Genomic DNA, 115,343 nt, shown 5'->3' on the forward strand with positions numbered 1-115,343 from the left:
AAAGTCATGTTCAATGATGAGTTGTTCGTACGCTATGGCCGCGGCATTCAGCCTACTGCCAGAGCTTCGCAGCTGTTTGGTTCCATTCGTCAGGCCTTGCAACTGGTGCAGAATGAACTGCCGGGTTCGGGTTTTGAACCGGTAAGCAGCGATCGGGTGTTTAATCTCTGCGTTTGCAGTCCTCTGGATAATGCGTTGACCTCTTCAATTCTTAATTATGTGAATAAGGTCGCACCCAATATCCATTTAATATTTAAGTCCTGCTTAAATCAAAACACTGAACATCAGCTACGCTACCAGGAACTTGAGTTTGTCATCGGCTATGAAGAGTTCCGTCGCCCTGAATTTACCTGTCTTCCATTATTCCGCGATGAGATGGTGTTGGTTGCCAGTGCAAACCATCCACGATTGACGGGCCCAATGAAAGAAAGCGATATTTACCGGGAAGAGCACGCGGTGGTGTCTCTGGAGCGCTATGCTTCATTTAGTCAGCCCTGGTACGATACGCCAGAAAAACAGGCCAGCATTGCCTACCAGGGGATGGCATTAATCAGCGTACTGAATGTTGTGTCGCAAACCGATCTGGTAGCAATTGCTCCGCGCTGGCTGGTGGAAGAATTCACCGAAAAACTGAATATAAAAATGCTGCCGCTGCCAATGAAATTAAACAGCCGCACCTGTTTCCTTTCGTGGCATGAAGCGGCGGGGCGCGATAAAGGACACCAGTGGATGGAAGAGTTGCTGGTTTCTGTTTGCCGTCGTTAAGTTTCCGAATGTAAACCAGGTGCGCTTGCATCTGGTTTGTTCTGATGATCATCTGCATATCAATATTTTCTACTGATGTTTAATCAGCGAGTCGATGCGTCAGGGATCAAAAATGCATGATCGCCTGTGATGTCCCTTTTCTTTCGAATTTTTTTCATTCACTTTTCTTATTCCTGAAGTATTCCACTAATAAGCTTTCTGATGCCTCATTTTTCTGCTGTCGGGTGCTTTCAGTGCCGCCCGGCTGCCGATTGCCTGCCTGATGACGAGCGGTTATGTTAAGGAAATGCTGTCATTCTGAAATCAACGGGGCGCACATTCACCCTGTTGTATGACGATGCGGAAATGAGTTCCGCCGTCATTAACTAAGCCTGGAGGCAAACCATGGAGATGTTGTCTGGCGCCGAGATGGTCGTTCGATCGCTTATCGATCAGGGCGTAAAACAGGTATTCGGCTATCCCGGAGGCGCAGTTCTTGATATTTACGATGCGCTGCATACCGTGGGCGGAATTGATCATGTGCTGGTTCGTCATGAACAGGCGGCCGTGCATATGGCCGATGGCTTGGCTCGCGCGACTGGCGAAGTGGGCGTCGTGCTGGTGACATCTGGCCCCGGTGCAACAAACGCCATTACCGGTATTGCTACCGCCTATATGGATTCTGTTCCTCTGGTCGTTCTCTCCGGCCAGGTCGCCACGTCGCTGATTGGTTACGATGCTTTCCAGGAGTGCGATATGGTGGGCGTTTCCCGACCGGTGGTGAAGCATAGCTTTCTGGTGAAGCAGACTGAAGACATTCCCGGCGTACTGAAAAAAGCATTCTGGCTCGCCGCGAGCGGGCGCCCGGGCCCGGTAGTTGTCGACTTACCAAAAGATATTCTCAATCCGGCGAATAAGCTGCCTTACAGCTGGCCGGAATCGGTGAGTATGCGCTCCTACAACCCGACCACCACGGGCCATAAAGGGCAGATTAAGCGTGCTTTGCAAACGCTTGTCGCGGCGAAAAAACCGGTGGTGTACGTCGGCGGAGGGGCGATCAATAGCGCCTGCGAAGGTGAGCTGCGTACGTTAATTGAAAAACTGAATCTGCCCGTGGCTTCTTCTTTAATGGGGCTGGGTGCTTTCCCGGCAACGCATCGTCAGGCGCTTGGTATGCTGGGGATGCACGGCACCTATGAAGCCAATATGACGATGCATAACTCCGATGTGATCTTTGCCGTTGGCGTTCGTTTTGACGATCGCACAACAAACAATCTCGCCAAATACTGTCCGAACGCGACGGTGCTGCACATTGACATCGACCCGACTTCGATTTCCAAAACGGTGGCGGCAGATGTACCGATTGTCGGCGATGCGCGAATGGTACTCGAGCAGATGCTTGAGTTGCTCGAACAGGAAACCGTGACTCAGCCATTAGACGAGATCCGTGACTGGTGGCAGCAGATTGAACAATGGCGTGCACGTCAGTGCCTGAAGTATGACACCCAAAGCGAACACATCAAGCCGCAGGCGGTGATCGAGACTATCTGGAAGCTGACGAAAGGCGGAGCCTACGTGACTTCTGATGTCGGTCAGCACCAGATGTTTGCCGCCCTCTATTACCCGTTCGACAAACCTCGTCATTGGATCAACTCAGGTGGGCTGGGCACGATGGGGTTCGGCTTGCCTGCTGCGCTGGGGGTAAAAATGGCACTGCCGGACGAAACCGTCGTGTGTGTGACGGGCGACGGCAGCATTCAGATGAACATTCAGGAACTCTCAACCGCATTGCAGTACGAGCTGCCGGTGCTGGTGCTGAACCTTAACAACGGTTACCTCGGGATGGTGAAACAGTGGCAGGACATGATCTACTCTGGTCGCCATTCGCAATCTTATATGTCATCGCTGCCTGATTTCGTTCGTCTGGCAGAGGCTTACGGTCACGTGGGGATTCGCGTTAGCGATCCTGCGGAGCTTGAAGCGAAACTCGGCGAAGCGCTGGAGCAGGTGCGTAACAACCGTCTGGTGTTCGTGGATGTGATCGTTGACGGCAGCGAGCACGTCTATCCGATGCATATTCGTGGCGGCGGTATGGATGAAATGTGGCTGAGCAAAACGGAGAGAACCTGATTATGCGCCGTATCTTATCAGTCCTGCTGGAGAATGAATCGGGCGCGCTTTCGCGCGTGATCGGGCTTTTCTCCCAGCGTGGATACAACATTGAAAGCCTTACCGTCGCGCCTACCGACGATCCCACGCTTTCCCGCATGACGATCCAGACGGTCGGGGATGAGAAAGTGATCGAGCAGATCGAAAAACAGCTGCACAAGTTAGTGGATGTTTTACGCGTCAGCGAACTGGGGCAGGGTGCGCACGTTGAGCGCGAGATCATGCTGGTGAAAGTCCAGGCCAGCGGTTATGGACGTGAGGAAGTGAAGCGCAATACTGAAATCTTCCGCGGCCAGATTATTGACGTCACGCCGTCTATCTATACCGTTCAACTGGCAGGAACCAGCGATAAGCTCGACGCCTTCCTGGCTTCGTTGCGTGATGTTGCACGCATTGTTGAAGTAGCGCGCTCTGGCGTCGTCGGCCTGTCGCGCGGTGACAAAATTATGCGTTAAGCCTGGCTTTCATCCGAAAATTTCAGCCCGGCCTCAGACGTCGGGCTTTTTTTTGCGAATTCGTTGGTCAGTGCCGATAAAAGCGGTTGCCGCTGTACGCAATCTGCGTTTAGATGTTATGGAATTTATTCCATGATTTAACAATGGTTATGGATCGTACATTTTAAGCAAGGGGTAATTGTGAAACTGGATGAAATCGCCAGGCTTGCCGGCGTGTCACGCACCACGGCGAGCTATGTGATCAATGGAAAAGCGAAACAGTATCGCGTCAGCGATAAAACGGTCGAAAAGGTCATGGCCGTTGTACGTGAGCATAACTATCATCCGAACGCGGTCGCGGCGGGCTTGCGTGCGGGGCGAACCCGCTCCATCGGCCTCGTTATTCCCGATCTCGAAAACACCAGTTACACCCGCATTGCTAACTATCTTGAGCGTCAGGCGCGCCAGCGTGGTTATCAGCTGCTGATTGCCTGCTCTGAAGATCAGCCTGATAACGAAATGCGCTGCATTGAGCACCTTTTGCAGCGCCAGGTGGATGCCATCATCGTATCCACCTCGCTGCCGCCAGAACATCCTTTCTACCAGCGATGGGCTAACGATTCTTTTCCAATCGTTGCGCTCGATCGTGCTCTGGATCGTGAACATTTCACCAGCGTTGTGGGTGCCGACCAGGAAGATGCGGAAGCGCTGGCTGCTGAATTGCGTAAATTCCCGGCCGATACGGTGCTCTATCTCGGTGCGTTGCCTGAGCTATCGGTTAGCTTCCTGCGTGAACAGGGTTTTCGCAGTGCCTGGAAGGACGATCCGCGGGAAGTGAATTTCCTTTATGCCAACAGCTATGAGCGGGAAGCCGCCGCCCAGCTGTTTGAAAAATGGCTGGAAACTCACACAATGCCACAGGCGCTGTTTACCACTTCCTTTGCCCTTCTTCAGGGCGTGATGGACGTGACGTTACGTCGTGAAGGTAAGCTGCCTTCAGAACTGGCGATAGCGACCTTTGGCGATCATGAATTACTCGATTTCCTTCAGTGCCCGGTGCTGGCAGTGGCTCAGCGTCATCGTGACGTTGCCGAGCGAGTGCTGGAGATCGTGCTGGCAAGCCTCGACGAACCGCGTAAACCAAAACCAGGTCTGAGCCGTATCCGTCGTAACCTCTATCGCCGCGGTAGCCTGAGCCGCCGCTAATCATCCAGCGGAAAGGACAATGTTCACGATTGCCTTTCCGTTTTACCTGACGTGATTAAGCGAAAATCCTTATTCAGACAATTCCTTAAAATTCTTAAGTTAACTATTATTTACCCTTTTATATGCAAGGCCGCGATATTAACTTAGGTTTATGGAAAGTAAAGAACGGCTATTTTTGAATTGTTTTGTTACATTCAGGCGCGCTTTTGCAGAATTAACAGTCACTTCATTCACAATCTCGCATTTCCTCACGTACTGGCGGCCGCAGAGCGGCATAAACAGTTCCGGCAAGGGCTATTAACGCGTTAAAGAATGTCCTAAAATGCCGCGCACGTCGCAAACTGACACTTTATATTTTCACCTTTGTGAAATTGGGTTGCTCAAAAACGTTACGAAGGTGTTGGTTTTTTTCTTGCCACTATTCATGACGTTATTTTGCCTCGTTCGTTGGACAGAAATTAAACAGGGCGAATATTGGTGCGTTATATAGAGTTTTCGGACTCAAAGAGCACCAGTGCTGGCTTGACAAGCTTTTCCTCCGCTCCGTAAACTCCTTTAGGTGGGAATTTGTGGGTGAAAGTGGAGAAAAGGGGTGAGGCTGGCATGTTCCGTGGAGCTACGTTAGTCAATCTCGACAGCAAAGGGCGCCTGGCCGTCCCAACCCGCTACCGGGATTTGCTGCTTGAGAACGCTGCTGGTCAATTGGTGTGCACCATTGACATCCATCACCCATGCCTGCTGCTTTACCCGCTGCCCGAATGGGAAATCATCGAGCAAAAATTGTCGCGACTGTCGAGCATGAATCCCGCGGAACGCCGCGTACAGCGTCTGCTGTTGGGACATGCCAGCGAATGTCAAATGGACAACGCCGGTCGTTTGCTGATTGCGCCGGTTTTACGGCAACACGCCGGACTGACCAAAGAAGTGATGCTGGTCGGACAGTTCAACAAGTTTGAACTGTGGGATGAAACGACCTGGTATCAACGGGTCAAGGAAGATATCGACGCTGAGCAGTCCGCCTCCGGAGAGCTGTCGGAGCGGTTGCAGGACTTGTCCTTATAAGATGATGGAAAATTTCAAACATACAACGGTACTGCTGGATGAGGCGGTCAACGGCCTGAATATTCGTCCAGACGGTATCTACATCGACGGCACTTTTGGCCGCGGTGGCCACTCACGCCTGATCCTTTCGCAACTGGGTGCAAAAGGGCAACTGCTGGCTATCGACCGTGATCCGGAAGCGATTGCTGTGGCGAACGCCATCGATGATCCTCGCTTTTCCATTGTACATGGACCTTTTTCAGCGCTGGGCGACTATGTTGCCGAGCGTAATCTCATTGGCAAGATCGACGGTATTCTGCTCGATCTTGGTGTCTCTTCACCGCAGCTTGACGATGCAGAACGCGGCTTCTCCTTTATGCGTGACGGGCCGCTGGATATGCGCATGGATCCTACTCGTGGTCAGTCTGCAGCCGAATGGCTCCTGAACGCGGAAGAAGCCGATATCGCCTGGGTCATTAAGACCTTTGGCGAGGAGCGTTTTGGCAAGCGTATTGCGCGCGCCATCGTTGAGCGTAATCGCGTCGAGCCAATGACCCGCACCAAAGAGCTGGCGCAGGTTATTGCCGCGGCGATGCCGGTGAAGGACAAATTCAAACATCCTGCGACCCGTACTTTCCAGGCGGTGCGCATCTGGGTGAACAGTGAACTTGAGGAGATAGAGCAGGCGCTAAAAAGCTCGCTCGACGTGCTTGCCCCGGGTGGGCGGCTCTCCATCATCAGTTTCCACTCGCTGGAAGACCGCATTGTGAAACGCTTTATGCGCGAGCAAAGCCGCGGTCCGCAGGTTCCGGCCGGATTACCGATGACCGAAGAGCAACTCAGGAAACTGGGTGGCCGTCAGCTGCGGGCATTAGGCAAGTTGATGCCGGGCGAAGAAGAGGTGGCAGAGAATCCACGTGCCCGTAGTTCAGTGCTGCGTATTGCAGAAAGGACGAACGCATGATCGGCAGAGTGACAGAAGCCTTAAGCAAAGTTAAAGGGTCGTTAGGAAGCAACGAGCGCCATGCCTTGCCTGGCGTGATCGGCGACGACCTTTTGCGGTTTGGGAAGCTGCCACTCTGCTTGTTCATTTGCATCATTTTGTCGGCCGTCACGGTTGTCACCACGGCGCACCATACGCGCCTGTTAACTGCCCAGCGTGAACAGCTGGTGCTGGAACGTGATGCTCTGGATATCGAGTGGCGTAACCTGATCCTTGAAGAGAATGCGCTCGGCGATCATAGCCGGGTTGAGCGGATCGCGACGGAGAAGCTGCAAATGCAGCATGTCGATCCTTCCCAGGAAAACATCGTTGTTCAAAAATAAGGATTATCGCGACGCATGAAAGCAGCGGCAAAGACGCTTAAACCAAAACGTCAGGAAGGTCAGGCCAACTTTATCAGTTGGCGTTTTGCGTTGCTCTGCGGTTGCATTCTGCTGGCCCTCGCATTCCTGCTGGGCCGCGTGGCCTGGCTTCAAATCATCAACCCGGACATGCTGGTACGCCAGGGTGACATGCGCTCCCTGCGCGTGCAGGAAGTGTCTACCTCCCGCGGCATGATTACCGACCGCTCCGGTCGTCCTCTGGCGGTGAGCGTGCCGGTGAAAGCCATCTGGGCCGATCCGAAAGAGCTCCATGATGCCGGCGGCGTCAGCATCGATAACCGCTGGAAGGCGCTGGCCGATGCGCTGAATATGCCGCTCGATCAGCTCGCCTCGCGCATTAACACCAACCCGAGAATGCGCTTTATTTACCTGGCTCGTCAGGTCAACCCCGATCTGGCCGATTACATCAAAAAGCTCAAACTGCCGGGTATTTATCTGCGTGAAGAGTCGCGTCGTTACTACCCATCCGGGGAAGTGACCGCTCACCTCATTGGCTTCACTAACGTTGACAGCCAGGGGATTGAAGGCGTTGAAAAGAGCTTCGACAAATGGCTGACTGGCCAGCCGGGCGAGCGCATCGTGCGTAAAGACCGCTATGGTCGCGTGATCGAGGATATCTCCTCCACGGACAGCCAGGCGGCTCACAACCTGGCGTTGAGCATCGACGAACGTTTACAGGCGCTGGTTTACCGCGAGCTGAACAACGCCGTGGCGTTTAACAAGGCGGAATCGGGCAGTGCGGTGCTGGTGGATGTCAGCACAGGCGAAGTGCTGGCGATGGCCAATAGCCCGTCCTACAACCCGAACAACTTTACCGGCACGGCGAAAGACGCGATGCGCAACCGCGCGATCACGGACGTCTTCGAACCGGGCTCGACGGTGAAACCAATGGTGGTGATGACGGCGCTGCAGCGCGGCATCGTCAATGAAAACACCGTCCTTAACACCATTCCATATCGAATTAACGGCCACGAAATCAAAGACGTGGCGCGCTACAGCGAATTAACCCTGACCGGGGTACTACAGAAGTCGAGTAACGTCGGTGTCTCCAAGCTGGCGTTAGCGATGCCGTCCTCAGCGTTAGTAGATACTTACTCACGTTTTGGGCTGGGGAAAGCGACCAATTTGGGGTTGGTCGGAGAACGCAGTGGCTTATATCCTCAAAAACAACGGTGGTCTGACATAGAGAGGGCCACCTTCTCTTTCGGCTACGGGCTAATGGTAACGCCGTTACAGTTAGCGCGAGTCTACGCCACGATTGGCAGCTATGGGGTTTATCGCCCGCTGTCAATCACTAAAGTGGATCCTCCGGTTCCGGGTGAACGTATCTTCCCGGAATCAATCGTTCGTACCGTCGTGCACATGATGGAAAGCGTGGCGCTGCCCGGCGGCGGCGGCGTGAAGGCGGCCATTAAAGGCTATCGCATCGCCATCAAAACCGGTACGGCAAAGAAAGTGGGTCCGGACGGCAAATATATCAATAAATACATTGCTTACACCGCGGGCGTTGCGCCAGCCAGCCAGCCGCGCTTTGCGCTGGTGGTGGTGATTAACGATCCGCAGGCAGGTAAATATTACGGCGGTGCCGTTTCCGCGCCGGTCTTCGGGGCCATCATGGGCGGCGTTCTGCGCACCATGAACATCGAGCCGGATGCGCTGGCAACGGGCGATAAAAGTGAATTTGTGACTAATCAAGGCGAGGGATCAGGTGGCAGATCGTAATTTGCGCGACCTTCTTGCTCCGTGGGTGCCAAACGCACCGGAGCGGGCACTGCGAGAGATGACACTCGACAGCCGTGTGGCGGCGTCGGGCGATCTTTTCGTGGCTGTCTCAGGTCATCAGGCGGACGGGCGTCGATATATCCCGCAGGCGATAGCGCAAGGTGTGGCTGCCATTATTGCTGAAGCAAAAGATGAAGCTGCGGACGGTGAAATCCGTGAAATGCACGGTGTGCCGGTCATCTATCTTAGCCAGCTTAACGAACGTTTATCCGCACTGGCGGGGCGTTTTTACAACCAGCCTTCAGAACAACTGCGCCTGGTCGGCGTGACCGGGACGAACGGCAAAACTACCACGACTCAGTTGCTGGCGCAGTGGGCGCAGCTGCTGGGCGAAACCAGCGCAGTGATGGGCACGGTGGGCAATGGCCTGCTCGGTAAAGTGACGCCAACTGAAAATACCACCGGTTCTGCGGTCGATGTTCAGCACGTGCTGAATGGCCTGGCAGAGCAGGGTGCGACCTTCGCGGCAATGGAAGTGTCTTCCCATGGCCTGGTTCAGCACCGCGTAGCGGCGCTGAAGTTTGTCGCGTCCGTGTTTACTAACCTCAGTCGCGATCACCTTGATTATCATGGTGATATGGAGCATTACGAAGCTGCCAAATGGATGCTCTATTCCACGCACCACTTTGGTCAGGCGATCGTCAACGCCGACGATGAAGTGGGCCGTCGCTGGCTGACAAAACTGCCGGATGCCGTGGCGGTGTCGATGGAAGACCATATTAACCCGAACTGCCACGGTCGCTGGTTGAAAGCGACTACCGTGAAGTATCACGACAGCGGGGCGACAATCCAGTTCGACTCCAGCTGGGGCCAGGGGAAAATCGAAAGCCGCCTGATGGGCGCGTTCAACGTCAGCAATTTGCTGCTGGCGCTGGCAACGCTTCTGGCTCTTGATTATCCGCTGGCCGATCTGCTGAAAACCTCAGCTAGCCTTCAGCCCGTTTGCGGCCGAATGGAAGTGTTCTCTGCGCCGGGTAAACCGACGGTGGTGGTCGATTATGCCCACACGCCGGATGCGCTGGAAAAAGCGCTGGAAGCGGCCCGTCTGCACTGTGCAGGTAAACTGTGGTGCGTCTTTGGCTGCGGCGGTGACCGTGATAAAGGTAAACGTCCGCTGATGGGCGTCATCGCCGAGCAGTTCGCGGATATCGCCATTGTCACGGACGATAACCCGCGCACCGAAGAGCCTCGCGCCATCATCGACGACATTCTGGCCGGTATGCTCGATGCAGGTCGCGCCAAAGTGATGGAAGGTCGCGCCGAAGCGGTGACGGCGGCCATCATGCAGGCAAAAGAGAACGATGTGGTGCTGCTGGCCGGTAAAGGCCACGAAGATTATCAAATCGTTGGCAACCGCCGTCTCGATTACTCCGACCGCGTCACCGCGGCTCGCCTGCTGGGGGTGATCGCATGATTAGCGTAACCCTGGGCAAAATGGCGGAGATCCTCAACGGTGAACTCGCCGGTCAGGACCTCACCATAGATGCCGTCACCACTGACACGCGCAAAATTACGCCAGGCTGCCTGTTTGTCGCGCTCAAAGGCGAGCGTTTCGATGCCCACGATTTCGCCGAACAGGCGAAAGATGCGGGTGCAGGTGCGCTGCTGGTTAGCCGTAAACTCGACTGCGCATTGCCGCAGGTTATCGTGAAAGATACCCGCCTGGCGTTTGGTGAACTGGCGGCGTGGGTTCGTCAGCAGGTGCCAACCCGCGTGGTGGCACTCACCGGCTCCTCCGGCAAAACTTCTGTTAAAGAGATGGCCGCGTCCATTCTTAGCCAGTGTGGCAACACGCTGTACACCGCGGGCAACCTGAATAACGACATCGGCGTGCCGATGACGCTGCTGCGCCTGACGAAAGAGCATGAGTTTGCCGTTATTGAACTGGGTGCCAACCATCAGGGCGAAATCGCCTGGACCGTCAGCCTGACGCGTCCGGAAGCCGCGCTGGTGAACAACCTTGCCGCCGCGCACCTGGAAGGATTTGGATCGCTTGCCGGTGTCGCAAAAGCAAAAGGCGAAATCTACACCGGCCTGCCGCTGAACGGCATTGCCATCATGAACGCCGACAACAACGACTGGCTGAACTGGCAGGGTGTCATTGGCGATCGCAAAGTGTGGCGCTTCTCGCCGAACGCGGCAAACAGCGACTTCACCGCTAATAACATTCATGTCACCAGCCACGGCACCGAATTTACGCTCCAGACGCCTACAGGCAACGTGGACGTCTTGCTGCCGCTTCCGGGCCGTCACAATATCGCGAATGCGCTTGCGGCAACGGCGCTGGCGATGGCGGTCGGTGCAGATCTGATAGCGGTAAAAGCGGGCCTTGCCACGCTGAAAGCCGTTCCGGGCCGTCTGTTCCCAATTCAGCTCGCTGAGAATCAACTGCTGCTGGATGACTCCTACAACGCAAACGTCGGCTCCATGACCGCCGCGGCGCAGGTGTTGTCCGAAATGCCGGGCTACCGCGTCTTCGTGGTTGGTGATATGGCTGAGCTTGGCGATGAAAGCGAAGCGTGCCACCGCCAGGTGGGTGAAGCGGCCAAGGCGGCGGGCATCGACCGCGTACTGAGCGTAGGTCAACTGAGCAAAACCATCAGCGACGCCAGCGGCGTCGGCGAACATTTTGCCGACAAGCCTGCGGCAATTGATCGCCTGAAAGCCCTTATCGAAGAGCATCAAATCATTACTATTTTGGTGAAAGGTTCACGTAGCGCTGCCATGGAAGAGGTGGTTCGCGCACTACAGGAGAACGGAACATGTTAGTTTGGCTGGCCGAACATTTGGTCAAATATTACTCCGGCTTTAACGTCTTTTCCTACCTGACGTTTCGCGCCATCGTCAGCCTGCTGACCGCGCTGTTCATCTCCCTGTGGATGGGCCCGCGTATGATTGCCCGTCTGCAAAAATTGTCCTTCGGCCAGGTCGTACGTAACGATGGCCCGGAATCGCACTTCAGCAAGCGCGGTACGCCAACGATGGGCGGGATCATGATCCTGACGGCGATTGTCGTTTCCGTTCTCTTGTGGGCTTATCCGTCCAACCCGTACGTCTGGTGCGTGCTGACGGTGCTGATCGGTTACGGCATCATCGGCTTCGTTGACGACTACCGCAAAGTGGTGCGTAAAGACACCAAAGGCCTGATTGCCCGCTGGAAGTATTTCTGGATGTCGGTCATCGCGCTGGGCGTGGCGTTTGCTCTGTATATGGCGGGGAAAGATACTCCGGCCACCGAGCTGGTGGTGCCGTTCTTTAAAGACATCATGCCGCAGCTGGGTATTTTCTACATTCTGCTGGCGTACTTCGTGATCGTCGGTACCGGCAATGCGGTGAACCTGACGGACGGTCTGGACGGTCTGGCAATCATGCCTACGGTCTTCGTAGCGGCAGGCTTTGCGCTGGTGGCCTGGGCGACCGGCAACATGAACTTCGCCAACTATCTGCATATCCCTTATCTGCGTCATGCGGGTGAGCTGGTGATCGTCTGCACGGCGATTGTCGGCGCAGGTTTAGGCTTCCTGTGGTTTAACACCTATCCGGCTCAGGTCTTCATGGGCGATGTAGGTTCTTTGGCCCTTGGCGGCGCGCTGGGCATTATCGCCGTGCTGCTGCGTCAGGAATTCCTGCTGGTGATCATGGGTGGGGTGTTTGTGGTGGAAACGTTGTCGGTGATTTTGCAGGTGGGCTCCTTCAAGCTGCGCGGTCAGCGCATCTTCCGTATGGCGCCTATCCATCACCACTATGAGCTGAAAGGTTGGCCGGAACCGCGCGTTATCGTGCGCTTCTGGATTATCTCGCTGATGCTGGTGCTGATTGGCCTGGCTACGCTGAAGGTACGTTAATGATGGCTGAATACCAGGATAAAAACGTTGTCATCATCGGTCTGGGAATGACCGGGCTTTCCTGCGTGGATTTCTTCCTCGCCCGTGGTGTGACGCCACGTGTGATGGACACCCGCGCCACGCCTCCGGGGCTTGATAAGCTGCCGGAAGAGGTGGCGCGTTTTGTCGGTGGTCTGAATGACGACTGGCTGCTGGCGGCGGATCTGATTGTGGCCAGCCCTGGTATTGCCCTCGCTCATCCTTCTCTGAGCGCTGCGGCTGATGCGGGCGTGGAAATCGTCGGTGATATCGAGCTGTTTTGCCGAGAGGCGCAGGCACCGATTGTGGCGATTACCGGTTCGAACGGCAAAAGCACCGTGACCACGCTGGTCGGCGAAATGGCGAAAGCGGCGGGCATGAACGTTGGTGTCGGTGGCAACATTGGTCTGCCAGCGCTGATGCTGCTGGACGTATCCCGCGAGCTGTACGTGCTTGAGCTCTCCAGCTTCCAGCTGGAAACCACCTCCAGCCTCGAGGCGGTGGCCGCGACGATCCTGAATGTCACAGAAGATCACATGGACAGATATCCGTTTGGTCTTCAGCAGTACCGCGCGGCCAAACTGCGCGTTTATGAAAATGCTAAGACCTGTGTGGTCAACGCCGACGATGCGCTGACCATGCCGGTGCGCGGTGCCGATGAGCGCTGCGTCAGCTTTGGCGTCAACATGGGCGATTATCATCTGAACCGCCAGCAGGGCGAAACCTGGCTGCGCGTGAAGGGTGAGAAGGTCCTCAACGTGCGTGAAATGAAACTGACCGGCCAGCATAACTACAGCAACGCCCTGGCCGCGCTGGCGCTGGCGGATGCAGCTGGTTTGCCGCGCGCAAGCAGCCTGAAAGCGCTGACGACCTTCACCGGGCTGGCGCATCGCTTCCAGCTGGCGCTGGAGCACAACGGCGTGCGCTGGATCAACGATTCCAAAGCCACCAACGTCGGCAGCACCGAAGCGGCGCTGAACGGCCTGCATGTCGACGGTACGCTGCACCTGCTGCTCGGTGGTGACGGCAAATCAGCGGATTTCTCCCCCCTGAAGACGTGGCTGAAGGGCGATAACGTGCGTCTGTGGTGCTTTGGTCGTGACGGCGATGCGCTGGCGGAGCTGCGCCCGGAAGTGGCGACCCGCACTGAGACGATGGAACAAGCCATGCGTCAGCTTGCGCCGCAGCTGAAATCTGGAGACATGGTGCTGCTGTCGCCTGCTTGTGCGAGCCTCGATCAGTTTAAGAATTTTGAGCAGCGCGGGGATGTATTTACCCGCCTGGCGAAGGAGTTAGGCTAATGCGTTTATCTCTCCCTCGCCTGAGAATGCCGCACCTGCCGGGATCCGGGATCCTGGTCTGGCTGTTTGCGGCGTTGAAGGGCTGGGTGATGGGCTCCCGGCAGAAAGATACCGACAGCCTGGTGATGTACGATCGTACCCTGCTGTGGCTGACGCTCGGCCTTGCGGCGATCGGTTTTATCATGGTGACCTCGGCATCCATGCCGGTGGGGCAGCGCCTGGCAAACGATCCGTTCCTGTTCGCCAAGCGCGATGGGTTGTATATCGTGCTGGCGTTCTGTCTGGGCCTTATTACTCTGCGCTGGCCGATGGCGTTCTGGCAGCGCCACAGTACCGCCATGCTGATCATGTCGATCGGCATGTTGTTAATTGTACTGGTGGTGGGCAGCTCGGTGAACGGGGCCTCGCGCTGGATTGCCTTCGGTCCGCTGCGTATTCAGCCTGCGGAATTTACCAAGCTGTCGCTGTTCTGTTACATCGCCAACTATCTGGTGCGTAAAGGCGATGAGGTGCGAAACAACCTGCGCGGCTTCTTAAAGCCGATGGGGGTGATTTTCGTGCTGGCAATCCTGCTGCTGGCGCAGCCCGATCTCGGGACCGTCGTTGTGCTGTTTGTGACGACGCTGGCGATGCTGTTCCTCGGCGGTGCAAAGCTGTGGCAGTTCATCGCGATTATTGGCATGGGGATCTCGGCGGTTGTCCTGCTGATCCTGGCAGAACCGTACCGTATTCGCCGCGTGACCTCATTCTGGAACCCGTGGGAAGATCCTTTCGGTAGCGGTTACCAGCTGACCCAGTCCCTGATGGCGTTTGGTCGCGGTGAAATGTGGGGACAAGGCCTCGGCAACTCGGTACAGAAGCTGGAGTATTTGCCGGAAGCGCATACCGACTTCATCTTCGCCATCATCGGTGAAGAACTCGGCTACGTTGGTGTGGTGCTGGCGCTTTTAATGGTATTCTTCGTCGCTTTCCGCGCCATGTCCATTGGCCGCAAGGCGCTGGAGATTGACCAGCGCTTCTCAGGTTTCCTGGCGTGTTCGATTGGCGTGTGGTTTAGCTTCCAGGCGCTGGTTAACGTTGGCGCGGCGGCGGGCATGCTGCCAACCAAAGGCCTGACGCTCCCGCTTATCAGCTACGGGGGCTCCAGTCTGCTGATTATGTCGACGGCCATCATGCTGCTGTTGCGAATTGATTATGAAACGCGCCTGGAAAAAGCACAGGCGTTTACACGAGGTGTTCGATGAGTGCTCAGGCGAAGCGGTTGATGGTGATGGCGGGCGGGACCGGTGGACACGTGTTCCCGGGGCTGGCTGTTGCACACCATCTGATGGAGCAGGGCTGGCAGGTTCGCTGGCTCGGCACCGCCGATCGTATGGAAGCGGACCTGGTGCCCAAACATGGCATCGACATCGATTTCATCCAGATTTCCGGCCTGCGTGGAAAAGGCCTCAAGGCAATGCTTTTTGCGCCGATACGTATCTTCACGGCCTGGCGTCAGGCGCGCGCAATTATGCAGCGTTTTCAACCGGATGTGGTGCTGGGAATGGGCGGTTATGTCTCCGGTCCAGGGGGGCTGGCGGCTTGGTCATTGGGGATTCCGGTTGTGCTGCATGAGCAAAACGGCATTGCTGGCCTCACCAACAAATGGCTGGCGAAAATCGCGAAGACCGTGATGCAGGCATTCCCGGGCGCTTTCCCAAATGCCGAAGTGGTGGGCAACCCGGTGCGTACCGACGTACTGGCATTGCCGCTTCCTCAACAGCGCCTGGCCGGGCGTGACGGTGAAATCCGCGTGCTGGTGGTTGGTGGTTCGCAGGGGGCACGCGTGCTGAACCAGACAATGCCGCAGGTGGCCGCGAAGCTGGGTTCTGCTGTCACAATCTGGCATCAGAGCGGTAAAGGTGCGCAGCAGACCGTTGAGCAGGCATATGCCGGGGCGGGTCAGCCGCAGCATAAAGTGACGGAATTTATTGACGATATGGCCGCGGCCTATGCCTGGGCTGATGTGGTGGTCTGTCGTTCGGGCGCCCTGACGGTCAGCGAAATTGCCGCTGCCGGGCTGCCCGCGATTTTTGTGCCCTTCCAGCATAAAGACAGGCAGCAGTACTGGAATGCGTTGCCGCTGGAAAAAGCAGGTGCTGCCACCATTTTTGAGCAGCCGCAGTTCACGGCAGAAGCCGTGGCCAACACGCTTTCTGGATGGGACAGAAAGACGTTGCTGGAGATGGCAGAGCGGGCTCGTGCCGCCGCTATTCCGGATGCAACCGAGCGGGTTGCGAAAGAAGTGAGCCTGGCCGCACAGGCCTAATCATCGCAGCGCCTGTTTGCGCTGCACGAATGTTTAAGTAGTCGATGGCGTTTAGAGAATGAATACACAACAACTGGCAAAACTGCGTTCCATTGTGCCCGAGATGCGTCGCGTCCGGCACATCCACTTTGTTGGCATCGGCGGTGCTGGCATGGGCGGTATTGCCGAAGTGTTGGCTAATGAAGGGTATCAGATTAGCGGTTCGGATTTAGCGCCGAACCCGGTGACTCAGCAGCTGACGGCGCTGGGTGCCACGATTTATTTCAACCATCGCCCGGAAAACGTGCGTAATGCGAGCGTTGTGGTTGTTTCCAGCGCCATTTCCGCCGATAACCCGGAAATCGTTGCCGCCCACGAGGCGCGCATTCCGGTGATTCGCCGCGCAGAAATGCTGGCGGAGTTGATGCGCTTCCGTCACGGGATCGCGATTGCCGGCACGCATGGTAAAACCACCACTACGGCAATGGTGTCGAGCATTTACGCGGAAGCGGGCCTCGATCCAACTTTCGTCAACGGCGGTCTGGTGAAAGCGGCGGGTGTTCACGCTCGTCTCGGCCACAGCCGTTACCTGATTGCTGAAGCGGATGAGAGCGATGCGTCATTCCTCCACCTGCAGCCGATGGTGGCGATTGTCACCAACATCGAAGCCGACCATATGGATACCTACCAGGGCGACTTTGAAAATTTAAAGCAGACGTTTATTAATTTCCTGCACAATTTGCCGTTTTATGGTCGTGCGGTGATGTGCGTGGACGATCCGGTGATTCGTGAGCTGCTGCCTCGCGTCGGGCGTCAGATCACAACATACGGCTTCAGCGACGACGCTGACGTGCGCGTTGAAGAGTACAAGCAGATTGGCGCGCAGGGGCACTTTACGCTGATTCGCCAGGACAAAGCGCCACTGAACGTGACGCTGAATGCGCCAGGTCGCCATAACGCCCTGAACGCGGCGGCGGCGGTTGCGGTGGCAACAGAAGAAGGCATCGAAGACGACGCCATTTTGCGCGCGCTGGAAAGTTTCCAGGGCACCGGCCGTCGTTTCGACTTCCTCGGTGAGTTCCCGCTGGAAAGCGTGAACGGTAAAAGCGGTAGTGCAATGCTGGTTGATGACTACGGTCATCACCCGACTGAGGTCGACGCCACCATTAAAGCGGCGCGCGCGGGCTGGCCGGATAAAAATCTGGTGATGATTTTCCAGCCTCACCGCTTCACCCGTACGCGCGACCTGTATGACGATTTCGCAAACGTGCTGACCGAAGTGGATTCGCTGCTGATGCTGGAAGTGTATCCGGCGGGCGAAGCGCCCATTCCTGGAGCCGATAGCCGTTCGCTGTGCCGCACCATTCGCGGGCGTGGAAAGGTAGACCCGATTCTGGTCTCGGACCCGGCGAAGGTGGCGGAAATGCTGGCACCCGTGCTGACCGGCAATGACCTGATTCTGATTCAGGGCGCAGGGAATATCGGCAAAATTGCGCGTAACTTAGCGGAAATCAAACTCAAGCCGCAAACACAGGAGGAGGAGCGTCATGGCTAATAGAATCGCTGTCCTTCTCGGCGGCACTTCCGCTGAACGTGAAGTTTCACTCAATTCTGGCGCTGCGGTTGTGGCTGGTCTGCGTGAAGCCGGCATTGATGCACACGGCGTTGATCCGCGCGATGTCGATATTACGCAGCTGAAAAAAGACGGTTTTAAGAAAGCGTTTATTGCTCTGCACGGACGGGGTGGTGAAGATGGCACGCTTCAGGGATTACTGGAGCTGATTGGCCTGCCTTACACCGGCAGCGGCGTGATGGCCTCGGCGCTGTCGATGGACAAACTGCGTAGCAAGCTGCTGTGGCAGGGCGCAGGATTACCGGTTGCGCCGTGGGTTGCTTTGACCCGCGCACAGTTCGCCAATGGTCTGAGCCAGGACGAACAGCAACGTATTGCCACGCTGGGTTTACCGCTGATTGTGAAGCCCAGCCGGGAAGGATCCAGCGTCGGCATGTCGAAAGTGACAGAAAGTGGTGCACTTTTAGATGCCTTAACGCTGGCTTTTCAGCATGATGAAGAAGTACTCATAGAAAAATGGTTAAGCGGCCCGGAATTTACCGTTGCGGTACTTGGTGAAGAAATTTTGCCATCGGTTCGTATCCAACCAGCCGGAGTCTTCTATGATTATGAGGCGAAGTATCTCTCTGACGAGACGCAGTATTTCTGCCCAGGTTGTGAAGATCTGAGCCGTGAACAGGAAATGCGTGCCCTGGTGCTCAAAGCCTGGACTGTTTTAGGTTGTTCAGGGTGGGGACGCATTGACGTGATGCAGGACAGCGATGGTCAGTTATATCTGCTGGAAGCCAATACTTCTCCAGGGATGACCAGCCACAGCCTGGTGCCGATGGCGGCGCGTCAGGCGGGCATGAGCTTCTCGCAGTTGGTAGTACGCATTCTGGACCTGGCGGGTTGATATGTCGCAGGCAGCACTGAACACACGGAATCGGGAAGAAGAGGACGACATCGCTTCTTCGCGCAGAAATAATGGAACGCGTCTTGCAGGGATTGTGTTCCTGCTCGCGGTATTATGCACCGTGTTGATGAGCGGCTGGATGGTACTGGGCTGGATGGAAGACGCGCAGCGTCTGCCTTTATCCAAGCTGGTAGTGACCGGGGAGCGGCACTACACGAGAAATGATGATATTCGCCAGGCGATTCTGGCCCTCGGTCCGCCGGGAACGTTCATGACGCAGGACGTGAATATCATTCAGAGTCAAATTGAGCGCCTGCCCTGGATTAAACAGGCGAGCGTTCGTAAGCAGTGGCCGGACGAATTGAAGATTCATCTGGTTGAATATGTGCCGATTGCGCGCTGGAATGATCAGCATATGGTCGATAGTGACGGTAACGCATTCAGCGTACCGGCGGATCGCACCAGCAAGCAGAATTTGCCGATGTTGTATGGTCCGGAAGGCAGTGAGAACGAAGTGCTGCAGGGCTATCGCGATATGGGACAAATGCTGGCAAAAGGGAAATTTACGTTGAAAGTGGCGGCGATGACCGCACGCCGCTCCTGGCAGTTGACGTTAAGTAATGACATCAAACTGAATCTGGGGCGCGGCGATACGATGAAAAGGCTTGAGCGCTTTTTAGAACTCTATCCTGTTCTTCAGCAGCAGGCGCAGACCGATGGCAAACGGATAAGCTACGTTGATTTGCGTTATGACTCAGGCGCGGCAGTAGGCTGGCAGCCCGCTCCCGTAGAGGATACACATCAACAACAAAATCAGGCACAGGCAGAGCAACAATGATCAAAGCGACGGACAGAAAACTGGTAGTAGGACTGGAAATTGGTACCGCGAAGGTAGCCGCTTTGGTAGGGGAAGTTCTGCCCGACGGAATGGTGAATATCATTGGCGTGGGCAGTTGCCCATCCCGGGGTATGGACAAAGGCGGCGTTAATGACCTGGAATCCGTGGTGAAGTGCGTACAGCGCGCCATTGACCAGGCCGAGCTGATGGCGGATTGCCAGATATCATCCGTGTATCTGGCGCTTTCGGGTAAACATATAAGCTGTCAGAATGAAATCGGCATGGTGCCAATTTCAGAAGAAGAAGTGACGCAGGAAGACGTTGAAAACGTAGTCCACACGGCGAAATCTGTACGTGTCCGCGACGAGCATCGCGTGTTGCATGTGATTCCGCAGGAATATGCCATTGACTACCAGGAAGGGATCAAAAACCCGGTAGGCTTGTCTGGCGTGCGTATGCAGGCGAAGGTGCATCTGATTACCTGCCACAACGATATGGCGAAGAACATTGTTAAAGCCGTGGAACGTTGTGGCCTGAAAGTTGACCAACTGATTTTCGCCGGGCTGGCGTCGAGCTATTCCGTGCTGACGGAAGATGAACGTGAGCTGGGCGTCTGTGTGGTCGACGTGGGCGGTGGTACTATGGACATCGCCGTCTATACCGGCGGTGCGCTACGCCATACCAAAGTTATCCCTTATGCAGGGAACGTAGTAACCAGCGACATCGCTTACGCCTTCGGTACGCCACCGAGCGATGCCGAAGCGATTAAAGTTCGCCACGGCTGTGCGCTTGGCTCTATCGTCGGTAAAGACGAAAGCGTGGAAGTGCCAAGCGTGGGCGGTCGTCCGCCGCGCAGTTTGCAGCGCCAGACGCTGGCCGAGGTCATCGAGCCGCGTTATACCGAGCTGCTGAACCTGGTGAACGAAGAGATTTTGCAATTGCAGGAACAGCTGCGCCAGCAGGGTGTCAAACACCATCTGGCGGCAGGTATTGTTCTGACCGGTGGTGCTGCGCAAATTGAAGGCCTTGCCGCCTGCGCGCAGCGCGTGTTCCATACGCAGGTGCGCATCGGCGCGCCGCTGAACATCACCGGACTGACGGATTATGCCCAGGAGCCTTATTACTCAACGGCGGTGGGCCTGCTGCACTACGGCAAAGAGTCACATTTGAGTGGTGAAGCGGAAGTGGAAAAACGTGTCGCAGTGAGTTCGTGGATCAAACGAATCAATACCTGGCTGCGAAAAGAGTTTTAATTTTTTAAGAGAGCGTCGAAAATTAGCGCTCTCAGGCGACAGGCACAACGGAGAGAGAAACTATGTTTGAACCTATGGAACTGACCAACGACGCGGTGATTAAAGTCATCGGCGTCGGTGGTGGCGGTGGTAACGCCGTCGAGCACATGGTGCGCGAGCGCATTGAGGGTGTTGAATTCTTCGCAGTAAATACGGACGCCCAGGCGTTGCGTAAAACTGCCGTCGGTCAGACCATTCAGATTGGTAACGGAATTACCAAAGGTCTGGGCGCTGGCGCAAACCCGGAAGTTGGCCGCAATGCGGCAGACGAAGACCGTGAAGCCCTGCGTTCTGCGCTGGAAGGTGCTGACATGGTGTTTATCGCAGCCGGCATGGGCGGCGGTACCGGTACTGGTGCAGCACCTGTTGTAGCGGAAGTTGCCAAAGATCTGGGTATTCTGACCGTTGCTGTCGTGACTAAGCCTTTCAACTTTGAAGGCAAGAAGCGTATGGCGTTTGCGGAGCAGGGTATCGCTGAGCTGTCCAAACACGTGGACTCGCTGATCACGATTCCTAACGACAAGCTGCTGAAAGTGCTGGGTCGCGGTATCTCCCTGCTGGACGCGTTTGGCGCAGCGAACGACGTGCTGAAAGGCGCAGTTCAGGGTATCGCCGAGCTGATTACTCGTCCGGGTCTGATGAACGTCGACTTTGCTGACGTGCGCACCGTCATGTCCGAAATGGGCTATGCGATGATGGGCTCCGGTCTGGCAAGCGGTGAGGATCGTGCGGAAGAAGCGGCTGAAATGGCTATCTCTTCCCCACTGCTGGAAGATATCGACCTGTCTGGCGCACGCGGCGTGCTGGTTAACATTACCGCTGGCTTCGATCTGCGTCTGGATGAATTCGAAACCGTCGGTAACACCATCCGTGCATTTGCTTCGGATAACGCGACCGTGGTTATCGGTACTTCACTTGACCCGGATATGAACGACGAGCTGCGCGTGACCGTTGTTGCTACCGGTATCGGTATGGATAAGCGTCCAGAAATTACCCTGGTGACCAACAAGCAACAGCAGCAGCCAGTGATGGACCGCTATCAGCAGCACGGCATGGCGCCGTTGACGCAAGAACAGAAGCCGGCCGCTAAAGTGGTAAACGACAATACGCCGCAGACCACGAAAGAACCGGATTATCTGGATATTCCAGCCTTCCTGCGTAAGCAAGCTGATTAAGAATTAGCTGGAAGTTGGGTATGTGCGCTCTTTGTGCTAAACTGGCCTGCCGAATGTATAGTACACTTCGGTTGGATAGGTAATTTGGCGAGATTATACGATGATCAAACAAAGGACTCTTAAACGTATCGTTCAGGCGACTGGCGTCGGTTTACATACCGGCAAGAAGGTCACACTGACGCTGCGCCCTGCGCCGGCAAATACCGGGGTCATCTATCGTCGCACCGACTTGAATCCACCGGTTGATTTTCCGGCAGATGCCAAATCTGTGCGTGATACCATGCTCTGTACTTGCCTTGTCAACGAGCATGACGTGCGGATTTCAACGGTTGAGCACCTGAATGCCGCCCTGGCGGGCCTGGGTATCGATAACATCATGATTGAAGTCGATGCACCAGAGATCCCGATCATGGACGGTAGCGCCGCTCCGTTCGTTTATCTGCTGCTCGACGCAGGGATTGATGAACTGAACTGTGCCAAGAAATTTGTGCGCATCAAAGAAACGGTTCGCGTAGAAGACGGCGACAAGTGGGCTGAATTCAAGCCGTACAATGGTTTTTCGTTGGATTTCACCATCGATTTTAATCATCCGGCGATTGACGGCAGCAACCAGCGTTACGCTATGAACTTCTCTGCGGATGCGTTCATGCGCCAGATTAGCCGCGCGCGTACTTTTGGTTTCATGCGTGATATCGAATATCTGCAGTCCCGCGGCTTGTGCCTGGGCGGCAGCTTCGATTGTGCCATCGTTGTTGACGATTATCGCGTATTGAACGAAGACGGTCTTCGCTTTGAAGATGAATTTGTTCGCCACAAAATGCTGGATGCGATTGGTGACCTCTTCATGTGTGGTCACAATATCATCGGTGCATTCACGGCGTTCAAATCTGGTCACGCGCTGAATAATAAGCTTTTGCAGGCCGTCCTGGCCAAACAGGAAGCCTGGGAGTTTGTGACCTTCGAAGACGAAGCTGAACTGCCGCTGGCGTTCAAAGCACCGTCAATGGTTCTGGCGTAAGCCTGACCATTCTGTAAATTCGACTGGTAACCTGGTACTCTCTCCGTCCAGGAAGCCAGTCGTTTTTCTTTTTAGACCCCCGAATTTTTTCTCCACGCTGCTTAGCGTATAAACTTCTGCATAAACTCGTGCGATCGCTGGTTTCATGAACACTTTTCCGCGTGGTTTTCCGTCATTCCTGCTGCCGGGGAGTGCCATTAGTGGTACTATCTGGGCGCTTAAAAAATTTAGATAGGTTGCCTGGCAACCAGGGTGGAAAAGGTAAGTGAGCGGAATACTGACGCGCTGGCGACAGTTTGGCAGACGATACTTCTGGCCGCATCTCCTGTTGGGGATGGTCGCGGCAGGATTCGGCCTGCCTGCGATTGCCAATACCGCCGAGTCTGCGCCGCCGACTAAAACCGCCAGCAGCCAGACGGCCACTGCGAAGGTTAACTTCACCCAGCTGATGCTGGAAGGCAATCGCCGTCCGGCCTTTACCGTCGATTACTGGCATCAACATGCCATCCGCACGGTTATCCGCCATCTCTCCTTCGCAATGGCACCGCAGGCGCTGCCAACGGCAGAAGCTTCGGCACCGCTCGAAGTGCACCATCTGGCCTTACTGGATACGCTCAGCGCGCTGCTGATGCGTGAAAGCCAGCCGCCAGCCATCATTCGTTCGGCGTCCGGTGATGCACAGTCTGCATCGGACGACAGCTTTTCTGTTAGCGCCTGGGTAAGCCAGGTACACGGCATTCGCGCCGGACCTCAACGCCTTAGCTGATAAAAATAACCTTCAACTAATGACTAAGACTCCGCAAGGCGGGGCGATTGAGATTTTAATTATGCTTAATTTATTGACCAAAGTTTTCGGTAGCCGTAACGACCGTACGCTGCGCCGCATGCGTAAAACCGTTGCACAAATCAATGCCATGGAACCGGAGCTGGAAAAACTCTCCGACGATGAGCTCAAAGCCAAAACCCAGGAGTTCCGCGAACGTCTGGAAAAAGGCGCTACCGTTGAGAGCCTGATTCCGGAAGCGTTTGCCGTGGTGCGTGAAGCCAGTAAGCGTGTGTTTGGCATGCGTCACTTCGACGTGCAGCTGCTCGGCGGGATGGTGCTGAACGATCGTTGCATCGCGGAAATGCGTACCGGTGAAGGTAAAACCCTGACCGCAACGCTGCCAGCCTACGTCAACGCGCTGTCCGGTAAGGGTGTTCACGTTGTTACCGTCAACGACTATCTGGCCCAGCGTGACGCCGAAAACAACCGTCCGCTGTTCGAATTCCTCGGCATGAGCGTCGCGGTAAACATGTCCGGCATGCCAGCGCCAGCAAAACGTGAAGCCTATGCCGCTGATATCACTTACGGTACCAACAACGAATACGGCTTCGATTACCTACGCGATAACATGGCGTTCAGCCCGGAAGAGCGCGTTCAGCGCAAGCTGCACTATGCGCTGGTGGATGAAGTGGACTCCATCCTGATCGATGAAGCGCGTACCCCGCTTATCATCTCCGGCCCGGCTGAAGACAGCTCCGAGATGTATAAGCAGGTTAACAAAATCATTCCACACCTGATCCGTCAGGAAAAAGAAGATTCAGACACCTTCCAGGGTGAAGGCCACTTCTCCGTGGACGAGAAAGCGCGTCAGGTAAACATCACCGAACGTGGTCTTGTCCTGGTTGAAGAGCTGCTGGTGAAAGAAGGCATCATGGAAGAGGGCGAGTCGCTCTATTCTCCGGCTAACATCATGTTGATGCATCACGTCACTGCTGCGCTGCGCGCACATGTGCTGTTTGCCCGCGACGTTGACTACATCGTAAAAGACGGTGAAGTCATCATCGTCGATGAGCACACTGGCCGTACTATGCAGGGCCGTCGCTGGTCTGACGGTCTGCATCAGGCCGTTGAAGCGAAAGAAGGCGTTGAGATTCAGAACGAGAACCAGACCCTGGCGTCTATCACCTTCCAGAACTACTTCCGCCTGTATGAAAAACTGGCGGGGATGACCGGTACGGCGGATACGGAAGCGTTCGAGTTCAGCTCCATTTACAAACTCGATACCGTGGTCGTGCCGACGAACCGCCCGATGATCCGTAAAGACATGCCTGATTTGGTCTATATGACCGAAGCCGAGAAAATTCAGGCAATCATCGAGGACATCAAAGAGCGCACCGCCAAAGGCCAGCCGGTTCTGGTGGGTACCATCTCCATCGAGAAATCAGAAGTCGTTTCTCAGGAGCTGACCAAAGCAGGTATCAAACATAACGTTCTGAACGCCAAATTCCACGCCAGCGAAGCCGATATTGTTGCTCAGGCCGGTTATCCCTCTACCGTAACTATCGCCACCAACATGGCAGGTCGTGGTACGGACATCATGCTTGGCGGTAGCTGGCAGGCTGAAGTCGCACAGCTTGAGGCGCCGACGGAAGAACAGATTGCGCAGATTAAAGCTGACTGGCAGGTTCGCCACGACGCGGTACTGGCGGCGGGTGGCCTGCACATCGTAGGCACCGAGCGTCACGAATCTCGCCGTATCGATAACCAGCTGCGTGGCCGTTCGGGCCGTCAGGGTGATGCCGGTTCTTCCCGCTTCTACCTGTCGATGGAAGATGCACTGATGCGTATCTTTGCCTCGGATCGCGTATCCGGCATGATGCGTAAGCTGGGGATGAAGCCTGGTGAAGCCATTGAACACCCGTGGGTGACCAAAGCGATTGCTAACGCGCAGCGCAAAGTTGAAAGCCGCAACTTCGATATCCGTAAGCAGCTACTGGAATATGATGACGTCGCCAACGACCAGCGCCGCGCAATCTACACCCAGCGTAACGAACTGCTGGACGTATCCGACGTAAGCGAAACCATCGCCAGCATTCGCGAAGACGTGTTCAAAGCGACTATTGATGCACACATTCCGCCGCAGTCCCTTGAAGAGATGTGGGATATTGAAGGCTTGCAGGAACGTCTGAAAAATGACTTCGACCTCGACCTGCCAATCAAAGAGTGGCTGGATAAAGAGCCTGAGCTGCACGAAGAAACCCTGCGCGAACGTATTCTGCAAAGCGGGATTGAAGTCTACCAGCGTAAAGAGGAAGTGGTCGGCACAGAAATGATGCGCCACTTCGAGAAAGGCGTGATGCTGCAGACGCTCGACTCCCTGTGGAAGGAGCACCTGGCTGCGATGGACTACCTGCGTCAGGGTATCCATCTGCGTGGTTACGCGCAGAAAGATCCGAAGCAGGAATATAAGCGTGAATCATTCTCCATGTTTGCTGCGATGCTGGAGACGCTGAAGTATGAAGTGATCAGCACCTTGTGCAAAGTCCAGGTCCGCATGCCGGAAGAAGTCGAGGCGATGGAAGAGCAGCGCCGTGAGGAAGCAGAGCGCCTGGCGCAAATGCAGCAGCTCAGCCACCTCGACGACGATACCGCAGCCGCAGAATCTCTGGCAGCACAAACTGGTGAGCGCAAAGTCGGCCGTAACGATCCTTGCCCATGCGGCTCTGGTAAGAAATATAAGCAGTGCCATGGCCGTATCGCCTGATAGCTGCTGATGATAAAACAGAGGGCGCTGGTAACAGCGCCTTTTTTATGGAGCTAATACAATGAAAAGCCTGCAAATCTCAACCGGTATTCTGCGTAACGCCGCCGGTGAAATCTTTATTACTCAACGCGCTGCGGATGCACATATGGCCAATATGTGGGAATTCCCGGGCGGCAAAATCGAAGAGGGCGAAAGTCCGGAAATGGCACTGGCGCGCGAGCTGTTTGAAGAAGTGGGTATTTTGCCGGAATCCGCTTACCTGTTCGATAAACTGGAATATCAGTTCCCGGACCGGCATATCACGCTTTGGTTCTGGCTGGTGGACAGCTGGCAGGGAGAGCCGTGGGGCAAAGAAGGACAGCCGGGGCGCTGGGTAGCGCAGAAGGATCTGTTGGCAGAAGAGTTTCCTCCTGCCAACGAACCGGTGATTGCGAAGCTGATCGCCGAAGCTTAAGGCTGTTCTTCGCTCCAGTCATCGCTGTCGGAGAGATCGCCCGCACTTGGGATCCGCTTCTCTTCGGCAGCCCATTCGCCAAGATCAATCAGCTGGCAGCGTTTGCTGCAAAATGGGCGGAACGGGCTCTGTTCTCCCCAGACAATGCTTTTGCCACAGGTCGGGCAGTTAACGGTGGTGATATCGCTCATCGTGACTCCTTAACAGCAGGCCAGTTCGAAATCCAGACGCTCGGGCACGAGGCCGTTTTCGCTGTCCAGCGGCAGGAAGCGGATGGCGAAGCGGCTCTTATGTCCGGATATTTGTGGATAGAGCTGATCGTCGAGTGCCAGCTGCAGACGCAGCAGGTCGGCATCATCACCGTTGTCCTGGAAAAAGCCGTTCAGGCTGGTCTGTTTGCGATAGGGGGCGGAGTTACGGATAAGATCGAGAATCAGCGTTAATGCCTGGTTCATCGGCTCCAGGCTTTCCAGCCAGTGATAAACCTGCGCGTCACGTTTGCTCTGCGGTGCGTGCAGCCAGATGTGCAGAGTGGGTAAATCGAAGCTGCAACAGCCGCCGGGGATACTCAGACGCTGGCGTACCAGGCCAATCAGCTTATCTTCACGCAGCAACTGCCCAATGCGTGGGGCCGTCATCAAAATACCGCTGCTGTTTTTAAGCTGCTGACGTAACGCTTCAATACGGCTTTTATCAACACCCGGCACTTCATCCCACTGCTTCAGTTTACGCTGCTGGCGCTCCAGCTCTTTCTGCAGTTCGGTGCGCACTTCACCTCGCTCAAACACATCCAGTAAATCACTGATGTTCCTGAAAAAATGCAGGGCGCTGGCGTGATCCTGAACCGGCAGATTACAGTTCAGTTGCTGAATCAGAAACTCAATACGTAGCCAGGTGCGCATTTTCTCATTCAGGGGATGTTCAAAAAGGACGTGGGTGTGCATTACGGTTTTTCCTGTAAATCGGCCTGATGCGCCAGCTCAAGATAGTGGGCATGCAGGCGGGCTACATCCAATGCAATGGCATCTGGTGCGCCGTTGTTATCAATGACGTCATCCGCCACGGCAAGACGCTGTTCGCGCGTGGCCTGGGCGGCAATAATTTGTTTTGCGTGTGCTTCAGTCACATGGTCACGCTGTGTGGTGCGCAGGAGCTGCGTTTCCTCTGAAACGTCGACGACCAGCACGCGATTGGCCTTTTGCCAGAGATGATTTTCAACCAGCAATGGCACGACCCAGAGCACGTAGGGTGACGTCGCCTGCTTCATCTGGCGCTGGGTTTCCTGTTGAATCAGCGGATGGAGTAAGGCATTCAGCCAAATCTTTTCATCTGCGTGCGCAAAAATACGCTCCCGTAACTGACGGCGGTTGAGCGTGCCATCAGCCATCAGCGTTTCTGCGCCATAACGGCTGACGATGGTGGCTAACGCCGGTGAACCGGGCTCGACCACCTGGCGGGCAATGATATCGGCATCAACAATGTCGGTTCCCAGGTTGGCAAAAGCCGCTGCAACGGTACTTTTCCCGCTGCCGATGCCGCCTGTTAACGCCACTGTATAGACCATACCACCTTGTCCTGTGAAGAATTACCGCTAAAAATCAATTGGTTGAAATATAAGCTTTCAATAACTGTCGCGATGGACTGAAAGTTCGCTGTTCACCAGGTAAATTTGAACGATTGTAGCGTAAAAAAAGTGAAAATCGCAGTCTTGCGAAGGGATGATTACTGCGTATGATAACGTCACTGGAGTTGTGCTTAGCCCATTTTTGCCTCTAACCCCAGGAATCCGCACATGCGTATCGAAGAAGATCTGAAGTTAGGTTTCAAAGACGTTCTTATCCGCCCTAAACGCTCTACCCTCAAAAGCCGTTCCGAAGTTGAGCTGGAACGCGAATACACCTTTAAACATTCCGGAAAAACCTGGTCTGGTGTGCCTGTTATTGCCGCAAATATGGATACCGTTGGCACGTTTGCGATGGCAAAAGCGCTGGCTGCGTTTGGTATTCTGACCGCTGTACACAAACACTATTCCGTTGAGGAATGGCGCGATTTTACGGCAAGCGTTTCTGAAGATGTTTTGAAGCATGTCATGGTCTCAACCGGCACGTCCGACGCGGATTTCGATAAGACGAAGCAGATCCTGAATCTGAATCCTGCCCTGAGTTTTGTGTGTATCGACGTGGCAAACGGCTACTCCGAGCACTTCGTGCAGTTCGTATCGAAAGCGCGTGATGCCTGGAAAGACAAGACTATCTGTGCCGGTAACGTGGTAACGGGTGAAATGTGCGAAGAGCTGATTCTGGCTGGTGCAGACATCGTTAAAGTGGGTATTGGCCCGGGTTCCGTGTGTACCACTCGCGTGAAAACGGGCGTTGGCTATCCGCAGCTCTCTGCTGTGATTGAATGTGCCGATGCGGCTCACGGCCTGGGCGGTCAGATCGTCAGCGATGGTGGTTGCACCATGCCAGGCGATGTAGCGAAAGCCTTCGGCGGCGGTGCGGACTTCGTGATGCTGGGCGGTATGCTGGCCGGTCACGAAGAGAGCGGCGGCACCGTGGTTGAAGAGAACGGTGAGAAGTTCATGCTGTTCTACGGCATGAGCTCTGAATCGGCGATGAACCGTCACGTGGGTGGTGTTGCAAAATACCGTGCAGCTGAAGGTAAAACCGTTAAGCTGACGCTGCGTGGCCCGGTTGAACATACCGCGCGTGATATTCTCGGCGGCCTGCGTTCTGCCTGTACGTATGTTGGTGCTGCACGCCTGAAAGAGCTGACCAAGCGCACCACTTTTATCCGCGTTCAGGAACAAGAGAACCGCGTGTTCAACAGCCTGTAATGACGTCAGACGCTGGCGTAGCGACCGCGCCAGCGTTTATCCCCCGCTAATTGCATCTCCCAAATGAAATATCGGCAGGTACATCGCCACCACCAGCGTGCCGATGATGACTCCCGTCACCAGTAACATAACGGGTTCCAGTAGCGTGGCCAGGTTATCCGCCTGCTGATGCGTTTGCTGACTATGATACTGAGCCAGATTTTCCAGCATGCTATCCAGCGCGCCTGACACTTCTCCCGTTCTGACCAGCTGCTTACACAAGGGCGTAAAGATGCTTTGTGCCTCCATGGCCTGCCAGACAGCGTTCCCCGATGCAATCGCGCCAATCATCTGTTCGATGACGCCTCGCCACCAGGGGCAGGTCAGCGTTTTCTGGACGCTTTCCAGCCCTTGCAGAAAAGGGATCCCGGCATTCTGGGTTAGCGCCAGAACGGTATAAATCTGACTCAGCATTTGCCCCCGAACTAATCCTGAAACGACCGGTATTCTCAACAGCACCTGAGGACGAAACTGCTGCCAGCGAGGGCTACGTTGCAGCAGCGGCCGCAGGATAAAGGGCAGAACAGCAAGCCCTAAAATGAGCGGTAAACCCTGTTGAACGGCGGTGGAAAGCGCCATAACCATTCGGGTTAGCGCAGGCAGCGGTGTGTTAAAAGTGCGATAAATGGCAGCAAATTCCGGCAACACAAATCCGCTCATGCCAGTCACGACCAACAGCGCCAGCAGCAGGATGATCATCGGGTAGCGCAGCGCTTTTTTCACCTTCAGGCTCAGCTGGCGCTGTTCTTCCTGTTGGCGCGCAAGATGCGTGCAGCAGTAATCCAGCTTACCGGTCATTTCGCCCGCCTGAATCAGGGCGGGATAAAGCGGTGGAAAAGCCTCCGGCCACTGCTGCATCGCGGTGGAAAGGGGCTCTCCCTGAGCGAGCCTGCGAGCCAGATCCTGCATCAGCGCTTGCCACTGCGGTATCGGATGTTGCTCTGCTAAAAGCTGCAGGCTGCCGGAGAGCGTCAATCCCGCCTGAAGCAGCGTGGCAAGCTGGTGCATTAACTCGCTGCTGTGCCGGGTTTGCCACTGCGATTTGTACGTTGTCTTGCGTGAGATTGTTAACGGTGCTATGCCTTCAGATTCGGCCAGCTCCAGGGCGACAATTTTATTCTCCGCCCAGACGCTGCCCTCTCTGGCTTCCCCCTGTTCTGTCACCCCTCGCCAGTACCAGAGACATTTAGGTGCCATGAGGAACACCCAAAACGCGCAACAGTTCTTCCACCGTAGTTTGCCCTCGCTCCACAGCTTCGCAGCCGTGCTCAAACAGTGTCGTCATGCCCGATCGGCGTGCTAACTGCTCCACTTCTTCAGGCGTGCTGCCGCTGACAATCGCCTGTTTTAACTCTGGCGTAATCGCCAGCACCTCAAATAGCGCAATGCGGCCATGGTAACCGTGGTAACAGTGTTCGCAGCCAACGGCTCGCCAGTGCGGCAGAGGGCGAGGCCACAACGTTCCGGGCATAGCTTCGTAATCACCTTGCTGCTCGCAACAGTGAGGACACAGCCGACGTACCAGCCGCTGCGCAATGACCAGCAGCAGGGCTGAGGAGATCATCCAGCGGGCGACGCCCATTTGTTGCAGACGAACGAGCGTTTCGGTAGTGGAGTTCGTGTGCAACGTTGAGAGCACAAGATGCCCGGTCTGCGCCGCTTTAATGGCGATTTCAGCCGTTTCAGCGTCGCGAATTTCACCCACCATCACCACGTCGGGATCCTGGCGAAGCAATGCCCGCAGCACGCTTTGAAATGTCAGCCCCGCGCGGGTGTTGATCTGCGTCTGGTTGATCCCGTCGAGCGGAATTTCGACCGGATCTTCAACGCTGCACAGGTTGATCTCGGGGCGATTTCGTTCCTGCAACGCGCTGTACAGGGTTACCGTTTTGCCGCTTCCCGTCGGGCCCGTGACCAGCATCAGCCCCTGAGGCTGGGTCAGCGCCTGGCGAAAGGCCTGAAGCTGGGCGTTGCTCATCCCTAAAGCGGTGACATCCAGCGCCTGCGTGACCTGATGCAGCAGGCGCAGTACGACTTTTTCTCCGCCGCGACACGGGAGCGTGGCGATACGAAAGGAGACGCTGCGTCCGGCAATATCAACGGTAAATTGTCCGTCCTGCGGCAGCCTTCGCTCGGCAATATCCAGATTGCCCAATACTTTGAGGCGGGCAATCAATGGGTTGCTTAGCATGGGTGAGAAAGCTGGGAGGGCGTGCAGCACGCCGTCTACCCGTAAACGTATGCGAAGGACTTCTTCGCCAGGTTCAAAGTGTATGTCCGATGCCCGCTGCTGTAACGCCTGCTCAAACGTCTGGTTCAGCAGCTCAACGATGTTGCCCGTGTCATCGCGCGCTATGGGCAGGTGAGACTCCAGGGCGGTATGCAGATGTTTGTCCATCCGCGTCTGTTCCCAGCATTCGATGTCTATCCGCTTGTGAGTGGCAAAACGCAGTGCGTCCATGAGTTCAACGGGCGGCGAACCGACAACGGCAATGCTCAGCATCTGGTCGTCGTTACTCAGCAGCACGGCACGGTGCCGCTGACAAAGTGTGACGAGCTGATCGTGATTCATCCTCGCATCCTCAGGCTGCGTCAAAGCGGAAAACGTCTTCGCAGGCCTGCTTAAGCGCGCTGTCGCTGGCTATGTTGCAGGTTCTCTGCCAACCGGTTATGCCGTTAGCATCGCTCCAGACTGGCTTTAGCGTCACGCTTAGTCCGTTGAGGCTCTCCTGGCCTGTTAAGGTAACGGTGCCCTGAGCGATCTCCATGGCAGAAACATAGCGGCTGGTGGCTGGCGCAGGAATGCCGTTACTGCTTCCGTCACAGGGGGCGATCCCGCCATGATCGAGCGCGCATAGCTCGATCGCGGTTCGATAGGGTACAAAAGTTTGCAGCATGTCGGTTAGCGCGGCTTTGCGCAGGTAGTTCTGGTAGGCCGGAATGCCGATGGCACTGAGAATGGCGATAATACCGATGACGACCATCAGCTCAATCAGGGTGAATCCTTGCTGTTTATCCATAAGTTGCTCCTTAGTTTGACGGGAGCACTGTAGACGGCAGCGGCAGGAAATAGCGAAAGGCAAAAAGGAAATCGGGAAGGGGGCTTCTGAATTATTTCATGACTTGCAGCAGTGTTGCGAAAAGCTGCGAAGGGGATCGAGATATCCCCTTCGCATCTCCAGGTTTTACTTAAAGCGCATGGAAAGATCGAGCGCCTGAATGTGCTTGGTCAACGCGCCCACAGAAATATAATCCACACCAGTTTCGGCAAATTCACGGATGGTGTCGAAAGTGACGTTACCGGACACTTCCAGCCGTGCCTGACCGTTAGTCAGCTTCACTGCTTCGCGCATCTGTTCGGTTTCGAAGTTATCCAGCATGATGATATCTGCCCCGGCCTTCAGGGCATCCTGGAGTTCTTCAAGACTTTCCACTTCCACTTCTACCGGCACGTCCGGGTGCAGCCAGAAGGCTTTCTCGACGGCCTGGCGCACGGAGCCAGACGCAATGATGTGGTTCTCTTTGATCAGAAACGCGTCGGATAATCCCAGGCGATGGTTGGCGCCGCCACCGCAGAGCACGGCGTACTTCAGGGCAGTGCGCAGGCCGGGTAAGGTTTTACGGGTGTCGAGCAACTGAGTTTTGGTGCCTTCCAGCAAATCAACATAGCGGCGCACGGTGCTTGCGACGCCGGAAAGTGTTTGCACGAAATTGAGCGCCGTACGCTCGCCGGTTAACAACAAGCGGGAGGGGCCATTCAGTTCGAACAGCGGCTGGTTTTCGATCAGTACGTCGCCATCTTCCACGTGCCATGTCAGGGCAACTTCGCTGCCTGCGAGCTGAATAAACACTTCCTCTACCCAGCGTTTGCCGCAAAATACGCCAGCTTCACGGGTGATCACCACCGCATGAGAACGCGAATCTTCAGGTAACAGTTGGGCCGTGATGTCGTTCGCGGCATTCACTTCACCGCCTAAATCTTCACGTAGCGCGTGGGCGACGGCAGCAGGGATATCAAGGTTAATACGTTCCAGCAGCGCGTCACGACGATGCTCAGGATTGTAGCGGCGAGGCGGCATGATAAAACTCCAAATGGTAAGGAATCATAAGTTATAAACATGCTACTCTGAACCGGATTTCAGCACCATAGATTAAGGAGAGCCTGCATGCAGTTGCACGATGGCTGGCTGGACGAAGCCCGCCGCGTCCCTTCGCCGCATTATGATTGCCGCCCGGATGATGAAGCCCCGACGCTTCTGGTGGTGCATAATATCAGCCTGCCGCCCGGCGAATTTGGCGGTCCCTGGATTGATGCATTATTCACCGGAACAATCGATCCAAATGCACATCCTTTCTTTGCCGAAATCGCTCATTTACGGGTCTCTGCCCATTGCCTGATTCGCCGCGACGGCGAAATCGTGCAGTATGTTCCTTTTGATAAACGTGCGTGGCATGCGGGCGTATCGAGCTATCAGGGGCGAGAAAGATGTAATGATTTTTCGATTGGCATTGAACTGGAAGGCACGGATACTCTGGCCTATACCGATGAGCAATATCAGCAGCTTGCAGCCGTTGCCAGGTTGCTGTCGACGATGTATCCGGCGATTGCCACGCATATGACGGGCCATTCCGACATTGCCCCTGTGCGCAAAACCGATCCTGGCCCGGCGTTTGACTGGGCACGCTTCCGCGCTCTGGTGAGCCTTCCGTCAGATAAGGAGATGAGATGACGCTGTTTACCACTCTGTTGGTACTGATTGCCGAACGTCTGTTCAAGCTGGGTGAGCACTGGCAGCTCGATCACCGTCTGGAGGTGCTGTTCCGTCGCGTCAAAACGTATTCTTTTGTGGTGACGCTGCTGATGACCGCTGTTGCAATGGCGATCGTCTGGCTGCTGCTGAGTGGTCTGCAGGGCGCACTGTTTAACGTGCCAGTGCTGGTGGTGTGGATCCTGCTCGGCGTGCTGTGTATCGGTGCCGGGAAAGTGCGGATGCATTATCACGCCTATCTTAAAGCCGCATCACGAGATGATGCCCATGCACGAGACGCAATGGCGAGCGAGCTGACGTTGATTCACGGCGTGCCGCCGGGCTGTGATGAACGCGAGTATCTGCGTGAGCTGCAAAACGCGCTGCTGTGGATTAACTACCGTTTTTATCTCGCGCCGCTGTTCTGGTTTGTGGTTGGCGGGCCGATGGGGCCGGTCACGCTGATGGGCTACGCTTTCCTGCGAGCCTGGCAAAGCTGGCTGGCGCGCTATCAGACGCCGCGCGATCGCCAGCAGTCGGGCGTGGATGCCATTCTTCACGTTCTGGATTGGCTGCCGGTCCGCCTGGTCGGCGTGGTGTATGCGTTGATTGGTCACGGCGAGAAAGCGCTTCCGGCGTGGTTTGCCTCGCTCGGCGATCGTCACTCCTCTCAGTATCAGGTGCTGACCCAGCTGGCGCAGTTCTCGCTGGCCCGTGAGCCACATGTCGATAAGGTTGAAACGCCAAAGGCGGCGGTGTCGATGGCGAAGAAGGCCTCTTACGTCACCGTTGTTATCATGGCGCTGCTGACGATTTACGGGGCGCTGGTTTGATTTGCAGGCCGCCTGGTGCGGCCTGCAAACTTTTCACCACGACGGCTAATCAGCGCAGGTCGGTAGCGGGCACCAGCACGCGGCTTTTGCCATAAAGGATGGTCAGGATTGCCGGAACGCTAAAGGCGACGACAATCGCAATCACCTCATAGATGGCTTTCGAATCGGGGCCGCTGAACAGCCCCAGTTCAAAGACGTTCAGTACCGGCAGGAAGCTGTAGGTTTTCACCCGCAGGAACCCGGTGATCGCCCCGCCAAGTGCAGCCCCGATGCAGCCGAAAATAAACAGCATGCGGTACTTCAGGTTCACGCCGTACAGCGCCGGTTCGGTGATGCCGAAGAACGCGGAAACGGATGCGGAAATCGCGAGCTGTTTGTCCTTCAGGTTACGGGCGATAAAGATAGCCCCGAACGCCGCTCCGAACTGGCCCATCACCGCCGACATAAACATCGCCATCACCGTGTCGTAGCCGTTCACCTGCATGTTGATGAGCGCAATCGGGATGATGCCCCAGTGCACGCCGAACACCACGAACAGCTGTCCAATCCCTGCCAGCAGCGCACCGGAAAGCACCGGACTCAGGTTGTATAGCCAGGTGTAGCCGTTGGCGATGCCGATCCCCACGTAATCGGCAATCGGACCAATCACGGTAAAGACCACAAACCCGCATACCAGCAGCGACAGGCAAGGCACAAACACCAGCGCCGCCACTTCCGGGATCATCTTCTTAAACCAGCGTTCGACGTAGCTCAGGAACCAGACGGCAAAAATTGCCGGGATCACCGCGCCACCATAAATTTTCAGCGGAAAGGTCAGGTGGAAAATCTCAATGCTGTTCGGCGTGGCGGCGTCGGTCAGGGGGAAAATCATCGCCGCAGTTAACGCCAACGCGGTAAAGCGGCTTGTTTTGAACCTATCGGCAGCGGTGACGGCAATAAACAGCGGCAGCATCACGAACACGCCGCTGGAGAGCGCATTGAGTACAATAAACAGCCAGGATTTCGTCGAGATAAGCTCCATCGTTTGCAACAGCACGACAAGGCCTTTCACCACGCCTACGCCCGCCAGCACACCGATGTACGGCGTGAAGATGGCGGAAAGTGTCGCCAACAGCCGATTGAGTGGCGAGCTTTTTTGCATGGGCTGTTCAGCAGGAGCGCTATCGTTTGTCAACAACGTGCCCAGCGCCGCGAAGACTTTCTCCACTTTCGGACCAATCACTATCTGGAACTGGCTGCCGTTATTCACCAACTTGACCACTTCCGGCAGCTTATAAAGCTGCTCCTCATTAATATGGCAGTCGTCTTTCAGGTTCAGGCGCAGCCGGGTGGCACAATGGGTGGCGTGAACCACATTTTCCTTACCGCCAACGGCGGCGAGGATCTGCTCTGCAACGGGTAAGTATGAAGTCGCCATGGTGAAGCACCTTTTCATTCAGAGGGTACGGTCGGCTAATCAGGCGTAGTCGCCAGGTTTCGTTTTGCTTTTTACCGCCACGCCGAAATCCGTGAAGATGCGCTGCGGCAGGTTGTTGCCTTTCCCTTCGGCGATGTGATGCGCGAGGATCTGGAACGGAATAATCATCAGCAGCGGCAATACGTTTTCCGGTGAGTCAACGTTTAGCGCCAGCGTATGCGGGTCTTCACTCTGCCCAGGCGTGAGCGTGTAAACGTACTGCGTGTGTCGCTTCTCGTATTCCCGTAATAGCCTCAGGCGTTCCTGCGCTACGCTCGGCACGTCGAGGAAAAACAGACGGTGCTGCGGGTTAATTTCGAAATACGGGCCGTGCATAAAGACTTCCATTTCAATTCCCTGAGAAGGCACGCGCACGGTTTCGGTGAATTTGGTCGCCATCTCCATGCACACGCCAACGGCCGGGCCGTAACCGATGCAGGTGAAGCGCGGGGAGGAAACAAGATCGTCTTCCCAGCGAGAGAAGAACGATTCGGTGGTATCGATAATGGACGGAATGGCCTGCACCGCTTCGCGCAGGATGGCCAGTTCTCTTCCTTCGCGGGCATCGTCGATCGCACCTGCTGCATGCGCATGGCGCAGGCCCATCAGCATCAGAGTCAGAATGGTGGCGACGTAGCCTTTAGTGACGTAGCCCACGCGCTCTTCACCGATATCCAACTGTACGAAGGTATCCGCTGTTTTCGCCAGTTCGCTCTGCGGCTTGCTGGTCAGACCGACGGTTTTTACCGGGAACTGTTTTTTCAGCTGCGCCAGCGCGTGGAGGGTTGAGGTGCTTTCGCCGCTCTGGGAAACGGCAATCACCGTGCGGATTGCCGGGTTGTGCTTCTCAAAATGCTGGTAGTGGAACGGCTCGGCAATGGTAACGCGCACCTCTGACAGGCTCTCAATGTAGTACTTCGCGCTGACGGCAGCGTTGACGCTTGAGCCGGTAGCCAACAGCAGCCATTCGCTTTCGTCTTCGATAGCCGGAATGGACGCCGGGTAGTTATCCAGGATGGCCGCAAGCGTCGCGTGCTCTTCGTGGATGTAAGTCATCATGGTCGGTTTCATAGTGCCCTCGCTGCTGAAAAAAACTGAAAACGTTTTCAGTAAAATATGATCGGGCAAATTAGTGGGTCAATTTTACGTATGAGGATTTGTGATGAAGATCGGAATATTTTGTGTGCAGAGCAGGGAAATGCCCGGCGGCGCTAACGCTTGTGCAGGCCTGTGAATGACGATGGTGAGCTGTTGTAGGCCGGATAAGCGCAAGCGCTATCCGGCAAGGCATTCAGGCGGATTCGCCCGCAACTAACAGGGGAGGGATCGCCGGCGATTCCGGCAGCATGTCCTGCAACAAAGTCATCATCTGCTGGATAACCTGCTGACCTAACACGTTATTCTGATGGTCGACGGTGGTCAGGCGCGGGACGTAATATTCGCTGCCGGGAAAACATTCGCAGCTGGCGACGGCGATATTTTCCGGTACGTTAATGCCGTTATCCTTCAGTGCGCGGATTGCGCCCATTGCCACACGATCGTTAATTGCTAACAGCGCCTGGGGCAGCGCCCGGCCCGATACCAGCAATTTTTTAATCGCTTCATAGCCGTGCTGGGCGTAGAAGTTAGTTTCAATCACCTGCGCGTTTTCAGCCGAAATACCAGCCTGGCGTAGCGTCTCACGGAAGGCGTTCACGCGCTGTCCTGTCATATACACGCCCGGCGAGCCGCCAATAAACGCGATGTTTCGATGACCCTTTTCCAGCAGGTATTCGGTGATCATTTTCACGCAGTTGACCTGGTCACGCTCCAGGCAAGTGTAGTCATAATGGGCGAGTTTGCGGCCCACGACTATCACCGGAAGCGTGGCGATAAGCTTTTGTAAACCATCCAGATAGCCTTCCGGAATCTTCAGGTAGTCGATGTTGCCGCCGAGGATGATCACCCCATCGAGCTGGCTGTCGATGATGGTGCTGAATATCTGATCTTCGGCAATCACCAGGCTCGATTCGCTGCGCTTATTGGCCGACTGTGTATCGAACAGCACGATTTTGTACCCGGCCTGCTGGCAGGCTTTTTCGATTTGTTCAACCAGGGTGGCGAAGTAGGGGCTGGTGATGTCGGATACGACGACGGCAAGCGTCATGCTTTTGCGGGAAATCATGCTGCGGGCCATCAGGTTCGGGCTGAAGTGATGCTCGTCGATCACTTTCTGCACTTTCTCCCGGGTTTTATCCGAGACCCAGCTGTTGTTGTTCAGTACCCGTGAAACAGTCGCGATGGAGACGTTAGCCAGTTCAGCAATGTCTTTGATCGTCAGGGGCTTTTTCATCGGTCACAAGGGTCCTTTTGATGGCTGCAACCCTCGGATGGTACATCACTTTTGCTGGGGGAGAAACGCTCTGTACCCGCAAAGGGGTACAGAGGCGTAAAGAGATTAAGCGCGGACGGCTTTGGACCCTCTTTGTTTGACCGCGTAGCCAATGCCGAGTACCACAATCCATGCCGGGATCAGATACACGGAAATCGCCATACCCGGGGTCATCAGCATGATCACCAGCACAGCTGCCACGGTGAACAAGCAAATCCAGTTTCCGAGCGGATAGAACAGGGCAGGGAAGCGCGTGGTAACACCCTGCTTCTGCTTGGCCTTACGGAACTTCATATGCGCAAGGCTAATCATCGCCCAGTTGATGACCAGAGCAGACACGACCAGCGCCATCAGCAGACCGAACGCAGATTCTGGTGCCAGATAGTTGATGAGCACGCACAGAGCTGTAAATACGGCAGACACCAGAATAGTGTTCACCGGCACGCCGCGCTTGTCGACTTTAGTCAGCGCTTTCGGCGCGTTGCCCTGCTGCGCCAGGCCGAACAGCATACGGCTGTTGCAGTACACGCAGCTGTTGTACACGGAGAGCGCCGCGGTCAGGACTACGATGTTCAGTGCGTTTGCCACAAAGGTGTCACCCAGCTCGTGGAAAATCAGTACGAACGGGCTGGTGTCCGCGGTGACGCGAGTCCATGGCAGAAGGGACAGCAGTACGGCCAGCGAGCCTACATAGAAAATCAGGATGCGGTAGATAACCTGGTTGGTGGCTTTCGGGATGCTTTTCTGCGGATCGTCTGCTTCCGCAGCTGTGATACCGACCAGCTCCAGTCCACCGAAGGAGAACATGATAATGGCCATCATCATCACCAGCCCCTGAATGCCGTGCGGCAGGAAGCCGCCCTGTTCCCAGAGGTTGCGAACCGTCGCCTGCGGGCCGCCGTGACCGCTGAACAGCAGCCAGCCGCCGAACAGGATCATCGCGACGACCGCGACCACTTTAATAATGGCGAACCAGAACTCCATCTCACCAAACACTTTGACGTTGGTCAGGTTGATGGCGTTGATGACCACGAAGAAGACGGCGGCGGAGACCCAGGTTGGGATTTCCGGGTACCAGAACTGGATATATTTGCCGACCGCAGTCAGTTCCGCCATCGCCACCAGCACGTAAAGCACCCAGTAGTTCCAGCCAGAGGCGAAACCGGCAAAGTTGCCCCAGTATTTATAGGCAAAGTGGCTGAAGGAACCGGCCACCGGCTCTTCCACCACCATTTCGCCCAGCTGACGCATGATCAGAAAGGCCACGAAACCTGCAATGGCATAACCGAGAATGATCCCCGGCCCTGCGGATTGAATAACGGAGGCGCTGCCCAGAAACAGGCCCGTTCCGATAGCTCCACCCAGCGCAATAAGCTGAATGTGGCGGTTTTTAAGGCCGCGCTTCAGCTGTTCGCCGTGCTGTTGACCTTCCATTATGAAACCTCGTGAGTGATTGTTTTTTCTACGCTTTGGTTAAGCGCGTGTCATTATGAACTTCCATATCCTGTACATTATATTTTACAGAGCGGATGGCTGAAAGTTGCGTGTAAGTCTTCCGCAGCTGGAAGAATAGTGGTAAGTGCCGCCGAATGCACCTGCTTTGTGCAGGGATGCTGACGAGTTGCGTAAAAAGAAACCAAATGTAAATGCCGGATCGCGGTAACAATCCCTTTCGTATTTACCGTTTTAGCGAAATTTTATGTCTGTTCAGGCACTTTTCGTCATATTGAATCGGTTCAGGCTGCACAGCTTTTCGTTTCGCATACGTTAAAACTGCCTCTTTAGGGGTAAATGTGACATTTGTGCAAAGTTACATTTCTGAAACGTTATTTCTGTAAGGTTGTTAAAAAGTGCCGGGTTTACTGATTTCAATCAAAACCTGTATGGACAGAAGGTGAATACTTTGTTACTTTACCGTCACGAACTTTGAATTGGTAAGACCAATTGACTCCGGGTAAATGGCTTAAGACAGGGAACCATGGCCTACAGCAAAATCCGCCAACCAAAATTATCCGATGTGATTGAGCAGCAGCTGGAGTTTTTGATTCTTGAGGGGACGCTGCGCCCCGGCGAAAAACTTCCACCTGAACGCGAACTGGCAAAACAGTTCGATGTTTCCCGTCCCTCACTGCGCGAGGCGATCCAACGTCTCGAAGCGAAGGGCTTACTGCTTCGTCGCCAGGGCGGCGGTACCTTTGTGCAAAGTAGCCTCTGGCAGAGCTTCAGCGATCCGCTGGTAGAATTGCTCGCCGACCACCCTGAATCCCAGTTTGATCTGCTGGAAACCCGCCACGCTCTGGAAGGGATTGCCGCGTATTATGCCGCGTTGCGGGGGAATGATGAAGATCGCATACGCATCCGCGAACTGCATCAGGCCATTGAAATCGCTCAGCAGTCTGGCGATCTTGATGCCGAATCCAGCGCCGTCGTCCAGTATCAAATTGCCGTCACCGAAGCCGCTCATAATGTGGTCTTACTTCATCTTCTTCGCTGCATGGAACCGATGCTGGCGCAGAATGTTCGACAGAACTTTGAATTGCTGTACGCCCGACGGGAAATGCTCCCGCTGGTCAGCAGCCATCGCACCCGAGTATTCGAGGCGATAATGGCCAGAGAGCCGGAGCAGGCGCGCGAAGCGTCGCACCGTCACCTGGCCTTCATTGAGGAAATCTTGCTGGACCGCAGCCGTGAGCAAAGTCGTCGAGACCGCTCGCTTCGCCGCCTACAGCAACGAAAGGACTAGCAACACCGATTTTTTTCAGCGCCAGTTTTTAGAGCGCGGCAACTAAACGCAGAACCTGTCTTATTGCGCTTTTAGCCGAAAACGCAATGGGACAGGTTCCAGACAAATCAACGATTAGACAGATAAGGAATACCCCCATGTCAGACCGTTTACAAAATGACGTGGATCCGATCGAAACTCGCGACTGGCTACAGGCGATCGAATCGGTCATCCGTGAAGAAGGTGTTGAGCGCGCTCAGTATCTGATTGACCAACTGCTTTCCGAAGCCCGCAAAGGCGGCGTAAGCGTGGCAGCTGGTGCCGGGGCAAACAATTATGTGAACACGATTGCCGTTGAAGATGAGCCGGAATACCCGGGTAATCTGGATCTGGAACGTCGCATTCGTTCAGCTATCCGCTGGAACGCGATCATGACCGTTCTGCGCGCGTCGAAGAAAGACCTGGAGCTGGGTGGCCACATGTCCTCCTTCCAGTCTTCTGCGACCATTTACGAAGTGTGCTTCAACCACTTCTTCCGTGCCCGTACCGAACAGGACGGCGGCGACCTGGTGTACTTCCAGGGCCACATCTCTCCGGGCGTTTACGCGCGTGCCTTCCTTGAAGGTCGCCTGACCGAAGAGCAGATGAACAACTTCCGCCAGGAAGTTCACGGCAAAGGCCTCTCTTCTTATCCGCACCCGAAACTGATGCCAGAATTCTGGCAGTTCCCGACCGTCTCCATGGGTCTGGGCCCAATCGGTGCGATCTACCAGGCGAAGTTCCTGAAATATCTGGAACACCGTGGCCTGAAAGATACCTCTCAGCAGACCGTTTATGCCTTCCTCGGCGACGGCGAGATGGACGAACCAGAATCCAAAGGTGCGATCACCATCGCGACCCGCGACAAGCTGGACAACCTCTGCTTCATCATCAACTGCAACCTGCAGCGTCTGGATGGCCCGGTCACCGGTAACGGCAAAATCGTTAACGAACTGGAAGGCATCTTCGCGGGCGCTGGCTGGAACGTGGTGAAAGTGATGTGGGGCGGCCGTTGGGATGAGCTGCTGCGTAAAGACACCAGCGGTAAGCTGATTCAGCTGATGAACGAAACCGTTGACGGTGACTACCAGACCTTCAAATCCAAAAATGGCGCCTACGTGCGTGAGCACTTCTTCGGTAAGTATCCGGAAACTGCCGCACTGGTTGCCGACTGGACTGACGATCAGATCTGGGCCCTGAACCGCGGTGGCCACGATCCGAAGAAAGTCTATGCTGCGCTGAAAAACGCACAGGACACCAAAGGTAAAGCGACCGTTATCCTGGCCCACACCATCAAAGGTTACGGCATGGGCGATTCCGCTGAAGGTAAAAACATCGCTCACCAGGTGAAGAAAATGAACATGGACGGCGTACGCTACGTCCGTGACCGTTTCAACGTGCCGGTATCCGATGCTGATATCGAAAAACTGCCGTACGTGACCTTCCCTGAAGGTTCTGAAGAACACACCTATCTGCACGCACAGCGTCAGAAACTGGGCGGCTACCTGCCATCCCGTCAGGTGAAATTTACCGAGAAACTGGAAATGCCTGCTCTGGCTGATTTCCAGCAGCTTCTCGAAGAGCAGAACAAAGAAATTTCTACTACCATCGCTTTCGTTCGTGCCCTGAACGTGATGCTGAAGAACCCGTCTATCAAAGATCGTCTGGTTCCGATTCTGGCTGACGAAGCGCGTACTTTCGGTATGGAAGGTCTGTTCCGTCAGATCGGTATCTACAGCTCCAACGGCCAGCAGTACACCCCGCAGGACCGTGAGCAGGTTGCCTACTACAAAGAAGACGAGAAAGGTCAGATCCTGCAGGAAGGTATCAACGAACTGGGTGCAGGCGCATCCTGGCTCGCGGCAGCGACTTCTTACAGCACTAACAACCTGCCGATGATCCCGTTCTACATCTACTACTCGATGTTCGGCTTCCAGCGTATCGGCGATCTGTGCTGGCAGGCGGGTGACCAGCAGGCTCGCGGCTTCCTGGTTGGCGGTACCTCCGGTCGTACCACCCTGAACGGTGAAGGTCTGCAGCATGAAGATGGTCACAGCCACATTCAGTCTCTGACTATCCCGAACTGTATCTCTTATGACCCGTCTTACGCCTACGAAGTCGCCGTGATCATGCACGACGGTCTGGTCCGTATGTACGGTGAGAAACAAGAGAACGTGTTCTACTACATCACCACCCTGAACGAAAACTACCACATGCCGGCGATGCCGGAAGGTGCTGAGGAAGGTATCCGTAAAGGTATCTACAAACTCGAAACCGTTGAAGGTAGCAAAGGTAAAGTTCAGCTGCTGGGCTCCGGTTCTATCCTGCGTCACGTGCGTGAAGCCGCTCAGATCCTGGCGAAAGACTACGGCGTGGGCTCTGACGTGTACTCTGTCACCTCCTTCACCGAACTGGCCCGCGATGGTCAGGACTGTGAGCGCTGGAACATGCTGCACCCAATGGAAACTCCGCGCGTTCCGTACATCGCTCAGGTGATGAACGATGCACCGGCGGTGGCATCCACTGACTATATGAAACTGTTCGCTGAACAGGTTCGTACCTACGTACCGGCTGATGATTACCGCGTACTGGGTACCGATGGCTTCGGTCGTTCCGACAGCCGTGAAAACCTGCGTCACCACTTCGAAGTTGATGCTTCTTATGTTGTGGTTGCGGCCCTGGGCGAACTGGCTAAACGTGGCGAAATCGACAAGAAAGTGGTGGCGGATGCGATCACCAAATTCAACATCGATGCAGAAAAAGTTAACCCGCGTCTGGCGTAAGAGGTAAAAGAATAATGGCTATCGAAATCAACGTACCGGACATCGGGGCTGATGAAGTTGAAATCACCGAGATTCTGGTCAAAGTGGGCGACAAAGTTGAAGCAGAACAGTCGCTGATCACCGTAGAAGGCGACAAAGCCTCTATGGAAGTCCCGTCTCCGCAGGCTGGCGTCGTGAAAGAGATCAAGGTCTCTGTCGGCGACAAAACCGAGACCGGCAAACTGATTATGATTTTCGATTCCGCCGACGGTGCAGCAGCTGCTGCACCTGCGCAGGAAGAGAAGAAAGAAGCCGCTCCGGCCGCCGCTGCTCCAGCAGCTGCCGCAGCAGCGAAAGACGTGAACGTGCCTGACATCGGCGGTGACGAAGTTGAAGTCACCGAGATCATGGTGAAAGTGGGCGACACCGTTGCCGCTGAACAATCCCTGATCACCGTAGAAGGCGACAAAGCTTCTATGGAAGTGCCAGCACCGTTCGCGGGCGTGGTGAAAGAGATCAAAATCAGCACCGGTGACAAAGTGTCTACTGGCTCCCTGATCATGGTCTTCGAAGTAGCGGGCGCGGCACCGGCTCAGGCTGCTGCTCCGACAGCGGCGGCTGCACCAGCGGCTTCCGGCGCTAAAGAAGTGAACGTACCGGACATCGGCGGTGACGAAGTTGAAGTGACCGAAGTGATGGTGAAAGTGGGCGACAAAGTTGCCGCTGAGCAGTCACTGATCACCGTAGAAGGCGACAAAGCTTCTATGGAGGTTCCGGCACCGTTCGCGGGCACCGTTAAAGAAATCAAAATCAGCACCGGCGACAAAGTGAAAACCGGCTCCCTGATTATGGTGTTTGAAGTGGAAGGCGCTGCGCCTGCCGCGGCTCCGGCTGCTGCACCAGCGGCTGCCGCTCCGGCACCGACTCAGTCTGCACCTGCCGCAGCACCAGCTGCGAAAGCGGAAGGCAAATCTGAGTTTGCTGAGAACGACGCTTACGTTCACGCGACTCCGCTGATTCGCCGTCTGGCGCGCGAATTCGGCGTTAACCTGGCGAAAGTAAAAGGCTCCGGTCGTAAAGGCCGCATCCTGCGCGAAGACGTTCAGGCTTACGTGAAAGACGCAGTGAAACGCGCTGAATCTGCACCAGCTGCTACCGGCGGCGGTCTGCCAGGCATGCTGCCATGGCCGAAAGTGGACTTCAGCAAGTTTGGCGAAATCGAAGAAGTGGAAATGGGCCGTATCCAGAAAATTTCTGGCGCGAACCTGAGCCGTAACTGGGTGATGATCCCGCACGTTACGCACTTCGACAAAACCGATATCACCGATCTGGAAGCGTTCCGTAAGCAGCAGAACGAAGAAGCCGCGAAGCGCAAGCTGGACGTGAAATTCACTCCAGTGGTCTTCATCATGAAAGCCGTTGCCGCAGCGCTTGAGCAGATGCCTCGCTTCAACAGCTCCCTGTCCGAAGACGGCCAGAAGCTGACGCTGAAAAAATACATCAACATCGGCGTGGCGGTAGATACGCCAAACGGTCTGGTGGTTCCGGTGTTCAAAGATGTGAACAAGAAGAGCATCACCGAACTGTCCCGCGAACTGATGGCTATCTCCAAAAAAGCTCGCGACGGCAAGCTGACCGCTGGCGAAATGCAAGGCGGATGCTTCACCATCTCCAGCCTGGGCGGTATCGGGACAACGCACTTCGCGCCAATCGTCAACGCGCCGGAAGTGGCTATCCTCGGTGTTTCCAAGTCCGCGATGGAGCCAGTGTGGAACGGGAAAGAGTTCACGCCGCGTCTGATGATGCCGATGTCTCTCTCCTTCGACCACCGCGTGATCGACGGGGCTGATGGTGCGCGTTTCATCACCATCATCAACAACATGTTGAGCGACATTCGCCGTCTGGTGATGTAAGCGAAAAGCCGGCCAGTCGGCCGGCTTTTTTCTGGTAATCTCTCCTGGCTTTATGGGGTTATTGGAACAACGTCAAATCGTGAGCCGTTTGTTGTTTCAAAATTGTTAACAATTTTGTAAAATACGGGCGGATAGAACGTCCCGGTGGATGATGGGCGATAAGACCAGGGACCGCCGGATAAAAAATCATAGAGGTCATGATGAGTACTGAAATCAAAACCCAGGTCGTGGTACTTGGGGCAGGCCCGGCAGGCTACTCCGCTGCCTTCCGTTGCGCTGATTTAGGTCTGGAAACCGTCATCGTCGAACGTTACAGCACCCTCGGTGGTGTTTGTCTGAACGTCGGCTGTATCCCTTCTAAAGCGCTGCTGCACGTAGCCAAAGTTATCGAAGAAGCCAAAGCGCTGGCGGAGCACGGTATCGTCTTCGGTGAGCCGAAAACCGATATCGACAAGATTCGTACCTGGAAAGAGAAAGTGATCACTCAGCTGACCGGTGGTCTGGCGGGTATGGCGAAAGGCCGTAAGGTGAAAGTGGTCAACGGTCTGGGTAAATTCACCGGGGCGAACACCCTGGAAGTGGAAGGCGAGAACGGTAAAACCGTGATCAACTTCGACAATGCAATCATCGCGGCGGGTTCCCGTCCGATCGAACTGCCGTTCATTCCACATGAAGATCCACGCGTGTGGGATTCCACCGATGCGCTGGAGCTGAAAACCGTTCCAAAACGTCTGCTGGTGATGGGCGGCGGTATCATCGGTCTGGAAATGGGTACCGTATATCACGCACTGGGTTCAGACATCGACGTGGTTGAAATGTTCGACCAGGTTATCCCGGCTGCCGACAAAGACGTGGTGAAAGTCTTCACCAAGCGCATCAGCAAGAAATTCAACCTGATGCTGGAAACCAAAGTGACCGCCGTTGAAGCGAAAGAAGACGGTATCTACGTTTCCATGGAAGGCAAAAAAGCCCCTGCCGAAGCGCAGCGTTATGACGCAGTGCTGGTGGCAATCGGTCGTGTACCGAACGGTAAAAACCTCGACGCGGGCAAAGCTGGCGTGGAAGTGGACGACCGTGGCTTCATCCGCGTTGACAAGCAGCTGCGTACTAACGTGCCGCACATCTTTGCTATCGGCGATATCGTCGGCCAGCCGATGCTGGCGCACAAAGGTGTTCACGAAGGTCACGTTGCCGCTGAAGTTATCGCCGGCATGAAGCACTACTTCGATCCGAAAGTGATCCCATCTATCGCGTATACCGAGCCAGAAGTTGCCTGGGTTGGCCTGACCGAGAAAGAAGCGAAAGAGAAAGGCATCAGCTACGAAACCGCCACCTTCCCGTGGGCTGCTTCTGGTCGTGCTATCGCTTCCGACTGCGCAGACGGCATGACCAAGCTTATCTTCGACAAAGAGACTCACCGTGTTATCGGTGGTGCGATTGTCGGTACCAACGGCGGCGAGCTGCTGGGTGAAATCGGTCTGGCTATCGAAATGGGCTGTGATGCAGAAGACATCGCACTGACCATCCACGCTCACCCGACTCTGCACGAGTCAGTGGGCCTGGCTGCAGAAGTGTTCGAAGGCAGCATCACCGACCTGCCAAACCCGAAAGCGAAGAAGAAATAAGTTTTCGGGATGTAAGAAGCGGCCTCAGGGCCGCTTTTTTTATCTCTGCTGCAAGCTTGCCTGGGATAAGCGGAGCGGTAACTTACTTATTTAAAAACATTTCTGCATAAATATTTGCGAACATCTCGTCATTACTCTGAAAATAGTCACGCACTAAACTTATAGCGTAAAAACTATTAATGAGGTGCATCATGAAAACATTTCTGACTACCGCAGTACTCGCCACTACGCTGATTTCTGGCTTCGCGCTTGCCGACGACCCGGTGATCCCATGGGCAGACAACAGCGGCGGTAGCGAATGCGTCGATGGACGCGAAGTTCTCTACCGGCCAGCTTAGCGTAGAGAAGAGAAACGTCAGCGACTCGCGAATCGAGGCGTCGTCGTCAATGATGTAGATAGTGTTGTCCATGTCTGATTACCTCTCCCGAATAAACCACAGGTTGATTTCCGCGCCGCCGTCTGGCCTGTTCCCCAGCTGCAGGCTGCCGTTCATGCGCGTCATCAGCGATTCACAAAGCGTGAGTCCCAGCCCCAGCCCGCCTTCTCGCTCCGTGTAGAGCGGCATCAGAGCGAGCTTCAGCGCCTCCGGGCTGAATCCCGGACCGCCATCGGTGAGCGTGACGCGAACCCGATCGCCTTCCGCCTCGCTGGTAATGTGGACCCAGCCTTTTCCGCGCGAAAGCTGTGCCTGAATCGCGTTGTTGAGTAAATTGTGCAGCACCTGTTCAAGCCACAGGTGGTCTGCCCGGATCTCGAGCGCCTGGAAGGCGTGGGTGATGCGGATAAGTTTTGTGCCAGGCTCGTGCTCCAGCAAATTGCCGACGCGCAGCCAGCTTTGCGGCAGGTTCACCGCTGTGAGCGTCACGTCCTCCTGGCTCAGGTGGGCGCGAAAGCGGGTCAGTAGCTCGCTGATTCTCTGGGTCTGCGTGAGGGCCGAGCGCATTGCGTGCCTGACTTCTTCTGATTTCCCGTTATCGAGCTGACGCATGCCGCCCTGCAGCCACATCTGCGTGGCCGTCAGCGGCTGGTTGATTTCATGCACGACGCCCGCGGCCATTTCGCCGAGCGTGTTCAGCCGGGCATGCTGATAATAATCGGCCCGCTGGCGGTCAGATTGCTGCTGCTTGCGCCCCCACAGCGTGAGCATCAGCAGGCAGACAATAACTCCCCAGCCGAGGGCGATAAGCAGATGGGGTAGCCAGGCGACGGCAAACCACTGCGGCGTGGCGCTCGCCTGCAGGGTAAAGGGCTGAAAGTGCTGCTGAAACTGCCGCGTCCAGTGCCAACGCTCCTGTTGCAGCGCTGATGGTGTTGTCATGCTGAGACGCACGGTTGAAAAATGTGAAGCTGAGTACAGGAAAGGGGCAAGGTTGATACGTACCCGAATCTGGCGGTAAGGATTGTACAGCCAGTAGCTTGTCGGTGAGAGCTTCTCCACGCGCGGCGCATTCAGAGGGAGGGCGATGGTTTTCTCCAGCGCCTGGATTTGCGGGAACTTTTGTTGCAGTCGCGCCAGATTGTCATCACCACTGAGAACAGGAATGACCGACTCATTCTGAGTTAGTGCGGTATTGATGGTACTAAACAACGAGGTGAAGGCGCGGTCAAACTGCCAGTACTGGCGGCGGATCTGTTCGGCGTAGAGCAGGGCGCAGCACAACAGGCTGACGACCAGCCAGGTCGCCAGGCCACGCAGAAGAAACGCGCGTTTTGTTGTCATCCTGCACTCACCCTTTTACTGTCCACAAGCGTGCCAGTATCACAGAGTGAGGGGGCGCTCGTCAGCAGGAAAGTTTATGAAGAGGGAGGATGAGAGGGTTGCCAGCAGCAATCCGGCACCGCAAAGCAGTGCGAGATAAGGTGCGTAACCAGGTGAGATTATTGTGTCCAGAATGTAGGTTTGAAATGGCTTTATGCTGTCCTTAACGATTCAGCAAAATTTTAATGTTGCTTTTTTGTAAACAGATTAACACCCCCCGGAAATCCTGCTATGCTGCCCGACGCGGTATCGGGCATGTACCCTACAAACTGCTGTCTCACAGGAGCGTGAAGAGAACGCCGGCCGCATATGACAATGAGAGCGAGGAGAACCGTCGTGCTAGAAGAATACCGTAAGCACGTAGCTGAGCGTGCCGCCGAGGGGATTGTTGCAAAACCGTTAGATGCAACCCAAATGGCCGCACTGGTTGAGCTGCTGAAAGCACCGCCTGCGGGCGAAGAAGAATTCCTGTTAGACCTGTTAATTAACCGTGTACCGCCGGGCGTAGACGAAGCCGCCTACGTGAAAGCCGGATTCCTTGCCGCTGTCGCCAAAGGCGACGCCACCTCCCCACTGGTTACCCCTGAAAAAGCTATCGAACTGCTGGGTACCATGCAGGGGGGCTACAATATTCATCCGCTGATTGACGCGCTGGATAACGAGAAGCTGGCACCGATTGCCGCCAAAGCGCTGTCCCATACCCTGCTGATGTTTGACAACTTCTATGATGTGGAAGAGAAAGCCAAAGCGGGCAACGCCTACGCGAAGCAGGTGATGCAGTCCTGGGCCGATGCTGAGTGGTTCCTGAACCGTCCAGCGCTTGCTGAAAAAATGACCGTCACCGTCTTCAAAGTCACCGGCGAAACTAACACTGATGACCTCTCCCCGGCGCCGGATGCGTGGTCTCGTCCTGATATCCCTCTGCACGCGCTGGCAATGTTGAAAAACGCCCGCGAAGGCATTGAGCCGGATCAGCCGGGCGTTGTTGGCCCAATCAAACAGATCGAAGCGCTGCAGAAAAAAGGCTTCCCTCTGGCGTATGTGGGCGACGTGGTTGGCACCGGTTCTTCGCGTAAATCTGCCACTAACTCCGTGCTGTGGTTCATGGGCGATGATATTCCGCACGTGCCGAACAAGCGCGGCGGCGGCCTGTGCCTGGGCGGGAAAATTGCACCCATCTTCTTTAACACCATGGAAGATGCGGGCGCACTGCCAATTGAAGTGGACGTGAACAACCTGAACATGGGCGACGTCATTGACGTCTATCCGTTCAAAGGCGAAGTACGTAACCACGAAACCAATGAGCTGCTGGCAAGCTTTGAGCTGAAAACCGACGTGCTGATCGACGAAGTGCGCGCCGGTGGCCGTATTCCGCTGATTATCGGCCGTGGCCTGACGACCAAAGCGCGTGAAGCGCTGGGCCTGCCGCACAGCGATGTTTTCCGTCAGGCGAAAGACGTGGCAGAAAGCAGCCGCGGCTTCTCTCTGGCTCAGAAAATGGTTGGTCGCGCCTGCGGCGTGGCGGGTATCCGTCCGGGTGCCTACTGTGAGCCGAAGATGACCTCCGTGGGTTCTCAGGACACCACCGGCCCAATGACCCGTGATGAACTGAAAGACCTGGCCTGCCTGGGCTTCTCTTCTGATCTGGTGATGCAGTCCTTCTGCCATACTGCGGCGTATCCGAAGCCGGTTGACGTAACCACGCATCATACGTTGCCTGATTTCATCATGAACCGCGGCGGTGTTTCTCTGCGTCCTGGCGATGGCGTCATCCACTCCTGGCTGAACCGTATGCTGCTGCCGGATACCGTTGGCACCGGCGGTGATTCCCATACCCGTTTCCCAATCGGCATCTCCTTCCCGGCGGGGTCTGGCCTGGTGGCGTTTGCCGCTGCGACTGGCGTGATGCCGCTCGATATGCCGGAATCCGTGCTGGTGCGCTTCAAAGGCAAAATGCAGCCGGGCATCACCCTGCGCGATCTGGTTCACGCCATTCCGCTGTACGCCATTAAGCAGGGTCTGCTGACCGTTGAGAAGAAAGGTAAGAAGAACATCTTCTCCGGCCGCATTCTGGAAATTGAAGGTCTGCCGGATCTGAAAGTTGAGCAGGCGTTCGAACTGACTGATGCGTCCGCCGAGCGTTCTGCTGCGGGCTGTACCATCAAGCTGAATCAGGCGCCGATTGAAGAGTACCTGAACTCTAACATCGTGCTGCTGAAGTGGATGATTGCTGAAGGCTACGGCGACCGCCGCACGCTGGAGCGCCGTATCCAGGGCATGGAAAAATGGCTGGCGGATCCGCAGCTGCTGGAAGCCGACGCTGACGCCGAGTATGCGGCGGTGATCGACATCGATCTGGCGGATATCAAAGAGCCAATCCTTTGTGCGCCGAACGATCCGGACGACGCGCGTCTGCTGTCTGACGTGCAGGGCGACAAGATCGACGAAGTGTTCATCGGTTCCTGCATGACCAACATTGGCCACTTCCGTGCCGCCGGTAAACTGCTGGATACGCACAAAGGCCAGCTGCCGACGCGTCTGTGGGTGGCTCCGCCAACCCGTATGGATGCGGCACAGCTGACGGAAGAGGGCTACTACAGCGTCTTCGGTAAGAGCGGTGCGCGTATTGAGATCCCGGGCTGCTCCCTGTGCATGGGTAACCAGGCTCGTGTGGCAGACGGTGCGACGGTGGTGTCCACTTCAACCCGTAACTTCCCGAACCGTCTCGGTACTGGCGCGAACGTCTACCTCGCTTCTGCGGAGCTGGCGGCCGTTGCGGCGCTGATTGGCAAACTGCCAACGCCGGAAGAGTACCAGACGTTTGTGGCGCAGGTTGATAAAACCGCAGCTGACACCTACCGCTATCTGAATTTCGACCAGCTCTCTCAGTACACCGAGAAAGCCGACGGCGTGATTTTCCAGACGGCTGTATAAACTGCAAAACCGTCTCTATGGAGACGGTTTTAAGTGTTTGCACCCTCTCCCTGTGAGAGAGGGCTGGGGTGAGGGCATCAGGCCGCACATCTCCTTTTTTGCCGGGTGGCAGCGTGCTTACCCGGCCTACAAAACCCCGAACCTGTCATTCGGGGTTTTTATTTTCCACTCCTGACACCCGTCCCGCTTTTTTTCTCTCCGCCAACTGCGATAATTACGGCAATGGCTTTGCAGAGGAAAACACCATGGATTACGAATTTCTGCGCGACATCACCGGGGTGGTGAAAGTGCGTATGTCGATGGGCCACGAAGCGGTTGGGCACTGGTTTAACGAAGAAGTAAGAGAGAACCTCTCACTGCTCGATGAAGTGGAAGCGGCGGCGCAGACGGTAAAGGGCACCGAAAACTCATGGCAGCGCTCGGGCCACGAATACACGGTCTGGATGGACGGCGAAGAAGTGATGGTTCGCGCCAATCAGCTGGAGTTTTCCGGTGATGAAATGGAAGAGGGCATGAGCTATTACGACGAGGAAAGCCTGTCAATGTGCGGCGTGGAGGACTTCCTTCAGGTTGTAACGGCGTACCGCGCCTTTATGCAGCAGAAGTAACCTGGCGGGAGCTTCCCTGCTCCCCGAAAACTTATACGGCCGGAATATTGCGGCCGTAGTAAATCTCACGCATCTCTTTCCACAGCAGGTCAGCGATGGCCTGGCGTTCGGCTTCGCTTAAATCTTCCGGCCGGGTGTGGAACATGTAGTGCTTCAGGTCGAATTCCTTAAGTAACATCTTGGTGTGGAAGATGTTTTCCTGATAGACGTTCACATCCATCATGTCATACAGCGCTTTCATGTCGTCCGACATAAAATTTTGAATGGAGTTAATTTCGTGGTCGATAAAGTGCTTCATACCGTTCACATCGCGGGTAAAGCCACGCACGCGGTAGTCGACGGTCACGATATCGGACTCCAGCTGGTGGATAAGATAGTTCAGCGCGTTGAGCGGAGAAATCACCCCGCAGGTCGAGACTTCAATATCGGCGCGGAAGGTACACAGGCCGCCTTCCGGATGACTCTCCGGATAGGTGTGTACGCAGATATGGCTTTTATCGAGATGGGCGACCACCGCTTCCGGCAGCGGACCGGGGTGCTCGGAAGGATCGATAAGTTTGGGGTCAACCGGCTCTTCGCTCACCAGAATGGTGACGCTTGCGCCCTGCGGCTCGTAATCCTGGCGCGCGATGTTGAGAATATTCGCGCCGATAATCGAACAGGTTTCTGACAGGATCTCCGTCAGACGGTTGGCATTGTAGAGTTCATCGATATAGGCGATGTAGCCATCGCGCTCTTCTGCCGTTTTCACGTAGCAGATATCGTAAATACAAAAACTCAGGCTTTTGGTCAGGTTGTTAAAGCCGTGCAGCTTAAGCTTTTTCAATTGGGTTCACCTCCTGCGTTGCAGAGAGCGCGTTCTGCAGGTATTGCGGGAGCGCAAAGGCCGCGGTGTGAATAGCCGGGTTGTAGTAGCGGCAGATCAGTCCGGCCTGGTGGAAGCGTGCCTGAATGATTTCGGCCGAGAGGTGGCGCAGTGCTTCGTTATCCGTCGCCCAGGCGAAGGTCATGATGCCGCCGTAATAGGTCGGGATAGCCGCCTGATAGAAGCTTACATCGCCAAAGTAGTGGCTGAGCTTGCGATGGCTGTCGAGCGCTTCATCCTGCTGCAGGAAGCAAACCCCGTTCTGTGCGACGAAAATGCCGCCAGGATTCAGGCAGCGTTTGCAGCCCTCATAAAATGCTGAGGTGAACAGGCTTTCGCCTGGACCAATCGGATCGGTACAGTCGGAGATGATCACATCAAACGTTTGCGTTGTCTGGCTGACAAAATTAACGCCGTCGTCGATAACCAACGTGAAGCGCGGATCGTCGTAGCTGCCCGCGCTGTGGTTGGGCAGATACTGGCGGCAGAATGACACCACGCCCGCATCGATTTCCACCATCGTGATGGTTTCAATGCTCTTATGACGGCTGACTTCGCGCAGCATCGCGCCGTCGCCGCCGCCGATGATCAGCACGTGTTTTGCGTGGCCGTGAGCCAGCAGGGGAACGTGGGTCATCATCTCGTGGTAGATAAACTCATCGCGCTCGGTGGTTTGCACCACGCCGTCGAGTGCCATCACGCGGCCAAAGGCGGCGTTCTCAAAGATGATGAGATCCTGGTGATCCGTTTTCTCGTGATAGAGCACGTTTTCAACGGCAAAGTACTGACCAAACTGGTCGTGCAGCGTTTCATGCCACACCTTGTTATCGGCCATGGGCTGAACCCTCCTTCGTTAACACCCCTTTAAAATGGGCGCAACATCATAGCTAACAATGACCGGCGATGCACGGTCGTTATTTCAGCAGAAGGTCTTACTTGACGTAGGCGAGAAGGCTCAGGGAATCGCGAGCCAGCGCTTTGCATTTTTTGGAGGTGGGAATGCGAATGCCGCTCAAATCACGGTAGCTGTCTTCCCCGAGCGCTTTCATGTTAAAGGTGTCGTAGTTGCTGAGATCCCACTGATTTTGCTGGGCAAAAAAGACCAAAGCTCGGCGAATCTGCTGGTTCGGCAAATTCTGGTAACCACAGTCGTTTTTCAGAAAGACAAATACCGCCGTCAGATCGGCCATATCTTCGGCCTCGGATTCGCTCAGTGCGTAGCTGTTAGAGGAAAGAGCAAGCAGCGATCCAAGTACCACAATTCTGAATAACGTCTTCATTTTAGTTACCAATGCATCCACGAAATTCAACGTTAGCACACTTCTTAGAGGTGCGCAGGGCTTTATTAAAGGGATTATGCTTGACCTTCCGGTAAGGGAAAGGTTTAAGCTCAATTAATCACCAGTCGTCGAAAAGGGAGTGCAGATGCAACGTCGTGAATTTATCAAATTAGCTACCGCCGTGGGGGTCGCCAGCGCCTTACCGTTATGGAGTCGTGGCGTGCTGGCCGCCGATCGCCCGGCCTTACCTGTCCCCAATTTGTTAACCGCGGATTCCCGGAGCCGTATCGCGTTGACGGTGCAAAGCGGTAAAACGCAGTTTGGCCCGCATAACGCTGCAACCTGGGGCTATAACGGCAATTTGCTTGGTCCGGCATTGCAGCTGCAACAAGGGAAAGCGGTTACCGTCGATATTCACAATCAGCTCTCTGAAGAGACAACTGTGCACTGGCACGGTCTGGATATTCCGGGTGAGGTCGACGGCGGTCCGCAGGGGGTCATTAAACCCGGCGCTACGCGTACCGTGACGTTCACCCCTACGCAACAGGCCGCAACCTGCTGGTTCCATCCTCACCAGCACGGGAAAACCGGACACCAGGTAGCGATGGGGCTGGCAGGTCTGGTATTAATCGAAGACCCGCAGATCCACAAGCTGCTGCTGCCTAAGCAGTGGGGCATCGACGATGTGCCGGTCATTATTCAGGACAAGCGGTTTAGCGCCGACGGCGAAATCGATTATCAGCTGGATGTGATGAGCGCAGCGGTAGGCTGGTTTGGCGATACGCTGCTGACCAATGGCGCGATTTATCCGCAGCATGCGGTACCCAAAGGCTGGCTACGCTTACGCCTGCTGAACGGCTGTAACGCGCGTTCTCTGAATCTGGCAGCCAGCGATAACCGTCCGCTGTACGTGATTGCCAGCGACGGTGGCTTGCTCGCTGAGCCCGTTAAAGTGACCGAGTTGCCGATGCTGATGGGTGAACGCTTCGAAGTGCTGGTGGATACCAGCGATGGCAAAGCGTTTGACCTCGTTATGCTGCCAGTCAATCAGATGGGCATGGCGGTGGCGCCGTTTGATAAAGCGCATCCGGTTATGCGTATTCAGCCGCTGGCGATCCCGGGTTCCGCTGAGCTCCCTGATTCGCTGGCTAGCCTGCCGGTACTGCCTTCCCTCGATGGCTTAACGCAGCGTAAGTTTCAGCTCTCCATGGACCCCATGCTCGACATGATGGGCATGCAGGCGCTGATGAAAAAATACGGCAAGCAGGCGATGGGCGGCATGGACCACGGCAGCATGGGCCACGGCGACATGAAGATGGGCAATATGGATCACGGCAGCATGGGCCATATGAATCACGGCGGCAAAGGCTTTGATTTCCATAATGCCAATATGATCAACGGTCAGGCCTTCGATATGAATCAGCCGATGTTTGCCGCCAGCCGCGGACAGTTCGAACGCTGGACGATTTCAGGCGAGGGCGACATGATGCTGCATCCGTTCCATATCCACGGCACGCAGTTCCGTATTTTATCCGAGAACGGCAAGCCGCCAGCCGCGCATCGTGCAGGATGGAAGGATACGGTCAGGGTGGAAGGCGCCGTCAGCGAAGTGTTGGTGAAGTTTGACCACGAAGCCGCGAAAGAGCACATGTATATGGCGCACTGCCACCTGCTCGAGCACGAAGATACCGGGATGATGCTGGGCTTTACGGTATAAAAAAATGCCGGGTGCGGCTTTCGCCTTACCCGGCCTACGATTTGATTCCCTCTCCCTTGAGGGAGAGAGGGAGGGGGAGAAGCAGACTGTGCGGCCTGATGCCCTCACCCCCAACCCCTCTCCCACGTGGAGAGGGGAGCAAACATTAAAAACGGCAACCGAGGTTGCCGTTTTGATTTTACCTTGCCACCGGGCATTTCAGTTACTTAGCGTCGTCCGGCAAAGCATAAGCCACGATATAGTCGCCCATCTTCGTGCCAAACGAACCATGACCACCTGCGGAGATGACTACGTACTGTTTGCCGTTCACTTCATACGTCATCGGCGTTGCCTGGCCACCGGCAGGCAGACGACCTTCCCACAGCTTGTCGCCGTTGGTCATGTTGTAAGCACGCAGGTAGTTATCCGCAGTTGCCGCTACAAACAGTACGTTGCCGGCAGTGGAAATCGGGCCACCCAGCATTGGCATCCCCAGATTGAACGGTAGCTTAAACGGCATCGGGAACGGCAGGCTGTCCTGCGGCGTACCGATACGTTTTTTCCAGGCAATCTGGTTGGTTTTCAGATCCAGCGCGGAGATATAACCCCAGCCCGGCTGTTTACACGGCAGGCCAAACGGTGACAGGAACGGGTTCAGCGTCACGCCATACGGCACGCCGTACTGTGGCTGAATGCCGGTTTCAGTACCTGAACCTTTGGCGTCTTTCGGCGGCTCAATTGGGTTACCCGGGCCGCGTGGGATCAGGCGTGATACGAACGGCAGGGCAATCGGGTTGGCAATCGCCACCTGACGGTTCGGATCGACAGAAATCCCGCCCCATTCGAACATCCCCAGGTTACCCGGGAACACCAGCGTGCCTTGCTCAGACGGTGGCGTGAAGATGCCCTCGTAGCGCAGTTGATGGAACATCACGCGGCACACCAGCTGGTCAAACATGGTGGCACCCCACATGTCTGCCCCGGTCAGATCTTTCTTCGGACGGAAGCTCAGATCGGAGAACGGTTGAGTCGGGCTCAGACGGTCGCCTTTGGCTGCACCCTGCGGTACCGGTTTTTCAGGAGCAGGTACCACCAACTGACCGTTACGGCGATCCAGCACGAAGATGTTACCGGTTTTCGCCGGTGCGTAGACCACCGGCACGGTTTTACCGTCAACGGTGATGTCCGCCAGCGTCGGCTGGGCAGGCTGGTCCATGTCCCACAGATCGTGATGAACGCTCTGATAGCTCCAGGCCAGTTTCCCGGTGGTTGCATTCAGCGCCACAATCGAGCTGGCATAGCGTTCCTGTTCTGGTGTGCGGTTGCCGCCCCAGATATCCGGTGTGGTGACGCCCATTGGCAGATACACCAGATCCAGCTTCGCGTCATAGGCGGCAGGCGCCCAGGAGTTCGGCGAGTTCAGGCTGAACTTGTGTTCGTCATTTGGAATGGCATTCGGATCTTTTGCGCCCGGATCGAAGGCCCACAGCAGCTTACCGGTGTTGACGTCGAAGCCGCGAATGACGCCAGATGCTTCACGCGTGGAGAAGTTATCCGTCACGGAACCGGCAATCACGATGATTTTGTCGGTCACAATCGGCGGTGATGTCGGCTCGTACATGCCCGGCGTGGTCACTGGCTGATTAGTTTGCAGGTTCAGCACGCCTTTGTTGCCGAAGGTTTCGCACAGCTTGCCGGTATCGGCATTCAGTGCAAACAGACGACCATCGTTCACCGGCAGCAGGATGCGGCGCGGGCAGTCGGCGACGACGTCAGCAGGCGCGCTGTCTGCTTTGGCTTCGTGATAAGACACGCCGCGGCAGGTCACGTGCTGGAAGAAGGTGTTGGTGTTGAGCTGCGGATCGAAGTGCCATTTCTCTTTGCCGGTCGCGGCATCAAGCGCGAACAGACGCTGGTGCGCGGAGCAGAGATAGAGCATGTTGCCAACTTTAATTGGTGTGACTTCGTTGGTGATTTCACCCGGATCGTTCGGCTGCTTAAGGTCACCGGTGCGGAAGACCCAGGCCTCTTTCAGCTGATGAACGTTATCGGCGTTGATCTGCTTGAGCGGCGACCAGCGCTGACCTTCCTGGTTACGGCCATACGCTGGCCAGTCCTGATCGGCAACCTGGGAAATCGGAGCCGCTGGCGTCACTTCCGTGCTCAGCGTGCCGTTGATTTCCTGCGGGTCGTGGAAGCCTGCCCAGGTCAGAATCCCTGCGCTGACTAACAGCACCACCACCAGCGCGGCAACCGCTCCGGATGAAGGTACAATCAGACGACGCCAGACGAACGGCAGGATAAGCCAGATGCCGAAGAAGACGAGGATATCGCTGCGCGGCGTCAGCGCCCAGAAGTCGAAGCCGACTTCCCAGACGCCCCAAATCATGGTCGCCAGCAGCACCAGCGCATACAGCCACAGCGCCGCGCGCTTGCCGCGCCACAGCATAGCGGTGACGGCCAGCATCACAATCCCGGCAATGGGGTAATACCAGGAGCCGCCCAGCGAGACGAGCCAGACTCCGCCAATTAACAGATACAGCCCACAGAAGGCTGCAAACAGCGCCGTCAGCTTCACCAGAAGCCCGGTCTGTTGTGGTTTTGTTTCTGCCATAGAAAGCACACCTATAAGTCGTTAATTTTTTAATAGCAACTAAGTATAGGATTTAACAAGTGTGATCGGAATCACAAATCTTGCTTTCTCATCTCATGCACCCGAAAAAGTGTTTTACTGGTATACTGCGTGGCTTGCCGATCAACGGCGCGTGCTGAGGTACGCGTGGTTGAGAGATTTATCTCTGAAATCAGATGGTTAGTTAAATGAAACATACTGTTGAAGTGATGATCCCGGAAGCGGAGATCAAAGCGCGAATCGCCGAATTGGGCCGTCAAATTACCGAACATTATCAGGACAGCGGCAGCGACATGGTGCTGGTTGGCCTGCTGCGCGGCTCATTCATGTTTATGGCAGACCTGTGCCGTGAAGTGCACGTCTCCCACGAAGTCGATTTTATGACGGCGTCCAGCTACGGCAGCGGTATGTCGACCACCCGTGATGTGAAAATCCTGAAAGATCTGGATGAAGACATTCGCGGCAAAGACGTGCTGATCGTCGAAGACATCATCGACTCCGGCAATACGCTCTCTAAAGTGCGCGAAATCCTGAGCCTGCGTGAGCCTAAATCACTGGCGATTTGTACGCTGCTGGATAAACCGACCCGCCGTGAAGTTGAGGTGCCGGTTGAGTTTGTTGGCTTCTCGATTCCGGATGAATTTGTTGTGGGTTACGGGATTGACTACGCACAGCGCTATCGCCATCTGCCGTATGTCGGCAAAGTGGTGCTGCTGGACGAGTAAATTGGGCAGGGTGCGGCTTGATGCCCTCTCCCCAACCCTCTCCCACGGGAGAGGGTGCAAACATAAAAAAACGGCGCCTTATTAGCGCCGTTTTGCATTTACCCCCGCCACCCGGCTTTTTTACAGATGTTATTTGTGATTGACGTGGCGAGTGTGCAGGTTGGAGATGCCTTTGCGGTAACCCTGTTCCAGGCTTTCGCGGTTGGTGGCGGTCACGTCGAGATCGCGAAGCAGCCCATCATGGATGCCATACGCCCAGCCGTGAATCGTCACTTTCTGCCCGCGTTTCCACGCTGACTGCATAATCGTTGAATGACCGAGGTTATAAACCTGCTCCATCACGTTCAGCTCGCAGAGCGTGTCCATGCGCCGCTCCTGGGGCATTTCGCCGAGCAGTGAGCTGTGCTTAAACCAGATGTCACGGATGTGCAGTAGCCAGTTGTTGATAAGGCCCATCTCCGGGTTTTCAACCGCCGCCTGCACGCCACCGCAGCCGTAGTGACCACAGATGATGATGTGTTCGACTTCCAGGACGTCCACCGCATACTGCACGACGGAGAGGCAATTTAAATCAGTGTGAACCACCAGGTTGGCCACGTTGCGGTGAACAAAGAGCTCGCCCGGCTCCAGGCCGGTCAGGCGTTCTGCCGGAACGCGACTGTCAGAGCAGCCAATCCATAGAAAACGCGGTTTCTGTGCCTGAGACAGTTTCTCAAAAAAACCGGGATCCTCTTCCACCAGCATTTTTGACCATAGTGCATTATTGCTGATGAGTGTATCTATGTCGTTCATGGAGGCTAATGACCTGTAACCCTGTAAGTGCGTTGCGCTAATATAGGTCAACTGGGCTTTATTTAAAACCACACTTCGATTTCAAGATTTTAAAAAGAGAAAATGAATGACCATTGCACTTGAATTGAAACAGCTGAAGAAGACCTATCCGGGCGGCGTTCAGGCGCTGCGCGGTATCGACCTGACGGTCGAGGCAGGGGATTTTTATGCCCTGCTCGGGCCCAACGGCGCGGGGAAATCCACCACTATCGGCATTATCAGCTCGCTGGTGAATAAAACCTCCGGTCAGGTAAACGTCTTCGGCTATGACCTTGAAAAAGACGTTGTGAACGCTAAGCGTCAGCTCGGGCTGGTGCCACAGGAGTTCAACTTCAACCCGTTTGAAACCGTCCAGCAGATTGTGGTGAACCAGGCGGGCTACTACGGCGTAGAGCGCAAAGAGGCGATTGCCCGTAGCGAAAAATACCTGAAGCAGCTCGATCTGTGGGAAAAGCGTAACGAACGTGCGCGCATGTTATCCGGTGGGATGAAGCGCCGTCTGATGATCGCTCGTGCGCTGATGCATGAGCCAAAGCTGTTAATTCTGGATGAACCAACCGCAGGCGTGGATATCGAGCTGCGCCGTTCGATGTGGGGCTTCCTGAAGGATCTCAACGATAAAGGCACCACCATTATTCTGACCACCCACTATCTGGAAGAAGCTGAAATGCTGTGCCGTAATATTGGCATTATTCAGCACGGTGAACTGGTGGAAAACACCTCGATGAAAAATCTGCTGTCGAAGCTGAAGTCAGAGACGTTCATTCTCGATCTGGCGGCGAAAAGCCCGCTGCCGAAGCTTGAAGGTTATCAGTATCGTCTGGTTGATACCTCGACGCTGGAGGTGGAAGTGCTGCGCGAGCAGGGGATTAACAGCGTTTTTGCGCAGCTGAGCGAGCAGGGCGTGCAGGTATTAAGTATGCGTAACAAAGCCAACCGTCTGGAAGAGCTGTTCGTGACGCTGGTACACAGTAAGACAGGAGAGCAGGCATGATGCAGCTGTATTGGGTGGCGCTGAAGAGTATCTGGGCCAAAGAGATCAACCGCTTTATGCGGATCTGGGTTCAGACGCTGGTGCCGCCGGTCATCACCATGACCCTCTATTTCATTATTTTTGGTAACCTGATCGGCTCACGCATCGGTGATATGCATGGTTTTACCTACATGCAGTTCATTGTGCCAGGTCTGATCATGATGGCGGTGATCACCAACGCCTATGCCAACGTGGCCTCATCCTTCTTCAGCGCCAAGTTCCAGCGCAACATTGAAGAACTGTTGGTGGCCCCGGTGCCGACGCACGTGGTTATTGCCGGTTACGTCGGCGGCGGCGTGGCGCGCGGGCTGTGCGTGGGGATTCTGGTGACGGCGATTTCGCTGTTCTTCGTGCCGTTCCAGGTTCACTCCTGGCTGTTTGTCGGCCTCACGCTGCTGCTGACGGCGATCCTGTTCTCGCTGGCGGGTCTGCTGAATGCAGTCTTTGCCAAAACGTTTGATGATATCAGCCTGATCCCGACCTTCGTGCTGACGCCGCTGACCTACCTCGGTGGGGTGTTCTACTCGCTGACGCTGCTGCCGCCGTTCTGGCAGGCGCTGTCGCACCTGAACCCAATTGTCTACATGATAAGCGGCTTCCGCTTCGGCTTCCTCGGCATCAGCGATGTGCCGCTGTTTACCACCGTGGCCGTGCTGGTGGTGTTCATCATCGCGTTTTACGCGCTGTGCTGGTATCTGATTCAGCGTGGACGTGGCCTGCGCAGCTGATCTGCTTCTAACCGGGCAGAGTATTGCTGCCCGGTTAACCCAAACTTGATCGATCGCACCCCTCCTCAACCTTCACTCCGCTAAACTACTCGTCTGCTAAGGAGATGAGCAATGTTGGGTTGGGTGATTGCCTGTCATGACGATCGGGCGCAGACGCTGCTGGATCGGCTGGAGAAAAAGTATGGGCCGCTGCCGCAGTGTCGGGCGGTAAACTTCTGGTGTGGTCTCAGCACCAATATGCTTAGCCGCATGATGTGCGATGCGCTGCATCAAACCGATAGCGGCGACGGCGTGATTTTTCTCACCGACAGCGCGGGTGATGCACCTTACCGTGTCGCTGCTCTTCTGAGCCACAAGCACTCTCATTGTGAAGTTATCTCCGGCATCAGCTACCCGTTGATTGAATCTATGCTTCCCCACCGTGAAAGCCTTAATAGCGAGGCGTTTCGTCATGCCATTGTGGCGCAGGGAACACCTGAAACCAGCAGCCTCTGGCACCAGCAGCAAAAGAATCCGCCCTTCGTCTTGCTCCATGATTTGTATGCCAATTAACCGTGGGTATTAATGAGACATTTGTTACACTACGGGCTGACTTATCGCACCGGTTAAAGCGCATGCTAATACGCGTTATTTTCTCCTTTCTGATCCTCATGTCTGGCAGCGCCTTTGCCAGCCTGCTGAGCCAAAACGGGCAGCCCGCTCGTTATATGCAAACCACCGAAGATGCCACCATTTGGGCGCAGGTGGGTAATAATGTGGTGACCGTTGGCAACGTGCGTGCCGGGCAAATTCTTGCCGTTGTGCCCACAGCGGCCGATTATTACGAATTCAGCTTTGGTTTCGGGACCGGGTTTATCGATAAAGGCCATCTCGAACCGGTGCAGGGCAAGCAGCGGGTGGAAGACAGCCTCGGCGACCTGAATAAGCCGCTCAGCAATCAGAACCTCATCACCTGGCGCGACACGCCGGTCTACAACGCTCCAAATGCGGGCAGTGCGCCGTTTGGTATGCTGGCGGATAATCTGCGTTATCCGCTGATCGCTAAGCTTAAAGACAGGCTTAATCAGACCTGGTTTCAGATTCGTATCGGCAACCGCCTGGCGTGGGTCAGCAGCCTTGATGCGCAGCTTGATAACGGTATTCCGATACTGACCTATCACCACATTCTGCGCGATGAAGAGAACACCCGTTTTCGCCATACTTCGACCACCACCTCCGTGCGCGCGTTCAGCAACCAGATGACCTGGCTGCGCGACCAGGGCTACACCACCCTGTCGATGTACCAGCTGGAAGGCTATATCCGTAATAAAATGAATCTGCCTGCCCGCTCCGTAGTGATTACTTTTGATGATGGCCTGAAGTCAGTTAATCGCTATGCATATCCGGTTTTGAAAGAGTACGGCTTTAAGGCGACGGCCTTTATTATTTCGTCACGCATTAAGCGCCATCCGCAAAAGTGGGATCCGAAATCGCTGCAGTTCATGAGTATTTCCGAGCTGCGGCAGATTCAGGACGTGTTTGATATTCAGTCGCATACCCACTTCCTGCATCGGGTGGACGCGTATCGTCGGCCGATTCTGCTGAGCCGCAGCTATCACAACATTCTGTTTGATTTCGAGCATTCCCGCCGCGCGCTGAGCCAGTTCAATCCGCACGTACTTTACCTCTCGTATCCGTTTGGCGGCTATAACGCAACGGCGCTGCAGGCGGCGAACGACGCCGGTTTTCATCTGGCGGTGACGACGGTGAAGGGGAAGGTGACGCCGGGCGATAATCCGTTCTTGTTGAAGCGATTGTATATCTTAAGAACGGATTCGTTAGAGACGATGTCGCGGCTGATCAGCAATCAGCCGCAGGGGTAGGGTTACGCAACCTGAACCGGAATGGCTTTTGCGGTGCGTTTCATTTCGTTGTCGCCCTCGAAGTAGGCTACGTTCGGACGCCAGGTGCGGGCTTCCGCGTCGGACATGGTGACGAAGCTTGCGATGATCACAATGTCACCGACGTCAGCATTGTGTGCCGCCGCGCCGTTAACGGAGATGATTTTTGAGCCTCGCTCTGCGGCAATAGCGTAAGTGGAGAAACGCTTGCCGTTGTTCACATTCCAGATATCAATGGCTTCGTTTTCCAGAATTCCCGAGGCATCCAGGAAATCCTGGTCGATGGCGCAAGAGCCTTCATAATGCAGGTCCGCATGGGTGACTTTTACGCGGTGGAGCTTGCCCTGCAGCATAGTGCGAATCATAACTTTACCTTTACATTCCTGATGCATCGCCGGGTGGCACCTGGCTGACCCGGCCTACGTAGGCCCGGCAAACGCTGGCGCCGCCGGGCATATTTCAGGGCAGTATTGCCCGTTTTTTAACCTTTGTCTATCAGCTTAATTCAACGGTTTTATTGTCGATAAGCCGCGCCTGACCCAGCCATGCGGCCATCAGGATCACCGCGCGCTGGCTGCTTTCTGACAGCTCAAGCAGGGTATCGGCATCGCGAATCTGGATGTCATCGGCGCGGAAACCTTTGTCGTTCAGTTCCTGTTCGGCAAGTGCAATCATCTCGTCCAGGCTGCGTTCACCCGCTGTGAGCTTCTCTGCAATCCCGTTCATTACCTTGCTCAGGCCCGGTGCGATTTTGCGCTGATCGCTGGTGAGGTAGCCGTTGCGGGAGCTTAGCGCCAGACCATCTTTGGCGCGTACCGTTGGCACGCCCACGATGTCAATGTCGTAGCCCATATCGGCGACCATCTTGCGGATGAGCGCCAGCTGCTGGAAGTCTTTCTCACCAAAGCAGGCGACGTCCGGCTGTACCAGGTTAAACAGCTTGCTGACGATGGTGGAGACGCCGCGGAAGTGGCCAGGGCGGCTTGCGCCTTCCAGCATGGTGGAAATGCCCGGTACGTCAACGAAGGTCTGGGTATCCGTGCCTTGCGGGTAAATATCCGCGGGTGCCGGGGCAAACACGAAGTCGACTTTACGTTTGTTCAGCTTCTCGCAGTCTTCCTGCAGCGTGCGTGGATAGCGAGCCAGGTCGTCGGCGCGGTCAAACTGCATCGGGTTGACGAAGATGCTGGCGACCACGACATCGGCGCGATCTTTGGCTTCATCGACGAGCTTCATATGACCATCGTGCAGGTTGCCCATGGTTGGCACCAGCGCGATGCGCTTGCCTTCCTGACGCAGACGACGGATATGCTGGCGCAGCAGCGGCAGGGTTTCGATAATCAGCACAACAAACTCCTTAATGGAAACTGTGTTCTTCGCCCGGATAGACACCGGATTCGACCTCGGCAATATACTGCCGCACGGCGGCGCGCATGTCGCCCGAATCCGTCAGGAAATTTTTCGCAAATTTAGGGATATGGCCGCCGGTAATGCCGAACGCATCGTGCATCACGAGGATTTGCCCGTCGGTGACGTTGCCTGCACCAATACCGATAACCGGAATGCTCAGCGCTTCGGTAATGCGTTTTGCCAGCGCGACCGGCACGCATTCCAGTACCAGCAGCTGAATGCCTGCGGCTTCCAGCGCCAGCGCGTCGTCAAACAGGGTTTGTGCAGCATCGCCGCGCCCCTGAACCTTATAACCGCCAAACACGTTAACCGACTGCGGCGTCAGGCCGAGATGCCCGCACACCGGCACGGCGCGTTCAACCAGCATTTTCACGGTCGGGGCAAGCCAGGCACCGCCTTCGAGCTTCATCATGTTGGCGCCCGCACGCATCACGACGGCGGCGTTTTCAAAGGCCTGCTCTGGCGTGGCATAGGCCATAAACGGCAGGTCAGCCAGCAGCAGACTGTTTGGTGCGCCGCGACGCACGGCGCGAGTGTGGTAGGCAATGTCTTCAACGGTGACTGGCAGCGTTGAGTTGTGTCCCTGAACGGTCATACCCAGCGAGTCACCGACCAGCATGACGTCGATCCCGGCGTCGGCGAACAGTTTCGCAAAGCTGAAGTCATAGGCGGTAATGGTGGCGAAGCGTTTCTTTTCCTGCTTGCACTTCTGCAGCAGGGAGATGGTGGTAGGTTTCATAGGGTTTCCTGATAACGAAAGCCGAATCTGGGGGCATTGTATCAGGCGTGCCGGGGCGGGCAATCGGTTTCCCGTTTACCAGTGAGCAGGTTTTGTGCTGTTAAGCGTTTGCAGGAGTGAGGTCAGCGATGTGCCGTCAGGGAAAATCAGGTCCGGTGCAATTTCGGCCAGCGGCCAAAGCATAAAGCCACGGTTATGCATGTCGTAGTGCGGCACCGTCAGGCGATCGGTGTGGATCACGGCATCGCCAAATAGCATGATATCGAGGTCCAGCGTGCGCGGGCCCCAGCGCTCCTCTTTACGAACACGGCCCTGCCGGCTCTCAATGCGCTGAGTATTATCCAGAAGGATTTCTGGTTCCAGCCTTGTGTCGAGCGCCACGGCGGCGTTGAGGTAATCAGGTTGATCCTGCGGGCCCAGCGGCGGCGTGCGGTAAAACGATGACACGGAAGCGATCTTCGTTTCAGGGATCTCGCCGAGCGCGGCAATCGCGGCATTCACCTGATCGAGCGGTGAAGCCAGATTGCTGCCGACGGCGATATAAACGCGTGTCACGCGTTGCCACCCTGGCGCGGCGCGCGCTTGCGTGGACGGCGATGACGACGGCGCGCGGCCGGTTCTTCATCCAGGCCGTTGAGCATGTCTTTCTGCGCCGGAGGAGCCGCGACCTGGAATTCGCCCCACCACTGCGTCAGACGCTGCAGTTCGTGGTTGCCTTCTGCTTCGGCACGCAGCGCCAGCAGATCGTAGGCGGCGCGGAATTTCGGATGCTCCATCAGCTTCCAGGCACGTTTACCCTGACGACGTGACATACGCAGCTGAAGCTGCCAGATGTCGCGCACCAGCGTGGTAATGCGTTTTGGAATGGCGAGCGAACGGCAGCCTTCGTCGAGCACATCGTTCATTGCCAGCGCGAAAGCGTCATAGTAGGCCAGGCCACTTTCCTGGGCGATGCGCTGAGCGGTTTCCAGCAGCGGATACCAGAACATGGCGGCAAACAGGAACGCCGGGTTGACGCGCATATCGTTGTGAATGCGGTTATCGGTATTTTTCAGCACCTGGCTGATGATGCGCTCCATCGGGCTGTCACCGTTTTCGGTGAAGTAGCGGGTGATGGTCGGGAACAGCGGCTGGAACAGGCTGTATTCGCGCAGCAGCTTGTAGGTTTCGAAACCATAGCCGGCCTGAAGCAGCTTCAGAGATTCTTCAAACAGGCGCGCAGGTGGCACATCGTTGATGAGCGTGGCCAGGCGTGGGATCGGCTCAGCCGTGTCCGGGCTGATACTCATATTCAGCTTGGCGGCGAAACGCACCGCACGCAGCATGCGCACCGGATCTTCGCGGTAGCGGGTTTCCGGATTGCCAATCAGGCGAATCACGCCGTCCTGTAAATCACGCATGCCGCCGACGTAATCACGTACGGTGAAATCTGCCACGCTGTAGTAAAGGCTGTTGATGGTGAAGTCACGGCGCTGGGCATCTTCTTCGATGGAGCCGAAGATGTTGTCGCGCAGCAGCATGCCGTTCTGGCCGCGCTGAGAGGTGGCGCGGTCGTCCGGCGAGCCGTCGTGATGGCCACGGAAGGTGGCGACTTCAATGATTTCCGGGCCAAACATGACGTGGGCCAGGCGGAAACGGCGACCGACCAGGCGGCAGTTGCGGAACAGCTTGCGCACCTGCTCAGGCGTGGCGCTGGTCGTCACGTCAAAATCTTTGGGTTTTTTGTCCAGCAGCAGGTCACGTACGCCGCCGCCGACGAGATAGGCCTCGTAGCCCGCTTTGTTCAGGCGGTAGAGCACCTTGAGGGCATTTTCACTGATATCTTTGCGGGAAATAGCGTGCTGCTCACGCGGAATGACCGTCATTTCTGGTTTTACGTCGACGGTTTCAGCCCCGGTTTCATCACGGGTTAGCACCTTACGGCAAAAATTAGCGACTCGGGTAAAAATGTTACACCTCGGTTATCGTGTCAGTCGGAAGTCGTGAGGACAAAAAATTGCGGCTAATCATAGCTCACCGGGGAGCATTTGAGAATCTTTTACCGCCGTAAGGCTCCAGTTCGCTACTGCATTTTCCAGCAGGCTCTCAAGTGAGCAATCCTGCCACTCATTAACAATAGTCTGATTAAGAAACTGTAATGCCCGAATAATTTCCGGGCGCGGATCGCCGGTGGATAGCGCAGGGGCATGATTCTGTTTTGATAATTTCGCGCCGTCGTGATTCAGCGCCAGCGGCAGGTGAATATAATCAGGTTCACTCCAGCCGAAATGCCGGTACAGCGATATTTGCCGCACGGTAGGCTCAATCAAATCTGCGCCGCGTACTATCTCCGTCACGCCCTGAAAATGGTCGTCGACCACAACGGCAAGGTTGTAGGCGAATAATCCGTCCCGGCGATGAATAATAAAATCTTCGCGGGCAAGCGGTTCGTTGGCGACAATATTGCCGCGCAATCCATCGTGGAAATTTAAAACCGGGTAAGTCTGGCGCAAACGCAGCGCCGCATTTTGCGAGCCGAGGTGTAATTCGCGGCAGTGGCCGTCATAAATTCCACCGACGCTCTGAATACGCGCACGGGTGCAGGTGCAGTAATAGCTCCGTTCCTGCTCGTGCAGCCACGCCAGCCTTTCGCGGTAGGCGTCGTGGCGCTGAGATTGCCACAACACTTCGTCGTCCCAATGCAGACCATAATGTTCCAGCTGACGCAGAATTGTGTGTGCGGCACCGGGAACTTCACGAGGGGGATCGATATCTTCAATGCGGACCAGCCACTTTCCCTGACGGGCTCGGGCCTGTAAATAGCTGCCGAGAGCGGCAATCAATGAACCAAAATGGAGTTCACCCGAAGGGGAAGGCGCAAAGCGCCCGATATAGTCAGAGTTTGCCATGTCGAAGGTTCAGAAAAGAACAAGGCGGGAGAGTGCTCCCGCCATGGTAGATGATGCAATTGGGTGGCTTAGCCAGCCATTTGCTTTTCGCGGATTTCCGCCAGCGTTTTGCAGTCGATGCAAAGATCGGCAGTTGGACGCGCTTCCAGACGACGAATTCCGATTTCCACACCGCAGGATTCGCAGTAGCCGAAATCTTCGTCTTCGACCTTCTTCAGCGTTTTCTCGATCTTTTTGATCAGCTTACGCTCGCGGTCACGGTTACGCAGTTCGAGGCTGAACTCTTCTTCCTGAGCGGCACGGTCTACCGGATCCGGGAAGTTGGCAGCTTCATCCTGCATGTGTGTCACGGTACGATCAACTTCATCCCTGAGTTGGTTACGCCACGCTTCAAGAATACGCTTGAAGTGAGACAGCTGGGCTTCGTTCATATACTCTTCACCCGGCTTCTCTTGGTATGGCCCCACCCCAGCGATGGCGAGAATACTCAGGGACGATGTTTTACGGATTTGCCCTTCTTGCATGTTGCTTCTCCTTAACACGCACTATCGATCCCCATGTGGGGGAAAAATCAGGCCGCTATAAATAGCAGATGCTTTTCAGGATAGCAATTGTCTAAACGTAACACTTGACAACCCTGTGAGGAAAAGCGTATTTGCGCACGCGACCAGCACATTTATTGTTCAGCCGTTATCACCGGTGAAAGCACCACGGGCAACGGCTCTATCAGAGTCATATTGTCGGCAGAAAGTTCCGCTTTATAAGCCAGAATTTCCACCCCCTTGTTTTGTGCCTCAATCAACAATTGCGCGTATTTCGGATCGATATGGCGCGCGGGTGAAAAACGGGTAATGGCAGAGTGAAGGACCGCAAATAACACCACGGCACGATCGCCTGAGGCCGCCACCCCCATCAACTCTCGCAAATGCTTTTGGCCACGCTCCGTTACCGCATCGGGAAAATAACCGTACTCTTTTTCCGCCAACGTGACCGATTTCACTTCAATATAGCAGTTGCGGCGGTTATCTGCCTGTAACATAAAATCAATCCGGCTGCGTTCTTCACCGTATTTCACTTCATTTTTCAACACGCTATAGCCAGAAAGTTCCGAGATGACGTTCGCCTGGATCGCTTCTTTTACCAGCTGATTGGCCCGTAATGTGTTGACACAAATAAACGCGCCGCTTTGCGTCTGCGTGACTTCCCAGGTATTCGGGTATTTACGGGTCTTACTGTCCGACGTGGAATACCAGACGGTATCGCCCGGCGTAGCACAGCCGGTCATTGCGCCGGTATTGGGACAATGCAAAGTGAGTACTTCCCCTTCAGGGGTGACGACATCGGCCAGAAAGCGTTTATAGCGTTGAATTAAACGGGCGGACTTCAGCGGCGGAGAAAATTGCATAGCGATCCTTGTCAGTCGTTGAGCGTCCAGCGCTCAAGGCGGGTGTAGCGGGTGCGCCCGCGGGAAAAATCAGAACTGTACAGTCCGAATGCCGTCACCGGCACCTGCCAGCTAAAGCCTGGCGCGGGAATGGGTACCGCGTGGGCGGTATTGCGCAGCAGCGTGATGTGCGGGTGAAACGGCTGTGGGCTCTGGTAACAGCCGCTGCGTGCTGCCTGAGCGCGAAGCATATTCGCCAGCTGCAGCAACCCACGAGGAGGCTGGCGCGTACCGAGCCACACCACCTGTGAACGCAGCCATTGTCCGGCATCGTTCAGAGCCAGCGTAAATTCCGGCTGGCGAATGCGTCCGGCCATTGTCGCCAGCGCCCGCTGTTTTTCTGCACTGACTTCACCGAGAAACGCCAGCGTCAGATGCAGGTTTGCTGCCGCGATCGGGCGCCCGACGTCGGCGGGAAAATTTGCGGCTCGCCAATGGATAATCTGCTGCTGAACGTCGTCGGGCAGTTCAAGGGCGAAAAACAGTCTTTTGGGTTCAGGCATGCGCGGGGCTCGGTAATGATTTGGTGCAATGCTACAATGCCGGGCCCGTTAAAGTCATCCCTGGAGCCCGTTGTGTCGTCATTGCCCGTCGCCGCTGTTCTTCCCGATCTTCTTCAGGCGCTCAACGCTGCGCCGCAGGTATTGCTGAACGCGCCCACCGGGGCTGGTAAATCGACCTGGCTGCCCTTGCAAATTCTTCACGCCGGCGACATCAAGGGCAAAATTATCCTTCTTGAACCGCGCAGGCTGGCGGCGCGCAACGTCGCCCAGCGTCTGGCCGAACTGTTGAACGAAAAGCCCGGCGAAACGGTAGGCTACCGGATGCGCGCGGAAACCTGCGTTGGCAAAAACACCCGGCTTGAAGTGGTGACCGAAGGGATTCTGACGCGCATGATCCAGCGCGATCCTGAGCTCAGCGGCGTGGGGCTGGTGATCCTCGATGAATTTCACGAGCGCAGCCTGCAGGCCGATCTGGCTCTGGCGCTACTTCTCGACGTTCAGGCCGGGTTACGCGACGATCTTAAGCTGCTGATCATGTCGGCAACGCTCGACAATGCCCGCCTGCAAACGCTGCTGCCGGACGCACCGGTCATTGCCTCAGAAGGCCGTGCGTTTCCGGTGGAACGACGCTATCTGTCGCTGCCTGCTCATCAGCGCTTTGACGAAGCGGTGGCGATAGCTACGGCTGAACTGCTGCGCCAGGAGCCTGGTTCTTTACTGCTGTTTTTGCCAGGCGTCGGGGAGATCCAGCGCGTGCAGGAGCAGCTTGCCGGACGAGTGGGCACAGACGTAGCGCTTTGCCCGCTGTACGGCGCGCTGTCGCTGGCAGACCAGCGCAAAGCGATTCTCCCGGCGGAGAAAGGCACGCGAAAAGTGGTGCTGGCAACGAATATCGCCGAAACCAGCCTGACTATCGAAGGTATCCGGCTGGTGGTGGACTGCGCCCAGGAGCGAGTGGCGCGTTTCGATCCTCGTACCGGGCTGACCCGGCTGGTCACCCAGCGCGTGAGCCAGGCCTCCATGACGCAGCGCGCCGGGCGCGCGGGGCGTCTTGAACCGGGAATATGTCTGCATCTGCTTGGCAAAGAGCAGGCCGAGCGCGTTGCGCCTCAGGGCGAACCGGAGATTCTGCAAAGCGATCTCTGTGGGCTGCTGATGGAGCTGTTGCAGTGGGGCTGCCAGGATCCGTCACAGCTGAACTGGCTGGACAAGCCTCCTGAACCCCATCTGATGGCGGCTCGTCAGCTGTTGTCACAGCTTGGCGCATATGATGGTAAACAGCTGACGCCACAAGGGCAGAAGATGGCGGCCATCGGCAACGATCCGCGTCTGGCGGCGATGCTGATTGCCGCGACAACGCCGGATGACGTGGCGACGGCGGCTAAGCTTGCCGCAATTCTCGAAGAGCCGCCGCGCGGTGGCAATGCCGATCTGAGTGCGGCCTTTTCCCGCAATCAGCCCAACTGGCAGCAGCGTGCGAGGGCGTTGGTGCAGCGTCTGAATTCTCCCTGCGGAGCAACCGATGCCGGACTCATTCCAGCCTTGCTGGTGCAGGGCTTTGCCGATCGTATCGCCCGCCGCCGTGGGCAGGAAGGGCGCTATCAGCTGGCTAACGGCATGGGGGCGATGCTTGATGCTGACGATGCACTGAGCCGTCATGAGTGGCTGATTGCACCTTTGTTATTGCAGGGCAGCCAGTCGCCGGATGCGCGGATATTGCAGGCGCAGCCGCTGGACGTTGATGCGCTGGCGGCAGCGTGCCCGGCGTTGCTCACGCAATCCGATACCATCGAATGGGATGAGAATCAGGGCACGCTGAAGGCCTGGCGGCGCAGCCGCATCGGACAGCTGACGGTGAAAGTACAACCGCTGGCTAAACCGTCCGAAGAGGAGCTGCATCAGGCGATGCTCAACGGTATTCGTGATAAAGGATTGAGCGTGCTGAACTGGACGCCCGAAGCGGAGCAGCTACGCTTGCGTATTCAATGCGCTGCACGCTGGCTGCCGGAGGACGAGTGGCCTGCGGTGGACGATGAGGCGCTGCTGGCAGGGCTGGAGTCATGGCTGCTGCCACACATGAGCGGCGTGCATTCACTCAAGGCCCTGAAGGCGCTGAATATTCGCGAGGCGATACAGGGACTTCTGCCGTGGTCATTGCGACAACGTCTGGATAGTGAGTTACCCACGCATTACACTGTGCCGACCGGAAGCAGGATTGGGCTGCGTTACGATGCCGATAATCCGCCAGTGCTTTCTGTGCGAATGCAGGAAATGTTTGGCGAGGCCGTGACGCCGACCATTGCTCAGGGCCGCGTGGCGCTGGTGCTGGAGCTGCTTTCCCCGGCGCAGCGGCCGTTGCAAATTACGCGTGACCTTAGCGCTTTCTGGGCAGGCGCGTACCGTGAAGTGCAAAAAGAGATGAAAGGGCGCTACCCGAAACACGTCTGGCCGGACGATCCGGCGAACACGGCCCCGACGCGGCGCACGAAGAAGTATTCGTAAAGAAGGTAAACGCATTTGTAGGCCCGGCAAGCGAAGCGCCGCCGGGCGATGTATTGATGAGTGCGTGCTGGTGCCCTCACCCCGACCCTTTCCCACGGGAGAGGGAGCAAACATTAAAAATCGCCCCTGAGGGGACGATTTTGCTGTTTATTTTGAGAGATTTCTTCTTTCACCTGAGCGTGAAAGAAAAGAGAATCAGGCGCTTACGCCTGAATTTAGCGGAGAAAATGTATGGCGGGGAATGACCGCGAGCCGATTGGGCGCAAAGGCAAGCCTGCGCGCCCGGCAAAGCAAAAGATTAGCCGTCGTCGTCTTCGGGACGATGAGTACGACGATGACGATTACGATGATGAGGAAGACGAACCCATGCCGCGCAACGGGAAAGGCAAAGGTAAAAAACCACGGCGTAAATACGGCTGGTTCTGGCTGCTGGTAAAGCTCGGCATCGTTTTCGCGGTGCTGATGGCAATTTACGGCGTCTACCTTGATCAGAAAATTCGCAGCCGTATCGACGGAAAAGTCTGGCAGCTGCCGGCGGCGGTTTATGGCCGCATGGTCAGCCTTGAGCCGGATATGTCGATCAGCAAAGGTGAGATGGTTCGCCTGCTGACCGCGACGCAGTATCGCCAGGTCACCGCGATGACTCGTCCGGGTGAGTTCACCGTGCAGGCGAACAGTATCGAGATGATCCGCCGTCCGTTTGATTTCCCGGACAGCAAAGAAGGGCAGGTGCGTGCGCGTCTGACCTTCGACGGCGATCGTCTGGATTCGATCACCAACATGGAGAACAACCGCCAGTTCGGTTTCTTCCGTCTCGATCCGCGTCTTATCACCATGATGTCCTCGCCGAACGGCGAGCAGCGCCTGTTTGTGCCACGTAGCGGCTTCCCGGATCTGCTGATCGATACGCTGATTGCGACCGAAGACCGTCACTTCTACGAGCACGACGGCATTAGCTTCTACTCCATGGGGCGTGCAGTGCTGGCGAACCTGACGGCAGGTCGTACGGTGCAGGGCGCAAGTACCCTGACCCAGCAGCTGGTTAAAAACCTGTTCCTCTCCAGCGAACGCTCCTACTGGCGTAAGGCTAACGAAGCGTATATGGCGCTGATCATGGACGCGCGCTACAGCAAAGATCGCATTCTCGAACTGTACATGAACGAGGTCTATCTCGGTCAGAGCGGCGACAATGAAATTCGCGGCTTCCCGCTGGCCAGCCTCTACTACTTTGGTCGCCCGGTGGAAGAGCTGAGCCTCGACCAGCAGGCGCTGCTGGTAGGTATGGTGAAAGGGGCGTCGATCTACAACCCGTGGCGTAACCCGAAACTGGCGCTGGAGCGTCGTAACCTGGTTCTGCGCCTGCTGCAGCAGCAGAAGGTGATCGATCAGGAGCTGTACGACATGCTGAGCGCACGTCCCCTGGGCGTGCAGCCACGCGGTGGCGTGATCTCCCCGCAGCCAGCCTTTATGCAGATGGTGCGCCAGGAGCTGCAGGCGAAGCTCGGCGATAAGGTGAAAGATCTTTCCGGCGTGAAAATCTTCACCACCTTTGACTCTGTCGCACAGGATGCCGCTGAAAAAGCGGCTACCGAAGGCATTCCGGTACTGAAGAAACAGCGTAAGCTGGCCGATCTCGAAACGGCAATGGTGATTGTCGACCGAATGACCGGTGAAGTGCGGGCGATGGTTGGCGGGGCAGAGCCGCAGTTTGCGGGCTACAACCGTGCGATGCAGGCTCGTCGCTCGATTGGCTCCCTGGCAAAACCGGCAACCTATCTGACCGCGCTCAGCCAGCCGAACACCTATCGACTGAATACCTGGATTGCCGATGCGCCGGTGACGATCCACCTGTCGAATGGTCAGACGTGGTCGCCGCAGAACGACGACAAGCGCTTCAGCGGGCAGGTGATGTTAGTGGACGCGCTTACTCGCTCCATGAACGTGCCGACGGTAAACCTCGGGATGGCGATTGGCCTGCCAGCCGTGACCGATACCTGGCAGAAGCTGGGCGCGCCGAAAGATCAGCTCAACGCCGTGCCGGCGATGCTGCTGGGGGCGCTGAACCTGACGCCAATCGAAGTGGCGCAGGCGTTCCAGACCATCGCCAGCGGCGGTAACCGGGCTCCACTTTCCGCCCTGCGCTCGGTCATAGCCGAAGATGGTACCGTGCTCTATCAGAGCTATCCGCAGGCGGAACGCGCTGTTCCTGCACAGGCGGCGTATATGACGCTGTGGACCATGCAGCAGGTTGTACAGCGTGGTACCGGCCGTCAGCTGGGGGCAAAATACCCGAACCTGCATCTGGCAGGGAAAACCGGGACCACCAACAACAACGTCGATACCTGGTTTGCCGGGATTGACGGCCGCGAAGTAGTGATCACCTGGGTGGGTCGTGACAACAACCAGCCGACGAAGCTGTACGGTGCCAGCGGCGCGATGTCCATCTATCAGCGCTATCTCTCCAATGAGTCGCCGATCCCGCTGGATCTGACAGCACCGGAAGATATCGTCAATATGGGCGTCGACGACAACGGCAACTTTATCTGCGGCGGCGGCGGGATGCGTCAGCTCCCGGTCTGGACGACCAATCCGGATCAGCTCTGCCAGCAGAGCCAGGCGATGCAGCAACAGCAGCAGGACGCGAATCCGTTCAGCGGCGACAATCCGCAACAGCCTCAGCAGCAGCCACAACAGCAACAACAGCCGAAGCAGGAGAAGAGCGACGGCGTGGCTGGCTGGATTAAGGATATGTTTGGCGGGAATTAACTATTAGCCCCTCACCCTAACCCTCTCCCTTAAAGGGAGAAGGTTAGGGGGCGATTTGGCTCTTCGGTTTTCTCCCTCGCCCCTTTGGGGAGAGGGCCGGGGTGAGGGGATTTTCAAACTCGGCATTAACCTCTTCATAACTCCATGGCAACCACAAGGTTATTTTTTAAACCCTCACTTCTGCCAGGGACGTATTCCGCTTGCCATGCCTTCCGCGTTTCGCCTATTATTTTGCGGGCATAATAATAATTCTCGTTTACGTTATCATTCACTCAATATCATCAGAGAAAAACAATGGCGCGTCTCAACACTGCTCAGCCAATTAATACCTCGCTGCGTAAGCTTGCCGTGGTAGTAGCCACAGCGGTCGGCGGCATGTCCGCTTTTGCACATGCGGCAACACAACCGAAAGAAGAAACCATTACCGTGACGGCAGCACCTGCGCCGACAGAAAGCGCTTGGGGTCCTGCAGCGACCATCGCTGCGCGTCAGTCTGCGACCGGTACGAAAACCGACACGCCTATTCAAAAAGTTCCTCAGTCTATTTCTGTGGTCACAGCCGAAGAAATGGCATTGCATCAGCCGAAATCGGTGAAGGAAGCTTTAAGCTATACCCCGGGCGTGGCGACAGGCACCCGTGGTGCTTCGAATACTTATGACTATCTGGTGATCCGCGGTTTTGCTGCGGATGGCCAAAGCCAGAATAACTATCTGGATGGCATGAAGCTGCAGGGTAACTTCTACAACGATGCGATCGTTGACCCTTACATGCTTGAGCGTGCGGAGATTCTGCGCGGTCCGGTTTCTGTCCTGTACGGAAAAAGCAGTCCTGGCGGTTTACTGAATATGGTCAGCAAACGCCCGACGACGGAACCGTTAAAGGAAATTCAGTTTAAAGTGGGGACCGATAACCTGCTTCAGACTGGCTTTGATTTCAGCGATTCCATTGATGATAACGGCGTTTATTCCTACCGATTAACGGGGCTGGCGCGTTCTAACAATGCACAGCAAGAGCGTGCAGAGGAACAGCGTTATACTATCGCGCCGTCTTTCTCCTGGCGCCCGGATGATAAAACGAACTTCACCTTCCTCTCTTACTTCCAGAATGAGCCAGATACGGGCTATTACGGCTGGCTGCCAAAAGAGGGTACGGTTGAGCCATTGCCAAACGGTAAGCGTCTGCCTACCGACTTCAACGAAGGTGCGAAGAATAATACCTATTCTCGTAACGAGAAGATGGTGGGCTACAGCTTCGACCACGCGTTTAACGATACCTTTACCGTGCGTCAGAACCTGCGTTTTGCAGAGAACAAAACCTCGCAAAACAGCGTGTACGGTTATGGTGTCTGTTCCGATCCTGCAAACAGCTTCAATTCGCTTTGCTCGGCGTTAGCGCCTGAAGACAAAGGTCGTTACCTGGCGCGTAAATACGTTGTTGATAATGAAAAGCTGCAAAACTTTAACGTTGATACGCAGCTGCAGAGTAAATTTGCGACGGGTTCTGTAGATCATACCTTGCTGACGGGAGTCGATTTTATGCGTATGCGTAACGACATCAACTCCTGGTTTGGCTACGATGGCTCGGTACCGCTGCTGGACCTTTACAATCCTGTCTATAGCGACTTTGATTTTAACTCGAAAGATCCGTCTAACTCAGGTCCTTATCAGGTACTGAACCGTCAGAAGCAAACGGGCCTGTACGTTCAGGACCAGGCTCAGTGGGATAAGGTGTTAGTTACGCTGGGTGGCCGTTATGACTGGGCCGATCAGAGTTCCTTTAACCGAGTGGCGGGTACAACTTCAGAGCGTGACGATAAGCAGTTTACCTGGCGCGGTGGCGTTAACTACCTGTTTGATAATGGTGTGACGCCATATTTCAGCTACAGCGAGTCGTTCGAACCTGCCTCACAAACAGACGCCCAGGGCAATCTGTTTGCACCTTCTAAAGGTAAACAGTACGAGGCGGGTGTAAAATATGTGCCAGCAGATCGCCCAATCGTGATCACCGGTGCGGTATATCAGCTGACGAAGACCAACAATCTGATGGCTGACCCTGCGGGTTCATTCTTCTCTGTACAGGGCGGGGAGATCCGTGCGCGTGGCGTTGAGGTTGAAGCGAAAGCCGCGCTGTCTGCCAGCGTCAATGTGGTGGGTTCCTACACCTACACCGATGCTGAGTATACGACGGATACGACTTTGAAAGGTAACACCCCTGCGCAGGTGCCAAAACACATGGCATCCCTGTGGGGCGATTACACCTTCTATGACGGTGCACTTTCTGGTCTGACGTTAGGCACTGGTGGGCGTTTGACGGGCTCCAGCTACGGCGATCCAGCAAACTCCTTCAAGGTGGGTAGTTATACCGTTGTTGATGCATTAGTGCGCTACGATCTTGCGCGTGTTGGCATGGCGGGTTCCAACGTGGCTCTTCATGTGAACAACTTGTTCGATCGTGAATATGTGGCGAGCTGCTTCAACACTTACGGTTGCTTCTGGGGCGCGGAGCGTCAAATTGTGGCTACCGCCACCTTCCGTTTCTAATCTCGTCTTTGGGCACGGTTCGCCGTGCCCTTTTAACAAGTTGGCCGTTATGCAGGACACCACAACTCAGACCGACACCACGTTCGCCCTGAACGCGGTTACTTTTCGTGTACCAGGCCGTACGCTGCTGCACCCGCTTTCGCTGACCTTTCCTCCCGGTAAAGTGACCGGCCTTATCGGCCATAACGGTTCGGGAAAATCCACACTGCTGAAAATGTTAGGCCGTCACCAGTCACCGTCCGACGGCGATATTCTGCTTGACGGACAGCCGCTTGAGAGCTGGAACAGTAAAGCTTTTGCCCGCAAAGTTGCTTATCTGCCGCAGCAGCTGCCGCAGGCGGAAGGGATGACGGTACGCGAGCTGGTAGCGATTGGCCGCTACCCGTGGCACGGTGCGCTGGGGCGTTTCGGCATGGCGGATCGCGAAAAAGTGGAAGAGGCGATAGCGTTAGTCGGCCTGAAGCCGCTGGCCCATCGGCTGGTGGACAGCCTCTCCGGCGGCGAACGTCAGCGCGCATGGATTGCGATGCTGGTGGCGCAGGACAGCCGCTGTTTACTGCTCGACGAGCCAACTTCCGCGCTGGATATTGCTCATCAGGTCGATGTGCTGGCGCTGGTCCATCGCCTGAGCCAGCAGCGTGGCTTAACGGTGGTTGCTGTACTGCATGATATCAACATGGCCGCGCGTTACTGCGACTACCTGGTGGCGCTGCGCGGTGGAGAAATGATTGCTCAGGGCACGCCGGAGACGCTGATGCGCGGCGAAACGCTCGAACAGATTTACGGCATTCCGATGGGCATACTGCCGCATCCCGCAGGCGCGGCCCCGGTAAGTTTTGTCTACTGATGAATGATTCTCATCTGATTAGCCGTCGTCGCTTACTGACGGCGATGGCCCTGTCTCCTCTGCTCTGGCAGATGAAAAGCGCGCACGCCGCTGCGGTGGATCCGCACCGTATCGTGGCCCTCGAATGGCTGCCGGTGGAGTTGCTGCTGGCGCTGGGCATCACGCCTTATGGCGTCGCTGATATCCCTAATTACAACCTGTGGGTGAACGAACCGACGCTGCCTGCGTCGGTTATTGACGTTGGCCTGCGCACTGAACCCAATCTTGAACTGCTGACCGAAATGAAGCCGTCCTACATGTTCTGGTCGGCTGGCTATGGCCCGGCGCCGGAAAAGCTGGCGCGTATCGCGCCGGGGCGCGGTTTTAACTTCAGCGATGGCAGACACCCGCTTGCCAATGCCCGTCAGTCGCTTCTCGAAATGGGACAGCTGTTGGGGATGGACAAACAGGCTCGCGCACATCTTACGCATTTTGACGAATTCGTGGCGCAGCGCAAACCGCGCTTTGCCGCCCGAGGCAGCCGTCCGCTGTTGATGATCACGCTGCTCGATGCCCGCCACGTGCTGGCTTTCGGGCCAAACTGTCTGTTCCAGCAAATCCTTGATGATTACGGGATTGTTAACGTCTGGCAGGGGGAAACCAACTTCTGGGGCAGTCAGGTGGTGGGTATTGACCGGCTCGGCGTGTTTAAAGATGCTGATGTGATCTGCTTCGATCACGGCAACGAAGCTGATATGCAAAAGCTAATGGCAACCCCGCTGTGGCAGGCGATGCCGTTTGTTCGTCAAAATCGTTTCCAGCGCGTACCCGCCGTGTGGTTCTACGGCGCGACGCTCTCGGTGATGAACTTTGTCCGCATTCTTGATAACGCGCTGGGAGGCAAGGCATGAGGCCGCGTATCGCGCGCTTCCCGGCGCTGCTGCTTCTGGGATTGTTTATCGCCTCAGCCTGGCTGAGCTGGCACAATTTTAACGTCGCGCTGCCGCGTGCTCAGTGGCGCGAAGCACTCTGGCAGCCTGATATCGACAGCATCAGCCAGATGCTGTTCCACTACAGCTTATTGCCGCGACTGGTGATTTCCCTGCTGGTAGGGGCAGGTCTCGGGCTGGTTGGCGTGCTGTTCCAGCAGGTGCTGCGTAACCCGTTAGCGGAACCGACCACGCTCGGCGTGGCAACCGGCGCACAACTTGGGATCACCATTACTACGCTGTGGGTGCTGCCCGGTGCGTTTTCCACGCAGTTTGCTGCTCTGGCGGGCGCTTGCATCGTTGGGGCGCTGGTGTTCGGCGTCTCCTGGGGCAAACGTCTTTCGCCGGTGACGCTGATCCTCGCCGGGCTGGTCGTCAGCATGTACTGCGGGGCGGTGAATCAGCTGCTGGTGATTTTCCATCACGACCAGCTGCAAAGCATGTTCCTCTGGAGCACCGGGACGCTGACGCAAACCGACTGGAGCGTGGTGCAGCAGCTGTGGCCGCAGCTGCTCGGCGGCGTGATGCTGACCCTGCTTTTGCTGCGGCCGCTGACCCTGATGGGGCTGGACGACGGCGTGGCGCGCAATCTCGGGCTGGCGCTGTCTCTGGCGCGCCTGGGCGCATTGACGCTGGCTATCGCGATCAGCGCTCTGCTGGTCAATGCCGTGGGTATTATCGGTTTTATCGGCCTGTTCGCACCGCTGCTGGCGAAAATGCTTGGCGCGCGTCGCCTGCTGGCTCGCCTGATGCTCGCACCGTTGATTGGTGCGCTGATCCTCTGGCTATCCGATCAGATTATCCTCTGGCTCTCGACGGTGTGGATGGAAGTCTCTACCGGTTCCGTGACGGCGCTGATTGGCGCACCGCTGCTGCTGTGGCTGCTGCCGCGCCTGCGTAGCATCAGCGCGCCGGCGATGAACGCGGGCGATCGTATTTACAGCGAACGGCAGCGAGTGCTGACCTGGTCGCTTGTTGGGGCTGGGGTTCTGCTACTTGGGATGCTTGTCGCGCTGACGCTGGGGCGTGACGCCCACGGCTGGCACTGGGCGAGTGGCGATCTTCTCAATGCATTGATGGAATGGCGTGCACCGCGCATTCTGGCGGCTCTGATCGCCGGGATGATGCTGGCGGTAGCCGGATGCATTATTCAGCGCCTGACCGGCAATCCAATGGCGAGCCCGGAAGTATTGGGGATCTCATCCGGTGCCGCGTTCGGCGTGGTGCTGATGCTCTTCTTTGTGCCGGGCAACGCCTTTGGCTGGCTGCTGCCAGCAGGCAGTCTTGGAGCCGCAGCAACGCTGATGATCATTTTGATTGCTGCCGGGCGGGGCGGTTTTTCTCCGCACCGAATGCTGCTGGCCGGTATGGCGCTCAGCACCGCGTTTACCATGCTGCTGATGATGCTCCAGGCGAGCGGCGATCCGCGCATGGCGCAAATTCTCACCTGGATTTCCGGTTCGACGTATAACGCCTCTTACGAGCAGGTCTGGCGCACGGGGCTGGTGATGATCGTGCTGCTGGCTGCGGCACCGTTGTGTCGACGCTGGCTGACGATTCTGCCGCTCGGTGGTGACACCGCTCGAGCCGTTGGCATGGCACTGACGCCGACCCGCGTTCTTCTGCTGCTGCTGGCGGCAAGCCTGACGGCAACCGCCACAATGACCATCGGCCCGCTGAGCTTTATTGGTCTGATGGCGCCGCATATTGCGCGGATGATGGGCTTCCGTCGTACGATGCCGCACATGATCCTGTCGGCGTTAGTCGGGGGGATTTTGCTGGTGTTTGCGGACTGGTGTGGTCGTATGCTGCTGTTCCCGTACCAGATCCCGGCGGGGCTGCTGTCGACGTTTATCGGCGCGCCGTACTTTATTTATTTGCTGAGGAAGCAGAGCCGGTAATAAAAGCACTTCCTCTGCGGCCTGATGCCCTCACCCCAGCCCTCTCCCACAGGGAGAGGGTGCAAAGACTAAAAACGGCAACTGAAGTTGCCGTTTTGCTTTAGATTTTGGCAAACACCTTACGAGCCGCATCAATCGTTTTATTGATGTCTTCTTCGCTGTGCGCCACGGACATAAAGCCCGCCTCAAACGCTGACGGCGCCAGATACACGCCTTCTTCCAGCATCAGGTGGAAGAACTTTTTGAAGCGCTCCACGTCGCATTTCACCACGTCGGCGTAGCAGGTCACGGTTTTGGCGTCGGTGAAGAAAATCCCGAACATGCCGCCAACGTTGTTCACCACCAGAGGAACACCCGTTTCACTCGCCGCGCGTAACAGGCCGTCTGCCAGTTGGTTAGTCAGGCTGGTCAGCGTTTCATGCACGCCAGGCTGAGCGACCTCCGTCAGACAGGCAAAACCTGCCGCCATCGCAATCGGGTTACCGGAGAGCGTACCCGCCTGGTAAACCGGGCCCGTTGGGGCCAGGGCTTCCATCACTTCGCGACGTCCACCAAACGCACCGACCGGCATACCGCCACCGATGATTTTGCCCAGACAGGTGAGGTCAGGCACCACGTCGTAGTAGTCCTGCGCGCCCGCCAGGGCGACGCGGAAGCCGGTCATCACTTCGTCGATGATAAATAGCGCGCCAAATTCGTCGCACAGCGCACGCAGGCCTGGCAGGAACGCCGGCTGCGGTGGAATGCAGTTCATGTTGCCCGCTACGGGCTCCACGATGATGCAGGCGATCTCTTCCGGATACTGCTCAAACGCCGCGCGAACGGAATCCAGATCGTTATAAGTGCAGGTCAGGGTGTGCTTCGCGAAATCCTCTGGAACGCCCGGAGAGTTTGGCTGGCCGAGGGTCAGCGCACCGGAGCCCGCTTTCACCAGCAGGCAGTCGGCATGACCGTGATAGCAGCCTTCAAATTTGATAATTTTGTCGCGGCCGGTGAAGCCGCGCGCCAGACGGATGGCGCTCATGGTGGCTTCGGTACCGGAGTTCACCATACGAACCATGTCCATGGTCGGCACCAGTTCGGTAACCAGCTCCGCCATTTTGACTTCCATTTCGGTCGGTGCGCCGAAGCTCAGACCGCGCGTTGCGGCTTCAATCACCGCGTCGCGGATGGCCGGGTGGTTATGACCCAGCACCATTGGGCCCCAGGAACCGACATAGTCGATGTAGGCCTTGCCGTCCACATCGTATAAATACGCGCCATCGGCACGTTCAATAAACAGCGGGGTGCCGCCGACGCCGGTAAAGGCGCGGACCGGAGAGTTGACGCCGCCGGGGATCAGTTCGCGCGCCGCGCTGTAGAGGTTCTCAGATTTGCTCATTGCGAGGGTCCTGGTTCGTAGAAAGCGTGTTAGCCGACTATTCTAAGGTATTCCAGGAAAGTTATGAAAGTTTTGCCCAATTGAAACAATGTCATTCTGAAGGACTTTTAACGCGACGTACCGCCGCAGGCTGGTTACAATGCGCGCTGCAATTTGTATTACCAATAAATGATTAATGGCATGAAAGCAGAAACGCCCTCTTTTGAATCACAGCAAATCGTTCGTTTGCGCCGCGGGGATGCGGTTCGTCGTTTAGTTCGCAGGGATAAAACGCCGTTGGCAATTCTGCTGATGGCCGCCGTCGTCGGTACGCTGGCGGGGCTGGTCGGTGTTGCGTTTGAGAAAGCCGTTAACTGGGTGCAGAATGTGCGAATTGGCACGCTGGCCCAGGCAGCGAATCACTGGTTTTGGGTCTGGCCGCTGGCCTTTATTCTTTCCGCGTTGCTGGCGATGGTCGGTTATTACCTGGTGCGCCGCTTTGCGCCAGAAGCGGGTGGTTCCGGCATTCCTGAAATCGAAGGGGCGCTCGAAGAGCTTCGCCCGGTGCGCTGGTGGCGTGTGCTGCCGGTGAAGTTTATCGGCGGCATGGGTACGCTTGGTGCCGGAATGGTGCTGGGGCGAGAAGGGCCGACGGTACAGCTCGGTGGCAATATCGGGCGCATGGTGCTCGATATTTTCCGGCTACGAACGGCCGAGGCGCGTCATTCGCTGCTGGCGACCGGTGCGGCGGCGGGTCTTGCGGCGGCGTTTAACGCACCGCTGGCGGGGATCCTGTTTATCATCGAAGAGATGCGCCCGCAGTTTCGCTACAACCTGATTTCCATCAAGGCCGTGTTTATCGGCGTTATTATGTCCAGCGTGGTGTTCCGTATCTTTAACGGGGAAACGGCGGTGATTGAGGTGGGCAAGCTCGCCAACGCGCCGGTCAACACGCTGTGGCTGTACCTCGTCCTGGGGATGATTTTTGGCTGCTTCGGCCCGCTGTTCAATAGCCTGGTGCTGCGCACGCAGGATATGTTCCAGCGCATCCACGGCGGCAATGTCAAAAAATGGGTGCTGATTGGCGGCCTGCTTGGCGGCATCTGCGGCGTACTTGGGCTAATCGAGCCTGAAGCGGCAGGCGGTGGCTTTAACCTGATTCCGATTGCGGCGGCGGGGAATTACACCGTTGGCCTGCTGATGTTTATCTTTATTGCCCGCGTCGTCACCACGCTGCTCTGTTTTTCATCAGGGGCACCAGGCGGGATTTTTGCGCCGATGCTGGCGCTGGGCACGCTTTTAGGTACGGCATTTGGCATGGCTGCGACCGCGTGGTTCCCGGCATATCATCTTGAGCCGGGCACCTTTGCGATTGCCGGAATGGGGGCCTTGTTCGCCGCTTCGGTGCGTGCCCCGCTGACCGGGATCGTGCTGGTGCTGGAAATGACCGACAATTATCAGCTCATTTTGCCAATGATTATTACCTGTCTTGGCGCAACACTGTTGGCACAATTCCTCGGCGGCAAGCCGCTTTATTCCTCGATCCTGGCGCGAACGCTGGCGAAGCAGGAGGCCGAAAACGCGGCGAAAGAGAAACAGCCCGTCGGGGAGAATACTTGAACGATTTAGTCAGGTATTGGATAATGAGCGAAAAGACCCGGCGAGTTGTCAGGCCTGGTGAATTAACTGGAGTAAGAAATGAGTGATGACGTAGCGCTGCCGCTGCAGTTTACTGACGCGGCCGCCAGCAAAGTAAAAAACCTGATTGCCGATGAAGACAATCCGAATCTGAAACTGCGCGTCTATATCACCGGCGGTGGTTGCAGCGGGTTCCAGTACGGCTTCACCTTTGACGATCAGATCAACGACGGTGACATGACCATCGAGAAACAGGGCGTTGGCCTGGTGGTCGACCCGATGAGCCTGCAATATCTGGTTGGTGGCTCTGTGGATTACACCGAAGGTCTGGAAGGTTCACGTTTTATCGTGACCAACCCGAACGCCAAAAGCACCTGTGGGTGCGGGTCTTCGTTTAGCGTCTGAGAATGATGTCGACACAAAAAAGCCGCTGATTTCAGCGGCTTTTTGCTATCTGCTGTTTTCATCCAGCGCAAACGTCGGCAGCTTCAGGTGCCAGCGAATGGCCGCAAGGCGTATCATCAGCGTCACCAGCATGCCGAACATGGCGGCGTTTTCCAGCGACATGTTAAACGTGTAATGGGCGGTGGCATGCACAATTCCCCCGACAATACAGGCCGTGGCGTAGATTTCAGTTCGCAGGATCATAGGCACTTCTCGTGCCAGCACGTCGCGAATAATGCCGCCGCCGACGCCAGTGATCACGCCCATGCAGATGGCGACCATCGGTCCGGTTCCGGCAATAAAGGCTTTGTTAACCCCGATGCCAACAAACACCGCAAGGCCTACGGCATCCAGCACTGGCAAAATCCATTTGGGTAAACGGCGAGGCTGACGTACCAGCAGGATGGTCAGCATGCTGGTGACCATCGCCACGACCAGATCGGTAGGGTCTTTCACCCAGAACACCGGGCCGTTGGCCAGCGCCATATCACGAATGGTCCCGCCACCGACGGCGGTGACCACGCCAAGCACCAGCACGCCAAAAGGATCCATCCGTAGTTTACCGGCCAGCAGCACGCCGGAGATGGCAAATACGGCGGTCCCGACAATATCCAGCCAATAGACAAGCATTGATCCGTTTCCCGTTAATTGACCTGCGCCATCGCGGTGCAGAGCTGTTTTGCGGCGAGGATAATACGCGGGGATGCACGTTCAAACCAGTCGCTGTTCACAGGAATCACCGGAATGTTGAGTTGACCCCGCCAGTAACTTTCAATTTTGTTGCTTTCAGCCTTGCTGCCTGCAGTAATAATCAGCTGAGGCTGGCGTGCCAGCACCTGCTCACGGCTGACCTGTGGCCAGGGCACCCGGCTGTTGGCGAAGATATTGTTGCCGCCGCAGGCCTCGATAATTTCGTTCTGGATGGAGTCTTTATTACTGGTAAAGAGGGGGTTGGTGCCAAATTGCAGGAAAACGGTTCTCTTGCTGTCGTGAGCGTGTGCACGCTTCAGTGCGGCAAATTCATCGCGCAGAGATTTTGCGGCAAGCTTTGCCTGCTGTGGTTTTGGGCTCCATGCCGCGAGCTGCTGTAGCGTGTCGGCAATTTGCTCCACGCTGCTCGTCTCGACCCAGATTATTTTGATCCCCAACGCACTCAGCTGGTTCACCTGCCGTTCAGCATTACCGCCGCGCCATGCCAGCACCACATCGGGTTTAAGTGAGACGATACGCTCGAGATTCATTCCCTGCCAGTTGGCGACTTCTTCAATCCCTTTGGCCTCAGGTGGGAAATCCGAAAAACTGCTCACGCCGACAGGCGTAATGCCTGCGGCAAATGCCAGCTCGGTATTAGCGGGGGAGAGGGAGATAACCCTCGGCGCAGCCATCAGCCACGCCGGAAGGGTCAACAGCAGGGCGATAAACCCTGAAGTGAGGTGCTTACGCATTCGCCAGGTTCTGAACCAGGGTTTCCACCATCAGGCTGGACTGTTTGGCGGCGACGGCGAGGAACTCGTCGAAGCTCAGGTGCGACTGCTGATCGGCCACGTCAGAAATGGCGCGAACGACCACGAACGGCACACCGAAGTTGTGGCAAACGTGCGCGATAGCGGTGGCTTCCATTTCGACGGCAACGGCCTGCGGGAAGTTGTGGCGAATTTTGGCCAGGCCAACGGAGCCATTGATGAATGCGTCACCGCTGACGATCAGGCCACGTACCGCATTCAGGTTGAGCTGTTTGATGCAGCTTTCCGCTGCTTCGATCAGTTTGCTGTCGGCGGCAAACGCTGCCGGGCAGCCCGGAAGCTGGCCGTATTCGTAGCCGAACGCGGTGACGTCGGCATCGTGATAGCGGGTTTCATCGGAGACCACGATATCGCCGACTTTCAGCGTTGATGCGAGACCGCCCGCAGAACCGGTGTTGATGATGGCGTCTGGCTTGCACAGTTCAATCAGCAGGGCAGCCCCCATCGCGGCGGCCACTTTGCCGATCCCTGATTTCAGCAGCGCAACGTCAGCGCCGTTCAGCTGGCCGGTGTAGATTTCGCTGCCGCCAATGGTGAGGGTCTGACGGTTCTGGATCTTGTCACGCAGCAGCGTCACTTCTTCTTCCATTGCACCAATAATGCCGATTTTCATAGATTTACTCGCGATGTTTTGGGTTTAAAGGCATAGTTTATCATGGAGCACGCATTTCCGGACCGGGAGAGGCTATGGCCACAATTGATTTTCGCACAAAGATAAACTGGCACCGACGTTACCGTTCGCCACAGGGCGCGGCGACGGAGCATGAAATCCTGCGCATTTTTGAAAGCGATCGCGGGCGAATTATCAATTCTCCGGCTATTCGCCGCCTGCAGCAGAAAACGCAGGTCTTCCCGCTGGAGCGCAACGCTGCGGTGCGTACGCGGCTGACGCACTCTCTGGAAGTACAGCAGGTCGGGCGCTATATCGCCAAAGAAGTGCTGAGCCGACTGAAGGAGCGCAAGCTGCTGGAAGTCTACGGTCTTGATGAACTCACCGGGCCGTTTGAAAGCATCGTTGAGATGGCCTGCCTGATGCACGATATCGGCAATCCGCCGTTCGGACATTTTGGCGAAGCGGCGATCAACGACTGGTTTCGCAAGCTGCTGTGGCCCGGCGATGCGGCCAGCCAGCCGCTAAGTGAGGATCGTTGTCTGATCGATTCGCTGCGCCTGCGTGACGGCGAAGATACGCTGAATGAATTACGTCGCCGCGTGCGCCAGGATTTGTGCCAGTTTGAGGGTAACGCCCAGGGCATTCGCCTGGTGCATACCCTGATGCGCATGAACCTCACCTGGTCACAGGTGGGCTGTATTCTGAAGTACACTCGTCCTGCCTGGTGGCGGGGAAATCCGCCGGAAAGCCACAGTTATTTAATGAAGAAACCTGGCTACTATTTCGCCGAAGAAGCCTATATTTCAAGATTACGTAAAGAACTTGATTTGGCCCCTTACAGCCGCTTTCCATTGACGTGGATTATGGAAGCTGCCGACGATATTTCTTATTGCGTGGCCGATCTTGAAGATGCCGTGGAAAAACGCATCTTCAGCGTGGAGCAACTCTATCAGCATTTATATGACGCATGGGGTGCCCACGAAAAAGGTTCCTTGTTCTCTCAGGTTGTCGAAAACGCCTGGGAGAAATCTCGCTCTAATACGCTGAGCCGTAGCACTGAAGATCAGTTCTTTATGTATTTGCGGGTCAATACGCTGAATAAGCTGGTGCCATTTGCGGCGCAGCGATTTATCGATAATCTGCCGCAGATATTTGCCGGGGATTTCAATCATGCGCTGCTGGAAGATGACAGCGACTTTAGCCAGCTACTTGAATTATATAAAAATGTCGCCATTAAACAGGTGTTCAGTCATCCGGACGTTGAGCAGTTGGAACTGCAGGGATACCGCGTTATCAGCGGGCTGCTGGAGATCTACCAGCCGCTGCTAAAATTATCTCTCGCGGATTTCAATGAGCTGGTGGAAAAAGAGCGGCTTCGCCATTTGCCTATTGAAAGCCGTTTGTTCCAGAAGCTCTCAACACGACACCGGCTGGCCTATGTTGAAGCGGTGAATAAAATCCCATGCGATGCCGCTGGGTATCCACTCATGGAGTACTATTACCGCTGTCGCCTGATCCAGGATTATATCAGCGGCATGACGGACCTCTATGCATGGGATGAATATCGCCGACTGATGGCTGTGGAATAATGCGCTGAGTTTTGTAAAGACGGACAATAATTTTTTACTTTTTCCAGAGACTTAAATCCGGAACTTCGCGTAATAAATTGACTCTGACAGTCACGTACACAGCAACTTTTGCTTTATCTGACATTTGAGATGACGAGACATGAAAAAAACCACATTAGCAATGAGTGCTCTGGCGCTGAGTTTAGGTCTGGCCCTGTCCCCGCTGTCCGCATCGGCTGCGGAAACATCGTCCGCGGCAACCGCCGCCCAGCCGATGCCGAGTCTGGCGCCGATGCTGGAAAAAGTGATGCCTTCCGTTGTGAGCATCAATGTGGAGGGTAGCACCACGGTGAACACCCCGCGCATGGGGCGCAACTTCCAGCAGTTCTTCGGGGATAATTCACCGTTCTGCCAGGACGGTTCCCCGTTCCAGAACTCACCGTTCTGTCAGGGCGGGCAGGGTGGTCCTGGTGGTAACGGCGGCAGCCAGCAGGAAAAATTCATGGCGTTGGGTTCCGGCGTTATTATTGATGCCGCGAAGGGCTACGTGGTCACCAATAACCACGTGGTGGATAACGCCAACACCATCAAGGTGTCTCTGAGCGACGGCCGTAAGTTTGATGCGAAAGTGGTCGGCAAAGATCCGCGTTCCGATATTGCTCTGATTCAGATTCAGGATCCGAAAAACCTGACCGCCATTAAAATCGCTGACTCCGACGCGCTGCGCGTAGGGGATTACACCGTGGCTATCGGTAACCCGTTTGGCCTGGGCGAAACCGTGACTTCCGGTATCGTTTCGGCGCTGGGTCGTAGTGGCCTGAACGTCGAAAACTATGAAAACTTTATCCAGACCGATGCGGCAATCAACCGCGGGAACTCCGGCGGCGCGCTGGTGAACCTTAACGGTGAGCTGATCGGGATTAACACCGCGATTCTGGCACCTGACGGTGGCAACATCGGTATCGGCTTCGCTATTCCAAGTAACATGGTGCAAAGCCTGACTGGCCAGATGGTGAAATATGGCCAGGTTAAGCGCGGTGAGCTGGGCATTATGGGCACCGAGCTGAGCTCTGACCTCGCGAAAGCGATGAAAGTCGACGCACAGCGTGGTGCTTTCGTAAGCCAGGTGCTGCCAAATTCTTCTGCGGCGAAAGCGGGAATTAAAGCTGGCGATGTGATCACCTCGCTGAACGGCAAGCCTATCAGCAGCTTCTCGGCGCTGCGTGCTCAGGTTGGCACCATGCCTGTGGGCAGCAAAATCGAGCTCGGCCTGGTGCGCGACGGCAAGCCGGTGAACGTGAGCCTCGAGCTGCAGCAGAGCAGCCAGACTCAGGTGGATTCCAACACTATCTTCAGCGGCATTGATGGCGCCGAGATGAGCAATAAAGGCAATGATAAAGGCGTGGTGGTGAGCAACGTGAAAGCGGGCTCACAGGCAGCGCAAATTGGTCTGAAAAAAGGCGATGTGATTATCGGCGCTAACCAGCAGGCTGTAAAAAACATTGCTGACCTGCGTAAGCTCTTCGACAGCAAGCCGTCCGTCCTGGCGCTGAACATTCAGCGCGGTGACAGCACTATCTATCTGTTGATGCAGTAATCCTCAACGCCCTTCTCCAGCCGGAGAAGGGCGCTTTGCTTTCCCTTCTGCTTTTCTGTGAACTTTCCCACATCTCCATACTTCCTCTCCGCGGTTTGGGCATTTGCACAATGCAGGCGCTGAGGCGCTTCTCTATGCTGTTCTCCTGCTGACGGGAGGGTTTGTTATGGCTGGCTGGCATCTTGATACCAAAATGGCGCAGGATATCGTGGCGCGCACCATGCGCATTATTGATACCAATATTAACGTCATGGACGCACGTGGGCGGATTATCGGCAGCGGCGATCGTGAACGCATTGGTGAATTGCACGAAGGTGCGCTGCTGGTGCTTTCTCAGGGTCGCGTTGTGGATATTGACGACGCCGTAGCGCGTCACCTTCACGGTGTTCGCCAGGGGATCAACCTGCCGCTGCGCCTGGAAGGGGAAATTGTTGGCGTGATTGGCCTGACGGGAGAACCGGCCCAGCTGCGGAAATACGGTGAGCTGGTGTGTATGACGGCTGAAATGATGCTGGAACAGTCGCGGCTGATGCATCTGCTGGCGCAGGATACGCGCCTGCGTGAAGAGCTGGTGATGAACCTGATACAGGCTGAAGAGCAGACGCCCGCGCTGACCGAATGGGCGCAGCGCCTGGGAATCGATCTTAACCAGCCACGCGTGGTTGCGGTGGTGGAGGTCGACAGCGGCCAGCTCGGTGTGGATAGCGCGATGGCAGAATTACAGCAGCTGCAAACTGCGCTGACCGTACCGGAGAGGAATAACCTGGTCGCCATTGTGTCGTTAACGGAAATGGTGGTGCTGAAACCCGCGCTTAACAGCTTTGGTCGCTGGGATGCGGAAGATCACCGCAAGCGTGTCGAACAGCTGATTGCGCGGATGAAAGAGAACGGCCAGCTGCGGTTTCGCGTCGCGCTGGGCAACTTTTTTACCGGCGAGGGCAGCATTGCACGGTCGTACCGTACTGCGCGCACGACCCTTATGGTTGGCAAGCAGCGTATGCCGGAAAGCCGCAGCTACTTCTATCAGGATCTGATGCTGCCCGTGCTGCTCGACAGCCTGCGCGGTGGCTGGCAGGCCAATGAACTGGCACGACCTCTGGTGAAACTAAAAGCAATGGATAACAACGGATTGCTGAGACGCACGCTTGCCGCCTGGTTTCGTCATAACGTGCAGCCGCTGGCAACGTCTAAGGCGCTGTTTATTCATCGTAATACGCTGGAATACCGGCTGAACCGTATTTCTGAGCTGACGGGATTAGATTTAGGGCGTTTTGACGACCGGCTGTTGCTGTATGTGGCTTTACAGCTGGATGAACAGCGTTAAAAAAATGCCGGGCGGTGCTGGCGCTTGCCCGGCCTACAGTCAGCGGATTTTGTAGGCCTGATAAGCGAAGCGCCATCAGGCATATCAGGCCGCACTTATTTATTTCGGGTCAGTTTTTCGAGATCGGATTCAATTTCGCTGATCTTATTCGCCACCACGCTTTCCAGATGGCGCAGGTCGTCAAGGATCTTGCGCTTCAGATCCACTTCCGTGCGATCGCGTTTGCACAGCTGATCCAGCTCATCAATCACATAGCGCAGATTCGGGCTGATCTCCTGAACCTCTTTGTAACCCTGGCCTACGCCATCGGCAACAACGGTTTTACGCTGGCGCGGATATTTGAACTTCACGCTTTTTGCGAAAAACTCACCTTTATCCTTATGAAAATAGATTTTCAGGATATCGTTATTGGCTTCCTGCCGGAGGCTGTAACGATCGATTTCATCAGGATTGGTAATGCCCAAACTTTTCAGATTGTCGTACATAGCGGTATCCTTGAATTAAACATAACCTTTGAATAATTAACGAAAAAATCTATTTTCGCCAGCGGCAGATATAAAAAAAGCGGGGTTGCCCCCGCTTTTTGAACGACTCGTTTAGTCGATGGTGCGCAGCAGCTCGTTGATGCCCACTTTACCGCGCGTTTTCGCGTCCACTTTCTTCACGATAACCGCACAGTAGAGGCTGTATTTGCCATCTTTTGACGGCAGGTTGCCGGAAACGACAACGGAGCCCGCTGGTACGCGACCGTAGAAGACTTCGCCGGTTTCGCGATCGTAAATTTTGGTGCTCTGACCGATGTATACGCCCATGGAGATGACGGAGCCTTCTTCAACAATCACGCCCTCAACCACTTCGGAGCGTGCGCCGATGAAGCAGTTGTCTTCGATGATGGTCGGGTTAGCCTGCAGCGGCTCAAGCACGCCGCCGATGCCGACGCCGCCGGACAGGTGAACGTTTTTACCGATCTGCGCACAGGAACCGACGGTTGCCCAGGTGTCTACCATTGAACCTTCGTCAACGTAGGCACCGATGTTCACGTAGGATGGCATCAGCACGGTGTTACGTGCGATGAATGCGCCCTGGCGTACCGCCGCAGGTGGCACTACGCGGAAACCTTCTTTCTGGAAACGTGCTTCGTCGTAGTCGGCGAATTTCATCGGGACTTTATCGAAGTAGCGGCTTTCCGCGCCGTCAATGACCTGGTTATCGTTAATACGGAAAGAGAGCAGAACCGCTTTCTTCAGCCACTGATGCGTTACCCACTGACCGTCAATCTTCTCCGCGACGCGCAGTGCGCCGGAATCCAGCAGGGAAATCACCTGGTTAACCGCTTCACGGGTCACGGTATCTACATTCGCCGGCGTGATGTCGGCGCGGCGCTCAAAAGCGGTCTCAATAACGTTCTGTAACTGCTGCATTGTTAAACTCTTTCCATTAAAAAAAACACACTACCCTTTATCGTTTGGATTGAGGGCCTCTGTCAACCGCTGTTGCACTTCCAGCTGCAGCTCATTATTAAGGGCACGCCGGTCCGCTGTCGCGATTATAAATAAATCTTCTACTCGTTCACCAATTGTCGTAATTCTCGCCCCGTGGAGTGAAATTCCGAGATCGGCGAAGACCTGGCCGACGCGCGCCAGGAGACCTGGCTGATCGAGCGCAATCAGTTCGAGGAATGATTTCCTGTCGGTATGGGTTGGCAGGAAATTGACCTCGGTGTCGACGGTAAAATGGCGAAGTTTTGCCGGCTGGCGACGAGGGGCTGGTGGTTGCCAGCTACGCATAGTAATTGCCTGCTCCAGGCCCTGACGAATCGCTTCGTGCCTGTCGGGGGAAAGCGGGCTGCCGTCTGGCTCGAGCACAATAAAGGTATCCATCGCCATACCGTCGCGGGTGGTGAAGATTTGTGCGTCGTGGACGCTGAGGTTGCGGCGGTCGAGCTCTGCGCAGACGGCGGCGAACAGGTAAGGCCTGTCAGGACTCCAGATGAAAATTTCCGTACCGCCGCGCGTGGCCTGCGGGCTCAGCAGGATCATTGGCTTCGTCAAGTCATGCTTCAGCAGGTGCCGGGCATGCCACGCCAGCTGGTTTGGCGTGTGGCGCACGAAGTAGTTCGCCCGGCAGCGCGACCAGATCTGATGCAATGCTTCTTCGTCGATATTGTCCATGCGCAGCAGGGCCAGCGCCTGCAATTGGTGGTGACGTACCCGCTCGCGCATATCCGGCGTGCTTTGCATGCCGCGGCGCAGCTGCTTTTCGGTGGCGAAGTAGAGTTCGCGCAGCAGGCTTTGCTTCCAGCTGTTCCACAGGGTTTCGTTGGTGGCGCAGATATCGGCTACGGTGAGGCAGACCAGATAGCGCAGGCGGTTTTCCGTTTGCACCTCTTCGGCAAACTGCTTGATCACTTCCGGATCCTGAATATCACGGCGCTGGGCCGTTACGGACATCAGCAGATGATGGCGCACCAGCCAGGCGACCAGCTGCGTTTCGCGGGAATTCAGCCCGTGCAGCTCGGCGAATTTCAGTACGTCCTGTGCGCCAAGAATCGAATGATCGCCGCCGCGGCCTTTGGCGATATCGTGGAAGAGGGCGGCAATCAGGATCAGCTCCGGGTGATTCAGGCGCGGCCACAGCTCCACGCAAAGCGGATGGCGGGAACGGGTTTCCTCTTTGGCAAAGCTTTCCAGTTTTAGCAGCACGCGAATCGTATGCTCGTCGACGGTATAAGCATGAAACAGGTCGAACTGCATCTGGCCGACAATGTGCGACCACTGCGGCATATAGGCCCACAGCACGCTGTGGCGGTGCATCGGCAGCAGCCCACGGCTGACCGCGCCCTGGTGGCGAAGCATGCTCAGAAACAGTTCACGCGCTTCCGGGATATAGCACAGCGGCTGGCTCAGGTGACGGCGGGCATGGCGCAGATGGCGCAGCGTGGTCGAATAGATACCGGTAATGCTGCTGTTACGCACCATGATATGGAACATGCGCAGGATAGCCTGCGGTTCACGCATAAACAGGCTGTCGTCACGCAGATCGATAAGCGTGCCTCGCAGCTGAAAATCGTCGTCAATCGGACGTGGTTTTTCATCGGCGGTGAGGGCAAGAATCGCTTCGTCAAAGAGCTGAAGCAGCATTTGATTAAGCTCGCTGACCCGACGGGTGACGCGATAGAAGTCTTTCATCATCTGCTCAACGGGCTCGTTTCCTTCCCCGCTGTAGTTCAGGCGCTGGGCAACGTTTAACTGACGGTCAAAGAGCAGGCGGTTGTCGTAGCGGTTTATTTCCAGATGCAGCGCAAAACGAATACGCCACAGCAGGTGCAGACACTCGTTAAGCTCATTACGTTCTGCTTCAGTGAGGAAACCAAAGCCGACCATTTCATCCAGAGACGTGGCGCCGAAGTGGCGGCGCGCCACCCATTGCAGCGTGTGGATATCGCGCAGGCCGCCGGGGCTGCTTTTGATATCCGGCTCGAGATTGTAGCTGGTTCCGTGGTAGCGCTGGTGGCGCTCGTTCTGCTCTTCCACTTTGGCGGCAAAGAACTTCTCGGATGGCCAGAAGCCTTCGCTGAAGATATGTTTTTGCAGTTCCAGAAACAGGGCGACGTCGCCAATCAGCAGGCGGGATTCAATCAGGTTGGTGGCGACGGTCAGGTCAGACAAACCTTCGAGCAGGCACTCTTCCAGGGTTCGCACGCTGTGGCCGACTTCCAGTTTCAGATCCCATAGCAGCGTCAGCAGTTCGCCAATCTTCTGCGCCAGGTCGTCGGGCAGCTTTTTGCGGCTGAGGATCAGCAGGTCGATGTCAGAGAGTGGGTGCAGCTCACCGCGACCGTAACCGCCAACGGCGACCAGCGCCGTATCCTCGGCATCACCAAAACCGTAATGCAGCCACAGGCGCTGGAGCATCTGATCGATAAATTCTGTCCGGGCGGTCATCAGCTGTTCGGCTGATGTGCCGTTGTCGAAGGCTTTACCCAGCCAGCGCTGGAATGCGTCGAGGCGCGCTTTGATACTGGCGCAATCCAGCGCCGACTCGGCCCAGGTGGCCGGGTTTTCCGGCTGGCCTGGCAGAACAGGTAAGGTTGTGTCAGGTAAGGAATTGCTCATTGCGCCACCCATAAGAAAAAACAATTACCCATAAAAAAACCGGCTTGCGCCGGCTTTTCATCATTCGTTGTGCGAGATTATCGCCGGGATGGTGTCATCCTTGCGTAACGTCAGTATTTCGCAGCCGTTGTCTGTCACCACAATAGTATGCTCGTACTGCGCAGACAAGCTCCGGTCCTTGGTTTTCACCGTCCAGCCGTCTTTCATGGTGCGAATGCGGTAATCGCCAGAGTTCACCATCGGCTCGATGGTGAAGGTCATGCCTTTTTGCAGCACCACGCCGCCGTCGTCGGCATCATAGTGCAGCACCTGCGGCTCTTCATGGAACACGCGGCCTATGCCGTGACCACAATATTCGCGCACCACGGAGAAGCCTTCTGCTTCAGCAAATTTCTGAATCGCCGCGCCGAGAGTGCGCAGGCGAATGCCTGGTTTTACCATCTTCAGCGCCAGATAAAGGCTTTCCTGCGTGACGCGGCACAGACGCTCGCCGAGGATAGTTGGTTTACCGACGATAAACATCTTCGAAGTATCGCCGTGATATTCGTCTTTAATGACCGTAACGTCGATGTTGACGATATCGCCATCTTTCAGCAGCTTTTCGTCGTCCGGAATACCGTGGCACACCACTTCATTAATAGAGATGCAGACGGATTTCGGAAAACCGTGATAGCCGAGGCAGGCGGAAACCGCGTGCTGCTCGTTAACGATGTAGTCGTTGCAAATGCGGTCCAGTTCGCCGGTGCTGACGCCGGGTTTGATAAAGGGCTCGATCATTTCCAGCACTTCAGCGGCCAGACGGCCCGCCACGCGCATTTTTTCAATTTCTTCGGGGGTCTTAATAGAGATAGCCATGAATTCTGTCCATCAGGGCCGATTTATCGGCAATACTAGTGTAAGTGCCGTCAATGGTAACAGCCCGCCGCACCTCGTGCCAAATTGAGAATCATTAACAGCACTCAGCGCCAACATTTATTGGTTTCCACGCTCGATTTATGGTATAAAGCGCGCCGAACTTCCATTCCGTTTGCTATACACAGAAACGGTCTGGCAGCGACTAATCTCACTTTGTGTAATAACACACACGTATCGGCACATACGCCGGGGTGCCCTTCGGGGTCGGTTGTATGGGGTACGTGGAGGCATAACCCCAACTTTCTATATAGAGGTTTTAAACATGGCAACTGTTTCCATGCGCGACATGCTCAAGGCTGGTGTTCACTTTGGTCACCAGACCCGTTACTGGAACCCGAAAATGAAGCCTTTCATCTTCGGCGCGCGTAACAAAGTTCACATCATCAACCTTGAGAAAACTGTACCAATGTTCAACGAAGCTCTGGCTGAACTGAACAAGATCTCTTCTCGCAAAGGTAAAATCCTTTTCGTTGGTACTAAACGTGCTGCAAGCGAAGCGGTAAAAGAAGCTGCTAACAACTGCGACCAGTTCTTCGTGAACCATCGCTGGTTGGGCGGTATGCTGACTAACTGGAAAACCGTTCGTCAGTCTATCAAACGTCTGAAAGACCTGGAAACTCAGTCTCAGGACGGCACCTTCGACAAGCTGACCAAGAAAGAAGCGCTGATGCGTACTCGTGAACTGGGCAAGCTGGAAAACAGCCTCGGCGGTATCAAAGACATGGGCGGCCTGCCGGACGCACTGTTTGTTATCGATGCAGACCACGAGCACATCGCTATCAAAGAAGCAAACAACCTGGGTATCCCGGTATTTGCTATCGTTGATACCAACTCTGATCCAGACGGCGTTGACTTCGTTATCCCTGGTAACGACGATGCAATCCGTGCAGTTAACCTGTACCTGAATGCCGTTGCTCAGACCGTTCGTGAAGGCCGTTCTCAGGATCTGGCTTCTCAGGCGGAAGAAAGCTTCGTAGAAGCTGAATAATAAGGTTTAGCCCTTATTAGTACCGAGTATGGATAGGGGCCCTCTTAGCGGCCCCTTTTTCACTTTTAGACCGTTTGGCTGAACGCCGGGCGGTCACCATTTCCCGAGGATTTTAGAATGGCTGAAATTACCGCCTCCCTGGTAAAAGAGCTGCGCGAACGTACTGGCGCAGGCATGATGGATTGCAAAAAAGCGCTGACCGAAGCGAACGGCGACATCGAGCTGGCAATCGAAAACATGCGTAAATCTGGTGCGATCAAAGCGGCTAAGAAAGCAGGCAACGTGGCTGCTGACGGCGTGATCATCACTAAGATCAACGGCAACTACGGTATCATTCTGGAAGTTAACTGCCAGACTGACTTCGTTGCTAAAGACGGCGGTTTCCAGGCTTTCGCAAACAAAGTTCTGGACGCAGCGGTTGCTGGCAAAATCACTGACGTTGAGGTTCTGAAAGCGCAGTTCGAAGAAGAGCGTGTTGCTCTGGTTGCTAAAATCGGTGAGAACATCAACATCCGTCGCGTTGCTGCACTGGAAGGCGACGTTCTGGGTAGCTACCTGCACGGTGCTCGCATCGGTGTTCTGGTTGCCGCTAAAGGCGCTGACGAAGAGCTGGTTAAGCACGTTGCAATGCACGTTGCTGCAAGCAAGCCTGAGTTCGTGAACCCAGAAGACGTGTCTGCTGACGTGGTAGAGAAAGAGTACCAGGTTCAGCTGGACATCGCCATGCAGTCTGGCAAGCCAAAAGAAATCGCAGAGAAAATGGTTGAAGGCCGCATGAAGAAATTCACCGGCGAAGTTTCTCTGACCGGCCAGCCTTTCGTTATGGATCCAAGCAAAACCGTGGGTCAGTTCCTGAAAGAGCATAACGCGACCGTAACTAACTTCATCCGCTTCGAAGTGGGCGAAGGTATTGAGAAAGTTGAGACTGACTTTGCAGCAGAAGTTGCTGCGATGTCCAAGCAGTCTTAATTTTCTTAAAGGAGCCGCCTGAGGGCGGCTTCTTTTTGAGCCCCATCAAGTGAAAATCAGCCAGGCTCCTATAGGCTTGCACTGATGAGCGACATACTCTTGTCGCCAGATATAACCCTTCTCAAACGTTGACAGTCCCAGGAAAGAAATATGGCTACCAATGCAAAACCCGTCTACAAACGCATTCTGCTTAAGCTCAGTGGCGAAGCACTGCAGGGAACTGAAGGCTTCGGTATCGATGCCAGCATTCTCGATCGTATGGCGCAGGAAATTAAAGAGCTGGTCGAACTGGGGATCCAGGTCGGTGTGGTGATTGGTGGCGGTAACCTTTTCCGTGGTGCGGGTCTGGCAAAAGCGGGTATGAACCGCGTTGTGGGCGACCACATGGGCATGCTGGCGACGGTCATGAACGGCCTGGCTATGCGTGATGCACTCCACCGCGCCTATGTGAACGCCCGCCTGATGTCCGCCATTCCGCTGAATGGCGTGTGTGATAACTACAGCTGGGCCGAAGCTATCAGCCTGCTGCGCAACAACCGTGTGGTGATTCTCTCCGCCGGTACCGGTAACCCGTTCTTCACCACCGACTCCGCAGCCTGCCTGCGTGGGATCGAAATTGAAGCCGACGTGGTGCTGAAAGCCACCAAAGTTGATGGCGTATTTACCGCCGATCCGGCAAAAGATCCTTCCGCGACCATGTACGATCAGCTGACCTACGCAGAAGTGCTGGATAAAGAGCTGAAAGTGATGGATCTGGCCGCGTTCACGCTGGCTCGTGACCACAAGTTGCCGATTCGTGTCTTTAACATGAACAAAGCGGGCGCGCTGCGTCGCGTCGTCATGGGTGAGAAAGAAGGTACTTTAATTACGGAATAATTTCCGTCAGCCACAAATCAGGGTAAGATTCCGCTTTATTTTTGCGACGCTTACCGGGCGGCCCTTTGCGGCGGCAAGTTTTATACGGGCTATACTTAGCACACTCGCAAACCGTGGGCGCGCTGTATGGTCAGCCTGAGACAAGATTTCAAGGATTCGTAACGTGATTAGCGATATCAGAAAAGATGCCGAAGTACGCATGGAAAAATGCGTAGAGTCATTCAAAAACCAGATCAGCAAGATCCGTACCGGCCGTGCTTCTCCAAGCCTGCTGGACGGCATCGTAGTAGAATACTACGGTGCGGCTACTCCTCTGCGCCAGCTGGCAAGCGTGACCGTAGAAGATTCCCGTACGCTGAAAATCAACGTGTTTGACCGCTCTCTGGGCCCGGCCGTTGAGAAAGCGATCATGGCTTCCGATCTCGGCCTGAACCCAAGCTCTGCGGGTTCAGATATCCGTGTTCCGCTGCCTCCGCTGACGGAAGAACGTCGTAAAGATCTGACGAAGATCGTTCGTGGTGAAGCTGAGCAGGCTCGTGTTTCCGTGCGTAACGTACGCCGTGATGCGAACGACAAAGTGAAAGCTCTGCTGAAAGAAAAAGAGATTAGCGAAGATGATGACCGTCGTTCTCAGGACGATGTGCAGAAACTGACTGACGCTGCGATCAAGAAAGTGGACGCGGCGCTGGCAGAGAAAGAAGCAGAACTGATGCAGTTCTGATTTCTGACGTAATCTGATGAACGCCGTTCAGGAAACCTTCGGGTTTTGCTGGCGGCGTTTTGCTTTTTAGTTCCTCTCTCTTCGGGTTTTTCATGAAGCATTTAACCATTCTGGGTTCCACGGGCTCTATTGGCTGCAGCACGCTTGACGTGGTGCGTAACAATCGCGACCTTTTCAGCGTTACTGCTCTGGTGGCGGGTAAAAACGTCGAGCGTATGGTCGAGCAGTGCCTGGAATTCTCTCCGCAGTATGCCGTGATGGACGATGCACAAAGCGCAGCCGCGCTGGTTGTGGCGTTACGTGAGCATGGTAGCCAAACGGAAGTGCTGAATGGACAGCAGGCCGCCTGCGATGTTGCGGCGCTGGATGATGTTGACCATGTCATGGCAGCGATTGTCGGGGCGGCCGGGCTGATGCCGACGCTTGCCGCTATCCGGGCCGGAAAAACTATCCTTCTGGCGAACAAGGAGTCGCTGGTCACCTGCGGTCGTCTGTTTATGGACGCGGTAAAAGAGAGCGGGGCGAGACTGTTGCCGGTGGACAGCGAACATAACGCGATTTTTCAGAGTTTACCGGAAACAATTCAAAATCAGCTGGGGTACGCTTCCCTGGAGCAGAACGGTGTATTGTCGATTCTGCTAACCGGGTCTGGTGGCCCGTTCCGCGAGACGCCGCTGTCCGATCTGCGTGCTATGACGCCGGATCAGGCTTGCCGCCATCCGAACTGGTCGATGGGACGTAAAATTTCCGTCGACTCCGCCACCATGATGAACAAAGGTCTGGAATACATTGAAGCGCGTTGGTTGTTTAACGCTTCGGCAAGCCAGATGGAAGTCATTATCCATCCTCAGTCCGTGATCCATTCGATGGTGCGCTACCGTGATGGTAGCGTGCTGGCGCAGCTTGGTGAGCCTGATATGCGCACGCCGATCGCGCACACCATGGCCTGGCCGAATCGCGTGGCCTCCGGCGTGAAGCCTCTGGATTTTTATGCGCTAAGCGAGCTCTCCTTTGCCGCGCCGGATTATCAGCGCTATCCGTGCCTGAAGCTGGCGATGGACGCTTTCGATCGCGGACAAGCGGCAACGACAGCGCTGAATGCCGCCAATGAAGTGAGCGTTGATGCGTTTCTGACGTCGAAGATCCGCTTCACGGATATTGCGGCCGTCAATTTGGCTGTGCTCTCCGCGCTGGATCTGCAGGAACCTGCCAGCGTTGAGGAGGTCATGAGCGTGGATGCTCACGCCAGAAGCGTTGCAAGCCAACAGGTGACGCGTCTCGCAAGCTGATGATTATCCGCCCAACGAATGCGGCTTCATTTGTTAGCGCTGGGCTTCAGTGTTATAGTCTGCGCCACTTGATAACGCCGTAACGACAAAGCGTTCTCAGGTGAGCCGTGGATTTGCACGGCTTTTTTTGCGCTAAGCGTCTGTATTCCGGTACCGCTAATTCCTTTGCATGGACTAATAACGCGTTATGTTGTCTGCTAACCAACCAATCAGCGAAAATCTGCCTGCCCACGGCTGCCAGCATGTGGCCATCATTATGGACGGCAATGGTCGCTGGGCGAAAAGACAGGGAAAAATCCGCGCCTTCGGTCATAAAGCGGGGGCGAAATCAGTACGCCGGGCCGTCTCATTTGCAGCTAATAACGGGATTAAGGCGTTAACCCTTTACGCTTTCAGCAGTGAAAACTGGAACCGCCCCGAGCAGGAAGTCAGCGCGCTGATGGAGCTGTTTGTCTGGGCGCTGGATAGCGAAGTCAAAAGCCTGCACAAACATAACGTTCGCTTGCGCATCATTGGTGATACCCGCCGCTTTAACGCCCGATTACAGGAGCGTATCCGTAAGGCAGAGGCGTTGACCGGGAATAATACCGGCCTGACGCTCAACATTGCTGCGAACTACGGCGGACGCTGGGATATCATCCAGGGAGTTCAGCATCTGGCTGCACAGGTTCAGGAAGGGCAACTGCGTCCGGAAGAGATAACCGAAGATTTGCTGGGGCAGCAAATCTGTATGCATGAACTGGCTCCCGTAGATTTGGTAATTAGGACAGGGGGAGAGCATCGCATTAGTAACTTTTTGCTTTGGCAAATTGCCTACGCCGAACTTTACTTTACAGATGTTCTTTGGCCTGATTTCGATGAACAAGACTTTGAAGGTGCGCTGCATGCCTTTGCCAATCGAGAGCGTCGTTTCGGCGGCACCGAGCCTGGTGGCGACAAAGCCTGATGGGGGTAGCTCTTGCTGAAGTATCGCCTGATCTCTGCTTTCGTTTTAATACCCGTTGTAATCGCGGCGCTGTTTTTGCTGCCGCCTGTCGCCTTCGCGATTGTCACGCTGGTGGTGTGTATGCTGGCGGCGTGGGAATGGGGTCAATTAAGCGGTTTTAAAACTCGCTCTCAGCGAGTATGGCTGGCGGTGCTTTGCGGGTTAATACTTGCCGCGATGCTCTTTTGGCTACCGGAATATCATCATAACGTCCATCAGCCGTTGGTTGAAGGAGCCCTTTGGGCGTCAATGGGATGGTGGGTTGCGGCCTTGCTGCTGGTGCTATTTTATCCGGGTTCCGCTGCGATTTGGCGAAACTCTAAAGCGTTACGTTTGCTGTTCGGTCTGCTAACGATTATCCCTTTTTTCTGGGGAATGCTGGCGCTGCGTGCCTGGCATTATGATGAGAATCACTACAGCGGAGCCGTCTGGTTGCTGTACATCATGATTCTGGTTTGGGGCGCTGATTCCGGCGCTTACATGTTTGGCAAGCTGTTTGGTAAGCATAAACTGGCCCCTAAAGTCTCCCCAGGTAAAACCTGGCAAGGCTTTATTGGTGGCCTGTTTACCGCGGCTGTCATTTCCTGGGTTTACGGCCTGTGTGTGGATCTGGACGTTGCACCAGCCACGCTGCTGACATGTTCATTGGTCGCAGCGCTGGCTTCAGTGCTGGGTGATTTGACCGAAAGTATGTTCAAACGTGAAGCCGGTATCAAAGACAGCGGGAACTTGATTCCAGGACATGGCGGTATTCTTGACCGAATCGACAGCCTTACGGCGGCGGTGCCGGTTTTTGCTTGCCTGCTACTTTTAGTCTTCAGGACGATTTGACGGAAGGGTTTATGCTGAGCATTCTCTGGAATCTGGCGGCATTCATTGTTGCACTGGGTGTGCTGATCACCGTGCATGAATTTGGTCATTTCTGGGTTGCTCGTCGCTGCGGCGTACGCGTGGAGCGTTTTTCCATTGGTTTTGGGAAAGCGCTCTGGCGCCGCGTTGACCGTCAGGGAACCGAATACGTTATCGCCCTTATTCCTCTGGGCGGCTACGTCAAAATGCTGGATGAACGCGTTGAGCCGGTTGCGCCGGAAATGCGTCACTCTGCGTTTAACAACAAAACCGTCGGCCAGCGGGCCGCCATCATTGCAGCCGGTCCGGTTGCGAATTTTCTGTTTGCTATCTTCACCTACTGGCTGGTGTTTATCATCGGCGTTCCCGGCGTGCGCCCGGTTATTGGTGAAATAACGCCCAATTCGATTGCTGCGGAAGCACAAATTGCGCCTGGTACGGAACTTAAAGCCGTAGATGGTATCGAAACGCCTGATTGGGATGCAGTCCGTCTGGCGCTGGTGACCAAAATCGGCGACGAGCAAACCACGCTGACCGTTGCCCCTTTCGGAACGCAGCAGCGTCAGGATAAAATCCTTAATCTGCGTCACTGGGCTTTTGAGCCTGACAAGGAGGATCCCGTTACGTCACTGGGGATTCGACCGCGTGGGGCGCAGATTGAACCTGTGTTGGCTGAAGTGCAAAACGACTCCGCCGCGCGAAAAGCAGGTTTGCAAGCGGGCGACAGGATCGTTAAAGTCGATGGTCAGCCACTGGCACAGTGGATGACATTTGTCACTCTGGTGCGCGACAATCCCGGGAAGCCTCTGGCGCTCGAGGTTGATCGACAGGGCAGCGCTCTGTCCGTTACGCTGACGCCGGACACAAAGCCCGGTAATAAAGGGAAAGCTGAAGGGTTTGCAGGGGTTGTACCAAAAATTATCCCGCTGCCCGATGAGTATAAAACAGTGCGCCAGTACGGGCCGTTTGCCGCCATCATCCAGGCCACGGATAAAACCTGGCAGTTGATGAAGTTAACGGTTCAGATGCTGGGGAAATTGATCACCGGTGACGTAAAACTGAACAACCTCAGTGGGCCAATTTCGATTGCTCAGGGGGCTGGGATGTCAGCGGAGTTTGGGTTGATTTACTATTTGATGTTCCTTGCGCTCATCAGTGTGAATCTGGGCATTATCAACCTGTTCCCGCTTCCCGTGTTAGACGGGGGTCATCTGCTCTTCCTGGCGATTGAAAAGCTGAAGGGCGGGCCGGTATCCGAGCGAGTTCAAGACTTTAGTTATCGCATTGGCTCAATACTGCTGGTGCTGTTAATGGGGCTTGCACTTTTCAATGATTTCTCTCGGCTATAAGCGAGAGTGTTAGGAAGAACGCATAATAACGATGGCGATGAAAAAGTTGCTCATAGCGTCGCTGCTTTTCGGCAGCGCGACCGTATACGGTGCTGACGGATTCGTAGTGAAGGATATTCATTTCGAAGGCTTGCAGCGAGTCGCCGTTGGTGCGGCCCTCCTCAGCATGCCCGTTCGTCCCGGCGATACGGTGACTGATGAAGACATCAGTAACACCATCCGTGCGCTGTTTGCCACAGGCAACTTCGAGGATGTGCGTGTTCTGCGTGACGGCGATACGTTGCTGGTGCAGGTCAAAGAGCGCCCAACGATTGCCAGCATCACCTTCTCCGGTAATAAGTCGGTGAAAGATGACATGCTGAAGCAGAACCTCGAAGCCTCTGGCGTCCGCGTAGGTGAATCTCTCGACCGTACTACGCTCGGGGATATCGAAAAAGGCCTGGAAGATTTCTACTATAGCGTCGGTAAGTACAGCGCGAGCGTTAAGGCCGTTGTTACGCCGCTGCCGCGTAACCGCGTTGACCTCAAGCTGGTCTTCCAGGAAGGTGTTTCAGCCAAAATTCAGCAGATTAACATCGTCGGTAACCATGCGTTCAGCACCGATGAACTGATCTCCACCTTCCAGCTGCGCGATGAAGTGCCGTGGTGGAACGTGGTCGGCGATCGTAAATATCAGAAGCAGAAACTGGCGGGTGACCTTGAAACCCTGCGCAGCTACTATCTGGATCGCGGCTACGCACGCTTCAACATCGACTCCACTCAGGTCAGCCTGACGCCGGACAAGAAAGGGATCTACATCACCATTAACATCACCGAAGGCGATCAGTACAAGCTGTCGGGCGTTGAGGTGAACGGTAACCTGGCGGGGCACTCTGCGGAGATCGAAAGCCTGACCAAAGTAGAGCCAGGTGAGCTCTATAACGGCGCCAAAGTGACCAAAATGGAAGATAACATCAAGAAACTTCTTGGTCGCTACGGCTACGCCTACCCACGCGTACAGTCTCAGCCAGAAATCAACGATGCGGATAAAACCGTTAAGCTGCACGTCAGCGTTGATGCAGGTAACCGCTACTACGTACGTAAAATTCGCTTTGAAGGCAACGACACTTCTAAAGATGCCGTTCTGCGTCGCGAAATGCGTCAGATGGAAGGCGCGTGGCTTGGCAGCGATTTGGTCGATTCCGGTAAGGATCGCCTGAACCGTCTGGGCTACTTCGAAACCGTGGATGTTGACACTCAGCGCGTGCCGGGCAGCCCGGATCAGGTTGATGTGGTTTACAAGGTGAAAGAACGTAACACCGGTAGCTTCAACTTCGGTGTGGGCTACGGTACGGAAAGCGGCGTCAGCTTCCAGGTCGGCGTTCAGCAGGATAACTGGCTGGGTACAGGCTACTCGGTTGGCATTAACGGCACCAAAAACGACTATCAGACCTATTCCGAGTTTTCTGTGACCAACCCGTACTTTACGGTGGATGGAGTGAGCCTCGGCGGGCGTATCTTCTACAATGACTTTAAAGCGGATGATGCGGACCTTTCCTCGTACACCAACAAGAGCTACGGCCTTGATGGTACGCTGGGCTTCCCAATCAACGAGTACAACACGCTGCGCGCGGGCTTAGGTTATGTGCATAACGACCTGTCCAACATGCAGCCGCAGGTGGCGATGAACCGTTATCTGGATTCGATTGGTCAGGATGCCAGCACCACGAAGAACGATAACGACTTCTCGGCAGATGACTTCACGTTCAACTATGGGTGGACATATAACCACCTTGACCGTGGCTTCTTCCCGACGGACGGTTCTCGCGTCAACCTGAACGGTAAAGTGACAATCCCAGGTTCCGATAACGAATTCTATAAAGTCACTCTCGATACGGCGTCCTACTTCCCGATCGATGACGATCACAAGTGGGTCCTGTTGGGACGTACTCGTTGGGGCTATGGCGATGGCTTAGGCGGTAAAGAGCTGCCGTTCTATGAGAACTTCTATGCCGGTGGTTCAAGCACCGTGCGTGGTTTCCAGTCGAACAACATCGGTCCGAAAGCCGTTTATTACGGCCCGAACCAGGATAACTGCGGCACCACCTCAACTGGCGTATGTCGATCCGACGATGCAGTCGGGGGTAACGCCATGGCCGTCGCCAGCGCCGAGCTGATCGTGCCAACGCCGTTTATCAGTGATAAATACGCTAACTCAGTCCGTACCTCCGTCTTCTGGGATGCCGGTACCGTCTGGGATACTAACTGGGAAAACACCGCGCAGATGCAGGCCGCAGGGGTGCCGGATTACGGCGACCCGGGCAATATCCGTATGTCCGCCGGTATCGCATTACAATGGATGTCTCCATTGGGGCCGTTGGTCTTCTCCTACGCCCAGCCGTTTAAAAAGTACGAGGGAGACAAAGCAGAACAATTCCAGTTTAACATTGGTAAAACCTGGTAATTGCTTTGTGCAAAGGAATGCTAGTGCAGTGTAGCGATGACATCTGACGATCACTCGCGTGGTTGTATGACTTCGCAAAGAACGGTGCCTTCGGGCACTCATGGGATGGTAAGGAGTTTTATTGTGAAAAAGTGGTTAGTAGCTGCAGGTCTGGGTTTAGCAATGGCCGCGTCTGCACAAGCAGCAGACACAATTGCAATTGTTAACATGGGTAGCCTGTTCCAGCAGGTTGCACAGAAAACCGGTGTTTCTGCGAAGCTGGAGAGTGAGTTTAAAGGCCGCGCAAGCGATCTGCAGAGCCAGGAATCCGATCTCCAGGCCAAAATGCAGCGTCTGCAGCGTGATGGATCTACCATGAAAGCGAGCGAACGCAGCAAAATGGAAAAAGACATCATGGCTCAGCGTCAGACTTTCTCTCAGAAAGCCCAGCAGTTTGAGCAGGATCGTGCGCGTCGTTCTAACGAAGAGCGCGGTAAGCTGGTGACTCGTATCCAGGCTGCAGTGAAGAGCGTAGCGGCTGACCAGAAAATCGATCTGGTTGTTGACGCAAATACCGTTGCTTACAACAGCAGTGACGTGAAAGACATCACCGCTGATGTGCTGAAACAGGTTAAATAAGTAATGCCTTCAATTCGACTGGCTGACTTAGCGCAGCAGTTGGATGCAGAATTACACGGTGATGGCGATATCGTCATCACCGCTGTTGCGTCCATGCAATCCGCTAATACAGGCCATATCACGTTCATGGTGAATCCTAAATACCGTGAACACCTGGCCGCATGCCAGGCTTCTGCTGTCGTGATGACGGCAGACGATTTGCCTTTTGCCAAAAGCGCGGCGCTGGTAGTGAAAAATCCCTACCTGACTTACGCCCGTATGGCGCAAATTCTTGACTCCACGCCGCAGCCGGCGCAGGACATCGCGCCCAGCGCGGTGGTTGATGCGACGGCAAAGCTTGGACAAAACGTCTCAATTGGCGCAAATGCAGTTATCGAATCCGGGGTCGTGCTCGGTGATAACGTTCGCATTGGCGCGGGCTGTTTCGTCGGTAAGAACACCAAAATTGGTGCCGGTTCACGCCTGTGGGCGAACGTATCGGTTTATCACGAAATTGAGATCGGTGAGCAGTGCCTGATCCAGTCCAGTACCGTTATTGGATCGGATGGCTTTGGCTATGCTAACGATCGCGGCAACTGGGTGAAGATCCCTCAGCTGGGTCGCGTTATCATCGGCGATCGCGTAGAGATCGGTGCCTGTACCACCATCGATCGTGGCGCGCTGGATGACACCGTCATCGGTAACGGCGTGATCATTGATAACCAGTGCCAGATTGCGCACAACGTGGTCATCGGTGACAATACTGCCGTTGCGGGCGGGGTTATCATGGCAGGCAGCCTGAAAATTGGCCGCTACTGCATGATTGGTGGCGCAAGCGTCATCAACGGCCACATGGAGATCTGCGACAAAGTGACGGTGACCGGGATGGGCATGGTAATGCGTCCGATCACTGAGCCTGGCGTATACTCCTCCGGCATTCCGCTGCAGCCTAACAAGGCATGGCGCAAAACCGCCGCGCTGGTGATGAACATTGATGACATGAGCAAGCGCCTTAAAGCACTTGAGCGTAAAAACAGTCAGCAAGACTAACGTTACATCATAAGCGCCATCTTCCCGGCCTGTCTGATTTTTTAGAATCCGGCAGGCCGTGTTATTATTGCACTTTAAGTATTTTTAGACAGGAAGAGTATTTTGACTACTGACACTCATACTCTGCACATTGAAGAGATTCTGGAACTTCTGCCGCACCGTTACCCGTTCTTGCTGGTCGATCGCGTGCTGGATTTTGAAGAAGGTCGTTTTCTTCGCGCAGTTAAAAATGTCTCCGTAAATGAGCCGTTTTTCCAGGGACATTTCCCGGGTAAACCGATTTTCCCAGGCGTGCTGATTCTGGAAGCCATGGCTCAGGCCACCGGTATTCTGGCATTCAAGAGCGTCGGTAAACTTGAGCCGGGTGAACTCTACTACTTCGCAGGCATCGATGAAGCGCGCTTTAAGCGTCCTGTCGTGCCAGGCGATCAGATGATCATGGAAGTGACTTTCGAGAAAACCCGTCGTGGCCTGACTCGCTTCAAAGGCGTGGCATCGGTTGACGGGAAAGTGGTTTGCGAAGCAACAATGATGTGTGCGCGTAGCCGGGAGGCCTGATACGTGATTGATAAAACTGCCTTTATCCATCCAACCTCCATTGTGGAAGAGGGCGCCGTTATCGGTGCCAACGCTCACATTGGTCCGTTTTGTATTGTGGGTCCGAACGTCACCATTGGCGAAGGGACCGTACTGAAGTCTCATGTGGTGGTAAATGGTCACACGACCATTGGTCGCGACAATGAAATTTATCAGTTCGCTTCCATCGGGGAAGTTAACCAGGATCTGAAATACGCTGGCGAACCAACCCGTGTGGAGATTGGCGATCGCAACCGCATTCGCGAAAGCGTCACCATTCATCGTGGCACAACACAGGGCGGTGGATTGACGAAGGTAGGCAGCGATAACCTGCTGATGATCAACGCGCACGTCGCGCATGATTGCACAGTGGGCAACCGCTGCATCCTCGCGAACAACGCAACGCTCGCGGGTCACGTGTCTCTGGACGATTTTGTGATTGTCGGCGGCATGACGGCTGTCCATCAGTTCTGCATCATTGGTGCACACGTGATGGTTGGCGGCTGCTCCGGCGTCGCACAGGACGTTCCGCCTTACGTTATCGCGCAGGGCAACCACGCCACGCCTTTCGGTGTCAACATCGAAGGCCTGAAGCGCCGTGGTTTCAGCAGAGAAGCAATCATTGCCATTCGCAATGCGTACAAACTGCTTTACCGCAGCGGTAAAACGCTGGAAGAAGCCAAACCGGAAATCGCCGAACTTGCAGAGCAGCATCCTGAAGTGAAAGCCTTCTCTGACTTCTTCGAACGCTCTACGCGTGGTCTGATTCGTTAATGGCTGAACGTCCGTTAACGATTGCCCTGGTCGCCGGAGAAACCTCCGGCGATATTCTTGGTGCAGGTCTGATTCGTGCCCTGAAAGCGCGGGTTCCGAACGCCCGATTCGTCGGCGTAGCCGGGCCGCTGATGCAGGCTGAAGGCTGTGAAGCCTGGTACGAAATGGAAGAGCTGGCGGTGATGGGGATTGTCGAAGTCCTCGGTCGTCTGCGCCGTCTGCTGCATATCCGTGCCGATCTGACCCGTCGCTTTACCGAACTCAAGCCCGATGTGTTCGTCGGTATTGATGCCCCGGATTTCAACATTACCCTCGAAGGGAACCTGAAGAAGCAGGGAATCAAAACCATCCATTATGTCAGCCCGTCCGTCTGGGCATGGCGACAAAAACGTGTTTTCAAAATCGGCAGAGCCACCGATCTGGTGCTCGCGTTTCTGCCTTTCGAAAAAGCGTTTTACGACCGTTTCAACGTGCCCTGCCGCTTTATCGGACACACTATGGCAGATGCGATGCCGCTCGATCCTGATAAAAATGCCGCACGTGATACGCTCGGCATTGCCCATGACGTGCATTGTCTGGCGTTACTGCCGGGCAGCCGGGGCGCGGAAGTGGAAATGCTTAGCGCAGATTTCCTGAAAACGGCGCAGCTTCTGCGCAATCACTACCCCGATCTGGAAGTTGTGGTGCCGCTGGTTAACGCCAAACGCCGTGAGCAGTTTGAGCGCATCAAAGCGGAGATTGCACCCGATCTCAACGTGCATATGCTGAACGGTATGGGTCGTGAGGCGATGATCGCCAGCGACGCCGCGCTGCTGGCATCCGGCACGGCGGCGCTCGAATGCATGCTGGCGAAGTGCCCGATGGTCGTGGGCTATCGCATGAAGCCATTTACCTTCTGGCTGGCGAAACGTCTGGTGAAAACCGATTACGTCTCGCTGCCTAATTTGCTGGCGGGCCGGGAACTGGTGAAAGAACTTTTGCAGGATGAGTGTCAGCCGGAAAGCCTCGCTGAGGCACTGCTTCCGCTGCTCGCGGATGGTAAAACCAGCCACGCTATGCACGATACCTTCCGCGAATTGCACCAGCAAATTCGCTGTAATGCCGATGAGCAGGCAGCAGAAGCGGTGCTGGAGCTGGCGCAATGACCGACGTATTTGTTTATCCGCACACTTACCTGGTGGCGGGTGTCGACGAAGTAGGCCGCGGTCCTTTAGTGGGCGCGGTTGTCACCGCGGCGGTGATCCTCGATCCGGCAAGGCCGATCGTCGGCCTCAACGACTCTAAAAAGCTAAGCGAAAAGCGCCGCCTGGCGCTGTTCGGTGAAATCAAAGAGAAGGCGCTGAGCTGGAGCCTTGGCCGTGCCGAGCCGCATGAAATTGACGAGCTCAACATTCTGCACGCCACAATGCTGGCGATGCAGCGCGCCGTGGCTGGCCTGCATATTCCGCCGGAATATGTGCTGATCGATGGTAATCGCTGCCCGGCGTTGCCGGTGCCGTCGTTGGCCGTAGTCAAAGGCGACAGTCGCGTGGCAGAAATTAGCGCGGCCTCCATTCTGGCGAAAGTGTCCCGCGATGCGGAGATGGCGGCGCTGGACCAGACTTTCCCTGAGTATGGCTTTGCCCGGCACAAAGGGTATCCAACGGCTTTTCATCTGGAAAAGCTGGCTCTGCATGGTGCCACCGAACACCACCGGCGCAGTTTCGGGCCTGTCAAACGCGCACTGGGCATTGCCTGATTAAGTTAAGCGGGAACTGAAGATGGCTGAACCACGTTTCGTGCACCTGCGGGTGCATAGCGACTACTCCATGATTGACGGGCTGGCGAAAACCGGGCCGCTGGTGAAAAAGGCGGCCGCGCTCGGCATGCCGGCGCTGGCGATCACCGATTTCACCAACCTTTGCGGTCTGGTGAAGTTCTACGGTGCGGGGCATGGTGCGGGCCTGAAGCCGATTATCGGGGCCGATTTCCATGTTCAGAGCGATCTGTTTGCCGAGGAGCTGACTCAGCTGACGGTGCTTGCCGCCAACAACGAAGGCTATCAGAATCTTACGTTGCTGATTTCACGGGCATATCAGCGTGGTTATGGCGCTCAGGGGCCGTATATCGACCGTGAGTGGCTGGTTGAGCAGAAAGAAGGTCTGATTTTACTTTCCGGCGCGCGCATGGGCGACGTCGGGAAAGCGCTGCTGCGCGGAAACACCGCGCTGGTTGAGCAGTGTGTGGCATTCTACAAAGAGCATTTTCCGGATCGTTATTTCCTCGAATTAATCCGCACGGGCCGGGCCGATGAAGAAAACTATCTTCATGCCGCCGTGAAGCTTGCCGAAGATCGCGGGCTGCCGGTTGTCGCGACCAACGACGTGCGCTTTATTGACGCGGGTGACTTCGATGCCCACGAAATTCGCGTCGCCATCCATGATGGTTTTACCCTCGACGATCCCAAGCGTCCGCGCAATTACTCTTCGCAGCAGTACATGCGCACCGAAGACGAAATGTGCGAACTGTTCTCGGATATTCCGGAAGCGCTGGCCAATACCGTTGAGATTGCCAAACGCTGTAATGTGACCGTGCGCCTTGGCGAATACTTCCTGCCACAGTTCCCGACCGGCGACATGACCACCGAAGATTTCCTCGTCGTGAAATCGAAGGAAGGGCTTGAAGAACGTCTTGAGTTCTTATTCCCGGATCCGGCTGTTCGCGCGGAGAAGCGCCCGGAATATGACGAACGTCTGGATATCGAACTTCAGGTTATTAACCAGATGGGGTTCCCGGGCTACTTCCTGATCGTAATGGAATTTATCCAGTGGTCGAAGGATAACGGCGTGCCGGTAGGGCCGGGCCGTGGTTCCGGTGCGGGCTCTCTGGTGGCCTATGCGCTGAAGATTACCGACCTCGATCCGCTTGAATTTGATCTGCTTTTTGAACGTTTTCTTAACCCGGAACGTGTCTCGATGCCCGACTTCG

Annotated in this window: 99 protein-coding genes and 1 pseudogene (2 of these 100 cut by a window edge); 66 read left to right on the forward strand and 34 right to left on the reverse strand. The window is 55.6% G+C overall.

The features are described 5' to 3' along the window. The 23 genes from leuO to mutT form a co-directional block, all read left to right on the forward strand. A protein-coding gene (gene leuO, locus RTU33_RS06540) for a transcriptional regulator LeuO (RefSeq protein ID WP_312626126.1) crosses the window boundary here: on the forward strand, positions 1-765 show its 3' portion. Its footprint begins 204 nt before the window's first position; the window shows 765 of its 969 coding nt (coding positions 205-969); the start codon falls outside the window, past its left edge; it ends in the stop codon at positions 763-765. Positions 766-1,149: 384 nt separating this feature from the next. Beyond that, on the forward strand, positions 1,150-2,874 hold the full coding sequence (gene ilvI, locus RTU33_RS06545) for an acetolactate synthase 3 large subunit (RefSeq protein ID WP_312626128.1): 1,725 nt from the start codon (positions 1,150-1,152) through the stop codon (positions 2,872-2,874). A 2-nt stretch (positions 2,875-2,876) separates the two neighbouring features. Continuing rightward, the gene (gene ilvN / locus RTU33_RS06550; protein ID WP_097162857.1) at positions 2,877-3,368 is read left to right on the forward strand and encodes an acetolactate synthase small subunit; all 492 of its coding nucleotides are present in this window, start codon (positions 2,877-2,879) and stop codon (positions 3,366-3,368) included. Positions 3,369-3,548: 180 nt separating this feature from the next. Next, on the forward strand, positions 3,549-4,553 hold the full coding sequence (gene cra, locus RTU33_RS06555) for a catabolite repressor/activator (protein ID WP_312626130.1): 1,005 nt from the start codon (positions 3,549-3,551) through the stop codon (positions 4,551-4,553). Between the two features lie 603 nt (positions 4,554-5,156). Then, positions 5,157-5,615 carry a division/cell wall cluster transcriptional repressor MraZ gene (mraZ, locus tag RTU33_RS06560; protein ID WP_110510758.1) on the forward strand — a complete coding sequence of 153 codons (459 nt, stop codon included), beginning with the start codon at positions 5,157-5,159 and terminating at the stop codon, positions 5,613-5,615. A 1-nt stretch (position 5,616) separates the two neighbouring features. Beyond that, the gene (gene rsmH, locus RTU33_RS06565; RefSeq protein WP_312626131.1) at positions 5,617-6,558 is read left to right on the forward strand and encodes a 16S rRNA (cytosine(1402)-N(4))-methyltransferase RsmH; all 942 of its coding nucleotides are present in this window, start codon (positions 5,617-5,619) and stop codon (positions 6,556-6,558) included. Beyond that, entirely contained in the window at positions 6,555-6,920 is a 366-nt protein-coding gene (ftsL, locus tag RTU33_RS06570) for a cell division protein FtsL (protein ID WP_097162861.1), read from the forward strand. Before rsmH ends, ftsL begins: the two co-directional genes overlap by 4 nt. Before the next feature lie 15 nt (positions 6,921-6,935). Then, a complete protein-coding gene (locus tag RTU33_RS06575; protein WP_312626135.1) occupies positions 6,936-8,702 on the forward strand; it encodes a peptidoglycan glycosyltransferase FtsI in 1,767 nt (588 codons plus the stop codon). After that, entirely contained in the window at positions 8,689-10,176 is a 1,488-nt protein-coding gene (gene murE / locus RTU33_RS06580; RefSeq protein ID WP_312626136.1) for a UDP-N-acetylmuramoyl-L-alanyl-D-glutamate--2,6-diaminopimelate ligase, read from the forward strand. Before RTU33_RS06575 ends, murE begins: the two co-directional genes overlap by 14 nt. Continuing rightward, positions 10,173-11,531, forward strand: coding sequence for a UDP-N-acetylmuramoyl-tripeptide--D-alanyl-D-alanine ligase (murF, locus tag RTU33_RS06585; RefSeq protein ID WP_312626137.1), 1,359 nt, complete (start codon positions 10,173-10,175; stop codon positions 11,529-11,531). The genes murE and murF overlap by 4 nt, the downstream gene beginning before the upstream one ends. Next, positions 11,525-12,607: a phospho-N-acetylmuramoyl-pentapeptide-transferase gene (gene mraY / locus RTU33_RS06590; RefSeq protein ID WP_097162865.1), complete on the forward strand. Its 1,083-nt coding sequence runs from the start codon at positions 11,525-11,527 to the stop codon at positions 12,605-12,607. Before murF ends, mraY begins: the two co-directional genes overlap by 7 nt. A 2-nt stretch (positions 12,608-12,609) precedes the next feature. Continuing rightward, positions 12,610-13,926, forward strand: a complete 1,317-nt coding sequence (murD, locus tag RTU33_RS06595; RefSeq protein WP_312626275.1) for a UDP-N-acetylmuramoyl-L-alanine--D-glutamate ligase — start codon at positions 12,610-12,612, stop codon at positions 13,924-13,926. Continuing rightward, a complete protein-coding gene (gene ftsW, locus RTU33_RS06600) occupies positions 13,926-15,170 on the forward strand; it encodes a cell division protein FtsW (RefSeq protein ID WP_312626138.1) in 1,245 nt (414 codons plus the stop codon). Before murD ends, ftsW begins: the two co-directional genes overlap by 1 nt. Next, complete coding sequence (murG, locus tag RTU33_RS06605; protein WP_312626139.1) at positions 15,167-16,234, forward strand: undecaprenyldiphospho-muramoylpentapeptide beta-N-acetylglucosaminyltransferase; 1,068 nt, start codon at positions 15,167-15,169, stop codon at positions 16,232-16,234. Before ftsW ends, murG begins: the two co-directional genes overlap by 4 nt. Before the next feature lie 58 nt (positions 16,235-16,292). Beyond that, positions 16,293-17,768 (forward strand): UDP-N-acetylmuramate--L-alanine ligase, encoded by a 1,476-nt coding sequence (murC, locus tag RTU33_RS06610; protein ID WP_312626140.1) that lies wholly within the window; start codon positions 16,293-16,295, stop codon positions 17,766-17,768. Then, a complete protein-coding gene (locus RTU33_RS06615; RefSeq protein WP_312626141.1) occupies positions 17,761-18,681 on the forward strand; it encodes a D-alanine--D-alanine ligase in 921 nt (306 codons plus the stop codon). Before murC ends, RTU33_RS06615 begins: the two co-directional genes overlap by 8 nt. A 1-nt stretch (position 18,682) precedes the next feature. Continuing rightward, positions 18,683-19,519, forward strand: a complete 837-nt coding sequence (gene ftsQ, locus RTU33_RS06620) for a cell division protein FtsQ (RefSeq protein WP_312626142.1) — start codon at positions 18,683-18,685, stop codon at positions 19,517-19,519. After that, complete coding sequence (gene ftsA, locus RTU33_RS06625) at positions 19,516-20,772, forward strand: cell division protein FtsA (RefSeq protein WP_097162871.1); 1,257 nt, start codon at positions 19,516-19,518, stop codon at positions 20,770-20,772. Before ftsQ ends, ftsA begins: the two co-directional genes overlap by 4 nt. 62 nt (positions 20,773-20,834) lie before the next feature. Beyond that, positions 20,835-21,986, forward strand: coding sequence for a cell division protein FtsZ (gene ftsZ / locus RTU33_RS06630; protein ID WP_312626143.1), 1,152 nt, complete (start codon positions 20,835-20,837; stop codon positions 21,984-21,986). A gap of 100 nt (positions 21,987-22,086) precedes the next feature. Further along, entirely contained in the window at positions 22,087-23,004 is a 918-nt protein-coding gene (gene lpxC, locus RTU33_RS06635; protein WP_097162873.1) for a UDP-3-O-acyl-N-acetylglucosamine deacetylase, read from the forward strand. Positions 23,005-23,269: 265 nt separating this feature from the next. Beyond that, positions 23,270-23,770, forward strand: coding sequence for a secA translation cis-regulator SecM (gene secM, locus RTU33_RS06640; RefSeq protein ID WP_312626147.1), 501 nt, complete (start codon positions 23,270-23,272; stop codon positions 23,768-23,770). Between the two features lie 58 nt (positions 23,771-23,828). Next, positions 23,829-26,534, forward strand: a complete 2,706-nt coding sequence (gene secA / locus RTU33_RS06645) for a preprotein translocase subunit SecA (RefSeq protein ID WP_312626277.1) — start codon at positions 23,829-23,831, stop codon at positions 26,532-26,534. 61 nt (positions 26,535-26,595) lie between these two features. Beyond that, entirely contained in the window at positions 26,596-26,988 is a 393-nt protein-coding gene (gene mutT / locus RTU33_RS06650) for an 8-oxo-dGTP diphosphatase MutT (protein ID WP_312626148.1), read from the forward strand. Here the strand turns inward: mutT and yacG are convergent. The 3 genes from yacG to coaE are packed head-to-tail and all read right to left on the reverse strand — an operon-like array spanning position 26,985 to position 28,552. Continuing rightward, the gene (yacG, locus tag RTU33_RS06655) at positions 26,985-27,179 is read right to left on the reverse strand and encodes a DNA gyrase inhibitor YacG (protein WP_312626149.1); all 195 of its coding nucleotides are present in this window, start codon (positions 27,177-27,179) and stop codon (positions 26,985-26,987) included. The two genes, mutT and yacG, sit on opposite strands and share 4 nt — an antisense overlap. Before the next feature lie 9 nt (positions 27,180-27,188). Continuing rightward, entirely contained in the window at positions 27,189-27,932 is a 744-nt protein-coding gene (gene zapD / locus RTU33_RS06660) for a cell division protein ZapD (RefSeq protein WP_312626151.1), read from the reverse strand. Next, positions 27,932-28,552 (reverse strand): dephospho-CoA kinase, encoded by a 621-nt coding sequence (coaE, locus tag RTU33_RS06665; protein ID WP_312626152.1) that lies wholly within the window; start codon positions 28,550-28,552, stop codon positions 27,932-27,934. The genes zapD and coaE overlap by 1 nt, the downstream gene beginning before the upstream one ends. 228 nt (positions 28,553-28,780) lie before the next feature. Here coaE and RTU33_RS06670 point away from each other — a divergent pair, with 228 nt between their 5' ends. Then, entirely contained in the window at positions 28,781-29,824 is a 1,044-nt protein-coding gene (locus RTU33_RS06670) for a GMP reductase (protein WP_312626153.1), read from the forward strand. Positions 29,825-29,860: 36 nt separating this feature from the next. On the opposite strand, the gene hofC is transcribed toward RTU33_RS06670, so the two are convergent. The 4 genes from hofC to nadC form a co-directional block, all read right to left on the reverse strand. Continuing rightward, on the reverse strand, positions 29,861-31,060 hold the full coding sequence (gene hofC / locus RTU33_RS06675) for a protein transport protein HofC (protein WP_312626154.1): 1,200 nt from the start codon (positions 31,058-31,060) through the stop codon (positions 29,861-29,863). Beyond that, positions 31,050-32,435: a type II secretion system protein GspE gene (gspE, locus tag RTU33_RS06680; RefSeq protein ID WP_312626155.1), complete on the reverse strand. Its 1,386-nt coding sequence runs from the start codon at positions 32,433-32,435 to the stop codon at positions 31,050-31,052. Before gspE ends, hofC begins: the two co-directional genes overlap by 11 nt. A 10-nt stretch (positions 32,436-32,445) precedes the next feature. Beyond that, the gene (gene ppdD, locus RTU33_RS06685) at positions 32,446-32,883 is read right to left on the reverse strand and encodes a prepilin peptidase-dependent pilin (protein WP_312626156.1); all 438 of its coding nucleotides are present in this window, start codon (positions 32,881-32,883) and stop codon (positions 32,446-32,448) included. A gap of 165 nt (positions 32,884-33,048) precedes the next feature. Further along, positions 33,049-33,942 (reverse strand): carboxylating nicotinate-nucleotide diphosphorylase, encoded by an 894-nt coding sequence (gene nadC / locus RTU33_RS06690; RefSeq protein ID WP_312626157.1) that lies wholly within the window; start codon positions 33,940-33,942, stop codon positions 33,049-33,051. Positions 33,943-34,029: 87 nt separating this feature from the next. Between nadC and ampD the strand changes: the two genes are divergently transcribed. Together ampD and ampE are read left to right on the forward strand one after the other, a co-directional pair. Beyond that, complete coding sequence (gene ampD, locus RTU33_RS06695; protein WP_312626158.1) at positions 34,030-34,593, forward strand: 1,6-anhydro-N-acetylmuramyl-L-alanine amidase AmpD; 564 nt, start codon at positions 34,030-34,032, stop codon at positions 34,591-34,593. After that, a complete protein-coding gene (gene ampE, locus RTU33_RS06700; protein WP_312626159.1) occupies positions 34,590-35,444 on the forward strand; it encodes a beta-lactamase regulator AmpE in 855 nt (284 codons plus the stop codon). The genes ampD and ampE overlap by 4 nt, the downstream gene beginning before the upstream one ends. Before the next feature lie 49 nt (positions 35,445-35,493). Here the strand turns inward: ampE and RTU33_RS06705 are convergent, their stop codons facing one another. The 4 genes from RTU33_RS06705 to aroP all read right to left on the reverse strand — a co-directional run bounded on the left by RTU33_RS06705 (position 35,494) and on the right by aroP (position 40,705). Next, complete coding sequence (locus RTU33_RS06705) at positions 35,494-36,861, reverse strand: PTS transporter subunit EIIC (RefSeq protein ID WP_312626161.1); 1,368 nt, start codon at positions 36,859-36,861, stop codon at positions 35,494-35,496. 39 nt (positions 36,862-36,900) lie between these two features. Continuing rightward, positions 36,901-37,959, reverse strand: coding sequence for an SIS domain-containing protein (locus tag RTU33_RS06710; protein WP_312626162.1), 1,059 nt, complete (start codon positions 37,957-37,959; stop codon positions 36,901-36,903). Between the two features lie 232 nt (positions 37,960-38,191). Beyond that, positions 38,192-39,232: a LacI family DNA-binding transcriptional regulator gene (locus RTU33_RS06715; RefSeq protein ID WP_312626163.1), complete on the reverse strand. Its 1,041-nt coding sequence runs from the start codon at positions 39,230-39,232 to the stop codon at positions 38,192-38,194. Between the two features lie 105 nt (positions 39,233-39,337). Then, positions 39,338-40,705: an aromatic amino acid transporter AroP gene (gene aroP / locus RTU33_RS06720; RefSeq protein WP_312626164.1), complete on the reverse strand. Its 1,368-nt coding sequence runs from the start codon at positions 40,703-40,705 to the stop codon at positions 39,338-39,340. 544 nt (positions 40,706-41,249) lie between these two features. Between aroP and pdhR the strand changes: the two genes are divergently transcribed. The 5 genes and pseudogenes from pdhR to RTU33_RS06745 form a co-directional block, all read left to right on the forward strand. Further along, entirely contained in the window at positions 41,250-42,014 is a 765-nt protein-coding gene (gene pdhR / locus RTU33_RS06725; protein ID WP_312626165.1) for a pyruvate dehydrogenase complex transcriptional repressor PdhR, read from the forward strand. A gap of 137 nt (positions 42,015-42,151) precedes the next feature. Beyond that, positions 42,152-44,815 (forward strand): pyruvate dehydrogenase (acetyl-transferring), homodimeric type, encoded by a 2,664-nt coding sequence (gene aceE, locus RTU33_RS06730; RefSeq protein WP_312626166.1) that lies wholly within the window; start codon positions 42,152-42,154, stop codon positions 44,813-44,815. A gap of 14 nt (positions 44,816-44,829) precedes the next feature. Further along, positions 44,830-46,707, forward strand: coding sequence for a pyruvate dehydrogenase complex dihydrolipoyllysine-residue acetyltransferase (gene aceF / locus RTU33_RS06735; RefSeq protein WP_312626167.1), 1,878 nt, complete (start codon positions 44,830-44,832; stop codon positions 46,705-46,707). Between the two features lie 200 nt (positions 46,708-46,907). Then, the gene (gene lpdA / locus RTU33_RS06740) at positions 46,908-48,332 is read left to right on the forward strand and encodes a dihydrolipoyl dehydrogenase (RefSeq protein WP_312626279.1); all 1,425 of its coding nucleotides are present in this window, start codon (positions 46,908-46,910) and stop codon (positions 48,330-48,332) included. A gap of 191 nt (positions 48,333-48,523) precedes the next feature. Beyond that, positions 48,524-48,631: pseudogene (locus tag RTU33_RS06745) on the forward strand (hypothetical protein); the annotation flags it as partial. A gap of 117 nt (positions 48,632-48,748) precedes the next feature. Here the strand turns inward: RTU33_RS06745 and RTU33_RS06750 are convergent. Beyond that, positions 48,749-50,053 (reverse strand): ATP-binding protein, encoded by a 1,305-nt coding sequence (locus tag RTU33_RS06750; RefSeq protein WP_312626168.1) that lies wholly within the window; start codon positions 50,051-50,053, stop codon positions 48,749-48,751. A gap of 375 nt (positions 50,054-50,428) precedes the next feature. Here RTU33_RS06750 and acnB point away from each other — a divergent pair, with 375 nt between their 5' ends. Together acnB and yacL are read left to right on the forward strand one after the other, a co-directional pair. After that, on the forward strand, positions 50,429-53,026 hold the full coding sequence (gene acnB, locus RTU33_RS06755) for a bifunctional aconitate hydratase 2/2-methylisocitrate dehydratase (RefSeq protein WP_312626169.1): 2,598 nt from the start codon (positions 50,429-50,431) through the stop codon (positions 53,024-53,026). 245 nt (positions 53,027-53,271) lie between these two features. Then, positions 53,272-53,634 carry a protein YacL gene (gene yacL, locus RTU33_RS06760; protein ID WP_312626170.1) on the forward strand — a complete coding sequence of 121 codons (363 nt, stop codon included), beginning with the start codon at positions 53,272-53,274 and terminating at the stop codon, positions 53,632-53,634. A gap of 31 nt (positions 53,635-53,665) precedes the next feature. Here yacL and speD read toward each other — a convergent pair whose 3' ends face one another. The 3 genes from speD to RTU33_RS06775 form a co-directional block, all read right to left on the reverse strand. After that, complete coding sequence (speD, locus tag RTU33_RS06765; protein WP_312626171.1) at positions 53,666-54,460, reverse strand: adenosylmethionine decarboxylase; 795 nt, start codon at positions 54,458-54,460, stop codon at positions 53,666-53,668. After that, a complete protein-coding gene (gene speE, locus RTU33_RS06770) occupies positions 54,447-55,334 on the reverse strand; it encodes a polyamine aminopropyltransferase (RefSeq protein WP_312626172.1) in 888 nt (295 codons plus the stop codon). The genes speD and speE overlap by 14 nt, the downstream gene beginning before the upstream one ends. A gap of 97 nt (positions 55,335-55,431) precedes the next feature. Then, positions 55,432-55,779: a YacC family pilotin-like protein gene (locus RTU33_RS06775; protein ID WP_312626173.1), complete on the reverse strand. Its 348-nt coding sequence runs from the start codon at positions 55,777-55,779 to the stop codon at positions 55,432-55,434. Positions 55,780-55,924: 145 nt separating this feature from the next. Between RTU33_RS06775 and cueO the strand changes: the two genes are divergently transcribed. After that, the gene (gene cueO / locus RTU33_RS06780) at positions 55,925-57,496 is read left to right on the forward strand and encodes a multicopper oxidase CueO (RefSeq protein ID WP_312626174.1); all 1,572 of its coding nucleotides are present in this window, start codon (positions 55,925-55,927) and stop codon (positions 57,494-57,496) included. Positions 57,497-57,698: 202 nt separating this feature from the next. Here cueO and RTU33_RS06785 read toward each other — a convergent pair whose 3' ends face one another. Beyond that, positions 57,699-60,089, reverse strand: a complete 2,391-nt coding sequence (locus RTU33_RS06785) for a glucose/quinate/shikimate family membrane-bound PQQ-dependent dehydrogenase (protein ID WP_312626175.1) — start codon at positions 60,087-60,089, stop codon at positions 57,699-57,701. 206 nt (positions 60,090-60,295) lie between these two features. On the opposite strand from RTU33_RS06785, the gene hpt reads away from it, so the two are divergent. Further along, positions 60,296-60,832: a hypoxanthine phosphoribosyltransferase gene (gene hpt / locus RTU33_RS06790; RefSeq protein WP_312626176.1), complete on the forward strand. Its 537-nt coding sequence runs from the start codon at positions 60,296-60,298 to the stop codon at positions 60,830-60,832. Between the two features lie 129 nt (positions 60,833-60,961). On the opposite strand, the gene can is transcribed toward hpt, so the two are convergent. Next, entirely contained in the window at positions 60,962-61,624 is a 663-nt protein-coding gene (gene can, locus RTU33_RS06795) for a carbonate dehydratase (protein ID WP_312626177.1), read from the reverse strand. A gap of 106 nt (positions 61,625-61,730) precedes the next feature. On the opposite strand from can, the gene RTU33_RS06800 reads away from it, so the two are divergent. The 4 genes from RTU33_RS06800 (at position 61,731) to RTU33_RS06815 (ending at position 65,286) form a co-directional block, all read left to right on the forward strand. Then, entirely contained in the window at positions 61,731-62,657 is a 927-nt protein-coding gene (locus RTU33_RS06800) for an ABC transporter ATP-binding protein (protein ID WP_312626178.1), read from the forward strand. Continuing rightward, positions 62,654-63,424 (forward strand): ABC transporter permease, encoded by a 771-nt coding sequence (locus tag RTU33_RS06805; protein ID WP_312626179.1) that lies wholly within the window; start codon positions 62,654-62,656, stop codon positions 63,422-63,424. Before RTU33_RS06800 ends, RTU33_RS06805 begins: the two co-directional genes overlap by 4 nt. Positions 63,425-63,535: 111 nt before the next feature. Beyond that, positions 63,536-63,976 (forward strand): PTS sugar transporter subunit IIA, encoded by a 441-nt coding sequence (locus tag RTU33_RS06810; RefSeq protein ID WP_312626180.1) that lies wholly within the window; start codon positions 63,536-63,538, stop codon positions 63,974-63,976. A gap of 62 nt (positions 63,977-64,038) precedes the next feature. Then, entirely contained in the window at positions 64,039-65,286 is a 1,248-nt protein-coding gene (locus RTU33_RS06815) for a polysaccharide deacetylase family protein (protein ID WP_312626182.1), read from the forward strand. A 2-nt stretch (positions 65,287-65,288) separates the two neighbouring features. Here RTU33_RS06815 and panD read toward each other — a convergent pair whose 3' ends face one another. From panD to thpR, 9 genes are all read right to left on the reverse strand, one after another. Next, positions 65,289-65,669 (reverse strand): aspartate 1-decarboxylase, encoded by a 381-nt coding sequence (gene panD / locus RTU33_RS06820; RefSeq protein ID WP_312626183.1) that lies wholly within the window; start codon positions 65,667-65,669, stop codon positions 65,289-65,291. Positions 65,670-65,799: 130 nt separating this feature from the next. After that, the gene (panC, locus tag RTU33_RS06825) at positions 65,800-66,651 is read right to left on the reverse strand and encodes a pantoate--beta-alanine ligase (protein ID WP_312626185.1); all 852 of its coding nucleotides are present in this window, start codon (positions 66,649-66,651) and stop codon (positions 65,800-65,802) included. 10 nt (positions 66,652-66,661) lie between these two features. Further along, the gene (panB, locus tag RTU33_RS06830) at positions 66,662-67,453 is read right to left on the reverse strand and encodes a 3-methyl-2-oxobutanoate hydroxymethyltransferase (RefSeq protein ID WP_312626186.1); all 792 of its coding nucleotides are present in this window, start codon (positions 67,451-67,453) and stop codon (positions 66,662-66,664) included. A gap of 75 nt (positions 67,454-67,528) precedes the next feature. Then, entirely contained in the window at positions 67,529-68,008 is a 480-nt protein-coding gene (gene folK, locus RTU33_RS06835; protein WP_312626187.1) for a 2-amino-4-hydroxy-6-hydroxymethyldihydropteridine diphosphokinase, read from the reverse strand. Beyond that, complete coding sequence (gene pcnB, locus RTU33_RS06840) at positions 68,005-69,402, reverse strand: polynucleotide adenylyltransferase PcnB (RefSeq protein WP_312626280.1); 1,398 nt, start codon at positions 69,400-69,402, stop codon at positions 68,005-68,007. Before pcnB ends, folK begins: the two co-directional genes overlap by 4 nt. 57 nt (positions 69,403-69,459) lie before the next feature. Further along, positions 69,460-70,341, reverse strand: a complete 882-nt coding sequence (gene gluQRS / locus RTU33_RS06845) for a tRNA glutamyl-Q(34) synthetase GluQRS (RefSeq protein WP_312626189.1) — start codon at positions 70,339-70,341, stop codon at positions 69,460-69,462. Positions 70,342-70,409: 68 nt separating this feature from the next. Beyond that, positions 70,410-70,865 (reverse strand): RNA polymerase-binding protein DksA, encoded by a 456-nt coding sequence (gene dksA / locus RTU33_RS06850; protein WP_312626190.1) that lies wholly within the window; start codon positions 70,863-70,865, stop codon positions 70,410-70,412. Between the two features lie 152 nt (positions 70,866-71,017). Then, the gene (gene sfsA, locus RTU33_RS06855; RefSeq protein WP_312626192.1) at positions 71,018-71,746 is read right to left on the reverse strand and encodes a DNA/RNA nuclease SfsA; all 729 of its coding nucleotides are present in this window, start codon (positions 71,744-71,746) and stop codon (positions 71,018-71,020) included. A gap of 11 nt (positions 71,747-71,757) precedes the next feature. Continuing rightward, on the reverse strand, positions 71,758-72,288 hold the full coding sequence (gene thpR, locus RTU33_RS06860; RefSeq protein WP_312626194.1) for an RNA 2',3'-cyclic phosphodiesterase: 531 nt from the start codon (positions 72,286-72,288) through the stop codon (positions 71,758-71,760). Between the two features lie 72 nt (positions 72,289-72,360). Here thpR and hrpB point away from each other — a divergent pair, with 72 nt between their 5' ends. The 6 genes from hrpB (at position 72,361) to fhuB (ending at position 83,813) form a co-directional block, all read left to right on the forward strand. Further along, entirely contained in the window at positions 72,361-74,790 is a 2,430-nt protein-coding gene (gene hrpB, locus RTU33_RS06865) for an ATP-dependent helicase HrpB (protein ID WP_312626195.1), read from the forward strand. Between the two features lie 231 nt (positions 74,791-75,021). Further along, positions 75,022-77,556: a bifunctional glycosyl transferase/transpeptidase gene (gene mrcB, locus RTU33_RS06870; protein ID WP_312626196.1), complete on the forward strand. Its 2,535-nt coding sequence runs from the start codon at positions 75,022-75,024 to the stop codon at positions 77,554-77,556. Positions 77,557-77,850: 294 nt separating this feature from the next. Then, complete coding sequence (fhuA, locus tag RTU33_RS06875; RefSeq protein ID WP_312626197.1) at positions 77,851-80,097, forward strand: ferrichrome porin FhuA; 2,247 nt, start codon at positions 77,851-77,853, stop codon at positions 80,095-80,097. A gap of 49 nt (positions 80,098-80,146) precedes the next feature. After that, a complete protein-coding gene (gene fhuC / locus RTU33_RS06880) occupies positions 80,147-80,944 on the forward strand; it encodes a Fe3+-hydroxamate ABC transporter ATP-binding protein FhuC (protein ID WP_312626198.1) in 798 nt (265 codons plus the stop codon). Then, on the forward strand, positions 80,944-81,834 hold the full coding sequence (gene fhuD, locus RTU33_RS06885) for a Fe(3+)-hydroxamate ABC transporter substrate-binding protein FhuD (protein ID WP_312626200.1): 891 nt from the start codon (positions 80,944-80,946) through the stop codon (positions 81,832-81,834). The genes fhuC and fhuD overlap by 1 nt, the downstream gene beginning before the upstream one ends. Next, positions 81,831-83,813 (forward strand): Fe(3+)-hydroxamate ABC transporter permease FhuB, encoded by a 1,983-nt coding sequence (gene fhuB, locus RTU33_RS06890; protein WP_312626202.1) that lies wholly within the window; start codon positions 81,831-81,833, stop codon positions 83,811-83,813. The genes fhuD and fhuB overlap by 4 nt, the downstream gene beginning before the upstream one ends. 100 nt (positions 83,814-83,913) lie before the next feature. On the opposite strand, the gene hemL is transcribed toward fhuB, so the two are convergent. Then, a complete protein-coding gene (gene hemL, locus RTU33_RS06895; protein WP_312626204.1) occupies positions 83,914-85,194 on the reverse strand; it encodes a glutamate-1-semialdehyde 2,1-aminomutase in 1,281 nt (426 codons plus the stop codon). Between the two features lie 180 nt (positions 85,195-85,374). On the opposite strand from hemL, the gene clcA reads away from it, so the two are divergent. Next, complete coding sequence (gene clcA, locus RTU33_RS06900) at positions 85,375-86,793, forward strand: H(+)/Cl(-) exchange transporter ClcA (RefSeq protein WP_312626206.1); 1,419 nt, start codon at positions 85,375-85,377, stop codon at positions 86,791-86,793. Between the two features lie 78 nt (positions 86,794-86,871). Continuing rightward, positions 86,872-87,216 carry an iron-sulfur cluster insertion protein ErpA gene (erpA, locus tag RTU33_RS06905; RefSeq protein WP_097162931.1) on the forward strand — a complete coding sequence of 115 codons (345 nt, stop codon included), beginning with the start codon at positions 86,872-86,874 and terminating at the stop codon, positions 87,214-87,216. 45 nt (positions 87,217-87,261) lie between these two features. Here the strand turns inward: erpA and RTU33_RS06910 are convergent, their stop codons facing one another. From RTU33_RS06910 to mtnN, 3 genes are read right to left on the reverse strand one after another with little or no spacing between them, the layout of a single operon-like run. Continuing rightward, positions 87,262-87,885: a TRIC cation channel family protein gene (locus RTU33_RS06910; protein WP_312626208.1), complete on the reverse strand. Its 624-nt coding sequence runs from the start codon at positions 87,883-87,885 to the stop codon at positions 87,262-87,264. Positions 87,886-87,899: 14 nt separating this feature from the next. Further along, a complete protein-coding gene (gene btuF, locus RTU33_RS06915) occupies positions 87,900-88,700 on the reverse strand; it encodes a vitamin B12 ABC transporter substrate-binding protein BtuF (RefSeq protein ID WP_312626210.1) in 801 nt (266 codons plus the stop codon). Next, positions 88,693-89,391 (reverse strand): 5'-methylthioadenosine/S-adenosylhomocysteine nucleosidase, encoded by a 699-nt coding sequence (gene mtnN, locus RTU33_RS06920; protein WP_312626211.1) that lies wholly within the window; start codon positions 89,389-89,391, stop codon positions 88,693-88,695. The genes btuF and mtnN overlap by 8 nt, the downstream gene beginning before the upstream one ends. A 74-nt stretch (positions 89,392-89,465) precedes the next feature. Here mtnN and dgt point away from each other — a divergent pair, with 74 nt between their 5' ends. From dgt to cdaR, 3 genes are all read left to right on the forward strand, one after another. After that, on the forward strand, positions 89,466-90,980 hold the full coding sequence (gene dgt, locus RTU33_RS06925) for a dGTPase (protein WP_312626213.1): 1,515 nt from the start codon (positions 89,466-89,468) through the stop codon (positions 90,978-90,980). Between the two features lie 139 nt (positions 90,981-91,119). Then, positions 91,120-92,556: a serine endoprotease DegP gene (degP, locus tag RTU33_RS06930; RefSeq protein WP_312626214.1), complete on the forward strand. Its 1,437-nt coding sequence runs from the start codon at positions 91,120-91,122 to the stop codon at positions 92,554-92,556. Between the two features lie 166 nt (positions 92,557-92,722). Further along, complete coding sequence (cdaR, locus tag RTU33_RS06935) at positions 92,723-93,880, forward strand: DNA-binding transcriptional regulator CdaR (protein ID WP_312626215.1); 1,158 nt, start codon at positions 92,723-92,725, stop codon at positions 93,878-93,880. 95 nt (positions 93,881-93,975) lie between these two features. Here cdaR and RTU33_RS06940 read toward each other — a convergent pair whose 3' ends face one another. From RTU33_RS06940 to map, 4 genes are all read right to left on the reverse strand, one after another. After that, entirely contained in the window at positions 93,976-94,365 is a 390-nt protein-coding gene (locus tag RTU33_RS06940; RefSeq protein ID WP_154159731.1) for a DUF3461 family protein, read from the reverse strand. Between the two features lie 111 nt (positions 94,366-94,476). Then, complete coding sequence (gene dapD, locus RTU33_RS06945) at positions 94,477-95,301, reverse strand: 2,3,4,5-tetrahydropyridine-2,6-dicarboxylate N-succinyltransferase (protein ID WP_097162939.1); 825 nt, start codon at positions 95,299-95,301, stop codon at positions 94,477-94,479. Positions 95,302-95,331: 30 nt separating this feature from the next. After that, positions 95,332-97,995, reverse strand: a complete 2,664-nt coding sequence (gene glnD, locus RTU33_RS06950) for a bifunctional uridylyltransferase/uridylyl-removing protein GlnD (RefSeq protein ID WP_312626219.1) — start codon at positions 97,993-97,995, stop codon at positions 95,332-95,334. A gap of 60 nt (positions 97,996-98,055) precedes the next feature. Further along, positions 98,056-98,850, reverse strand: a complete 795-nt coding sequence (gene map, locus RTU33_RS06955) for a type I methionyl aminopeptidase (RefSeq protein ID WP_312626220.1) — start codon at positions 98,848-98,850, stop codon at positions 98,056-98,058. A 322-nt stretch (positions 98,851-99,172) separates the two neighbouring features. On the opposite strand from map, the gene rpsB reads away from it, so the two are divergent. The 16 genes from rpsB to dnaE form a co-directional block, all read left to right on the forward strand. Beyond that, on the forward strand, positions 99,173-99,898 hold the full coding sequence (gene rpsB / locus RTU33_RS06960; protein WP_097162942.1) for a 30S ribosomal protein S2: 726 nt from the start codon (positions 99,173-99,175) through the stop codon (positions 99,896-99,898). Positions 99,899-100,015: 117 nt separating this feature from the next. Then, positions 100,016-100,867 (forward strand): translation elongation factor Ts, encoded by an 852-nt coding sequence (gene tsf / locus RTU33_RS06965; RefSeq protein WP_312626221.1) that lies wholly within the window; start codon positions 100,016-100,018, stop codon positions 100,865-100,867. Positions 100,868-101,017: 150 nt separating this feature from the next. After that, positions 101,018-101,743 carry a UMP kinase gene (pyrH, locus tag RTU33_RS06970; protein WP_312626222.1) on the forward strand — a complete coding sequence of 242 codons (726 nt, stop codon included), beginning with the start codon at positions 101,018-101,020 and terminating at the stop codon, positions 101,741-101,743. A 163-nt stretch (positions 101,744-101,906) separates the two neighbouring features. Next, positions 101,907-102,464 (forward strand): ribosome recycling factor, encoded by a 558-nt coding sequence (frr, locus tag RTU33_RS06975; RefSeq protein ID WP_312626223.1) that lies wholly within the window; start codon positions 101,907-101,909, stop codon positions 102,462-102,464. Positions 102,465-102,556: 92 nt separating this feature from the next. Next, a complete protein-coding gene (ispC, locus tag RTU33_RS06980) occupies positions 102,557-103,753 on the forward strand; it encodes a 1-deoxy-D-xylulose-5-phosphate reductoisomerase (RefSeq protein WP_312626224.1) in 1,197 nt (398 codons plus the stop codon). A gap of 187 nt (positions 103,754-103,940) precedes the next feature. After that, positions 103,941-104,699 (forward strand): (2E,6E)-farnesyl-diphosphate-specific ditrans,polycis-undecaprenyl-diphosphate synthase, encoded by a 759-nt coding sequence (ispU, locus tag RTU33_RS06985; RefSeq protein WP_312626225.1) that lies wholly within the window; start codon positions 103,941-103,943, stop codon positions 104,697-104,699. A 12-nt stretch (positions 104,700-104,711) separates the two neighbouring features. Beyond that, the gene (gene cdsA / locus RTU33_RS06990; protein ID WP_312626226.1) at positions 104,712-105,569 is read left to right on the forward strand and encodes a phosphatidate cytidylyltransferase; all 858 of its coding nucleotides are present in this window, start codon (positions 104,712-104,714) and stop codon (positions 105,567-105,569) included. An 11-nt stretch (positions 105,570-105,580) separates the two neighbouring features. After that, a complete protein-coding gene (rseP, locus tag RTU33_RS06995; RefSeq protein ID WP_312626228.1) occupies positions 105,581-106,936 on the forward strand; it encodes a sigma E protease regulator RseP in 1,356 nt (451 codons plus the stop codon). 31 nt (positions 106,937-106,967) lie between these two features. Continuing rightward, positions 106,968-109,379, forward strand: a complete 2,412-nt coding sequence (gene bamA, locus RTU33_RS07000; protein WP_312626229.1) for an outer membrane protein assembly factor BamA — start codon at positions 106,968-106,970, stop codon at positions 109,377-109,379. Positions 109,380-109,502: 123 nt separating this feature from the next. Continuing rightward, entirely contained in the window at positions 109,503-109,997 is a 495-nt protein-coding gene (gene skp / locus RTU33_RS07005) for a molecular chaperone Skp (RefSeq protein ID WP_312626231.1), read from the forward strand. A gap of 3 nt (positions 109,998-110,000) precedes the next feature. Beyond that, positions 110,001-111,026, forward strand: coding sequence for a UDP-3-O-(3-hydroxymyristoyl)glucosamine N-acyltransferase (lpxD, locus tag RTU33_RS07010; RefSeq protein ID WP_312626232.1), 1,026 nt, complete (start codon positions 110,001-110,003; stop codon positions 111,024-111,026). A 102-nt stretch (positions 111,027-111,128) separates the two neighbouring features. After that, complete coding sequence (gene fabZ, locus RTU33_RS07015) at positions 111,129-111,584, forward strand: 3-hydroxyacyl-ACP dehydratase FabZ (protein WP_012016126.1); 456 nt, start codon at positions 111,129-111,131, stop codon at positions 111,582-111,584. A gap of 3 nt (positions 111,585-111,587) precedes the next feature. Then, positions 111,588-112,376, forward strand: coding sequence for an acyl-ACP--UDP-N-acetylglucosamine O-acyltransferase (lpxA, locus tag RTU33_RS07020; protein ID WP_312626236.1), 789 nt, complete (start codon positions 111,588-111,590; stop codon positions 112,374-112,376). Beyond that, on the forward strand, positions 112,376-113,521 hold the full coding sequence (gene lpxB, locus RTU33_RS07025) for a lipid-A-disaccharide synthase (protein ID WP_312626238.1): 1,146 nt from the start codon (positions 112,376-112,378) through the stop codon (positions 113,519-113,521). Before lpxA ends, lpxB begins: the two co-directional genes overlap by 1 nt. After that, on the forward strand, positions 113,518-114,114 hold the full coding sequence (gene rnhB / locus RTU33_RS07030; protein ID WP_312626239.1) for a ribonuclease HII: 597 nt from the start codon (positions 113,518-113,520) through the stop codon (positions 114,112-114,114). The genes lpxB and rnhB overlap by 4 nt, the downstream gene beginning before the upstream one ends. A gap of 22 nt (positions 114,115-114,136) precedes the next feature. Next, a protein-coding gene (gene dnaE / locus RTU33_RS07035) for a DNA polymerase III subunit alpha (RefSeq protein WP_312626241.1) crosses the window boundary here: on the forward strand, positions 114,137-115,343 show its start. It continues 2,276 nt past the right edge of the window; the window shows 1,207 of its 3,483 coding nt (coding positions 1-1,207); it begins with the start codon at positions 114,137-114,139; its stop codon lies beyond the right edge, outside the window.

It is taken from the genome of Scandinavium sp., assembly GCF_032012665.1.
Taxonomy (GTDB): domain Bacteria; phylum Pseudomonadota; class Gammaproteobacteria; order Enterobacterales; family Enterobacteriaceae; genus Scandinavium.

What these genes read in the sequence shown, in the direction of transcription:
- murG (WP_312626139.1), top strand. Translation starts at nt 15,167, where the DNA reads ATGAGTGCTCAGGCGAAGCGGTTGATGGTGATGGCGGGCGGGACCGGT.
- dgt (WP_312626213.1), top strand. Translation starts at nt 89,466, where the DNA reads ATGGCCACAATTGATTTTCGCACAAAGATAAACTGGCACCGACGTTAC.
- RTU33_RS06715 (WP_312626163.1), bottom strand. Translation starts at nt 39,232, where the DNA reads ATGAAAAAGCCCCTGACGATCAAAGACATTGCTGAACTGGCTAACGTC.
- murC (WP_312626140.1), top strand. Translation starts at nt 16,293, where the DNA reads ATGAATACACAACAACTGGCAAAACTGCGTTCCATTGTGCCCGAGATG.
- bamA (WP_312626229.1), top strand. Translation starts at nt 106,968, where the DNA reads ATGGCGATGAAAAAGTTGCTCATAGCGTCGCTGCTTTTCGGCAGCGCG.
- aceE (WP_312626166.1), top strand. Translation starts at nt 42,152, where the DNA reads ATGTCAGACCGTTTACAAAATGACGTGGATCCGATCGAAACTCGCGAC.
- coaE (WP_312626152.1), bottom strand. Translation starts at nt 28,552, where the DNA reads ATGGTCTATACAGTGGCGTTAACAGGCGGCATCGGCAGCGGGAAAAGT.
- RTU33_RS06810 (WP_312626180.1), top strand. Translation starts at nt 63,536, where the DNA reads ATGTTGGGTTGGGTGATTGCCTGTCATGACGATCGGGCGCAGACGCTG.
- rsmH (WP_312626131.1), top strand. Translation starts at nt 5,617, where the DNA reads ATGATGGAAAATTTCAAACATACAACGGTACTGCTGGATGAGGCGGTC.
- RTU33_RS06775 (WP_312626173.1), bottom strand. Translation starts at nt 55,779, where the DNA reads ATGAAGACGTTATTCAGAATTGTGGTACTTGGATCGCTGCTTGCTCTT.
- gluQRS (WP_312626189.1), bottom strand. Translation starts at nt 70,341, where the DNA reads ATGGCAAACTCTGACTATATCGGGCGCTTTGCGCCTTCCCCTTCGGGT.
- RTU33_RS06670 (WP_312626153.1), top strand. Translation starts at nt 28,781, where the DNA reads ATGCGTATCGAAGAAGATCTGAAGTTAGGTTTCAAAGACGTTCTTATC.
- RTU33_RS06800 (WP_312626178.1), top strand. Translation starts at nt 61,731, where the DNA reads ATGACCATTGCACTTGAATTGAAACAGCTGAAGAAGACCTATCCGGGC.
- RTU33_RS06575 (WP_312626135.1), top strand. Translation starts at nt 6,936, where the DNA reads ATGAAAGCAGCGGCAAAGACGCTTAAACCAAAACGTCAGGAAGGTCAG.
- degP (WP_312626214.1), top strand. Translation starts at nt 91,120, where the DNA reads ATGAAAAAAACCACATTAGCAATGAGTGCTCTGGCGCTGAGTTTAGGT.
- nadC (WP_312626157.1), bottom strand. Translation starts at nt 33,942, where the DNA reads ATGCCGCCTCGCCGCTACAATCCTGAGCATCGTCGTGACGCGCTGCTG.
- mutT (WP_312626148.1), top strand. Translation starts at nt 26,596, where the DNA reads ATGAAAAGCCTGCAAATCTCAACCGGTATTCTGCGTAACGCCGCCGGT.
- erpA (WP_097162931.1), top strand. Translation starts at nt 86,872, where the DNA reads ATGAGTGATGACGTAGCGCTGCCGCTGCAGTTTACTGACGCGGCCGCC.
- ilvI (WP_312626128.1), top strand. Translation starts at nt 1,150, where the DNA reads ATGGAGATGTTGTCTGGCGCCGAGATGGTCGTTCGATCGCTTATCGAT.
- glnD (WP_312626219.1), bottom strand. Translation starts at nt 97,995, where the DNA reads ATGAGCAATTCCTTACCTGACACAACCTTACCTGTTCTGCCAGGCCAG.
- fhuA (WP_312626197.1), top strand. Translation starts at nt 77,851, where the DNA reads ATGGCGCGTCTCAACACTGCTCAGCCAATTAATACCTCGCTGCGTAAG.
- mraY (WP_097162865.1), top strand. Translation starts at nt 11,525, where the DNA reads ATGTTAGTTTGGCTGGCCGAACATTTGGTCAAATATTACTCCGGCTTT.
- murD (WP_312626275.1), top strand. Translation starts at nt 12,610, where the DNA reads ATGGCTGAATACCAGGATAAAAACGTTGTCATCATCGGTCTGGGAATG.
- zapD (WP_312626151.1), bottom strand. Translation starts at nt 27,932, where the DNA reads ATGCACACCCACGTCCTTTTTGAACATCCCCTGAATGAGAAAATGCGC.
- tsf (WP_312626221.1), top strand. Translation starts at nt 100,016, where the DNA reads ATGGCTGAAATTACCGCCTCCCTGGTAAAAGAGCTGCGCGAACGTACT.
- aceF (WP_312626167.1), top strand. Translation starts at nt 44,830, where the DNA reads ATGGCTATCGAAATCAACGTACCGGACATCGGGGCTGATGAAGTTGAA.
- ispU (WP_312626225.1), top strand. Translation starts at nt 103,941, where the DNA reads ATGTTGTCTGCTAACCAACCAATCAGCGAAAATCTGCCTGCCCACGGC.
- speE (WP_312626172.1), bottom strand. Translation starts at nt 55,334, where the DNA reads ATGGCCGATAACAAGGTGTGGCATGAAACGCTGCACGACCAGTTTGGT.
- ftsA (WP_097162871.1), top strand. Translation starts at nt 19,516, where the DNA reads ATGATCAAAGCGACGGACAGAAAACTGGTAGTAGGACTGGAAATTGGT.
- aroP (WP_312626164.1), bottom strand. Translation starts at nt 40,705, where the DNA reads ATGGAAGGTCAACAGCACGGCGAACAGCTGAAGCGCGGCCTTAAAAAC.
- btuF (WP_312626210.1), bottom strand. Translation starts at nt 88,700, where the DNA reads ATGCGTAAGCACCTCACTTCAGGGTTTATCGCCCTGCTGTTGACCCTT.
- rseP (WP_312626228.1), top strand. Translation starts at nt 105,581, where the DNA reads ATGCTGAGCATTCTCTGGAATCTGGCGGCATTCATTGTTGCACTGGGT.
- panD (WP_312626183.1), bottom strand. Translation starts at nt 65,669, where the DNA reads ATGATTCGCACTATGCTGCAGGGCAAGCTCCACCGCGTAAAAGTCACC.
- pdhR (WP_312626165.1), top strand. Translation starts at nt 41,250, where the DNA reads ATGGCCTACAGCAAAATCCGCCAACCAAAATTATCCGATGTGATTGAG.
- lpxB (WP_312626238.1), top strand. Translation starts at nt 112,376, where the DNA reads ATGGCTGAACGTCCGTTAACGATTGCCCTGGTCGCCGGAGAAACCTCC.
- dapD (WP_097162939.1), bottom strand. Translation starts at nt 95,301, where the DNA reads ATGCAGCAGTTACAGAACGTTATTGAGACCGCTTTTGAGCGCCGCGCC.
- RTU33_RS06705 (WP_312626161.1), bottom strand. Translation starts at nt 36,861, where the DNA reads ATGGCGACTTCATACTTACCCGTTGCAGAGCAGATCCTCGCCGCCGTT.
- murF (WP_312626137.1), top strand. Translation starts at nt 10,173, where the DNA reads ATGATTAGCGTAACCCTGGGCAAAATGGCGGAGATCCTCAACGGTGAA.
- thpR (WP_312626194.1), bottom strand. Translation starts at nt 72,288, where the DNA reads ATGCCTGAACCCAAAAGACTGTTTTTCGCCCTTGAACTGCCCGACGAC.
- ftsL (WP_097162861.1), top strand. Translation starts at nt 6,555, where the DNA reads ATGATCGGCAGAGTGACAGAAGCCTTAAGCAAAGTTAAAGGGTCGTTA.
- fhuB (WP_312626202.1), top strand. Translation starts at nt 81,831, where the DNA reads ATGAGGCCGCGTATCGCGCGCTTCCCGGCGCTGCTGCTTCTGGGATTG.
- lpxD (WP_312626232.1), top strand. Translation starts at nt 110,001, where the DNA reads ATGCCTTCAATTCGACTGGCTGACTTAGCGCAGCAGTTGGATGCAGAA.
- ftsZ (WP_312626143.1), top strand. Translation starts at nt 20,835, where the DNA reads ATGTTTGAACCTATGGAACTGACCAACGACGCGGTGATTAAAGTCATC.
- RTU33_RS06940 (WP_154159731.1), bottom strand. Translation starts at nt 94,365, where the DNA reads ATGTACGACAATCTGAAAAGTTTGGGCATTACCAATCCTGATGAAATC.
- RTU33_RS06785 (WP_312626175.1), bottom strand. Translation starts at nt 60,089, where the DNA reads ATGGCAGAAACAAAACCACAACAGACCGGGCTTCTGGTGAAGCTGACG.
- mrcB (WP_312626196.1), top strand. Translation starts at nt 75,022, where the DNA reads ATGGCGGGGAATGACCGCGAGCCGATTGGGCGCAAAGGCAAGCCTGCG.
- lpxC (WP_097162873.1), top strand. Translation starts at nt 22,087, where the DNA reads ATGATCAAACAAAGGACTCTTAAACGTATCGTTCAGGCGACTGGCGTC.
- rnhB (WP_312626239.1), top strand. Translation starts at nt 113,518, where the DNA reads ATGACCGACGTATTTGTTTATCCGCACACTTACCTGGTGGCGGGTGTC.
- cueO (WP_312626174.1), top strand. Translation starts at nt 55,925, where the DNA reads ATGCAACGTCGTGAATTTATCAAATTAGCTACCGCCGTGGGGGTCGCC.
- sfsA (WP_312626192.1), bottom strand. Translation starts at nt 71,746, where the DNA reads ATGCAATTTTCTCCGCCGCTGAAGTCCGCCCGTTTAATTCAACGCTAT.
- rpsB (WP_097162942.1), top strand. Translation starts at nt 99,173, where the DNA reads ATGGCAACTGTTTCCATGCGCGACATGCTCAAGGCTGGTGTTCACTTT.
- pyrH (WP_312626222.1), top strand. Translation starts at nt 101,018, where the DNA reads ATGGCTACCAATGCAAAACCCGTCTACAAACGCATTCTGCTTAAGCTC.
- lpdA (WP_312626279.1), top strand. Translation starts at nt 46,908, where the DNA reads ATGAGTACTGAAATCAAAACCCAGGTCGTGGTACTTGGGGCAGGCCCG.
- cdaR (WP_312626215.1), top strand. Translation starts at nt 92,723, where the DNA reads ATGGCTGGCTGGCATCTTGATACCAAAATGGCGCAGGATATCGTGGCG.
- RTU33_RS06710 (WP_312626162.1), bottom strand. Translation starts at nt 37,959, where the DNA reads ATGATGACTTACATCCACGAAGAGCACGCGACGCTTGCGGCCATCCTG.
- ampD (WP_312626158.1), top strand. Translation starts at nt 34,030, where the DNA reads ATGCAGTTGCACGATGGCTGGCTGGACGAAGCCCGCCGCGTCCCTTCG.
- dksA (WP_312626190.1), bottom strand. Translation starts at nt 70,865, where the DNA reads ATGCAAGAAGGGCAAATCCGTAAAACATCGTCCCTGAGTATTCTCGCC.
- ilvN (WP_097162857.1), top strand. Translation starts at nt 2,877, where the DNA reads ATGCGCCGTATCTTATCAGTCCTGCTGGAGAATGAATCGGGCGCGCTT.
- RTU33_RS06805 (WP_312626179.1), top strand. Translation starts at nt 62,654, where the DNA reads ATGATGCAGCTGTATTGGGTGGCGCTGAAGAGTATCTGGGCCAAAGAG.
- ftsW (WP_312626138.1), top strand. Translation starts at nt 13,926, where the DNA reads ATGCGTTTATCTCTCCCTCGCCTGAGAATGCCGCACCTGCCGGGATCC.
- RTU33_RS06615 (WP_312626141.1), top strand. Translation starts at nt 17,761, where the DNA reads ATGGCTAATAGAATCGCTGTCCTTCTCGGCGGCACTTCCGCTGAACGT.
- ispC (WP_312626224.1), top strand. Translation starts at nt 102,557, where the DNA reads ATGAAGCATTTAACCATTCTGGGTTCCACGGGCTCTATTGGCTGCAGC.
- ppdD (WP_312626156.1), bottom strand. Translation starts at nt 32,883, where the DNA reads ATGGATAAACAGCAAGGATTCACCCTGATTGAGCTGATGGTCGTCATC.
- RTU33_RS06815 (WP_312626182.1), top strand. Translation starts at nt 64,039, where the DNA reads ATGCTAATACGCGTTATTTTCTCCTTTCTGATCCTCATGTCTGGCAGC.
- map (WP_312626220.1), bottom strand. Translation starts at nt 98,850, where the DNA reads ATGGCTATCTCTATTAAGACCCCCGAAGAAATTGAAAAAATGCGCGTG.
- fhuD (WP_312626200.1), top strand. Translation starts at nt 80,944, where the DNA reads ATGAATGATTCTCATCTGATTAGCCGTCGTCGCTTACTGACGGCGATG.
- gspE (WP_312626155.1), bottom strand. Translation starts at nt 32,435, where the DNA reads ATGAATCACGATCAGCTCGTCACACTTTGTCAGCGGCACCGTGCCGTG.
- hemL (WP_312626204.1), bottom strand. Translation starts at nt 85,194, where the DNA reads ATGAGCAAATCTGAGAACCTCTACAGCGCGGCGCGCGAACTGATCCCC.
- ampE (WP_312626159.1), top strand. Translation starts at nt 34,590, where the DNA reads ATGACGCTGTTTACCACTCTGTTGGTACTGATTGCCGAACGTCTGTTC.
- RTU33_RS06750 (WP_312626168.1), bottom strand. Translation starts at nt 50,053, where the DNA reads ATGACAACAAAACGCGCGTTTCTTCTGCGTGGCCTGGCGACCTGGCTG.
- mraZ (WP_110510758.1), top strand. Translation starts at nt 5,157, where the DNA reads ATGTTCCGTGGAGCTACGTTAGTCAATCTCGACAGCAAAGGGCGCCTG.
- fhuC (WP_312626198.1), top strand. Translation starts at nt 80,147, where the DNA reads ATGCAGGACACCACAACTCAGACCGACACCACGTTCGCCCTGAACGCG.
- yacL (WP_312626170.1), top strand. Translation starts at nt 53,272, where the DNA reads ATGGATTACGAATTTCTGCGCGACATCACCGGGGTGGTGAAAGTGCGT.
- hofC (WP_312626154.1), bottom strand. Translation starts at nt 31,060, where the DNA reads ATGGCACCTAAATGTCTCTGGTACTGGCGAGGGGTGACAGAACAGGGG.
- can (WP_312626177.1), bottom strand. Translation starts at nt 61,624, where the DNA reads ATGAACGACATAGATACACTCATCAGCAATAATGCACTATGGTCAAAA.
- RTU33_RS06910 (WP_312626208.1), bottom strand. Translation starts at nt 87,885, where the DNA reads ATGCTTGTCTATTGGCTGGATATTGTCGGGACCGCCGTATTTGCCATC.
- ftsQ (WP_312626142.1), top strand. Translation starts at nt 18,683, where the DNA reads ATGTCGCAGGCAGCACTGAACACACGGAATCGGGAAGAAGAGGACGAC.
- yacG (WP_312626149.1), bottom strand. Translation starts at nt 27,179, where the DNA reads ATGAGCGATATCACCACCGTTAACTGCCCGACCTGTGGCAAAAGCATT.
- panB (WP_312626186.1), bottom strand. Translation starts at nt 67,453, where the DNA reads ATGAAACCTACCACCATCTCCCTGCTGCAGAAGTGCAAGCAGGAAAAG.
- clcA (WP_312626206.1), top strand. Translation starts at nt 85,375, where the DNA reads ATGAAAGCAGAAACGCCCTCTTTTGAATCACAGCAAATCGTTCGTTTG.
- hpt (WP_312626176.1), top strand. Translation starts at nt 60,296, where the DNA reads ATGAAACATACTGTTGAAGTGATGATCCCGGAAGCGGAGATCAAAGCG.
- mtnN (WP_312626211.1), bottom strand. Translation starts at nt 89,391, where the DNA reads ATGAAAATCGGCATTATTGGTGCAATGGAAGAAGAAGTGACGCTGCTG.